The 111,317-nt window shown below is 58.7% G+C and carries 118 protein-coding genes, 3 tRNA genes and 1 pseudogene (1 of these 122 running past the window's edge); 68 read left to right on the forward strand and 54 right to left on the reverse strand.

Annotated elements, in window-relative coordinates:
• On the reverse strand, positions 1–415 hold a 415-nt coding region (locus GMO_RS04755), incomplete at its 3' end, for a hypothetical protein (RefSeq protein WP_040508249.1).
• Between GMO_RS04755 and GMO_RS14360 the strand changes: the two genes are divergently transcribed.
• The 7 genes from GMO_RS14360 to GMO_RS04780 all read left to right on the forward strand — a co-directional run bounded on the left by GMO_RS14360 (position 408) and on the right by GMO_RS04780 (position 2,929).
• Positions 408–563, forward strand: a complete 156-nt coding sequence (locus tag GMO_RS14360) for a hypothetical protein (RefSeq protein ID WP_175282586.1) — start codon at positions 408–410, stop codon at positions 561–563. The two genes, GMO_RS04755 and GMO_RS14360, sit on opposite strands and share 8 nt — an antisense overlap.
• The gene (locus tag GMO_RS04760) at positions 550–795 is read left to right on the forward strand and encodes a hypothetical protein (protein ID WP_050801407.1); all 246 of its coding nucleotides are present in this window, start codon (positions 550–552) and stop codon (positions 793–795) included. Before GMO_RS14360 ends, GMO_RS04760 begins: the two co-directional genes overlap by 14 nt.
• Positions 796–1,091: 296 nt before the next feature.
• On the forward strand, positions 1,092–1,235 hold the full coding sequence (locus GMO_RS14365; RefSeq protein ID WP_008851176.1) for a hypothetical protein: 144 nt from the start codon (positions 1,092–1,094) through the stop codon (positions 1,233–1,235).
• A 47-nt stretch (positions 1,236–1,282) separates the two neighbouring features.
• Entirely contained in the window at positions 1,283–1,744 is a 462-nt protein-coding gene (locus tag GMO_RS04765; RefSeq protein WP_139064386.1) for a hypothetical protein, read from the forward strand.
• Between the two features lie 35 nt (positions 1,745–1,779).
• Positions 1,780–2,193, forward strand: a complete 414-nt coding sequence (locus GMO_RS04770) for a hypothetical protein (RefSeq protein WP_040508255.1) — start codon at positions 1,780–1,782, stop codon at positions 2,191–2,193.
• The gene (locus GMO_RS04775; protein WP_040508257.1) at positions 2,190–2,720 is read left to right on the forward strand and encodes a class I SAM-dependent methyltransferase; all 531 of its coding nucleotides are present in this window, start codon (positions 2,190–2,192) and stop codon (positions 2,718–2,720) included. Before GMO_RS04770 ends, GMO_RS04775 begins: the two co-directional genes overlap by 4 nt.
• Positions 2,717–2,929 (forward strand): helix-turn-helix transcriptional regulator, encoded by a 213-nt coding sequence (locus GMO_RS04780; RefSeq protein ID WP_008851180.1) that lies wholly within the window; start codon positions 2,717–2,719, stop codon positions 2,927–2,929. The genes GMO_RS04775 and GMO_RS04780 overlap by 4 nt, the downstream gene beginning before the upstream one ends.
• On the opposite strand, the gene GMO_RS04785 is transcribed toward GMO_RS04780, so the two are convergent.
• The 5 genes from GMO_RS04785 to GMO_RS04805 form a co-directional block, all read right to left on the reverse strand.
• Positions 2,924–4,156 carry a tyrosine-type recombinase/integrase gene (locus GMO_RS04785; RefSeq protein ID WP_008851181.1) on the reverse strand — a complete coding sequence of 411 codons (1,233 nt, stop codon included), beginning with the start codon at positions 4,154–4,156 and terminating at the stop codon, positions 2,924–2,926. The two genes, GMO_RS04780 and GMO_RS04785, sit on opposite strands and share 6 nt — an antisense overlap.
• A 160-nt stretch (positions 4,157–4,316) precedes the next feature.
• Positions 4,317–4,407: transfer RNA gene (locus tag GMO_RS04790), tRNA-Ser, on the reverse strand.
• Between the two features lie 18 nt (positions 4,408–4,425).
• Positions 4,426–5,082 (reverse strand): phosphoribosylanthranilate isomerase, encoded by a 657-nt coding sequence (locus tag GMO_RS04795; RefSeq protein WP_008851182.1) that lies wholly within the window; start codon positions 5,080–5,082, stop codon positions 4,426–4,428.
• Positions 5,079–5,789: an orotidine-5'-phosphate decarboxylase gene (pyrF, locus tag GMO_RS04800; RefSeq protein WP_008851183.1), complete on the reverse strand. Its 711-nt coding sequence runs from the start codon at positions 5,787–5,789 to the stop codon at positions 5,079–5,081. The genes GMO_RS04795 and pyrF overlap by 4 nt, the downstream gene beginning before the upstream one ends.
• A gap of 10 nt (positions 5,790–5,799) precedes the next feature.
• Entirely contained in the window at positions 5,800–6,159 is a 360-nt protein-coding gene (locus GMO_RS04805; RefSeq protein WP_008851184.1) for a LapA family protein, read from the reverse strand.
• A 165-nt stretch (positions 6,160–6,324) separates the two neighbouring features.
• Here GMO_RS04805 and GMO_RS04810 point away from each other — a divergent pair, with 165 nt between their 5' ends.
• The 6 genes from GMO_RS04810 (at position 6,325) to GMO_RS04835 (ending at position 13,663) form a co-directional block, all read left to right on the forward strand.
• A complete protein-coding gene (locus GMO_RS04810) occupies positions 6,325–6,615 on the forward strand; it encodes a hypothetical protein (protein ID WP_008851185.1) in 291 nt (96 codons plus the stop codon).
• A gap of 147 nt (positions 6,616–6,762) precedes the next feature.
• Entirely contained in the window at positions 6,763–7,284 is a 522-nt protein-coding gene (locus GMO_RS04815; protein ID WP_008851186.1) for a protein-export chaperone SecB, read from the forward strand.
• 56 nt (positions 7,285–7,340) lie between these two features.
• On the forward strand, positions 7,341–10,547 hold the full coding sequence (locus GMO_RS04820) for a glycosyltransferase (protein WP_008851187.1): 3,207 nt from the start codon (positions 7,341–7,343) through the stop codon (positions 10,545–10,547).
• Between the two features lie 4 nt (positions 10,548–10,551).
• Complete coding sequence (locus GMO_RS04825; RefSeq protein WP_008851188.1) at positions 10,552–11,967, forward strand: M20/M25/M40 family metallo-hydrolase; 1,416 nt, start codon at positions 10,552–10,554, stop codon at positions 11,965–11,967.
• Between the two features lie 2 nt (positions 11,968–11,969).
• A complete protein-coding gene (pdxA, locus tag GMO_RS04830) occupies positions 11,970–12,968 on the forward strand; it encodes a 4-hydroxythreonine-4-phosphate dehydrogenase PdxA (protein WP_008851189.1) in 999 nt (332 codons plus the stop codon).
• Positions 12,965–13,663 (forward strand): pyridoxine 5'-phosphate synthase, encoded by a 699-nt coding sequence (locus GMO_RS04835; RefSeq protein WP_008851190.1) that lies wholly within the window; start codon positions 12,965–12,967, stop codon positions 13,661–13,663. The genes pdxA and GMO_RS04835 overlap by 4 nt, the downstream gene beginning before the upstream one ends.
• A 55-nt stretch (positions 13,664–13,718) precedes the next feature.
• Here GMO_RS04835 and GMO_RS04840 read toward each other — a convergent pair whose 3' ends face one another.
• Complete coding sequence (locus tag GMO_RS04840) at positions 13,719–14,342, reverse strand: hypothetical protein (protein WP_008851191.1); 624 nt, start codon at positions 14,340–14,342, stop codon at positions 13,719–13,721.
• A 183-nt stretch (positions 14,343–14,525) separates the two neighbouring features.
• Between GMO_RS04840 and GMO_RS04845 the strand changes: the two genes are divergently transcribed.
• Positions 14,526–14,750: a DUF3126 family protein gene (locus tag GMO_RS04845; RefSeq protein WP_008851192.1), complete on the forward strand. Its 225-nt coding sequence runs from the start codon at positions 14,526–14,528 to the stop codon at positions 14,748–14,750.
• Between the two features lie 21 nt (positions 14,751–14,771).
• On the opposite strand, the gene GMO_RS04850 is transcribed toward GMO_RS04845, so the two are convergent.
• Positions 14,772–15,308, reverse strand: a complete 537-nt coding sequence (locus GMO_RS04850; RefSeq protein WP_040508263.1) for a DUF2939 domain-containing protein — start codon at positions 15,306–15,308, stop codon at positions 14,772–14,774.
• A 106-nt stretch (positions 15,309–15,414) separates the two neighbouring features.
• Between GMO_RS04850 and GMO_RS04855 the strand changes: the two genes are divergently transcribed.
• The 4 genes from GMO_RS04855 (at position 15,415) to pyk (ending at position 19,020) form a co-directional block, all read left to right on the forward strand.
• Positions 15,415–16,176 (forward strand): HesA/MoeB/ThiF family protein, encoded by a 762-nt coding sequence (locus GMO_RS04855; protein WP_008851194.1) that lies wholly within the window; start codon positions 15,415–15,417, stop codon positions 16,174–16,176.
• Entirely contained in the window at positions 16,173–16,550 is a 378-nt protein-coding gene (locus GMO_RS04860) for a DsrE/DsrF/DrsH-like family protein (RefSeq protein ID WP_008851196.1), read from the forward strand. Before GMO_RS04855 ends, GMO_RS04860 begins: the two co-directional genes overlap by 4 nt.
• An 80-nt stretch (positions 16,551–16,630) precedes the next feature.
• Positions 16,631–17,566 carry an SH3 domain-containing protein gene (locus GMO_RS04865; RefSeq protein WP_175282587.1) on the forward strand — a complete coding sequence of 312 codons (936 nt, stop codon included), beginning with the start codon at positions 16,631–16,633 and terminating at the stop codon, positions 17,564–17,566.
• A gap of 23 nt (positions 17,567–17,589) precedes the next feature.
• A complete protein-coding gene (gene pyk / locus GMO_RS04870) occupies positions 17,590–19,020 on the forward strand; it encodes a pyruvate kinase (protein WP_008851198.1) in 1,431 nt (476 codons plus the stop codon).
• Positions 19,021–19,095: 75 nt separating this feature from the next.
• Here pyk and GMO_RS04875 read toward each other — a convergent pair whose 3' ends face one another.
• Both GMO_RS04875 and GMO_RS04880 read right to left on the reverse strand, forming a co-directional pair.
• Positions 19,096–19,974 carry a prephenate dehydrogenase/arogenate dehydrogenase family protein gene (locus tag GMO_RS04875; RefSeq protein ID WP_008851199.1) on the reverse strand — a complete coding sequence of 293 codons (879 nt, stop codon included), beginning with the start codon at positions 19,972–19,974 and terminating at the stop codon, positions 19,096–19,098.
• Positions 19,974–21,143, reverse strand: coding sequence for an HpnL family protein (locus GMO_RS04880; protein ID WP_040508435.1), 1,170 nt, complete (start codon positions 21,141–21,143; stop codon positions 19,974–19,976). The genes GMO_RS04875 and GMO_RS04880 overlap by 1 nt, the downstream gene beginning before the upstream one ends.
• A 134-nt stretch (positions 21,144–21,277) precedes the next feature.
• Between GMO_RS04880 and hpnA the strand changes: the two genes are divergently transcribed.
• Genes hpnA through hpnC form a run of 3 tightly spaced genes read left to right on the forward strand, consistent with a single transcriptional unit; the run spans position 21,278 to position 24,269 of the window.
• Complete coding sequence (gene hpnA, locus GMO_RS04885; protein ID WP_040508437.1) at positions 21,278–22,273, forward strand: hopanoid-associated sugar epimerase; 996 nt, start codon at positions 21,278–21,280, stop codon at positions 22,271–22,273.
• Positions 22,273–23,415, forward strand: coding sequence for a glycosyltransferase (locus tag GMO_RS04890; protein ID WP_008851202.1), 1,143 nt, complete (start codon positions 22,273–22,275; stop codon positions 23,413–23,415). Before hpnA ends, GMO_RS04890 begins: the two co-directional genes overlap by 1 nt.
• Positions 23,412–24,269 carry a squalene synthase HpnC gene (gene hpnC, locus GMO_RS04895; RefSeq protein ID WP_008851203.1) on the forward strand — a complete coding sequence of 286 codons (858 nt, stop codon included), beginning with the start codon at positions 23,412–23,414 and terminating at the stop codon, positions 24,267–24,269. The genes GMO_RS04890 and hpnC overlap by 4 nt, the downstream gene beginning before the upstream one ends.
• Positions 24,270–24,320: 51 nt before the next feature.
• Here the strand turns inward: hpnC and GMO_RS04900 are convergent, their stop codons facing one another.
• Entirely contained in the window at positions 24,321–25,499 is a 1,179-nt protein-coding gene (locus GMO_RS04900) for a pyridoxal phosphate-dependent aminotransferase (RefSeq protein ID WP_040508269.1), read from the reverse strand.
• Positions 25,500–25,585: 86 nt separating this feature from the next.
• The gene (locus GMO_RS04905) at positions 25,586–26,029 is read right to left on the reverse strand and encodes a cupin domain-containing protein (RefSeq protein ID WP_040508439.1); all 444 of its coding nucleotides are present in this window, start codon (positions 26,027–26,029) and stop codon (positions 25,586–25,588) included.
• Positions 26,030–26,174: 145 nt separating this feature from the next.
• On the opposite strand from GMO_RS04905, the gene hpnD reads away from it, so the two are divergent.
• The 4 genes from hpnD to GMO_RS04925 all read left to right on the forward strand — a co-directional run bounded on the left by hpnD (position 26,175) and on the right by GMO_RS04925 (position 31,051).
• Entirely contained in the window at positions 26,175–27,050 is an 876-nt protein-coding gene (gene hpnD, locus GMO_RS04910; protein ID WP_008851206.1) for a presqualene diphosphate synthase HpnD, read from the forward strand.
• Positions 27,051–27,055: 5 nt separating this feature from the next.
• Positions 27,056–28,351, forward strand: coding sequence for a hydroxysqualene dehydroxylase HpnE (gene hpnE, locus GMO_RS04915; RefSeq protein ID WP_008851207.1), 1,296 nt, complete (start codon positions 27,056–27,058; stop codon positions 28,349–28,351).
• Between the two features lie 70 nt (positions 28,352–28,421).
• Positions 28,422–30,416: a squalene--hopene cyclase gene (gene shc / locus GMO_RS04920; protein WP_008851208.1), complete on the forward strand. Its 1,995-nt coding sequence runs from the start codon at positions 28,422–28,424 to the stop codon at positions 30,414–30,416.
• Complete coding sequence (locus GMO_RS04925; protein ID WP_008851209.1) at positions 30,416–31,051, forward strand: nucleoside phosphorylase-I family protein; 636 nt, start codon at positions 30,416–30,418, stop codon at positions 31,049–31,051. Before shc ends, GMO_RS04925 begins: the two co-directional genes overlap by 1 nt.
• 48 nt (positions 31,052–31,099) lie before the next feature.
• Here the strand turns inward: GMO_RS04925 and GMO_RS04930 are convergent, their stop codons facing one another.
• Positions 31,100–31,918: an RlmE family RNA methyltransferase gene (locus GMO_RS04930; RefSeq protein ID WP_008851210.1), complete on the reverse strand. Its 819-nt coding sequence runs from the start codon at positions 31,916–31,918 to the stop codon at positions 31,100–31,102.
• Positions 31,915–33,042 (reverse strand): Ppx/GppA phosphatase family protein, encoded by a 1,128-nt coding sequence (locus GMO_RS04935; RefSeq protein WP_008851211.1) that lies wholly within the window; start codon positions 33,040–33,042, stop codon positions 31,915–31,917. The genes GMO_RS04930 and GMO_RS04935 overlap by 4 nt, the downstream gene beginning before the upstream one ends.
• A gap of 157 nt (positions 33,043–33,199) precedes the next feature.
• Here GMO_RS04935 and GMO_RS04940 point away from each other — a divergent pair.
• From GMO_RS04940 to GMO_RS04960, 4 genes are all read left to right on the forward strand, one after another.
• A tRNA-Gln gene (locus tag GMO_RS04940) sits at positions 33,200–33,273 on the forward strand.
• Positions 33,274–33,423: 150 nt separating this feature from the next.
• Positions 33,424–34,911 (forward strand): IMP dehydrogenase, encoded by a 1,488-nt coding sequence (gene guaB / locus GMO_RS04945; protein WP_040508440.1) that lies wholly within the window; start codon positions 33,424–33,426, stop codon positions 34,909–34,911.
• A 56-nt stretch (positions 34,912–34,967) separates the two neighbouring features.
• Positions 34,968–36,290 (forward strand): RsmB/NOP family class I SAM-dependent RNA methyltransferase, encoded by a 1,323-nt coding sequence (locus GMO_RS04950; RefSeq protein ID WP_008851213.1) that lies wholly within the window; start codon positions 34,968–34,970, stop codon positions 36,288–36,290.
• A gap of 379 nt (positions 36,291–36,669) precedes the next feature.
• Positions 36,670–38,487, forward strand: a complete 1,818-nt coding sequence (locus GMO_RS04960) for a cation:proton antiporter (RefSeq protein ID WP_008851215.1) — start codon at positions 36,670–36,672, stop codon at positions 38,485–38,487.
• A gap of 6 nt (positions 38,488–38,493) precedes the next feature.
• Here the strand turns inward: GMO_RS04960 and GMO_RS04965 are convergent, their stop codons facing one another.
• Positions 38,494–39,003: a L,D-transpeptidase family protein gene (locus GMO_RS04965; RefSeq protein WP_040508274.1), complete on the reverse strand. Its 510-nt coding sequence runs from the start codon at positions 39,001–39,003 to the stop codon at positions 38,494–38,496.
• 156 nt (positions 39,004–39,159) lie between these two features.
• On the opposite strand from GMO_RS04965, the gene GMO_RS04970 reads away from it, so the two are divergent.
• Positions 39,160–39,894, forward strand: coding sequence for a response regulator transcription factor (locus GMO_RS04970; protein WP_040508442.1), 735 nt, complete (start codon positions 39,160–39,162; stop codon positions 39,892–39,894).
• A 33-nt stretch (positions 39,895–39,927) separates the two neighbouring features.
• Here the strand turns inward: GMO_RS04970 and GMO_RS04975 are convergent, their stop codons facing one another.
• On the reverse strand, positions 39,928–40,725 hold the full coding sequence (locus GMO_RS04975) for an exodeoxyribonuclease III (protein WP_040508277.1): 798 nt from the start codon (positions 40,723–40,725) through the stop codon (positions 39,928–39,930).
• 80 nt (positions 40,726–40,805) lie between these two features.
• On the opposite strand from GMO_RS04975, the gene GMO_RS04980 reads away from it, so the two are divergent.
• From GMO_RS04980 to GMO_RS04995, 4 genes are all read left to right on the forward strand, one after another.
• Positions 40,806–41,813 (forward strand): dipeptidase, encoded by a 1,008-nt coding sequence (locus GMO_RS04980; RefSeq protein ID WP_008851219.1) that lies wholly within the window; start codon positions 40,806–40,808, stop codon positions 41,811–41,813.
• Positions 41,814–42,128: 315 nt separating this feature from the next.
• Entirely contained in the window at positions 42,129–44,066 is a 1,938-nt protein-coding gene (uvrC, locus tag GMO_RS04985; RefSeq protein ID WP_008851220.1) for an excinuclease ABC subunit UvrC, read from the forward strand.
• Positions 44,067–44,157: 91 nt separating this feature from the next.
• Positions 44,158–44,760, forward strand: coding sequence for a CDP-diacylglycerol--glycerol-3-phosphate 3-phosphatidyltransferase (gene pgsA / locus GMO_RS04990; protein WP_008851221.1), 603 nt, complete (start codon positions 44,158–44,160; stop codon positions 44,758–44,760).
• A gap of 101 nt (positions 44,761–44,861) precedes the next feature.
• Positions 44,862–45,467, forward strand: a complete 606-nt coding sequence (locus GMO_RS04995) for a hypothetical protein (protein ID WP_040508280.1) — start codon at positions 44,862–44,864, stop codon at positions 45,465–45,467.
• 39 nt (positions 45,468–45,506) lie between these two features.
• Here the strand turns inward: GMO_RS04995 and lexA are convergent, their stop codons facing one another.
• Positions 45,507–46,220 (reverse strand): transcriptional repressor LexA, encoded by a 714-nt coding sequence (gene lexA / locus GMO_RS05000; protein WP_008851223.1) that lies wholly within the window; start codon positions 46,218–46,220, stop codon positions 45,507–45,509.
• Positions 46,221–46,528: 308 nt separating this feature from the next.
• On the opposite strand from lexA, the gene rpmG reads away from it, so the two are divergent.
• On the forward strand, positions 46,529–46,696 hold the full coding sequence (gene rpmG / locus GMO_RS05005) for a 50S ribosomal protein L33 (RefSeq protein ID WP_008851224.1): 168 nt from the start codon (positions 46,529–46,531) through the stop codon (positions 46,694–46,696).
• 98 nt (positions 46,697–46,794) lie between these two features.
• Here rpmG and GMO_RS05010 read toward each other — a convergent pair whose 3' ends face one another.
• Positions 46,795–47,124, reverse strand: a complete 330-nt coding sequence (locus tag GMO_RS05010; protein WP_008851225.1) for an FtsB family cell division protein — start codon at positions 47,122–47,124, stop codon at positions 46,795–46,797.
• A 168-nt stretch (positions 47,125–47,292) separates the two neighbouring features.
• The gene (gene eno, locus GMO_RS05015; RefSeq protein ID WP_008851226.1) at positions 47,293–48,570 is read right to left on the reverse strand and encodes a phosphopyruvate hydratase; all 1,278 of its coding nucleotides are present in this window, start codon (positions 48,568–48,570) and stop codon (positions 47,293–47,295) included.
• A 103-nt stretch (positions 48,571–48,673) separates the two neighbouring features.
• On the opposite strand from eno, the gene GMO_RS05020 reads away from it, so the two are divergent.
• Entirely contained in the window at positions 48,674–49,162 is a 489-nt protein-coding gene (locus GMO_RS05020) for a DUF3429 domain-containing protein (RefSeq protein ID WP_008851227.1), read from the forward strand.
• Here the strand turns inward: GMO_RS05020 and kdsA are convergent.
• The 4 genes and pseudogenes from kdsA to tpiA all read right to left on the reverse strand — a co-directional run bounded on the left by kdsA (position 49,147) and on the right by tpiA (position 53,220).
• The gene (kdsA, locus tag GMO_RS05025) at positions 49,147–49,974 is read right to left on the reverse strand and encodes a 3-deoxy-8-phosphooctulonate synthase (protein WP_008851228.1); all 828 of its coding nucleotides are present in this window, start codon (positions 49,972–49,974) and stop codon (positions 49,147–49,149) included. The two genes, GMO_RS05020 and kdsA, sit on opposite strands and share 16 nt — an antisense overlap.
• Entirely contained in the window at positions 49,971–51,605 is a 1,635-nt protein-coding gene (locus GMO_RS05030; RefSeq protein ID WP_008851229.1) for a CTP synthase, read from the reverse strand. The genes kdsA and GMO_RS05030 overlap by 4 nt, the downstream gene beginning before the upstream one ends.
• Positions 51,606–52,056: 451 nt before the next feature.
• Positions 52,057–52,432: pseudogene (gene secG, locus GMO_RS05035) on the reverse strand (preprotein translocase subunit SecG); the annotation flags it as partial.
• Positions 52,429–53,220: a triose-phosphate isomerase gene (tpiA, locus tag GMO_RS05040; RefSeq protein WP_408734793.1), complete on the reverse strand. Its 792-nt coding sequence runs from the start codon at positions 53,218–53,220 to the stop codon at positions 52,429–52,431. The gene tpiA and the pseudogene secG, both read right to left, overlap by 4 nt.
• Between tpiA and GMO_RS05045 the strand changes: the two genes are divergently transcribed.
• The 12 genes from GMO_RS05045 (at position 53,220) to GMO_RS05100 (ending at position 66,482) form a co-directional block, all read left to right on the forward strand.
• On the forward strand, positions 53,220–55,337 hold the full coding sequence (locus GMO_RS05045; RefSeq protein ID WP_245528440.1) for a peptidylprolyl isomerase: 2,118 nt from the start codon (positions 53,220–53,222) through the stop codon (positions 55,335–55,337). The genes tpiA and GMO_RS05045 overlap by 1 nt on opposite strands.
• On the forward strand, positions 55,337–56,749 hold the full coding sequence (gene trpE / locus GMO_RS05050) for an anthranilate synthase component I (protein WP_008851233.1): 1,413 nt from the start codon (positions 55,337–55,339) through the stop codon (positions 56,747–56,749). Before GMO_RS05045 ends, trpE begins: the two co-directional genes overlap by 1 nt.
• 48 nt (positions 56,750–56,797) lie before the next feature.
• Complete coding sequence (locus tag GMO_RS05055; protein ID WP_008851234.1) at positions 56,798–57,394, forward strand: anthranilate synthase component II; 597 nt, start codon at positions 56,798–56,800, stop codon at positions 57,392–57,394.
• 2 nt (positions 57,395–57,396) lie between these two features.
• Positions 57,397–58,476 (forward strand): anthranilate phosphoribosyltransferase, encoded by a 1,080-nt coding sequence (gene trpD, locus GMO_RS05060; RefSeq protein ID WP_008851235.1) that lies wholly within the window; start codon positions 57,397–57,399, stop codon positions 58,474–58,476.
• Entirely contained in the window at positions 58,473–59,399 is a 927-nt protein-coding gene (trpC, locus tag GMO_RS05065; protein WP_040508283.1) for an indole-3-glycerol phosphate synthase TrpC, read from the forward strand. Before trpD ends, trpC begins: the two co-directional genes overlap by 4 nt.
• Positions 59,400–59,555: 156 nt before the next feature.
• The gene (gene pdhA / locus GMO_RS05070) at positions 59,556–60,560 is read left to right on the forward strand and encodes a pyruvate dehydrogenase (acetyl-transferring) E1 component subunit alpha (RefSeq protein WP_040508284.1); all 1,005 of its coding nucleotides are present in this window, start codon (positions 59,556–59,558) and stop codon (positions 60,558–60,560) included.
• Between the two features lie 5 nt (positions 60,561–60,565).
• The gene (locus tag GMO_RS05075) at positions 60,566–61,933 is read left to right on the forward strand and encodes a pyruvate dehydrogenase complex E1 component subunit beta (protein ID WP_008851238.1); all 1,368 of its coding nucleotides are present in this window, start codon (positions 60,566–60,568) and stop codon (positions 61,931–61,933) included.
• Positions 61,934–61,939: 6 nt separating this feature from the next.
• Entirely contained in the window at positions 61,940–63,181 is a 1,242-nt protein-coding gene (locus GMO_RS05080; RefSeq protein WP_008851239.1) for a pyruvate dehydrogenase complex dihydrolipoamide acetyltransferase, read from the forward strand.
• 3 nt (positions 63,182–63,184) lie between these two features.
• Positions 63,185–64,591: a dihydrolipoyl dehydrogenase gene (lpdA, locus tag GMO_RS05085; protein ID WP_008851240.1), complete on the forward strand. Its 1,407-nt coding sequence runs from the start codon at positions 63,185–63,187 to the stop codon at positions 64,589–64,591.
• Positions 64,592–64,596: 5 nt separating this feature from the next.
• Positions 64,597–65,565: a lipoyl synthase gene (gene lipA, locus GMO_RS05090; RefSeq protein WP_008851241.1), complete on the forward strand. Its 969-nt coding sequence runs from the start codon at positions 64,597–64,599 to the stop codon at positions 65,563–65,565.
• Positions 65,565–66,035, forward strand: a complete 471-nt coding sequence (locus tag GMO_RS05095; protein ID WP_040508285.1) for a type II toxin-antitoxin system RatA family toxin — start codon at positions 65,565–65,567, stop codon at positions 66,033–66,035. Before lipA ends, GMO_RS05095 begins: the two co-directional genes overlap by 1 nt.
• Before the next feature lie 93 nt (positions 66,036–66,128).
• Positions 66,129–66,482: a hypothetical protein gene (locus tag GMO_RS05100; protein WP_008851243.1), complete on the forward strand. Its 354-nt coding sequence runs from the start codon at positions 66,129–66,131 to the stop codon at positions 66,480–66,482.
• 59 nt (positions 66,483–66,541) lie between these two features.
• Here the strand turns inward: GMO_RS05100 and GMO_RS05105 are convergent, their stop codons facing one another.
• The 3 genes from GMO_RS05105 to GMO_RS05115 are packed head-to-tail and all read right to left on the reverse strand — an operon-like array spanning position 66,542 to position 69,474.
• The gene (locus GMO_RS05105; RefSeq protein WP_008851244.1) at positions 66,542–67,033 is read right to left on the reverse strand and encodes a CinA family protein; all 492 of its coding nucleotides are present in this window, start codon (positions 67,031–67,033) and stop codon (positions 66,542–66,544) included.
• Positions 67,023–68,888 (reverse strand): lytic transglycosylase domain-containing protein, encoded by a 1,866-nt coding sequence (locus GMO_RS05110; RefSeq protein ID WP_040508286.1) that lies wholly within the window; start codon positions 68,886–68,888, stop codon positions 67,023–67,025. Before GMO_RS05110 ends, GMO_RS05105 begins: the two co-directional genes overlap by 11 nt.
• A complete protein-coding gene (locus GMO_RS05115) occupies positions 68,872–69,474 on the reverse strand; it encodes a YjbE family putative metal transport protein (RefSeq protein ID WP_008851246.1) in 603 nt (200 codons plus the stop codon). Before GMO_RS05115 ends, GMO_RS05110 begins: the two co-directional genes overlap by 17 nt.
• Before the next feature lie 90 nt (positions 69,475–69,564).
• On the opposite strand from GMO_RS05115, the gene purB reads away from it, so the two are divergent.
• The 9 genes from purB to GMO_RS05160 all read left to right on the forward strand — a co-directional run bounded on the left by purB (position 69,565) and on the right by GMO_RS05160 (position 76,478).
• Complete coding sequence (gene purB, locus GMO_RS05120; RefSeq protein WP_008851247.1) at positions 69,565–70,896, forward strand: adenylosuccinate lyase; 1,332 nt, start codon at positions 69,565–69,567, stop codon at positions 70,894–70,896.
• A 136-nt stretch (positions 70,897–71,032) separates the two neighbouring features.
• The gene (gene purC, locus GMO_RS05125; protein WP_008851248.1) at positions 71,033–71,797 is read left to right on the forward strand and encodes a phosphoribosylaminoimidazolesuccinocarboxamide synthase; all 765 of its coding nucleotides are present in this window, start codon (positions 71,033–71,035) and stop codon (positions 71,795–71,797) included.
• Positions 71,794–72,036 carry a phosphoribosylformylglycinamidine synthase subunit PurS gene (gene purS / locus GMO_RS05130; protein ID WP_008851249.1) on the forward strand — a complete coding sequence of 81 codons (243 nt, stop codon included), beginning with the start codon at positions 71,794–71,796 and terminating at the stop codon, positions 72,034–72,036. Before purC ends, purS begins: the two co-directional genes overlap by 4 nt.
• Entirely contained in the window at positions 72,033–72,422 is a 390-nt protein-coding gene (locus tag GMO_RS05135) for a Rap1a/Tai family immunity protein (RefSeq protein WP_040508287.1), read from the forward strand. The genes purS and GMO_RS05135 overlap by 4 nt, the downstream gene beginning before the upstream one ends.
• Positions 72,419–73,120 carry a phosphoribosylformylglycinamidine synthase subunit PurQ gene (gene purQ, locus GMO_RS05140; protein ID WP_008851251.1) on the forward strand — a complete coding sequence of 234 codons (702 nt, stop codon included), beginning with the start codon at positions 72,419–72,421 and terminating at the stop codon, positions 73,118–73,120. The genes GMO_RS05135 and purQ overlap by 4 nt, the downstream gene beginning before the upstream one ends.
• Entirely contained in the window at positions 73,117–75,321 is a 2,205-nt protein-coding gene (gene purL / locus GMO_RS05145; protein ID WP_008851252.1) for a phosphoribosylformylglycinamidine synthase subunit PurL, read from the forward strand. The genes purQ and purL overlap by 4 nt, the downstream gene beginning before the upstream one ends.
• Before the next feature lie 4 nt (positions 75,322–75,325).
• Entirely contained in the window at positions 75,326–75,556 is a 231-nt protein-coding gene (locus GMO_RS05150; protein ID WP_008851253.1) for a BolA family protein, read from the forward strand.
• An 87-nt stretch (positions 75,557–75,643) separates the two neighbouring features.
• On the forward strand, positions 75,644–75,979 hold the full coding sequence (gene grxD, locus GMO_RS05155; protein WP_008851254.1) for a Grx4 family monothiol glutaredoxin: 336 nt from the start codon (positions 75,644–75,646) through the stop codon (positions 75,977–75,979).
• 190 nt (positions 75,980–76,169) lie between these two features.
• On the forward strand, positions 76,170–76,478 hold the full coding sequence (locus GMO_RS05160) for a hypothetical protein (protein WP_040508288.1): 309 nt from the start codon (positions 76,170–76,172) through the stop codon (positions 76,476–76,478).
• Between the two features lie 7 nt (positions 76,479–76,485).
• Here GMO_RS05160 and GMO_RS05165 read toward each other — a convergent pair whose 3' ends face one another.
• From GMO_RS05165 to GMO_RS05175, 3 genes are read right to left on the reverse strand one after another with little or no spacing between them, the layout of a single operon-like run.
• Positions 76,486–76,866 (reverse strand): YraN family protein, encoded by a 381-nt coding sequence (locus GMO_RS05165; protein WP_008851256.1) that lies wholly within the window; start codon positions 76,864–76,866, stop codon positions 76,486–76,488.
• Positions 76,854–77,864 carry a porphobilinogen synthase gene (gene hemB, locus GMO_RS05170; RefSeq protein WP_083813612.1) on the reverse strand — a complete coding sequence of 337 codons (1,011 nt, stop codon included), beginning with the start codon at positions 77,862–77,864 and terminating at the stop codon, positions 76,854–76,856. The genes GMO_RS05165 and hemB overlap by 13 nt, the downstream gene beginning before the upstream one ends.
• 4 nt (positions 77,865–77,868) lie before the next feature.
• Complete coding sequence (locus tag GMO_RS05175) at positions 77,869–79,311, reverse strand: APC family permease (protein WP_008851258.1); 1,443 nt, start codon at positions 79,309–79,311, stop codon at positions 77,869–77,871.
• Positions 79,312–79,403: 92 nt separating this feature from the next.
• Here GMO_RS05175 and glyA point away from each other — a divergent pair, with 92 nt between their 5' ends.
• A complete protein-coding gene (glyA, locus tag GMO_RS05180; protein WP_008851259.1) occupies positions 79,404–80,708 on the forward strand; it encodes a serine hydroxymethyltransferase in 1,305 nt (434 codons plus the stop codon).
• Here glyA and GMO_RS05185 read toward each other — a convergent pair.
• Entirely contained in the window at positions 80,687–81,754 is a 1,068-nt protein-coding gene (locus tag GMO_RS05185; RefSeq protein WP_008851260.1) for a M14 family metallopeptidase, read from the reverse strand. The two genes, glyA and GMO_RS05185, sit on opposite strands and share 22 nt — an antisense overlap.
• Before the next feature lie 491 nt (positions 81,755–82,245).
• Between GMO_RS05185 and GMO_RS05190 the strand changes: the two genes are divergently transcribed.
• Together GMO_RS05190 and GMO_RS05195 are read left to right on the forward strand one after the other, a co-directional pair.
• Positions 82,246–83,352 (forward strand): glycosyltransferase family 4 protein, encoded by a 1,107-nt coding sequence (locus tag GMO_RS05190; protein ID WP_008851261.1) that lies wholly within the window; start codon positions 82,246–82,248, stop codon positions 83,350–83,352.
• A complete protein-coding gene (locus tag GMO_RS05195; protein WP_008851262.1) occupies positions 83,349–84,422 on the forward strand; it encodes a glycosyltransferase family 4 protein in 1,074 nt (357 codons plus the stop codon). Before GMO_RS05190 ends, GMO_RS05195 begins: the two co-directional genes overlap by 4 nt.
• On the opposite strand, the gene GMO_RS05200 is transcribed toward GMO_RS05195, so the two are convergent.
• The gene (locus GMO_RS05200) at positions 84,419–85,576 is read right to left on the reverse strand and encodes a DEAD/DEAH box helicase (protein ID WP_040508450.1); all 1,158 of its coding nucleotides are present in this window, start codon (positions 85,574–85,576) and stop codon (positions 84,419–84,421) included. The genes GMO_RS05195 and GMO_RS05200 overlap by 4 nt on opposite strands.
• Before the next feature lie 62 nt (positions 85,577–85,638).
• On the opposite strand from GMO_RS05200, the gene GMO_RS05205 reads away from it, so the two are divergent.
• The 5 genes from GMO_RS05205 to GMO_RS05225 all read left to right on the forward strand — a co-directional run bounded on the left by GMO_RS05205 (position 85,639) and on the right by GMO_RS05225 (position 90,829).
• A complete protein-coding gene (locus GMO_RS05205) occupies positions 85,639–86,571 on the forward strand; it encodes a mitochondrial fission ELM1 family protein (protein WP_008851264.1) in 933 nt (310 codons plus the stop codon).
• A 10-nt stretch (positions 86,572–86,581) separates the two neighbouring features.
• Positions 86,582–88,456, forward strand: a complete 1,875-nt coding sequence (locus GMO_RS05210; RefSeq protein WP_008851265.1) for a hypothetical protein — start codon at positions 86,582–86,584, stop codon at positions 88,454–88,456.
• A gap of 178 nt (positions 88,457–88,634) precedes the next feature.
• A tRNA-Val gene (locus tag GMO_RS05215) sits at positions 88,635–88,709 on the forward strand.
• Between the two features lie 480 nt (positions 88,710–89,189).
• Positions 89,190–89,570 (forward strand): LexA family protein, encoded by a 381-nt coding sequence (locus GMO_RS05220; RefSeq protein ID WP_008851266.1) that lies wholly within the window; start codon positions 89,190–89,192, stop codon positions 89,568–89,570.
• On the forward strand, positions 89,570–90,829 hold the full coding sequence (locus GMO_RS05225; protein WP_008851267.1) for a Y-family DNA polymerase: 1,260 nt from the start codon (positions 89,570–89,572) through the stop codon (positions 90,827–90,829). The genes GMO_RS05220 and GMO_RS05225 overlap by 1 nt, the downstream gene beginning before the upstream one ends.
• Before the next feature lie 19 nt (positions 90,830–90,848).
• Here GMO_RS05225 and GMO_RS05230 read toward each other — a convergent pair whose 3' ends face one another.
• Positions 90,849–91,772, reverse strand: a complete 924-nt coding sequence (locus GMO_RS05230) for a LysR family transcriptional regulator (protein ID WP_008851268.1) — start codon at positions 91,770–91,772, stop codon at positions 90,849–90,851.
• A 98-nt stretch (positions 91,773–91,870) separates the two neighbouring features.
• On the opposite strand from GMO_RS05230, the gene GMO_RS05235 reads away from it, so the two are divergent.
• Positions 91,871–92,728 (forward strand): NmrA/HSCARG family protein, encoded by an 858-nt coding sequence (locus tag GMO_RS05235; RefSeq protein ID WP_008851269.1) that lies wholly within the window; start codon positions 91,871–91,873, stop codon positions 92,726–92,728.
• A gap of 70 nt (positions 92,729–92,798) precedes the next feature.
• On the opposite strand, the gene GMO_RS05240 is transcribed toward GMO_RS05235, so the two are convergent.
• A complete protein-coding gene (locus GMO_RS05240) occupies positions 92,799–93,599 on the reverse strand; it encodes a helix-turn-helix transcriptional regulator (protein ID WP_245528441.1) in 801 nt (266 codons plus the stop codon).
• Between the two features lie 128 nt (positions 93,600–93,727).
• Between GMO_RS05240 and GMO_RS05245 the strand changes: the two genes are divergently transcribed.
• Both GMO_RS05245 and GMO_RS05250 read left to right on the forward strand, forming a co-directional pair.
• Entirely contained in the window at positions 93,728–94,636 is a 909-nt protein-coding gene (locus GMO_RS05245; protein WP_050801410.1) for a ketopantoate reductase family protein, read from the forward strand.
• 432 nt (positions 94,637–95,068) lie between these two features.
• Entirely contained in the window at positions 95,069–95,449 is a 381-nt protein-coding gene (locus GMO_RS05250) for a hypothetical protein (RefSeq protein WP_139064389.1), read from the forward strand.
• 206 nt (positions 95,450–95,655) lie between these two features.
• Here GMO_RS05250 and GMO_RS05255 read toward each other — a convergent pair whose 3' ends face one another.
• The 21 genes from GMO_RS05255 to GMO_RS13520 all read right to left on the reverse strand — a co-directional run.
• The gene (locus GMO_RS05255) at positions 95,656–96,465 is read right to left on the reverse strand and encodes a C1 family peptidase (RefSeq protein WP_008851273.1); all 810 of its coding nucleotides are present in this window, start codon (positions 96,463–96,465) and stop codon (positions 95,656–95,658) included.
• Complete coding sequence (locus tag GMO_RS05260; RefSeq protein WP_008851274.1) at positions 96,462–96,995, reverse strand: hypothetical protein; 534 nt, start codon at positions 96,993–96,995, stop codon at positions 96,462–96,464. Before GMO_RS05260 ends, GMO_RS05255 begins: the two co-directional genes overlap by 4 nt.
• 118 nt (positions 96,996–97,113) lie before the next feature.
• On the reverse strand, positions 97,114–97,686 hold the full coding sequence (locus GMO_RS05265) for a twin-arginine translocation signal domain-containing protein (protein WP_008851276.1): 573 nt from the start codon (positions 97,684–97,686) through the stop codon (positions 97,114–97,116).
• The gene (locus tag GMO_RS05270) at positions 97,679–97,975 is read right to left on the reverse strand and encodes a hypothetical protein (protein WP_008851277.1); all 297 of its coding nucleotides are present in this window, start codon (positions 97,973–97,975) and stop codon (positions 97,679–97,681) included. The genes GMO_RS05265 and GMO_RS05270 overlap by 8 nt, the downstream gene beginning before the upstream one ends.
• Before the next feature lie 123 nt (positions 97,976–98,098).
• Positions 98,099–98,422, reverse strand: a complete 324-nt coding sequence (locus GMO_RS05275; protein WP_008851278.1) for a hypothetical protein — start codon at positions 98,420–98,422, stop codon at positions 98,099–98,101.
• A gap of 93 nt (positions 98,423–98,515) precedes the next feature.
• Positions 98,516–100,294 carry a glycosyl hydrolase family 28-related protein gene (locus tag GMO_RS05280; protein WP_008851279.1) on the reverse strand — a complete coding sequence of 593 codons (1,779 nt, stop codon included), beginning with the start codon at positions 100,292–100,294 and terminating at the stop codon, positions 98,516–98,518.
• The gene (locus GMO_RS14370) at positions 100,294–100,569 is read right to left on the reverse strand and encodes a hypothetical protein (RefSeq protein WP_008851280.1); all 276 of its coding nucleotides are present in this window, start codon (positions 100,567–100,569) and stop codon (positions 100,294–100,296) included. Before GMO_RS14370 ends, GMO_RS05280 begins: the two co-directional genes overlap by 1 nt.
• 85 nt (positions 100,570–100,654) lie before the next feature.
• The gene (locus tag GMO_RS05290; protein ID WP_008851281.1) at positions 100,655–101,134 is read right to left on the reverse strand and encodes a hypothetical protein; all 480 of its coding nucleotides are present in this window, start codon (positions 101,132–101,134) and stop codon (positions 100,655–100,657) included.
• Positions 101,131–101,481 carry a hypothetical protein gene (locus GMO_RS05295; RefSeq protein WP_008851282.1) on the reverse strand — a complete coding sequence of 117 codons (351 nt, stop codon included), beginning with the start codon at positions 101,479–101,481 and terminating at the stop codon, positions 101,131–101,133. The genes GMO_RS05290 and GMO_RS05295 overlap by 4 nt, the downstream gene beginning before the upstream one ends.
• 56 nt (positions 101,482–101,537) lie before the next feature.
• Complete coding sequence (locus GMO_RS05300; RefSeq protein WP_008851283.1) at positions 101,538–102,839, reverse strand: CotH kinase family protein; 1,302 nt, start codon at positions 102,837–102,839, stop codon at positions 101,538–101,540.
• Between the two features lie 8 nt (positions 102,840–102,847).
• Positions 102,848–103,819: a tail fiber domain-containing protein gene (locus tag GMO_RS05305; RefSeq protein WP_008851284.1), complete on the reverse strand. Its 972-nt coding sequence runs from the start codon at positions 103,817–103,819 to the stop codon at positions 102,848–102,850.
• A gap of 4 nt (positions 103,820–103,823) precedes the next feature.
• On the reverse strand, positions 103,824–104,534 hold the full coding sequence (locus GMO_RS05310) for a hypothetical protein (protein ID WP_008851285.1): 711 nt from the start codon (positions 104,532–104,534) through the stop codon (positions 103,824–103,826).
• A 13-nt stretch (positions 104,535–104,547) separates the two neighbouring features.
• Positions 104,548–105,135: a phage fiber-tail adaptor protein gene (locus GMO_RS05315; RefSeq protein WP_040508304.1), complete on the reverse strand. Its 588-nt coding sequence runs from the start codon at positions 105,133–105,135 to the stop codon at positions 104,548–104,550.
• Between the two features lie 13 nt (positions 105,136–105,148).
• Positions 105,149–105,334: a hypothetical protein gene (locus tag GMO_RS05320; protein WP_008851287.1), complete on the reverse strand. Its 186-nt coding sequence runs from the start codon at positions 105,332–105,334 to the stop codon at positions 105,149–105,151.
• Positions 105,321–106,190: a glycine-rich domain-containing protein gene (locus tag GMO_RS14845; RefSeq protein WP_008851288.1), complete on the reverse strand. Its 870-nt coding sequence runs from the start codon at positions 106,188–106,190 to the stop codon at positions 105,321–105,323. Before GMO_RS14845 ends, GMO_RS05320 begins: the two co-directional genes overlap by 14 nt.
• A gap of 14 nt (positions 106,191–106,204) precedes the next feature.
• Positions 106,205–106,831: a YmfQ family protein gene (locus tag GMO_RS05330; RefSeq protein ID WP_040508306.1), complete on the reverse strand. Its 627-nt coding sequence runs from the start codon at positions 106,829–106,831 to the stop codon at positions 106,205–106,207.
• Positions 106,828–107,970, reverse strand: a complete 1,143-nt coding sequence (locus tag GMO_RS05335) for a baseplate J/gp47 family protein (protein WP_008851290.1) — start codon at positions 107,968–107,970, stop codon at positions 106,828–106,830. Before GMO_RS05335 ends, GMO_RS05330 begins: the two co-directional genes overlap by 4 nt.
• Positions 107,970–108,440, reverse strand: a complete 471-nt coding sequence (locus tag GMO_RS05340) for a phage GP46 family protein (RefSeq protein ID WP_050801411.1) — start codon at positions 108,438–108,440, stop codon at positions 107,970–107,972. The genes GMO_RS05335 and GMO_RS05340 overlap by 1 nt, the downstream gene beginning before the upstream one ends.
• Positions 108,441–108,456: 16 nt before the next feature.
• Positions 108,457–108,954 carry a phage baseplate assembly protein domain-containing protein gene (locus GMO_RS05345; RefSeq protein ID WP_175282588.1) on the reverse strand — a complete coding sequence of 166 codons (498 nt, stop codon included), beginning with the start codon at positions 108,952–108,954 and terminating at the stop codon, positions 108,457–108,459.
• 11 nt (positions 108,955–108,965) lie between these two features.
• The gene (locus tag GMO_RS05350; RefSeq protein WP_008851294.1) at positions 108,966–110,120 is read right to left on the reverse strand and encodes a phage baseplate assembly protein; all 1,155 of its coding nucleotides are present in this window, start codon (positions 110,118–110,120) and stop codon (positions 108,966–108,968) included.
• A 10-nt stretch (positions 110,121–110,130) separates the two neighbouring features.
• On the reverse strand, positions 110,131–111,317 hold the 3' portion of the coding sequence (locus GMO_RS13520; RefSeq protein WP_008851295.1) for a DNA circularization protein. It continues 163 nt past the right edge of the window; only the last 1,187 of its 1,350 coding nucleotides appear in the window; its start codon lies beyond the right edge, outside the window; the stop codon is at positions 110,131–110,133.

Genomic DNA, 111,317 nt, shown 5'->3' on the forward strand with positions numbered 1-111,317 from the left:
ACCTGTGACCTTCATGAATGCCTGCACCCAGGAAGGGTTTGACCGCTTCCTCAAGTCTTCGATCGCCCCGTCGGTCCATAACAAGGCGCGGGATGTTCGAAACAGGATGGTCGCGTGCCAGAACCTGGCGACGCAGAACGCAAGCCTGAGCAATCATCGTGTCGCCCAGTCGTGGGGTGAATGAGCCTATGGCCAGGCGCAGGAGCTGGCCAGCCTTCTTTCCCTCAACTGTCTGCCCGAGCCGGTTCCTGCCATTCCGCCCCGGCCGCTCGATTGCCGACCTCTCACGGTATCTCCGCTGGAAGAGATCGAGGCGGCAGAAGCGGCCCGCACCCTGAAAGACTGGTGCACAGGGCAGGTTTTCCTCCTCCGCGGCTTCGTGGAGCGCATTCTTCGGGGAGGCCATCATGCTCATTGATCTGCCCGGCTCCATCGGCCCGATCATTCTGTGTCTGTACCTCTTCCTTTCCGGCTTCCTCACCGGGATGGGCCTGGAGCGTTTCCGCTACGTGGTCAGCATCTTCACTCCTGGCAAAGGGAGTGGATCCGATGAACGCCAGTAGTCGCAGTTCCGACAAATTCTGCGTGGTCATGCTCGGTCGCAGGCCTGGCAAGGACAGCACGAGGTTCGCCGAGTATCTCAAGGCCGAGAAATTCGCGAAGGAGCAGGCCTCACGCTATTGCTGCGCCTTCGACATCTTCCGCGGACGGCGTCTGGTTGCCACGGCCTGCACGCCGAATTTCCAGGGGCAGGTCAAGGTCGACATGACCACTTACGGAGCGACCATCGCATGAGCCGGGTTCGTTGCATCCGTTCTCGCGCACTGGTCAGCCCTGAGATCGCAGGGAAGGGGGCTGAGCGATGAGATGCCCCTATGCCGGATTCCGTACCTTCAGTCGCCGCGCTGCGGAGATGGGATATGCGCCACGCAAAACCAATGGCGGCCACGTCTGCTGGACACATCCTTGCGGAGCCCTGGTCTTCGGATCGAGCACGCCAGGAGACCATCGAAACGAGCAGAACCTTCTCGCCCTGATGCGTCGGAAGCTCCGCCAGAGCGCCGCTGCATCAGCATCCTGAGGAAAATCTCATGCACCCGTACATCCTTCTCGCCCTGCTGGCCGGTCCCCAATGCTTGCCGTTCATGCATACGGAGCAGGGCAGTCCCTATTCGACCGTACCAAAGCAGAAAATCACCGCCATCCGCCTTGTCTGCAAACCGGAAGAGGACTGATCGTCATGACTGAGACTGGACAGAGGCGTCCAGGCCGAACCCGGGACATGCAGGTCTCCGAGCTGACCGTGCTCTTCAGGGCAAATATGCCATGGGACCAGCCCATGACCGCAGCCGATACATTCGTTTCAGAGATCGAGGCGAGATGCGCAGAAGAACAGCGCCGGAAGGATGCGGAAGGGAAAGAGCTTATCGACCTGACCGCTCTGAAAGCGGAACAGGGATTTGACTGTGACGAAGGACGCCTTGATCCGGGCGTATTGGATAAAATCAAAAAAGGACGCCTTACTCCCGCCAACGTCGCCGCGCTGGAGGCGAGGGTGAAGGTGTTGGAGGACGCCATTAATGCGGCTTGTGAGCGCCTATCGGCTCCCGCATGGACTATCTGCGCCAACACCCATTGCGAGCGGGCCGATGAGTGCCGTAGCCCCGCAGAATGCGGCGGGACCGGGAAACCTGGAGCACTACGCATCCTTCGCGCCGCCCTCACACGCGAGGGAGGGGAGTGATGGTACCGACAATGCGCATCCGGAAGGCCTAGACTGTGCGTGTAGCCTGGTGGGATGAAAGCGGAATCCTATATGGCCCATCAGCCGGAAAGGTCCGAGCCAAAGTCTACCGGGACGTTGACGATGTTTCCTTTTCAGACATCACAGTTCGGCGCTGTAAAGAAAAGGACATCTTCCTACCTGCTCCGGACGAGATTGCCTTAGGACTTACCCCCAAGGAACGGGACGCCCTCTTGCACGCCCATGGCTCGACTTGTGGCGATGTCATGAAGGCTGGGTTCAGGGATCATTATTACACGGATGCAAACAATCCTGTGCTTTGCTCTTTAGTTGAGAAAGGATTGATGCAGAAGTCTAGTCGTGGATGGGATGAAGGCTGCATCTATTTCTACACGACAGATGTAGGCAAGAACTGCGCCAACTCCCTGACGCCGGAATATAATCCATGAGCGGGCGGACGGATACGGAGCGGCCAATTCTCGACCCGTGTTCTGGCAGCCGGATGTTCTATTTTGATCGCGCAGATCCTCGCGTCTTTTTCGGGGACATTCGGCATGAGACGCATGAGTTAAAGGATTCTTCTAGCGCTGGCGGTAGCCGGAAACTCATCATCGCTCCGGACCAGGCAATGGATTTTCGTGCATTGCCGTTCCCCGAGGCAAAATTCCATCTCGTCGTGTTTGATCCACCACATCTTACATCGAACGGAGCGACCGGGTGGCTTGCAATGAAGTACGGGAAACTCAGGGAAGAGTGGCGTGAAGATATCCGTCAGGGATTTCGTGAATGTTTCCGGGTTCTGCGACCATTCGGGACGCTGATCTTCAAGTGGAATGAGCACGAGATCCCTGTCCGGGAGATCTTGGCTCTTACCGATCAGAAGCCCCTATTCGGCAATCGATGCGGCAAGACCGCGAAAACACATTGGATTGTTTTCATGAAGGACGCAGCCATAAACGCGGAGGAGCGGGGATGAATGAGACATCACAACTTCTGACAGTCAAGGAAGTGCAGTCACGTCTTGGCTGGAGCAGAGCGACGATCTACCGGCACATGAGCGCAGGTCAATTTCCACGCCCGCGGCGTCTATCGTCCGGCTCTGTCCGATGGGATCAGCGCGACATTGAAGAACTGATCCGCATCGGAACCGATGCCTGGCGGGAACAGAGTATGGCCTCCCTATAGGGAGTGGGGCTTTCTACAAGTATTCACAAGATCCTTGAGGCTGGCCTGTCTTTCCAAGATCAAGTCGGCCCAGATCTGCGCCAGCTCGCGACGACGGACGAGAAACTGAGCGCGATTGTAGGCACCCTCCACTTTGTTTTTCATGGTGTGGGCAAGCATGAGATCGATCGGCTGCCGATCCTCCGGAAACCTTTCATTCATCGAACTTGAGAAAGTGGCCCGGAAGCCATGCGGGACATGGCGCTGATGATATCCGGCACGGTTCAAGAGGTAGCCGATAGCATTCTCGCTCATGACTTGCTTAGGGCGTCGAGCATTTGGGAAAAGATGCGGCCAGCGACCGGAAAGGGGCCGCAAAGCTTCGAGCAGTTCAACGGCCTGCCGTGAGAGCGGAACAAGGTGCTCACGCTTCATCTTCATTCGAATTGCCGGAATGCGCCATAGAGGCTCTGCGCCGTCCAGGTCCTCAAATTCGTTCCACATGGCATAGCGCAGTTCGCCCGGCCTCACAGCAGTCAGATACAGCAGTCGAAGCGCCAGGAGCGTGACAGGATGAGCGTCTTCCTTCTCGACCTTGCGGATCATGGCGCGCGCTTCATTCAGATCTGTTATGGCTGGCTGGCGTCCCTGTACCACAGGACGCAGAGCAGGGGCGACAATGGCGGCTGGATCTGCTGTGCCGTATCCGCAGGCAATGGCATGGACAAAAATACCTGACATCCTTTGCCGGGCGCGATGGGCAGACTCAACAGCTCCCCGGTTCTCGATCTCACGCAGGACGGCAAGTACTATTGGCGGCGTTAGGTCATTGACGGGCATGTGGCCAACGGATGGGAGGACGTCACGCTCTAGGCTGCGCCACACATCCGCCGCGTGCCGCTCCGTCCAGAGATCCTTGCGTTGCTCAAACCAATCCCGGGCAGTCGCGATGAAGGTCTGAGAAGGATCGACTTTCCCAATCGTCTTGAGCAGCTTTTTCTCTTTTGCTGGATCGCGGCCAGCTTGCAGGACCTTTCGCGCTTCGTCCCGCTCTGACCGTGCATCGGGCAGCCGAACATCTGGGTATGATCCGATCGTATAGGTCTTTTCCTTGCCCCCGATCTCATACCGCCAACGCCAGTGCTTTCCACCTGATGGCGTCACCTGAAGATACAGGCCACCTCCGTCAGTGAGTTTGAAAGGCTTATCCTTCGGCTTGGCCGCCCGGACTTGCGAGTCTGTCAGCATCTGGTTCTACCCGGTCTCTTCCCAAATTATACCCGCCGTCTACCCGGTTCGGAACGAGACAGGATGAGACAAAACGAGAACGAATGAGACAACAGAATGACGCAAAACACTGGACAGACCAAGGCTTTGAGACAACATGAGACTGATTGAGAAAGGAAGCTGGCGGAGAGAGAGGGATTCGAACCCTCGGTACGCTATTAACGTACACACGCTTTCCAAGCGTGCGCCTTAAGCCGCTCGGCCATCTCTCCTGTCGAGCGAGGTGGTGTTTACGGGAGAGGAGATTTCAGATCAACCCCTTGCCGGATGTTTTCGACAAAATTTTTGATCAGGAGCGGAGACTTGTGTCCGCGCTCCTTTTCCACCCCTGATGAGACATCAACGGCTGGCGGATGGGCGATCCGGAGGGCATTTTTCACATTGGCCGGTGTCAGGCCGCCTGCCAGCATCCAGAAGCAGGGTGCTTTCCAGCCTGCCGTCAGGGACCATTCAAAGGTTCGGCCCAGACCGCCCGGACGTGTATCGGTCGCAGTGCGCGGGGATTCGATGACATATCCGTCTGTAACGGCATATTGTGGAAGGTCTTCTGCGGTTTTTATACCTTTGGCAAGCCAGACGGGACGTCCGAATTTTTCCCGAATCTCTGCTGCGCGCTCAGCTGTGTCATAAATCTGGAGAACATTGAGTTGGACGGCTGCGAGCGTTCTGGCGATAGTGTCATCACTGGCGCCAACGAAAAGTCCGGCTCTTTCCGGGCCCTTCTCGCTTGCGGCAGGTACGCTCCGGTCCAGTTCACTGGCCTGGTCGATGGTCAGGAAACGGGGGGAGGCGGGGTGGAAAACGAAACCGACCCAGTCAACTTTCAGATCGGCGCAAAGCACCATGGTTTCGCGATCGCGAATACCGCAGATCTTTATACCGGTCATGCAGAAGCCAGTTCATCCATGATGGCCTGTGCGGCGCGGGCCGGATTTTCGGCGCGTATGATGGGCCGCCCAACGACGATCCAGTCCGCGCCGGCCCGTGCAGCCTGTGCTGGCGTCATGATTCGTTTCTGGTCATTGGCGGATGCGCCAGCGGGGCGGATGCCGGGTACCACAAGAATGGGATCGTCACCGAGAGCATCACGCAAAGGGGCGATTTCATGAGCCGAGCAGACCAGCCCGTCCGCTCCGGCCTGCATGGCCAGTTTTCCCAGACGCAGGACCTGCTCCCGGGGAGGTGCATCCACGCCTGTCTCTGCCAGTCCTTCCGCATTCATGCTGGTCAGGACCGTGACAGCGAGAAGTTTGGGACGCGTTTCACCGGGCAGGATGGCCTTTTCCAGGGTCTCCCGGCCTCGTGCAATCATTTCCGAGCCGCCGGAGGCGTGAATGGTCGTCAGGGCGGGGCGCAGGGATGCCAGCGCGGAGAGCCCGGAAGCAACGGTGTTGGGGATATCATGCAGTTTGAGGTCAAGAAAAAGGGAGTGACCTGATGAGACTTCCTGTACCGCCTCGAAACCACACGAATATGTGAACTCCATGCCCAGTTTGAGGGCGTCCACAATCCGGCCGACGTCGTCTGCCCAGGAGAGAGCCTGCTGACGGTCCTTGGTATCGAGTGCGGCAATGAGGCGGGTACGATGGGTCATGGATTTCAGATCAGACCTTTTTGTCCGGAAATACGGTTTTCTTGGGCGTGAGAGGCGTGATGTCCGGGGAGGAGGTCGGAACACGAGCCGCCTGGAGACGGTCGATACGCTGGTGCAGTTCGACGATCTGACTTTCCAGTGTGCGGACCTGTCCTTCTGCCCGCCGCGCCCGGGAACGCTGCCGCAGATCGCCGATCCAGCCAATCAGCAGGCCGATCAGCAGGCTTGCAACCCCGATGCCGAGACCGAGTGTCCCAATCGAAAGATGCCAGCCGAACGAGATCAGCCAGACCGGCTGGGGATCGGCATTACTCAGGGCAAAGACAATCAGAACGGCGAAAAAGATTACAAGAAGAAGAAGTCTCAGCATGGAGATGTCCTATCGTGCTGCCTGCAACGCGGCAAGAAGCCGGGCGGGAGGATTGATTTCCTGTCAGCAGTCATGATGTGCTTTCGCATGGACATAACCATGCACTGGTGCTGACATTTCATAATATGGCGTATCATCACCCGCACGTCACCGGAAGGGACTGCCGTGTCTGAAATCATTCCACTGCGTCCAGCTTTGCCAAAAGCCGATACACTCTGGGCCGTTATTGCCTTTCAAGGCAAGAGACGCGTCATTGCAGACCTGCATCTCAGCCGGGAAGCGGCGGAGGCGGACTGCCAGTGGCGCATGGCTCAGGTCCGCGCCTATGCGCGTTTCCTGATCAGCGAGCAGCAGCCTCCGCCGGCCTATATGGTTGAACGGATCAGGAAGACGGATCTTCCCCGCAGGTGGGAGCCTCTGCCGGCTCTGGGGATGTTGCGGGGGCGTTTTATCTAAGGCTTTCTGTCAGGCTGCATGGTGGCCTCCCTCTGGCCAAACCAGGAAGGACATGACAGAAAGCAGGAATGAAACATTTCCTTGCGTTCCAAGGTATTGGAGTATCGGCGCGGGATATATGACGATGATTTGATAAAGGTCAACATAATGGACAACGCGTATACGGATACAGTCACTGGGTCGTCCGACGTCGAAGGTGTAAAGGCCAGCCCGGCAGCACCTCCGAGGCTTGTAGTCGGCTCACAGTATCTTCGCAGTCTTGCCATCGATATCCAGAATACGCCGGATGTTTACTTCAGTCTTCCGCCGCAGCCTCATATTGCCATGATGGTTGATGTGACAGCGCGCCAGCTTGGCGAGCAGCCCAACTTTGAGGTTTCTCTGGTGATCCGCGCGCAGGGACTGGAAGCTGCTCCCACGCAGGAAGCGCCTTCGCCGAAAGTGCTGTATGAGATCAACGCGTCCTATGCGGGGCTGTTTGGTCTGTCAGGACTGATGTCGGAGGCCGATGTTGAACCGATGCTTCTGGTTCAGGCGCCCGGTTTTCTTTTCCCATCCTCCCGTGCTGTCATTCTCAGTACGGTGCGTGAAGCGGGTTTCCCTGTCGCCAATATCCAGCCGATCGATTTTCACGCCCTGTGGCAGAGCCGACGCGCCCAGCAGCGTTAAGGCATGACGTCAGGCTTGTCAGAAAGTCCCTCAGCTCCGCAGGAATTCCCGAAAGCATGACCGACCATATCCTCTCTTCCCCCGCTTTTGCAGGAGATCGCCCTCCGCTCTGGGCAGCATTCGACCCGGGATGGTACCGGACGCGGTATGGAGAACGCCTGCGGGAAGAAGCGGAAATAGAGTCAGACAACGGTGAGACGACTCTCGACCTTAGCGATGCTGCTCTTGAGCAGCACTGGAAGCAGAGAGGCGTACGGCAGGGCTTTTCCCCCAACCGCTTCTTTGATGAGGAATGGTACCTGCGCCAGAATCCCGATGTCCGGGAAGGGATAGAGCTGGGTATTTTTGACTCGGGCTTCCTGCATTACTGTGAAAGCGGTTTTCGGAGCCGTTCGCCGCACTGGCTTTTCTCCGAGGAAGGTTATTTCAGCTATAATCCGGATCTGAGCCCGCATGTTCTGATTTCTCAGGGTTTCTGCAACGGATATGATCATTATCTGGCCGTCGGGGATCAGGAGCACCGGAAGTCCTACCTATTCTTTGATCCGGCGGTTTTCCGGGCTGCCAGCCTGGCGCAGCGCTCCAGCTACGATTTTTCGATCGGGGATTTCGTCCAGTTCATCTCGTCCACAGAAGGGGGGCAGAGGCGGTCTTCGTGGTATTTCAATCCTGACTGGTATCTGCAGCGCTATCCTGAAGTTGCGGATGCCATCCGGCAGAAGATCTACCTTAACCCTCTTCACCATTATCTGACCAATGGTGACCCGACGGCCTATGATCCCAATCCGTGGTTTAGCGAGGCATTTTATACCTCCCATAATCCGGATGTCGCAGCGACGACCCAGGCTGGTGCCATTCGGAATGCCTACGAGCATTTTGTCCGTTTCGGGATAGCCGAGAAGCGACAGCCGCAGGAAGGGGTGGATCTGCACGCTCTTGCAGCCAGGCCGGGCGTGCAGCGTCTGATGCGACAGAAAAAGCTGCCTGACCTTTTCGCTCTCTGGGTCAGCCTGCAGGGCGAACTGCCGGAAGAACCGAATGAGGCGCAGGCCTCGAACGACCAGTACCGGAGCCTGGATCTGCAGTATGCTGACACCCTGATTCCCTCAATGATGCGCGCACCACTGGATTTCCGGCCGGTGCGTCACCCGGATGTCAGCGTCATCATCCCGGCGGCCAACCAGTTCAGGGACGTCCTAGCCTCTCTGGCCGCGCTCTCCAACAATGATCCTGGGACATTGCAGATCATTCTGGTCGATGCGGGTTCGACTGATGAAACGCAGGATATTACCCGTTTCGCCCGGGGAATCAGGGTTCTGCAGCCGTCATACCGGACGAGCATTTTCGAGCAGGTCATGCTTGGAATGGGCGCTGCGGATGCGGATATCGTTCTCTTCATGGCGCCCGGCACCCAGCCTTTCCCGGGAGCCATCCGGGCCGCGCTCCAGAATTTCCAGGAAAAATCGATCTGGGCTGTTGGCGGCCAGACGCTGGGACTGAACGGGCGCATCCTTGAGGCTGGCACTGTCGTCTGGAGGAACGGTACGTTCTGTCGTTTTGGTTATGGAAGACGGGCGAATGAGTCGGAAATTGCCTTTCGGCGTCCGGTCGATGGATTTACGGCCGGAATGCTGCTGTGCAGGCGGGAACGGCTGGTCGCGCTCGACGGGATTGACCGGAACTGCACTGGATCGGAATCGCGTCTTCTGTCCATCTGTCTCACGCTGAGACAGGAGGGGGGCGGTATCCTGTATGATCCTTCCGTTCTGGCAAAGGCGCCGGAGCCGCCTCCGGTGCCGGAAAAATTGCTGGCGCGCAACTGCACCATTATGCGGCACCGCTTTGCGGGGCTACTGTCCCGACAGCCTTTTCCGGGTAGTAACCTCATGCGCGCCCGGATCTCGGCCGCGGTTCCGACCATCCTGTTTCTCTGTTCCAGTCTGCCGCGTCACAGCCTCGGGACGCCTGGCCTGCGTCAGCGGGCGGTCATGATCGCTCTGAGCCAGATGGGCTATCAGGTCACGGTTTTCCCGCTTGACGGAGCGGGGGGCGAAATGGTGGCCAATGCTCTCGATTTCCCGCCCGAGCTGGAACTCATGGATGACTGTGATCAGTCCGAACTGCCGTCTTTTCTAGAAGAGCGGGCGGAAACGTTCGACTTTGTCTGGGTTGCGGGGACGGAGGTCCTGAAACGTTCCTCTACGATCCTGCAACAGCACGCCATGACATTACCACGTCTGGGCATCATCGCGGATGTTCATGGTGGCAAGGCGCAGGAAGATCATTTGCGCCGCCTGGTCGGCGTGTCAAACGATCGTGAGAAATTACTGCGCGAACTGCTGGGGGAACTGGAAGACGCCTGGCTGGCCCAGACGCTGGTGACCGGTTATGCCCGGGAAAGCGAGGATTTCAACCAGATCGGTTATGGCAATGTCCGCGAACTGGGTTGTGCGCCAGCGCCCGTGGTGTTCTCTCCCGGCTATCATGAGCGGTCCGGCATTCTTTTTGCCCTGCCGATTCTCCGGTCCGGCGACGCCGTTCATGACGGGTTGCACTGGTTTATTCATGATGTCCTGAACCATCTGGACAAGCTCCTGCCGCCGGGTGCCACCGTTCTGCTGGGCGGATACCGGGACAGGGACGTGGACCTATCGGCTTATTCCCGTTATCCGCGGATGGAAGCGCTGCCTGATGATGTGGATCTGCCGGCGCTTTACCAGTCCCGCCGTATCCTGATCGAGCCCAGCCGTGTTCTGGCGTCTCTTCCACAGGAATTGGTTGAAGCTGCGGCGGCGGGTCTGCCAGCGGTGGTCGGAGAGGCGGCGCGGGACATTCTGAGCTGGGAAGACGGAAAAAACTGCCTGTCTGGGGGATTCTGTGATCCACCGCGCTTCGCCCGGGCTGTTGCTGAACTGTACCTGAATGAGGAACGCTGGAACCAGATCAGTTCCGGCGCGCGACAGTGGGTTGAAGAGCAGGACAGGAGTGACCGCTTTGGCAGGCAGTTGAAAGATATTCTGGATCTTGCTGTCGGAAACGGACCTCTGCCTGTATCCTCCGTACCCGTACATATGCTGCAGGAGCGACCTGAAGACCAGCTGTTTGCGCCTGCGCCCCTGCGGCTGCACTGGACCGAACAGGACACCGGGGCTCCTGTCGACTCTTCCGGTCATGACGACACTTTGGAAGACACATCATCTGACGACCACTCGCAGACCCTGGCGCCCCGACTTGGCGTCAGCCTGCCACATTCCGGAAAATGACTGTATGACGTCTGCTCTCTCCACCAGCCTTGATACCGTGCTGGATCATGTCGATCACACTCTTGATGCGTCCGTGGAGCGTCTGTTCGAACTTCTGCGCATTCCCAGTATTTCCACCCAGCCAACCCATGCTGCGGACTGCCGCAAGGCTGCGGAATGGGTACGGAATGAGCTGGAAAAAATCGGGCTGAAAGCGGAGGTGCGGGATGTTCGCTGGTCCGGTCCGGGGCATCCGATGGTTGTGGCTCATGACAACGGAGCTTCGGGCCCGCATGTGCTGTTCTACGGGCATTATGACGTTCAGCCGACCGATCCGGAAAATCTCTGGAAAGCACCGCCTTTCGATCCGCGGCTGACGGAAGATCCATCGGGACGGAAAGTCATCGTGGCGCGTGGCGCAAGCGACGACAAGGGGCAGGTCATGACCTTCCTGGAAGCCTGTCGCGCCTGGAAGGATGTTCACGGTTCCCTGCCTCTCAGAGTGAGTGTTCTGCTGGAAGGCGAGGAAGAATGTGGCGGTGCGAACCTGTTGCCATTCCTCAAGGAGAACGCTGCCGAGCTGAAGGCCGATGTTGCGCTGATCTGTGATACGGCCATGGCGGACCGCACCACGCCTGGCATTACGACATCCCTGCGCGGCATGATGGGGGATGAAGTCGTCGTGCAGTGTGCATCGCATGACCTTCATTCCGGCGTGTATGGCAATGCGGCCGCCAATCCGATCAACGTGTTGTGTCAGGCGCTGGCCATGCTGCGGGATGCGGATGGATGCGTCACGCTGCCGGGATTCTATGACGGTGTCCGAGAGCCGGATGCCGAAACGCGGGCCCAGTGGCGCAAGCTGTTTCCAACCGATGAAACCCTGCTGGGAGAGGTTGGCCTGTCCGTTGCAGCGGGAGAAAAGGGGTATAGCGCCATCGAACAGACCTGGTGCCGCCCCAGCTGCGAAATCAACGGGATCTCAGGCGGATACGAAGGCGAGGGCTTCAAGACCGTCCTTCCTGCAAAAGCCATGGCCAAAGTTTCCTTCCGTCTTGTCCCCGGACAGGACCCAAATCGCATTCGCGAGACATTCCGCGCCCATATCCGCGCTGCGCTGCCCGCCGATGCCCATGTCACATTCACGCCGCACGGTGCTTCACCGGGTTTCGAGGTTTCACGGCAGAGCCGGTTCCTGCCGCCTGCGCTGAAAGCCCTGACGGATGAGTGGAACGTGCCTGCGGTGACGATGGGGTGTGGTGGGTCCATTCCGGTTGCGGGGGAAGTGAAGGAAGCGTTGGGGCTTGATGCCCTGATGGTCGGATTCGCACAGGCTGATGACCGCATTCACTCTCCCAACGAGCAGTATGGGCTTGAATCCTTTCACAAGGGTATTCGCTCATGGGTCCGTATCCTTGCAGCTCTGGCGGAAGCGGACTGATCATGTCCGCTCCGGTTGCGCTGACTTTCGGTGATCCGGCCGGCATTGGCCCCCAGCTTGCGGTCGATGCCTGGCAGCGGCTGAAAATGACCGGAGAGCCTTTCTTCTGGCTGGGGGATCCAGCGCTTGTCGAGCAGGTAGTTCCTGTCACGCTGATTGAAAAACCGGACGATGCGGTCTCGGTTTTTCGTCAGAGCCTGCCAGTCATGGCGGTGCGCTGTCCGGCTGCCGTTGTTCCGGGGCAGCCGGACAGCCTGAACGCTCCGGCTGTCATTGATAGTATCGAACAGGCTGTTTCCTTGGCGAAGCAGGGGCTTGCGGGTGGCGTGGTCACCAATCCGATCGCCAAGCACGTCCTCGCCGCCGCGGGATTTCCCTATCCCGGGCACACGGAGTTTCTGGCGGCATTGTGTGGGGTTCCGGGGCAGGAAATCATGATGCTGGCTTCACCTCATCTGAGAGTGGTCCCTGTCACGATCCATGTGTCTCTTCGCCGTGCTCTCGATACCCTCACGACGGAGAGCATCATCAGTACGGCGCGGACCGCGTATCGGGGCCTGCAACGGGATTTCGGGATCGCGGCGCCGCGTCTCGCGGTGGCCGGGCTCAATCCCCATGCAGGTGAACAGGGTCTGATGGGTACGGAAGAGACGACGCTCATCCAGCCGGCAGTCGACGTCCTGCGTGCAGAGGGTCTGAACGTGCGCGGCCCCATGCCGCCCGATACGATGTTCAGCGCCACGGTACGTCCGACTTACGATGTTGCCATCTGCATGTACCATGATCAGGCGCTTATTCCCCTCAAGACGCTGGATATGGCGGAAGGTGTGAATGTGACGCTGGGTCTGCCTATCATCCGGACGTCACCGGATCACGGAACGGCTTTCGATATTGCCGGGCCTGTCAGGGCGGAGAGCGGCCGGGCGGATGTTTCAAGCCTGCTGGCGGCCCTGCGTCTGGCGGGCGAAATGGCTCATCATCGGCAAGGAGAACATTCATGATCCGACTGGGCGTCAATATCGATCATGTCGCGACGTTGCGAAATGCACGCGGGGGCACGTTTCCCGATCCTGTGGTTGCGGCAGAACTGGCCCTGCGTTCCGGTGCGGACGGGATCACCGCGCATCTGCGGGAAGATCGGCGGCATATCCGGGATACGGACATGCCGAGGCTCAAGGCTCTATCGGGCCCGCTGAATTTTGAGATGGCAGCCACGGAAGAGATGGTCCGGATTGCCTGTGATCTCGGACCGCATGCCTGTTGCCTGGTTCCGGAAAAGCGTGAGGAAGTCACGACGGAAGGTGGGCTGGACGTGGCAGGACAACAGGCTGTTCTGGCGTCCAGAATCGAACGTCTCAAGGATGCGGGAATTCGCGTTTCCCTGTTTATTGATCCTGACCGGCGACAGCTTGAAGCCACCGCGGCGCTGGGTGCGCCTGTTGTGGAACTGCATACAGGCGCTTACGCCCACCATGGCGGACGGGAACTGAAGCGCTTGCAGGAGGCTGCGGCCATCGCTGCCGATTGCGGGCTTGAGCTTCATGCCGGTCATGGCCTGACATACGACAATGTGGGGCCTGTCGCCGAGTTATCCGGCCTGAGAGAGCTCAATATCGGCCATTTCCTTATCGGAGAAGCCGTTTTCGTGGGCCTTGGAGCCGCCGTACGAAAAATGAAAGCCCTCATCAACCCTTGATGAAGCAGGAAACCGGAGGTGCGGGAGTCCTATCCCGCCCTTCGGAGACCGGCTGTTATTTAGTGGGGGATGTCGTTGCGGGTTTGACGGGCTGGATCAGAGGCTCGGTCTGGCCGGCTGAGTAATTCGGGACGTATTTGCCGGAATTATCCGAATACGTGGCGGTTGCGCTCTGTGGCGGTACGGAAGGCGGCGTGAAACCGGAAACCGGTCCGAACGGTCCGCCATTAACCTTGCGCATCGTGGATTCACGCTGGCGAGCACAGCCCCGGGTGATGATGGAGCAGATGCCATCCGTGCCGATATATTCGTCGTCATTCCCTGTATAATGGACTTCGGAAACGCGGTCGTGATCGACACGGACAAGCATGCGGCATGTCGTGCCGCCGCCGCCGAAAGCGGACTGATAGATGCTGACGGCAGACTGCACGGGAATCAGAGTAGAATCCGAGACCGTCGGCAGGGTCTTTGTTCCATCATACTGCCAGATCTCGGTCGTATCGTTCAGCTTCTTGGTCGAAGCCGGGATGCCGGCACAGGCCTGGAGGTCATAGGAGGTCATTCCGACCATTTCGAGCTGCGCCTTGTGCGCACTTCGCGAATCAAAATATCCGCACCCTGAAAGGGCGGCGCTTGCTCCGAGAGCGGTCATCAGACGAAAAGAGAGGAGGCGCATCATGTCTCCATGGCGTGGGGATCATCCTGCAGATTCTGGGGCAATCCAAAGCCAGCCGGATGCGGGATAGGATGGAAAGTGGACCGTTTCTACAACAGAACGCCAGACCTGAACAGAGGAGACGGGTTCCTTTGTTCAGGGGGATGCGTTACAGGGCAGACCTCTCAGACATCAGGAGTGCCACCAATGGCCGACATGACCCCATCCGAGGTGACACGCCTCCAGACCACCCTTCGCCGTCTTCTGGGTTCACCGAAGCTGACCGTCAACAAGCCTACCCGCAAAGGCATGAGCGTTGAACTGGCTGCGGATGGCGAAGTGATCGGGACCATTCATCGCGACGAAGACGAAGGAGAAATCTCCTACGCCATTCACATCACGATTCTTGAGGAAGACCTGCCTCCGGCCTGAGGAACGGGCGGCAGGCTGAATTCAGGCTGGAGGAACGGCGGCTGGCATTTCAAACCGCGTGATTTTCCAGCCCCAGTGTTCGAATTTCATGTGAAGAACGAACGGTGTCTGGCCTGTCTGGTCGACGCGGGCTTCAAACCGCGTCGGGCTGACGAAATGGGCATGGATACCCTGCAGGGCTCCAAGCAGACCGCTGGCGGTCTGCTCGCCGATATTTCTGGGCATGATCTGGTGAGCAGTCGTCATCAGGGTTGCTGGCGTCAGATGGGTATCGATGGCATTGGAGACGACCTGCCCGGCGAATGAACTGCCGAAATCCGGCAGTTCATCATCGGACGCCACCACGGGAGGCGGAGCGAACTGCTCCTTGAGACAGTGGGAGAGGGAACTCCAGTCCACATGCGGAGACAATCTGGCCGTATTGTTGCCATGAAGGGCGCGGTCTATGTCCCATAGCGCGACATAGGGCGATATTGCATAGGCGGCGAGAACGGCGCCGATACCAACGCCGATCCCCTGCCAGCCACGAGATGTAACTTTCCGCAAACCGTTTCGCATCTGTCTCTCCGCTCGAACCCGGCAGCCCCGGTACCGAAAAGCTCAGGGTGGATATTCCTGACGGTAACGTCTTTGCGCAGGAAAAGTCAGCAACTATCTTGAAAAAATGAGTCTCGTTTTCTCCGACGCCGAACTTGAGCGATATTCGCGCCATATCCTTCTTCCGCAGGTGGGTGCAACCGGGCAGAATCGTCTTCGCAATGCCTCGGTCCTGCTGGTCGGGGCAGGGGGGCTCGGTGCGCCTCTGGCCCAGCAGCTTGCCGCTTCGGGAATCGGGAGGATCGGGCTGATGGATGATGACAGGCTGGAGCTCAGCAATCTTCAGCGTCAGGTTCTTTACGCCACGCCCGACCTTGGCCGTTTCAAGGCCGATGCCGCGGCAGAACGGCTGCAGGCGCTTAACCCGTTGATCGAGGTGGTGCCGTATGTTCAGCGGGCAACGGGGGGCACGCTTGATGAGCTCGTTCCGCGATATGATCTCGTCTGTGACGGAACGGATAATTTTCCCACACGCGTTGCGGTATCCGATGCTTGTGTAAGACATGGGCGGACGCTGGTTTCCGGGGCCGTACAGGGTTTTGCGGGGCAACTGGCTGTCTTCAGACCGCAGGAAGGCGGTCCATGTTACCGGTGCCTGTTCCCCGACGCGGAGCGGACGCAGGCCCCGTCCTGTGGGGAAGCAGGCGTTCTGGGTGCGGCGACGGGTGTGATGGGCAGTCTGATGGCTGTGGAGGTCATGCGTGAAGTCATGGGCCTGGAGGGGAGAAACGAAACACGCGTCATGCTGTGGGACGCCTTGGCCGCGGAGATGCGCAGCTTCGTTCTCACACGCGATCCCACCTGCCCGGTGCATGGGCCGCGGTCATGAGGCCAGTCTGTTTTCTGACGCTGGCTGACGACTCATGGCAGCGTGCTCATTATGCCTTCATCGTTGCGGCAGGTGCGCTGTCACTGGGGCGGGACGTTGTCCTGTTTGCCGGGGGGCGGAGCGTTCATGCGCTGGCGAAGGACTGGTCAGGCCTTGCCAGTATTGTTCCGGATGATGAGCTTGCCAGCCGGAATGTGGCGGGATTTGAGGATCTGAGAACTGCTGTCATGGAACTGGGTGGTGTTTTCATGGCATGCGAAGCCGGGCTGAAACTGACCGGGCTGCGTGCGGGTGACCTGCTGGACGGGGTTCAGGTCCGGGGTGTGGTCACATTCCTTGAACAGGCAGGCGACAGACCCATCCTGGGGCTGTAAGTTGCCTGAACGCACAATTTGACCATGTTTCTTGATTTGGTGACTTGTCGAAACTTCTGACCCTTGGCAGGGATGCGCCCATGAGATTGTCTGTCACACCTCTGCTGAGAACTTCGCGTTATCGCCGGATGATTCTGGCTTTCACGGCGGGAACCGCCCTGGCGGTCGCACCGCCTGCCGCTTTTGCGCGCCATCACAAACACGCTCATGCGGCCGGAAGTACGAAGGCAGCAGACAAGCCCTCCCAGGCCGGCAAGAAGGCACACAAGGCAGCGGGAGCGGAAAAGCATCATTCTCCTGCTGCTACGCATCATCATGCTGTCCGTCATGCGGCCGTCCGCCATGCTGCGCCCGCAGTGGCTGCCGGGGCGGCGGCTGGCGCAGCTGGAGCGGCGGCCGGTTCCACGGCGCAGCCTCCTGCCGCTGCAGCTCCCGCACCCGAAGCAACAGACAAGGGCAGCAATACCGGCCTTCCGCTTCCCCGCTTTGCCGCCCTGCGGGCTGACAAGGTCTATATGCGGCGCGGTCCCGGAGATCGGTATCCAATCGACTGGGTCTACCACCGGCGAGGTCTTCCCGTTCAGATCGACCGGGAGTTCGATGTCTGGCGCCTGGTGGAAGACTCCGACGGCCAGAAGGGGTGGGTCCATCAGGCGACCCTCTATGGCAGCCGCACTTTCGTGATTCCCGGTCTGCCCCCCGAAGGTGTGAAGGCCGAGGCCGGAGAGGCATCAGCCAAGGCGGGAGACCATGTCGGTCGCGCCGATGCGCGTATTCTGGGGCGCGTCAAAACGCAGGAAGAGGCGCGGGCACATAAAAATGATGTGCTCCTGATGAGCCATCCGGAAGAAGATAGCAGTGTGATCGCAGTGCTTGAGCCGGGAACTGTCGGCAATATCAAGCTCTGTCCGCAGAATTCGCAGTGGTGCCAGGTAACCGTCAAAGGATATGGCGGCTGGCTGCCCCGTCGTCTGTTCTGGGGTCTGCTCCCCGGAGAGACGATTCAATCCAAATGACTTTTCACCGAGGACGCCAATACATGACATCCAGCTCCCATCACCGTCGCACGCGGATTGTCGCCACGCTTGGACCGGCCTCATCGTCTCCCGAAATGATCGAGAAGCTTGCGAAGGCCGGTGTGAACGTCTTCCGTCTCAACTTCTCGCATGGTGCTCATGCGGATCATGGTGAGCGCCATGCCGCCATTCGTGCGGCGGAGCAGAAGGTTGGCCATCCGCTGGCCATTCTTGCGGATCTTCAGGGCCCCAAGCTGCGCGTCGGTGTTTTTGAACATGGTCCGGTCATGCTTCAGGAGGGACAGCGCTTCCGCCTTGACCTCGACAATACGCCCGGCACGGCCGAGCGGGTCTGTCTGCCGCATCCTGAGATCATTTCCGCAGCACAGGTCGGCAGCCATCTTCTGCTCGATGATGGCAAGCTCAAGGTCCGCGTAACCGACAAGGGCGATGGTTTCCTTCTGACGGAAGTGGTTGTTGGCGGCAAGCTTTCCGAGCGCAAGGGCGTCAATGTTCCGGATGTGACGTTGCCCATTCCAGCCCTGACGGAAAAGGACCGCCGGGATTTCGACTATGCCCTGTCCCTTGGAGTGGACTACGTGGCACTGTCTTTCGTGCAGCGTCCGGAGGACGTACAGGAAGCGCGGGAAATCGCTGCAGGTCGGGTCGGTATCATCACCAAACTGGAAAAACCACAGGCGATGGATGATCTGGAAGCCATCGTTCATCTGTCGGATGCCATCATGGTGGCTCGCGGTGACCTAGGGGTTGAACTTCCGCCGGAAGAAGTGCCGGTCGCTCAGAAACGCGCCATTGCCGAGGCGCGCAAACAGTGCCGTCCTGTCATCGTGGCTACCCAGATGCTGGAAAGTATGATCGAGAGCCCGACACCGACGCGGGCGGAAGTCTCGGATGTGTCCAACGCCGTCTATGATGGGGCTGATGCCGTCATGCTGTCCGCCGAGAGCGCGGCCGGACGGTACCCGCTGGAGGCGGTTTCCATCATGGCCCGCATCGCGGCCCGGGTGGAGCAGGATACGGAATGGCGCAGTCGCATGGACAACCTGCGTCCGGCGCGTGAAGAGACTGTCCAGTGTGCCATCGTACAGGCAGCATGGCTGGTCAGCACCACGCTGCGGGCCAAGACGATTGCCTGCCGGACCAAGGGCGGGGGCGGTGCGCTGCGCATGGCCCGTGAACGGCCCCATTGTCCGATTCTGGCGCTCACGCCGGATATCGATGTTGCACGGCGCCTGTGCGTGGTGTGGGGAACGTTCCCGCGGGTCTTCCGTCACGAGCCGGCCGCTCACAGCATTGAGGATCTTGCCGGTCCTGCCGCAGATCTGGCGCGTTCGCTGGGTTTCTGTGAGAAGGGGGACCGGATTGTCGTCCTCGCGGGTCTGCCACATGGCCATTCCGGCAGCACGAATACGCTTCGGATCTTCGACGCCTGAGACAGGTAGACCGGATGGGCTTTGTCCACGTCGTGAACGGATATGTTCTCCGTTCACGACGTGGGAACCGGTGTGTCAGGCCTGACGGTTTTCGATCAGGGTACGGCGGATGCTGCGGCCGCGTTCGATGCGGCTGGTGATGGCTTTATCGTCACCATTGCGAATTGCATCGGCCATGACCTGCGCATCTGCGACGAAACGGTCGAGCGTGCTCAGAAGGGCTTCACGATTGGCCAGAAAAATGTCCCGCCACATCACCGGGTCCGAAGCTGCGATCCGCGTGAAGTCACGGAAGCCGGATGCTGCGTAATCCAGTACGGCGGCGCGGACTTCCTCGGACAGGTTGTCAGCCGTATCGCAGATTGTGAACGCCAGAAGATGCGGCAAATGGCTCACCATGGCGCAGATGCGGTCATGCTGTTCGTCTTCGAGGATCTTCGTCCGTGCGCCGCAGAGTTCCCAGAGACGTTCAATGCATGAGACGGCGTCCAGATCCGTGCCTTCCGGCGGGACGACGAGCGCCCAGCGGTTTTCGAAAAGCGTTGCAAAACCCGCATCAGGTCCGGAATGCTCGGTTCCTGCCATCGGGTGGCCGGGAACGTAGGAGACGCCTTGGGGCAGAATGGCCTGAATGGTGGGACCGAGCCCTGCTCGGACGGAAGCCACGTCCGTCAGGATAGATCCCGGCTTCATGAACGGCAGAACCTGCCGGGCTACGGCCTCGACTGCGCCTACAGGGACGCTGATCATCACACAGTCCGCCTGTGCCGCCACCTCAAGATCATCCGTGACCACATCGGCCAGTTCCAGCGTACGGACACGTTTGAGCACCTGGGGATTATTGTCAGCGGCAATCAGGGTATGGGCGAGTGTCCCGGTTTCACGGGCGCGGCGCAGGACGGATGATCCGATCAGGCCAGGGCCAATGACGGCCAGTGAATTGAAAAGTGCCATCAGAGCGCGCGTGGAGCTATCGCAAAAGTCGCCTCGTCCTGTTCCGGCTGTTCTTTCCGGGAGGGGGCTTCTTTCTGTGGCGAAACCTTCAGGGTTGCTGGAGAGACCGGTCGTTCCTCCTCCGGGGCCTGATCTTCCGCATCCCCGGAAGAGAGAGCGTTCGCGGAACGGAGGCGGCGCATTTCGATCCCCTGCCAGACCAGCAGGACAGGAATACCGATCAGGATGTCCCGGCCACGCCGAAGCAGCGAAATACTGAGGGAAATCTGCGAGTCGATTCCGAAAATTATGCCAAGCGTTACATAGGCACCTTCCTGAACACCCAGGGACGCCGGAACAAGAAAGCCGGCTGACATGATCCCACAGACGACGCCTTCGATTGCGACGGCAGAAAGATAGGTCACATGGCCACCCAGCAGTTGAAGGGCCAACCAGGTCATGGCCGCGCTGGCCAGCCAGCAGAGCAGATGACAGAACGCGCCGAGGGAAATCCGGTCGGGGCTGCTCCAGAGCGTCTCAAGGCATTCCTGAAAAGTCTGGGTGTTACCGATCAGGCTTTCACGCCACTCCGCGGCGATGTGTCGCCCGAAAAAAGTGGCGATCTTTCGCACCATCGTGCCACCGCGATGCTGCGTCCAGATGAAGCCGGCGATTCCCATGCTCAGCAGAACCAGTCCGCCGATCAGGGGCCAGACGAAACGTGAAGCGCCGTGATGACCGATCAGGCAGAGCAGGGCGATCAGAACGAAGGCGATCTGTCCCATGACTTCGGTCGTGATGTCCACGAGATTGGCCGCCACGCCTTCAGGCCAGTGCAGTTCCTTTCCACGCACATCACGCGGGTCGGTTCCCGCGAGCGTGGCGCGGACCCCGATCACCATTCCCCCCAGCTGGGAAAAGGGCAGGCAGGCTCCGGCGCTGTCGCGAACAAGCCGAGCGCCAGCCAGACGACGGAACCCGAGCATGGGGACTGCAGCCTTCCATGCGACGCCAAGACCCAGATCGATCACGATCTGCCAGACGACGAGAAGGAGGAAGCCGTTGACACCGACTTTTTTCAGGGCTTCCAGGACAGGATGGATACCTGCCTTGGCTGCGATGAAGGTAAAGAGCGCCACGCCGAGAAGGGAAAGGAGAACTGGGAGAGTTTTTTTCAACGTCTTCGTCACATGTCGTTTGACCACGCTCTATCGCACACGTGAGCAATATTCCAGTCTTGGAGACGCTTTCCCCCGCCGTCGCGTGCCAGTATGGTGCAATGAACTGCAACTGAACGCTGATGAACCAAGGAGACTATGCCACCATGAACGATGTTACACTCGTTACGGGGGCTACAGGGTTTGTCGGCTCTGCCGTAGCCCGCGTCCTCGAAGAACGGGGACACCGCCTGCGTCTTTTTGTGCGTCCGTCATCGGACCGCTCAAATATTGCTGAGCTCAACGCGGAAATTGCCGTGGGTGACCTGTCCGACCCTTCGACGCTGCCCGCGGCTCTTGAGGGCGTGAAATATCTTTTCCATGTCGCTGCCGATTACCGGCTGTGGGTTCCTGATCCGGACGACATGATGAGGGCGAATGTCGAGGGAACGCGCAACCTCATGCTGGCGGCCATGGAGGCGGGTGTCGAACGGGTCGTGTATTGTTCTTCGGTTGCGGCTCTGGGCCTGCGGAGCGACGGTATTCCGGCGGATGAGACCACGCCGATCACGGAAAGCCAGGTCATTGGCACCTACAAGCTGTCCAAGTACCGGGCAGAGCAGGCGGTGCTGCGTCTGATCCGTGAAAACGGCCTCCCGGCCGTGATCGTCAATCCGTCCACACCGGTCGGACCACGTGACATCAAGCCCACGCCGACGGGTCAGATGATTCTCGACTGCGCATCCGGGCGGATGCCAGCCTATGTCGAGACCGGGCTCAATATCGTGCATGTGGATGATGTGGCCGAGGGCCATGCCCTGGCGCTAGAGCGCGGGAAAATCGGCGAGAAATACATTCTCGGTGGCGAGAACATGATGCTGGGGGATCTTTTCCGTCTCGTCAGCGAGATTGCCTGCGTCAAGCCGCCCCGGATCAAGCTCAAGCAGTCCTGGCTCTACCCGGTGGCGCTGACATCCGAATGGCTGGCGCGTGGTTTTGGCATAGAGCCCCGTGTCACGCGCGAAACGCTGGCCATGTCAAAGAAGCTGATGTTCTTCTCGTCCCTGAAAGCCCAGAAAGAACTTGGTTATGCGCCGCGGCCGGCGCGTGATGCGATCGCAGATGCCATTTCTTGGTTCAGGCTGCACGGACGCATCAAGTAATGCTTTACGGAACAGCTCTTACCAGCTTTGGGGCATGGCTCTATCTGGCTCTGTTCCATGGTCGCTTCTGGCAGAAAGGCCCCATTCTACCAGCCACTCCCAGTCCTGTTTCCGCTCCTGATGTAGCCATTGTCGTTCCGGCCCGCGATGAAGCAGAGTCTATCCAGCCCTGTCTGACCTCGCTGCTGGAGCAGGATTATGACGGCCGGCTCTCTGTCATTCTGGTGGACGACAACAGTTCGGATGGGACGGGTGATCTGGCTCGTGCCCTGCCTGATCCGCACGGACGTCTGACCGTCCTGACCGGGAAGGCACGGCCGCCCGAGTGGAGTGGCAAGCTCTGGGCCGTTCATCAGGGTGAACAGGAAGCCCTGACAAGGATCGGGCCGCAGGGATATGTGCTCCTGACCGATGCTGACATCATGCATTCTCCCCGGCATCTGTCCTCGCTTGTGTCAAAGGCGCAGGACGAAAACCTGGATCTCGTTTCCGAGATGGTGGCGCTGAACTGCGACAGCGCGGCGGAACGGCTGCTGGTGCCGGCCTTCGTCTATTTCTTCGCCATGCTCTATCCGTTCTCGAAAATCGCGGACAGTCATTCCCGGGTTGCGGGTGCGGCGGGTGGAACCATTCTGCTGCGACGGCAGGCGCTTGAGCGGATCGGGGGGATCAGGGCGCTTCGTGGGGCCCTGATCGATGACTGCACCCTTGCGGCCCATATCAAACGTTCGGGGGGACGGCTGTATCTGGGACACAGTGAGCTGGCCTGGTCCGTCCGCCCTTACCGGAATGCGCGGGATGTCTGGGACATGATTTCCAGAACAGCCTATGTCCAGCTTCGGTACTCGCCTTTTCTGCTGCTGTGCACGCTCCTTGGCATGATGCTGATCTGGCTTCTTCCCATTGGGTTGGCCCTTTTTGGCAAAGGCAGGACCCGGCAGGTCAGTCTGCTGACCTACGCTATCTCCTGTCTGACATTCGTTCCCACGCTGCGCCGCTTTAGGTTGCCGCTCTGGCGTGCGCTGCCACTGCCTGTCGTGGCGGCGTTCTACATGGCGGCTACAGCGGGTTCGGCGCTTGATCATCACCGGGGCATCGGGGTGCGCTGGAAAAATCGTTCCTATACGGAAGAGACAACGTGACAGAAGACATCTGGGGGACGAAGGACGTCACCTCTGAAAAAGGCAAGGCCGACGAGAATTTTCCTGTCGGTTCCCTGCTGATTTCACGCCGCCTTCGGCCTTATGTGCACACCTATTACAATTTCGCCCGCGTGGCGGATGATATGGTGGACACGACTGAACTGACGCCTACGCAGAAGATTGCACGGCTTCAGGGGATGGCGGCTGTCATCCGGGGTGAAATTACCGCTCCGCCGCGTGCTGACGCCCAGACCGCTGCCAGATTGCGGGAGGTTCTGCTGAAAACCGGGGTTCCGCTCGACACGGCGACGGATCTGACGGTGGCTTTCTGCATGGATGCCGAAAAGAACCGGTATGACAGCTGGGAAGAGCTGATGCATTACTGCCGCTATTCCGCCAATCCGGTTGGCCGCTTCCTGCTGCTTCTGCATGGCGAGTCCGCGGAGACCCTGGGTCCATCCGATGCGCTGTGTTCGGCGTTGCAGGTCGTGAACCATCTGCAGGATGTTGCGGAGGATCTGCGGGTGATGGATCGGTGTTACGTGCCGCTTCCCTGGCTTGAGCAGGCAGGCGTCAGCATTGATGATCTTCGGCTCGCCCGGAGCAAGCCGGGCGTCCGGAAAGTCTTTGACCGGATGTTGGACGGTGTTGATGCTCTCAACCGGGAGGCGCGCGTTTTGCCATTGCTGATCCGTGACCGCCGGATGCGGCTTGAAGCAGCTGTCATTGTCGAGTTGTGTGAAATCCTGACGCGCCGTCTCAGACGGCAGGACCCGATAGCCGAGCGTGTGGCCCTTACGAAGGCCGATGGCATCAAGGCGCTGGCGAAAGCGTTCCGGTTTTTTCCTGGTTGACCGGAACTGAAAGGAACACGGGGAGATTCAGGATCTCCCCGTGTTTCCGCATCAGGCGGGAATAATTGCGTCCAGCGCTGTGCAGAACTGCTGCATGTCCTCCATGGAACCGACCGTGATGCGCGATGCGTTCGGCCAGATGGGCCAGGACCGCCCGATGATGACGCCCTTTTTGAGGAATGCCTCTTTGATGGGAGCGGCGGGCTGCTTCCAGTCCAGAACGAACATGTTGGCGTCGGATGGGATGAACGTCAGGCCGCGCTTGTGAAGATGACGGAACGTCATGGAACGGGCTGCGATCATTTCCTTCCTGCGTGCGACAATGTTATCTTTCATGGAGAGGCTTTTCGTACCACAGGCCACGGCGGGCATCGGCAGCATGCGTGTTGCGCTTTCACCGTCATAACGCAGCATCCGTTCATGCAGGTCGGGACGCGCGAAGCTCAGGCCCAGCCGCATTCCGGCCATTGCAAACATTTTCGAGAACGTCCGCAGGACGATTATGTCCTTGTCCTGTGCTGCCAGAGATACGGCGCTCGGCGTGCCGGAAAAATGGATATAGGCTTCGTCGACCAGAACGACCGAACCTTCTGGCTTGTGTTCCACCAGCCATTTGATGTCAACCAGAGGGGTCAGGGTGCCGGTCGGATTGTTTGGGGAGCAGATGTAGTAAACTCCGGCATTTGGATTGGCCTTGAGCATGGCCCGTACGTCTGTCCGGTAACCGCGGTGAGCCATGAGAGGGACACGGTTCAGGGGAATCTTGAGCCAGTCCGCCGTGACCCATCCTGCTTCATAACTGGGGTCAGCCGTTACGAGACCGCGTGCAGGCGAACAGAACGTAACGATGGCCCGTGCCAGTGGATCAGACGATCCCGACCACGGCATCACATGGGTTTCAGGGATATTTTCCACGGATGAGGCGGCGCTGATCAGATCCGAGCGCATATGGCCGGTCGGATCATAACGGTTGCTTTGGTAAACAACCGCTGCTCCGGTTTGTGCGGCTTCCGGAAAAGGACCGGTCCAGCATTCGTTGCTGCCGATCCGGACCATTTTGGCGATGTCTCCTTCTGGCAGGGCAGTCAGCGGGGCAGCCTCGGCCTTTCCAATCAGGGAGTGGGCTGCGAAGCCGCCTGCGAGGAGGGCGGCGACCCGGCCCAGACTGCGCCGGGAATATCCCCGGGACAGAAGATCCTCGCGGCTTTCAGGAGAAAGAGAATGCGTCATGGTCAAAGGAAGTCCCTGCGATGTTCAGCATAAACATGCTAAAATCGAAACGAACTTCCTGTCAAAGCGTGATTGCTCAAAGCCGATCAGTACTCGGATTTTTCTCCCGGAACGGGAACCGAGAGCGGTTTGCCTGGTGTTCCGGCATAGGTCAGCAGGAGAACGGTTGGCCCGTCGCCGGAAACACCGCGATGCACGTCTTCAACCGATTCGGCAAAAGCTTCTCCCTGATGGAACGTACGTTTCTTTCCCGACTGGCGATCCTCGATCGTCAGGGAGCCCTGAAGGACATAACCTGCGTTGGGAAATGGATGAACGTGCCAAGGGAGGGCGCTATGGGCCGGAATCGTCAGCCGGATCATGCTCAGCATGGGCTGCGTCGTAGGATAATGCGTGTAAGCTACGCCATTCCATGAATGGTCATCCGCCAGTAGGTGATCGGCATGACCGCTCTGTGTCTGCGGAGAGGCGGCGTAGGCCGAGACCGTCACCGACAGGGACAGGCCAGCAAGAAGCAGGGCAGAATTCATCAGACGCATCGGGAAATCCTCGAAAGAAAGTGTGGCGTTTCGGCATCACCGTAACGCATGGCCGGACTTTCCGTTCACGCTGGCTTTGTTGGCGTCACATTTGGCGCTAAAACGCAGGACTTCTTGAATATTACGGGGGATACACATGGTTTTCAGCAGGATGCGCGCTTCTTCCAGCCTTCCCTGCGCGCAGGCCGATCTGGACCATGTTGAACAGATCGTTACCGCTTCGGGCACATCCTTCGGTCGGGGCATGCGCGTGCTGCCGCCAGCCCGCCGGCAGGCCATGTTCGCGATCTATGCCTTCTGCCGGGAAGTGGATGATATTGCGGACGGAGACGCAAGCGTTGCCGATCCAATGGCGGCCCTGAATGACTGGCATGCCCGGATCGACCGCCTGTATGGCGGAGAGGCGCATAATGCGCTCGACCGTGTCCTGATTGCCGCCATTCACCGCTTTGATCTCCGCGCCGAAGACTTCCATGCAATCATCGATGGCATGGCCATGGACTGCGGAACGCCAATCGTCGCCCCTGATGAAAAGACCCTTGACCAGTACTGTGACCGTGTCGCGTCCGCCGTGGGCCGTCTGTCGGTCCGGGCTTTCGGAGAATCCTCGAAGGCGGCGGATTCCGTGGCGTTGCATCTTGGACGCGCCCTGCAACTGACCAACATCCTGCGCGACATCTCCGAGGATGCGGAGCGCGGGCGTCTTTATCTGCCGGCGGATCTGCTGGAACGCTTCAACGTGCCCACCCGTCCGCAAGAGGCGCTGTATGCCCACGGTCTTGATGGTGTGGCCCACATTCTGGCCAACCGCGCCCATGATCATTTTCGAGCGGCCCGACAGGCCATGAAGGAATGCAATTCCCGCGCCATGCGTCCGGCCCGCATGATGGCGGCCTCCTACGAACCTGTTCTGGATGCCCTTGAGAAACGCGGCTGGAAGAATACCGATCTGCCGCCCAAAATCTCCAGACCGTGGCGGGCTGTCCGTGCGCTGGCGGCGTATGTGAGGTAAGCGTCATGAGCCATGTTCATATCATCGGCGGGGGACTGGCTGGTCTTTCCGCCGCCGTGGAACTTGCCGCACAGGCCCGGGTGACTCTTTACGAGGCTGGACGAGCCTGTGGCGGGAGGGCCCGTTCCTTTCATGACCGTGCGCTCGATACCCGGATTGATAACGGAAACCATCTGCTCCTTTCGGCAAATGACCTGACATTCCGCTATCTCGATATTCTTGGTTCCCGCTCCACATTGCGGGGGCCGGGTATTCCCATCTTCCCTTATTATGACCTGAGCACCGGCGAGGCGTGGACACTGCGCCTTTCAAAGGGCCGTATCCCGTTCTGGGCGCTTCCAGGCGGACGACGTGTCCCGGGAATGAAGATCCGGGAGCTGGCCTCCATGGGGCGTTTTCTGAAGGCCGGGGAGGACACGGTTGTTGCCGACTGCCTTCAGCCGGGACAGCTCAGTCGTCGTCTGCTGGAACCTTTCGCCATTTCGGTTCTGAATACGGACCTTGAAACCGGCAGCGCGAAACTGCTGGGGAACGTGATCCGCAAGTCTCTCGCCAAAGGAGGGATGGCCTGCTGCCCGTGGTTTCCGGAAGAGGGGCTGTCCGAAAGCCTGATTGATCCAGCGCTGGCTTATCTCGATCGTTTCCATGCGCATGTTCGTATGGGTGTGCGTGTCAGCGCCATCGAGCGGAAAGACGGAAGAGCCGTTGCCCTTGAGACTACGGAAGGGCGCGTGGAACTGGGGCCGGAAGACAGCGTCATTCTCGCGACGCCTGCACTGGTTGCCCAGAACCTTCTTCCGGAGATGACGGTTCCGGATGCGTTTGAAAGCATCGCCAATGCGCATTTCCGTCTTCCCGCACCAGCGCAGGTAAGGGGAATGGTTGCCCAAGCCGGTTTTGTCGGGCTTGTCGGTGGCATTGCCGAATGGATTTTCATCAAGGGCGATATCATTTCCGTTACGGTTAGTGCAGCCAACCGCTATGCCGGGCGGGAAAACAGCGAACTTCTGGCGACGATCTGGTCCGAAATCCGCGATGCGCTTGATCCGGTCCTGCCGGCACCTCTTCCCGCCGCCATGCCGCCTGCACGTCTGGTCTGGGAAAAGCGGGCGACTTTTGCCGCGACGCCTGCACAGAACAGGCGGCGACCACCGGCTCGGACCAACACCGTCAATCTGGCGCTCGCTGGCGACTGGACCGATACCGGATTGCCGTCCACCATCGAAGGCGCCATCCAGTCAGGCCTGGTTGCAGTCTCCGCACTCGGGTTTCGTTCCGTTGTTGAATACACGGAATCGTGAGGATACTTCGTCCGGAGCCGACGATAACACAGCAGCGTCTGTCAGAACGTTGCACGGAAAGGGCCGCTGAATGCTGATCTATCCAGATGATGAGGTCATGGATGATCGTCTCAGCGCGCTTCGCTCACGCCAGCCAGTCAGCCCGGAGGTTCTTGAAAAGGTCATTCAGGACGCTCTTGGCGTGGTGGGAGATCAGCAGCAGGAAGACGGTTACTGGGACTTCGAGCTTGCAACTGATGCCGGCACTTCTGCTGATTACGTCCTGCTTGAACATTATCTGGGCCGGGTCGATCCGGAACGGCAGCAACGGATAGCCGTTCATCTCCGGCGATTGCAGGGCCATCATGGAGGGTGGTCGCTCTATCATGGTGGCGGCTTCAATCTTTCCAGCAGCGTCAAAGCCTATTTTGCCCTGAAACTGATGGGGGACGATCCGGACACGCCGCATATGAGACGGGCCCGGGTGGCGATCATTGATCATGGCGGTGCTGCGCGCGTCAATGTTTTCACCCGCTTTCAGCTTGCGCTGTTCGGGCAGGTGCCTTGGCAGGCGGTTCCTGTCATGCCGGTTGAAGTGATGCTGCTGCCGCAATCGGCGCTGTTTTCGATCTGGAACATCTCCTGCTGGTCGCGGACTGTCATGGTTCCCCTGATGGTTCTGGGGGCCTTGCGGCCAGAAGCAGTGAAACTGTGTGGAGACGGTGTTCGGGAGCTCTTCGTCAGGAATCCTGCCAAGGTGACCGACTGGCTCCGCAGCGGCGATCATTCTGCATGGGCACAACTGTTCAGGCGAGGCGACAGGATTTTGCGTCCGCTTGTTTCGCGGATACCCGGCAAGCTGCACAGACAGGCCATCCGGGCTGCGCTGGATTTCATCGAGCCCCGTCTGGGACCGGAAGGGCTGGGCGGGACCTGTTCGGCCAGCAGCGCTGCACTTGTGATGTATCGCGCACTGGGCGTGGCGGATGATGATCCCCGGGTCAGGACACTCTGGCAGGCGCTGCAGACGCTTCTGGTGACCCGCAAGAACGAGACACACTGCCAGCCGTTCATGACGTCGGCGCGGGATACGGCCCTGTCCGGGCTCGCAGTGCTGGAAGCGTCCGTGACGTTGTCTGAAGACGCCCGCGCGGACACCATGAGGGCTCTTCAGAAAAGCGCCCGATGGCTGCGAGACCGCCAAATCCTTGAGAAACGTGGAGACTGGGCCGTACATGCTCCTGCGGCGCGGCCGGGTGGATGGGCTTTTCAGGGCAGGAACGAATATTATCCTGATCTGGATGATACGGCGCTCATCGGAATGCTGTTGCAACGCCTTGATCCGCTAGCCAGCCGGGATGCAGTCGAACATGCCCGGGAGTGGATTCTCGGAATGCAGGTTGCTGATGGGGGATGGGAGACGTTCGACGCCAGCAATGCCCATGATCTGCTTGACCATGTTCCATTCGCCGAGCAGGGCCTTCTTCAGGATGAGCCTGTCGCGGATGTTACGGCGCGCTGCATTTCGTTCCTCTGTCAGGCGGGCGATCCCGATGACCGGCATGCCATCGGAAAGGCTCTCGTCTTCCTGCGAGCGGCACAGCAGCCAGAGGGATGCTGGTCCGGACGGTGGGGGGTGAACTACATCTATGGGACATGGACCGTTCTCTGTGCCCTTAATGTTGCGGGCGTTCCACATTCAGACCCCATGGTAAAGCGTGCCGTCACCTGGCTGGAGGACGTTCAGCGTCAGGATGGCGGCTGGGGTGAAGACTGCGAAAGTTATGAGGGCGGTTCAGCCGGCGTTTTCAGGCAAAGCATTCCGTCCCAGACCGCATGGGCCCTTCTGGCCCTGATGGCGACTGGTCAGCGGGACAGTGAAGCGACCCGCCGGGGCGTTTCTTATCTTGTTTCATCCCGGAATAGGACGGGCGTGTGGGAGGAAGACCACTCTACAGCCGTTATCGTCCCCAGACGCTCTTATCTCCGGCATGATGGTTACCGGCAGTTTTTCCCACTGATGGCGCTGGCGCGCTATCGCAATCTGACGGTGAACCAGAGCGATTACGTGGAGTATGGTTACTGATGCTAGGTATTCTTGCAGGACTGAAACAGGAAGCGCGTCTGATCCGTCGCTTCCTGCCCGACGCCCCAATTGCGCTGAGCAACGCAACGCCTGAGGGAGCGCAGCGTGGGGCGGAAAGGCTGGTTCGGGCAGGAGCGACGCGTCTGCTGTCGTTTGGCTGTGCGGGCGCACTGTCTCCCGCTCTTAAGCCGGGGACGATCATTGTTGCTGATCATGTTCGTGTGGACGGAAAGAACATTCCCACGGATGCCAGACTGACCCGGGATTTTGGCGGAAATCATGCCCGCCAGGGTGGCGTCCTGCATAGCGACGTCATTGTGGAAACGGTTCTAGAGAAAGAGTGGTACGAACGGGATTCGCATTGTCTGGCGGTCGATATGGAAAGTGGTGCTGTCGCACAGCGCGGACTCCCGTTTGCCGTGCTGCGGGTCGTCTGTGATGATGCCAGACACAACCTTCCGCCTGCCGTCGGGCAGGGTATGGAGAACGGGCGTATCGACCCGGCAGCGTTCTGCAAATCCCTGCTTCTTCATCCGACCCAGATTGGTGGACTGATCCGTCTGGGCGCTGAAGCTGCCAAGGCACAGCAGTCCATGATCCGCTTCCTTGAAGATCATCCTCCCCGGATCAGGTGACAGGCTTCTGTGAAAAGCCCGGGACGCGGGCTTTTCACAGGGTAACACTCAGGGGATGGAAAGCGGATTTCCCTCTTCGGCGAGGCGATCGGGGCGAAAACCTGTCGCAATCACATAAAGTTCGCTGGATTCCTTGCGGGATGCGGGCGGTTTGACGTGACGTACGGTTTCGAAAGCCAGTTTCATGGCATCCAGCATCCGCTTTTCCGAACCGCCCTGGAAGACCTTGGCGACAAAGCCTCCTCCCTCGGCCAGAACTTGGAAGGCGAAATCCAGCGCACCTTCCGCAAGGCCCATGATGCGCATGTGATCGGTTGCGGCATGACCCGTAGTATTGGGGGCCATGTCGGACATGACCAGATCAGCCGGACCACCCAGAATGTCCTTGAGGCGATCAGGCATCGCGGGGTCCGTAAAATCACCTTCGATGATCTCGGCGCCTGCGACGGGATCGACTGGCAGAAGATCAAGTCCGGCGACATGTTGCGCGCCGCGCTTGACTGCGACCTGCGTCCAGCCGCCTGGCGCGGCGCCAAGATCGATGATGCGGGTTCCCGGATGGATCAGATGGAAACGGTCATCAATCTCGATCAGCTTGAATGCCGCCCGTGAACGCCAGCCCTGTTTCCGGGCTGCTGCAACATAGGGGTCGTTGAGCTGGCGGTTCAGCCAGCGCTGCTGGGCCGTTGTCCGCCCTCGGGCTGTTCGGAGCGAGACGGTCTTGTTCCGGGCGGTACGGCTGGTCGCGGCGTCGAGATTGGCATCGGTAGCGCCGGGGTTGGAAACGCTCTTGAGGGCTTTCCCCGGAATACGCTTCGGTCCCGTGTCCTTCCTGCGCGAACCGGAGCGGGATCTGGGCGGTTTCATATCGTGACAAAATCTCCGAGTGGGCCCCTGTGGCGGGGCGGGGCGTGCCGGCTGGCCGTCTGCACATTCCCTTTGCGGGAACGCTGACCATGTGCGCGGGCCATACGCAGCAACATCCCGTCACGCAACCCCCGGTCGGCGATCGTAACCTCATGAACGGGCCACAGACGATGGATCGCATCAAAAATCGCGCAGCCCGGCAGCACATATCCGACACGTTCCGGCCCCACACAGGGATGGGACGCCAGAGCTCCACGGTTCAGTCCGCGGAGGGTGCCGATCGCACTGCGCATCACCTGCCCGGAAAGCGTCTGTCCGTCGATTGCTGACCGGTTATAGCGAGGCAGGGACATGGCAACGCCCGCAAGCGTTGTCACTGTTCCGGATGTTCCGATCAGGCGGGCATTACCCTGGGTGACTTCCCGGCGGATGCGATGAACGTTTTCGAAGTTCAGAAGATAATGCTGAACATGTCCTACCATCTCTTCATAAGATGCGCCGTGTCCTTCACCGAACATTTCCTGAAGCGTGATGACGCCGACCGGCATGCTGGTCGTTCCGATCAGGGTCTGGGTCTGGCGCTGCCGATCAATCCGGACCCAGGCGATTTCGGTGGAGCCGCCTCCGATATCAAACAGGACGCCCCGTTCCGCCAGAGAGAACGCGGATGCCTCTTCCCGGAAAAGCGGTGAACAGCTCTCGACCGCCAGTTCAGCCTCTTCACGCGCAGTGATGATGTCTATTTTCAGGCCAGTTTCCTGCCGGACACGCGCAAGAAACTCATGTCCGTTTACGGCTTGACGGCAGGCTTCCGTCGCAACAGCGCGGACGTGGGAGAGGGGCCATTGCTGCATCCGTTGCGCGCAGATGCGCAGGGCATCAAGGGCGCGGCGCATGGCTTCCTCCGCCAGACGACCGCTGGCACGAAGCCCTTCACCAAGCCTGACAGAGCGGTTGAAACTGTCCACCACGCGAAAACCGGTCGAAGTTCCGGTTGCGATCATGAGGCGGCAGTTATTGGTTCCAAGATCGATGGCACCAAAGAACGGCCCGGTCTTTCTCGGGGCATAGGCGCGCATGCCTGTCTGCCCTGAAGACCCGTTATCCGTTCCGTACCTCATCATCCGTCTCGGCTCCCGTTCTGCCCGCTCTGGGACCTTGGAAAAACAGCATGAGATGGGAGAACGTTCTCCCGCAAGGAAAATATCAAAAAATACTGAAAAAACTCGAAACACCCCCTTGCGCCCCCGGAACCGGATTGATAAACACCCTCTCACCGCTTGGGAGATAGTTTAGCGGTAGAACTACCGGCTCTGACCCGGTCAGCCCTGGTTCGAATCCAGGTCTCCCAGCCAAAAAATTTCTGAAAATACTCTGATAAACCCTCTTCCCAGATAAGGGAAAAGTGCGTTATGAGGCCCCGCCAACGGCCGGATGGCCTCCTTGGCTTCCGGTACAGACACATTGCGCCATTGCGGCGTCTGACGAACGGGGGCAAGCGGGGCATGTCATCTTCCTGCACAGCATCACTTAATGAACGTATTCGCGAAGCACTTGCCTTCGATGACGTTCTGGTCGAACCGGCGGAATCATCCGTTCTTCCGGCGCAGACCTCCACGCGCACACGGCTGACGCGCTCCATCGAGCTCAATATCCCGTTGATGTCTTCCGCCATGGACACGGTGACTGAAGACGGTATGGCTATCGCCATGGCCCAGCAGGGCGGCATGGGCGTCATTCACAAGAACCTCTCCATTGAGGAGCAGGCCGAGCAGGTCCGTCGCGTCAAGCGATTCGAATCCGGCATGGTCGTCAATCCGGTCACGGTCGGCCCGGACCAGACACTGGCGGAAGTCCAGGCCATCATGACGCGCCATGGCGTTTCCGGATTGCCCGTCGTGGAAGAGAGCGGCGTGCTTGTTGGCATCCTGACCAACCGCGACATGCGCTTTGCCAATGATCCCGACACCCGCGTCCGCGATCTGATGACGCATGAAAATCTTGTGACCGTGCTCAATGGTGCTGCGCCGGATGAAGCCCGCACGCTGCTGCATCGCCATCGCATCGAAAAACTGCTCGTTGTGGATGAAAACCAGCGCTGCATCGGACTGATCACCGTCAAGGACATGGACAAGGCCATTACCCATCCGCTGGCCATCAAGGACAGTCAGGGACGTCTGCGCTGTGCCGCAGCCGTCGGCGTGGGGGAAGACGGACTGAAGCGGGCCGCAGCTCTCGTCGAGGCCGGTGTGGACGTTGTTGTGGTGGATACTGCGCACGGACACTCCCGCGGTGTCCTGAGTGCGGTGGAAACACTCAAGCACCGTCATGCCGGCCTTCAGATCATCGCCGGAAACGTCGCGACGCCGCAGGCGGCCCGTGCGCTGATCGCGGCGGGTGCAGACTGCGTGAAGGTCGGTATTGGACCGGGCTCCATCTGCACGACGCGCGTGGTTGCCGGTGTGGGTGTACCGCAGTTCTCGGCCGTCATGGAAACCGCTGCGGCCTGTCATGAACTGGACATTCCGGCGATTGCCGACGGTGGCATCCGTACATCTGGCGACATCGTCAAGGCCATCGGCGCCGGTGCCGATGTCGTCATGGTCGGGTCACTGCTGGCGGGGACGGATGAAAGCCCAGGCGAGACGTTCCTGTATCAGGGGCGGGCCTACAAGGCCTATCGTGGCATGGGCTCCCTAGGGGCGATGGCGCGCGGATCGGCCGACCGTTACTTCCAGGCGGAAGTCCGCGATACGCTGAAGCTGGTTCCCGAGGGGATTGAAGGGCAGGTGGCCTATAAGGGAAGCATGGCGCCTGTTGTGCATCAGCTCGTAGGGGGCCTTAAGGCTGGCATGGGATATACCGGTTCCGCCACGGTCGCAGATCTTCAGGTCCGGACCATGTTCCGCCGCATCACGAATGCCGGGCTGCGTGAAAGTCATGTGCATGACGTGACCATCACGCGCGAAGCCCCGAACTATCGTCGTGACTGACATTTCCTGAGTACTGGCCCCTCGCATTGAGGGGCCAAACGGGGTACGGGGGCGATATGACCCCCGCTGCCCGCCTTTCCGGTGCTATCGATCTGCTTTGTGCGATCCAGAATGCGCCCCGCCGCCCTGCTGATGCCACTGCCAATGCCTTCTTCCGTGAGCGCCGGTATATCGGCGGCGGCGACCGGCGGGCGATCTCCACCCTTGTCTGGGACGTTCTGCGTGGATGGCAGCGGCTGCACTGGCATCTTGCCGATGTGCAGGGCGATGTTTCGCCCCGTCTGCTGTGCGGAGCAGCGCTGCTCCTGTCCGGGGAGCCCATGGACAAGGTCCGCACGCTCTTCAGTGGCGAGCGCTATGCGCAGGCTCCGCTCACGTCGCGCGAAGATATTGCTCTCAAATCTCTAGAATCAAAAGAACTTTCCACGCAAAAGCAACCTCTTCCGGTCCGGCTTGAATATCCGGCTTGGCTTGAACCGATGTTGAAGGAGACGTTTGGTTCCCGGCTGCCGGATGAGATGGAAGCCATGCTTGGCACGCCTACGCTCGACCTGCGGGTGAACCTTCTCAAGGGCGATCGGCAGAAAGCCCTGACGGCCCTGCGCCGGGAATCGCTGCCTGCCGTACCGACGGCGCTTTCCCCCTGGGGGCTGCGGCTGGATGGGCGCCAGCCTGTGACGGCGTCCCAGGCTTTCCGGGACGGGCTTGTGGAAATTCAGGATGAAGGCAGCCAGCTTGTCGTCGCGGCCGTGGATGCCCGTCCGGAACATCGCGTTCTGGATTACTGCGCCGGGGCGGGAGGAAAAACTCTCGCTATTGCCATGACCATGGAAAACCGTGGACATATCGTCGCCTGTGATGTGCATGAAAAGCGGCTGGAAGGCGCGGTCAAGCGTCTGCGTCGCGCCGGTGTGCACAATGTCGAGCGGCATCTTCTGACAGCAGGGGACAAATGGGCCAAGCGTCGTGCCGGGAGCTTTGATCGCGTTCTGGTGGACGCACCATGTTCCGGGACGGGAACCTGGCGCCGAAACCCGGACGCCCGGCTGCGCCTGACACCGACGGACATTGAGGAACTTGTCAGGAAACAATCGGAAATCCTTGATCGTGCAGCATCTCTGGTCAAAGAGGGCGGTCGGCTTATCTATGCGACATGCTCTCTTCTGGCCTGCGAAAATGGTCAACAGATTGATGCGTTCCTGAAGCGGAGAACGGATTTCAGGCGCGTTCCGAAAGAAGAGATGCCGGAACTTCTGCCCCAGGAACTTCGCAACAAGGCCCAGTTTTCCCTGACCCCCTTACGGGATGGGACAGACGGGTTCTTTGCATGTGTTCTGGAACGACGTGCGGCCGAGGCGACTGAAGAGCCGGCTGCATGATCAGGATATTCCCGTAATTACGCGTATTGATCGGAAAGCGCAGGAAGGGGAAGCGATTCGGGGTACGTGCTGAACTGTCATGGTAAATGGGTCGGGTCAGATGCATCGCTATCCACAGGCGTCACGTCCCCGACATGGTTCCGCCGGATCCGGTTCATCCGGTTTCTGTCAGTTCCAGCGTCGCGGCAGAAGCAGCATTCCTTCCGTTTTGCAGATGCAGGATGGGAATCCTTCAGTTTTCTGCGACAGATATGAATACCAAGCGGTCACGGGGGACACTTGGCCGGTTCTCTGGCAGGATAACGTTCCTCCTGTTAGTGACAGTCTGTAATTAAAAGCCCGCGATATTCTGCCAGTGTGGAGGTTGTGCCAGACCCATATGAAGTATGACATCCTTATCGGTATCGCCTCCACATTCGGGGCTGGAATGGTGGCTCAATGGACAGCTTGGCGGTTCAAGCTGCCAGCCATTGTGCTGCTTTTCACGCTTGGGCTGATTTTTGGTCCAGGGCTCGGCATCCTGCATCCATCAGAGACGATGGGGTGGGTTTTCCGGCCGCTGGTTTCGCTTCTTGTTGCGCTGGTCGTTTTCGAAGGCGGAATGGCACTGGATATCCGCCAGCTTCGGGAAGCTGGGGAAGGCGTGGCGCGCCTGACCATGGTGGCGCTTCCCATCAACTGGATTCTCGGGTCGCTGGCCGCACATTATGTCGCGCATCTGGAATGGGGACCGTCACTCCTGTTTGGCGCGATCATCGTTGTTACCGGACCGACGGTCGTCCTGCCGCTTCTGCGCAGCGCCAAGCTCGAACCGCGTATTGCGGCTTTCCTGCGATGGGAAGCCATCGTCAATGATCCCCTTGGCGCCATTCTGGCCGCCGTGGTCCTGCAGTTGATGATGCTGCATGTGGATCTGCATACTCATGTGCTGTTCACGCATACCCTGCCGGATCTCCTCGCCGCGGTCAGCACATCCATCGCTGCGGGTATTCTTCCCGCCTACCTGCTGCGCTATCTCTTCACGCGGGATCTGATGCCCGAAATCCTGAAGATGCCGGTCCTGACCTCCATGGCGTTGGTGATCTTTTCGGCCTGCAATCTGGAGATGGGCGGAGCGGGGCTGGTGGCTGTCACCATTTTCGGGATGGCGCTGACCAATCTTCACATTCCCGGCGTTACGGAACTGCGGCGGATGAAGGAATCACTGGTTGTTCTGGTGGTTTCCATCCTGTTTATCCTTCTGACGGCAGACCTTCACCGGAGTGTTCTCGAGCGGCTGTCCATCCGCATCATCGTCCTGACTGCCGTCGTGCTTCTGGTGGTCCGCCCTGTGGGAATTTATCTTTCCACCATTAATACAAACATGTCGTGGAAGGAGCGGCTGTTCATGGGGTGGATCGCGCCGCGCGGCATTGTTGCCGCCGCGGTTGCCGGTGAGGCGGGACTGGGCCTGAAGGAAGCGGGATATCAGTCTGCCGACCTAATCATGCCGGCGGTTTTCGCAGTCATCGCCGCGACCATGATCCTTCATGGTTTTTCGCTTCGCCCGCTGGCCCGGGCGCTTGGTCTGACCCTCTCAAACGATCCGGCCATCGTTATCCTTGGCGCCAGTACTTGGTCCATCAATTTCGCAGACTGTCTGCATCGCGAGAACGTCCCGGTGCTGCTGGTGGACAACCGGTCGACTGCCCTAGGACCTGCCGTGCGGCTTGGCATTCCCGTTTTCCGCGCGGAACTTCTGTCACAATACGGACAGGAATCCCTTGAAGAACGGCCGGCCGACTATCTGATCGCGACGACAGGCGATGGCATTTACAATGGAATGGTATGCGGTCATCTGGCGCCGACCATGGGACGCCAGCGCGTTTATCAGATCAGTCCCGGCGTTGCCCGGCTTGATTTCTATCATGGGCTTTCACGGGATGCCCGCGGCAAGGTGCTGGGAGAACCGGCGTGGAATTATACGCTTTTCTCCACGCTTTTCGATCAGGGATGGCGTTTTGTTGCGACCAAGGCGACAGAGCAGAACGCCGCCAGCTTTGGTACGGATGAAAACCGCCTTGATATCCTGGTGGTCCGCAGAGGGCAGAACATTTTCATCCGTTCCGCCGAAGATAATGACAAGGTGATACCCGTGCCGGGTGACATCATGATTTCCATGAAGCCACCCGTCTCGGTTGAGCAGGAAGCCCGCTAGGCTACATCAGGGTTTTTCAACAGTGATCGTCGTCAAGCCCTGTGCAAGAAGCTGCCGCAGGGCTTTTTCCTCGACGGCGATACATCCTTCGGTCGCGCCTGTCAGAGAGGGCAGGTGCAGGAAAATGGCGGAGCCACGTCCCGACTCCGGTGGCGTATCATTCCATCCCAGTACGACACAGAGGTCGTAAAGCCTATCATCCCGCCACATTTTTTCGCAGGAGGCCGGATGCGGAAGGGTGACGGGCCGGTTGTAATCTTCAGACGCCGGATCATCGCACCATCCATCTGTCGGGGCGATGGGTTCAATGGGCAAGGCAGCCCCCATAACGGGTCGGGACACACGATCGGCCCGGTAAAGGACGCGTCGCAAGGGCAGCTCCCCGACCGGCGTGGCATGATCGCCTTCACGTTTGTCAAGTCGCAGGCCTCCGGAACCCACCATTGCCGGAATGATGAGGTCCCTGAAGCGCAGGGAACAGCCATTTTCCTGACGCTTCAAAATAGCTTTAATCATTAGGCTGTTTTCTTTTCATGAAGGACTTGTCATAGTCCGTGATACGAGAGTACCGCTTTCTTGAACGGGAAAGCGGGATCGGATGCGTGTTTTGTAACGCGAACGCATGCGGATGTGACGTTTTTTCCGCACAAAACAGACAAGACAGGTTTCGATATGGCAGGTCCCCGCCCCATCCTGGTAGTCGATGATGACGATACCCTTCGCCGTCTCCTCGCAGAGCAGCTTCAGCATGGCGGCGAACTGGAGGCGGTTGAGGCTACATCCGTCGCACAGGCTCGCGAATTGCTCGACAAACCTGGCGCCCGATATGACGCCATGCTGCTGGATATCACCCTTCCGGATGGAGACGGACGCGATTTCTGCGCCGAGCTGCGCCGCAAGGGGGTAAGAATGCCCATCATCATCCTGACCGGGTCGGATGATGAAAGTGACGTGGTGCGCGGTCTGGACGCGGGCGCGAATGACTATGTCGCCAAGCCCTTCCGCATTGGTGAACTGCTGGCCCGGCTGCGGGCGCAGCTTCGGATTTTCGAGAACAGTGAAGATGCTGTCTTCGAGATCGGTCCATACGCGTTCCGTCCCTCTGCCAAGCTTCTCATCGAGACGGCACGCAACCGTCGTATCCGGCTGACGGAGAAGGAAGCGGCCATTCTGAAATACCTCTACCGTGCCGGGCAACGGCCTGTTGCGCGGCAGGTGCTTCTGAACGAGGTCTGGGGTTACAACGCCGCCGTGACCACCCATACGCTGGAAACCCATATCTACCGCCTTCGCCAGAAGATCGAACCCGATCCCAGCAAGACATCCCTGCTGATCACGGAAGGCGGCGGATATCGTCTTGACCCCGAAGGGCGGGGTGTCGGCTTCTCCGATCCTCTTTCAGCCTGAACTTCCACACAGACTGAAAGACCGGCCTGAATTTCAGGCCGGATCCAGATCGAGAATGACGGGGACATGGTCTGAAGGACTGTCCCAGTCCCGCACATCTTTGCGGACCCTGATGTCTCGCAGGGCGTGCATGAGGTCCGGGGTCAGCCAGACGTGATCTAGGCGGCGTCCCCGGTTCGACTTTTTCCAGTCCCGGTTGCGGTAGGACCACCACGTGTAAAGCTTTTCGGATTCAGGCGTGATGTGACGCATGGCATCTTGGAAACCGGCAGCGAGCCATGCTTTCAGGCCGTCTGTTTCAAGCGGCGTGTGGCTGACGATTTTTAGAAGCTGTCTGTGACTCCAGACATCATGTTCCAGCGGAGCGATATTCAGATCACCGACCAGAACGCTGCGGGCCGGGGGCGTGGCCGTGAACCACTGTGTCGCTTCATCCACGAAGGCAAGTTTATGCGCGAACTTGTCATTGAGATCCGGATCCGGAATGTCGCCGCCTGCAGGTACGTAGAAATCATGCAGCAGGATCGGGCCGGTTGGTGTTTCTACGGTTGCGGCAATATGGCGGCAGTCATTGCGACTGCACCAGTCTGGCACGTTTTCCATTGTTTTCAGCGGATGGCGCGACAGGATGGCGACACCATTATAGCCTTTCATTCCCCGGTAGAGCTGGTACGGAAAACCGATTTCTTTCAGGGCTTCAGCCGGAAAGAGAGGATCCGGGACTTTCGTTTCCTGAAGACAGACGATGTCCGGGTTTTCTTCCTCGACAAGGCGCTGGAGCACTGGCAGCCGAAGCCGAAGGGAATTGATATTCCATGTAATTAGACGCATTCCGTCTGGATCTCCTGAATTCCCCGCTTTGGCAAGAACCTCTTGCACCCACGCGGTTATCATCCGATCTAGGACAGATCATGAACGATCTTCATAACTCCCTCCTGACATTCGATACTCATATTGATATTCCTTGGCCCGATCAGGGCGATGCCTGGTCTGCGGAAGCGGAACGGCAGGTCAATATCCCGAAAACCCGTCAGGGTGGCTTGGGAGCTGTCTGTCTAGCGGCTTACATTCCGCAGGGACAGCGGGATGACGCCAGTCATGATGCGGCATGGCAGCGTGTTCGTGAGATGCTTACTGTCATCAATGCCATGGAAGGGGAGCAGAACGGCCAACGGGCACGGATCTGCCGGACCGCCCGGGACGTGCGTCAGGCGAGGGCGGACAATGCGCTCGCCATCGTCCCTGCCATTGAGAACGGCCATGCGCTGGGAGGTGTTCCGGAACGCCTCGGGCAACTCGCACGGGCGTATGGTGTGCGTTACATGACGCTGACCCATAACGGGCACAACGCCCTGGCTGATGCTGCAATTCCCCGCAAGGATCTTCAGGATGACCCTGCCCTGCATGACGGGCTTTCCGCTCTCGGGCAGCAGACAATCCGGGAGATGAACCGTCATGGTGTCTTGGTGGATGTTTCACATGCCGCCAAATCCACAATGATGCAGGCATCGGAGTTGTCGAGGACGCCTGTTTTTGCCAGTCACTCCTGTGCACGGGCGTTGTGCGATCATCCACGCAATCTGGATGATGAACAGCTGGACCGACTGAAGGAGACGGGCGGGCTGATCCAGGTGACAGCCATGGGGTCGTTTCTGAAAAAAGGTGGCGGTGGGACGCTGGATGATCTCGTCAGACATGTCACCTACATCGCCAATCGCATTGGCGTGGAGCATGTCGGAATTTCGTCGGATTTCGATGGCGGTGGCGGCATTGATGGATGGAGAGACGCTACGGAAACTTCCAACGTCACGGCTGCGCTGCAGAAGGCAGGTTTCAGTCCAGATGAGATTTCCGCCATCTGGGGTGGTAATATGCTGCGCCTTCTGGAGCGTGCCGAGCAGGCCATGGAACAGGACTGAACCGCAGATCTTTTTCCGTGTTGAAATATCTGAAAAGAGAACATAACAGGATCAGTCAGACGAAAAAGAAACCGTTTTTTCCACCAGGGTCATGATGAAGGCTGTCAAGCGCATTCAGAGTGACTCAACACAATGGCCGTTATGGCAAAATATAGCTCAGTAAAAGTGGTAAGCCATTCTTTTCAATGGCTTACCGGATGTGATTAAAATTTGGGCAATCTGATGGCACAGCCGGGAAACCGGGCTCTTCATGATTCTGTCATGTAGCAACCCACAGAGTTGTCCACAGTATCGGTGGATGACTGAAGAAGCAGTATGAGCGACCTCCCGAACAATCCATCTCCCGATTTGAACAGGCCTTCCGAAGCAGTTGTTCCCGCAGTAAAAAAGCAGGGCGTTGACGCTATCAGGGAAGCCCTGAAGACCATTCCCTACAGCCCTGGCGTGTATCGCATGCTGGGTGCCAAAGGAGAGGTCCTGTATGTGGGTAAGGCGCTCAGCCTGAAGAAGCGCGTCTCGTCCTATACGCGGCTGAACCAGCTTCCTGAACGCATCAGACGCATGGTTTCCCTGACGACCTCCATGGAGATCGTCATTACGAGAACCGAAGCGGATGCCCTGCTTCTCGAGGCAAATTACATCAAGCGGATGAAGCCCCGCTTCAACATCCTGTTGCGGGACGACAAGAGTTACCCCTGGCTCATGCTGACGGAGAGCCATGATTTTCCCCAGATCACGAAACAGCGTGGCAAGCCGGTCAAGGGCGCTACCTACTGGGGGCCTTTCGCTTCGGCTTGGGCAGTCAACCAGACGCTCAATCTTGTGCAGCGCAGTTTTCTGCTGCGCTCCTGTTCCGACGCCGTATTGCAGAGCCGGACACGGCCATGTCTGCTGTATCAGATCAAGCGGTGCTCGGCGCCATGCGTGGATCGGATTTCCAAAGATGATTACGCTGCGCTGACCCTTCAGGCGAAGCAGTTCCTGTCAGGAAAGAACACGGAGCTTCAGCAGGAACTGGCTCAGGAGATGGAAAAGGCATCCGCGGCCATGGAATATGAGCGTGCCGCGGCCATCCGGGATCGTATTCGCGGTTTTGCTGGAATCCAGAACTCTGGCACCATCAATCCATCCTCGATCGATGATGCGGATGTGGTGGCCATCTGGCAGGAAGCCGGCCACACCTGCATTCAGGTCTTCTTCATCCGCGCGAGCCGGAACAACGGCAACCGGGCCTTCTATCCGGTTCATGACGAAGACGAGACCGTGGCGGATGTTCTGTCCGCTTTTCTGATCCAGTTTTACGACAACAAACCGCCTCCGCCGTCGATACTGGTCAATTGTGAACTGCCGGAACAGAAGCTGGTGGAAGAGGCGCTGGCCATCAAACGGGGTCAGAAAGTGGACATTTTCCGGCCACAGCGCGGCGAGAAGAAAGAGGTCGTTGATCACGCCGCCCTGAACGCGCGGGAAGCTCTTGAACGTAAGCTGGCTGAAAATGCCGGCCAGAAAAAACTTCTTGAAGGCGTGGCCAAGATCCTGAATCTGCCGGCGCCTCCCAAGCGGATTGAGACCTATGACAACTCCCACATCATGGGTCAGGCACCTTATGGCGTGATGGTGGTCGGCGGTCCCGAGGGTTTCGAAAAGCGCGCCTACCGCAAATACGCGATCAAGGGGCCTGTCACGCCAGGGGATGATTTCGGCATGATGCGTGAAGTCATGGAACGCCGTTTTGGCAAACGGACGGACAAGGATGAACGGCCTGAAGACTGGCCCGATCTGCTACTGATTGATGGTGGGTTAGGGCAGTTCAATGCTGTGCGTACCGTACTGGCCGAGCTTGGCGTGACGGATATTCCCATCGTGGCCATTGCCAAGGGACCGGACAGGGATGCGGGCCGGGAGTGGTTCTTCACCGAGACCCAGCCACCGTTTCAGCTGCCGCCCCGTGACCCGGTACTCTATTATCTGCAGCGACTGCGGGACGAGGCGCATCGCTTCGCCATCACCACGCACAGGACGGGGCGTTCAAAGGCACTGCGCAAATCAGAACTGGATGATGTCCCTGGAATCGGGGGCGCGCGCAAAAAGGCGCTCCTCAATCACTTTGGTTCAGCAAAAAGTGTCCGGCAGGCGAGCCTTGAGGAACTGGAGGGTGCACCGGGGATCAGTTCAGGAACCGCAAAGGCCATTTACGGTCATTTTCATCCGGAATGGGCCCATCGTCTCGCATCCCCGGACCGTCACCCATAAGGCACGGTCCGGGCCTCATACGAAAAATACACAGCCGGTAGATGGTTTGGCACATACCGACGAATGAAAAACTGTTCTAGACTGAGTCGCGATGCTGACTGATCTGCCAAATGTTCTGACGCTTCTGCGTATTGCGTCCATTCCACTTCTGGTGGCGCTGCTGGCGTTTCATTCGCCCGTGGCGAATGTCATCGCCTGTCTGATTTATACGGCAGCCTGCATCACGGACTATCTGGATGGCGCCTTGGCGCGGCGCTGGCATCAGCTTTCCGAGCTTGGTCGCATGATGGATCCCATTGCTGACAAGCTGCTTGTCGGAGCGCTGCTGCTCGCACTGGCCGGGCTGACGCATCTTCCGCTTTTTTCGCTCTATGCCGCCATCATCATCATGCTGCGGGAAATACTCGTCAGCGGCCTTAGGGAATACATGGCGTCCCAGCGCGAAACGCTGCCTTCCACACGGCTGGCAAAATGGAAAACCGGCATCCAGATGGTTGCCATAGGCTTCCTGATAGGGGGCGACGGTGCGGCCGATATGCTGGGTCTTTCCTTTCTGCCTGCTACCATGATCGGTGGTGGGCTTCTCTGGATTTCTGTTATTCCTACCGTCATTACAGGCTGGGCCTATCTGACGAAGGGCCTGTCCCGCATGATGTCGACCCAGACCCGTAATTCGTCAAACATTGTCTCCTGAACAATAAACTTGGCAGAATGTCTTCTGCGGGTCAGTCTCTGTCTGGCGCTCAGGAAGAAGGACCGCTAAAGATTACAGAGTATACCTTTTGGGAGTAAGAAATGCGGAAGGCCGCTCTGCTGGCACTACCTCTCGCTCTGAGCGGCTGTTCAGGCATGGGCAAGTTCTTTCAGGATACATTTCTGTGGACCGCACTGGATAATCCCAATGGTCCTCACGGAGACAGCGAAAATATTCGCCGCGCCCGGGGGGAAACAGCCTCGGAAGTGCCTATTTTCCCTGAGAAAGGTAATATCTGGCCTGGGACGCCCCAGCCTCTGCCAACCCTCAAGGACGTGGAAAATCCCAACAGCACGTTCAATCATGCCCTTGGTGATCCCGCGACCTATTTTGGCGGTGCAGCGCTGGATGAAAATTTCATGGGCGGTATTGGAAACAAGGGTGCTCTCGGGGCCAATGGTCCGCAGCTTCAGTCCGGTGGTAGCTTGTCTATCGGTGAGAGTTCGGACACACATCACGGCGTCATGCAGGACAAAAGCCGCGTGATCCCGACGCTACCATCGGCTGTCCCCGATAATGCCGGTCGTTTCCTGAGTAAAAACCCGACCAAAACCATCCTGATCCCGAATGGAGATGGAACCAGTACATTGATTGCGCCTGACGGAAGCGTAAAGGTTGTGCGGGGCGTTCCGTCTCTTCCTAAATGAAATGACAGGATGCCCCGGGAAACCAGAAGGGACGAACCTCTAGTACTGACGGAAAAGTCCGACCAAGCGTCCTTGAATACGGACACGCTCAGCCGGGAAAATGCGTGTTTCGTAGTTCCGGTTGGCGGCTTCAAGAGCGACCGTGTCGCCACGCCGGCGCAGCTTTTTCAGAGTGACTTCCTGCCCGTCAATCAGGGCGACGATGATCTGTCCGTTTTCGGCGGTTTCACCACGACGGATGATCGCAACGTCATTATCGAGAATTCCGGCATCAATCATGGAATCTCCCGCAACCACCAGCGCATAATGTTCGCCCGTTCCCAGCAGAGACGTCGGAACCTGAATCGTCGTGTTCTCTTCGGAAAATGCTTCGATCGGCAGGCCGGCGGCGATACGCCCATAAAGTGGTAGCGTCACCAGATCAGTGCGCTCGGCAGGATGGGTGTCTGCAAATGTTCCCTGAAGATCCCGCGCTTCATCCTCGGAAGCAGGGGCGATGAAGGGAAGAACAGTACCCGACCGGGTATCGTCTTCTCCTCGGGAGGGAAGGCGCAGAACCTCCAGCGCGCGGGCTCGGTGATGATGGCGACGAAGAAAGCCACGCTCTTCCAGAGCGGAAATCAGGCGGTGGATACCCGATTTTGAGCGCAGCTCCAGAGCATCTTTCATTTCATCGAAAGAGGGAGAATAACCGGTGCGACGAAGGTGATCGTCAATAAACAGCAGAAGTTGGTGCTGTTTGCGGGTCAGCATGCAGGCGCTCCCATGCGCCTCGATAGAGGCATGTCTGGAAAATTATGACGCATTCCGAAAAGGCTTACGTCTCCACTTTGTTCTTTATAGGTTCCCATCTGTTCGACCGCAAGGACAGAGAATGGAGACTGCACATCAAAGCGATGTGACAAAATGCCATTTCTTTCAAAAAAATGCTTGGGAGAGGTGATTTTCTGCGGAAAGCCTTGACCTGAGACAGACAAAACAGCATGTTGCGCCGAATATAGATCAATCTGCTGCTTCGAAACCTGCGAGCGGCATCAGGACGGCGCAAGCCCGAGGGTATCATGGCAAAGAGCAACGTTATTCAGATCCGTCTCGTTTCTTCGGCTGACACAGGCTACTTCTACGTTACGAAGAAGAATGCCCGCTCCGCCACGGGCAAGATGGAAGTTCGCAAGTATGATCCGGTTGCACGCAAGCACGTCGTGTTCCGTGAAGCAAAGATCAAGTAAGGGCTTGGTAAAGCCTCTTACTAAAAAAGGCGGCTTTTCAGCCGCCTTTTTTATTGCCTGTCATACCAGTTCACTGGAGAGGGCAGGCAGAAATATTTTCAGAACAGTTTGTCGTGCGCGCCGTAGGGGACTACCAGATCGCCTTTGCGGGTCAGATTCATCATGGCCCGCGCGCGTTCGTCCAGCATATCGGCATCAAGAGCCTTTTCCTTAAGTGCCAGGACACGACGGTGCCAGACTGTCTGTTCGTCCTTGGCATCCTGTTCAGCCTGGATGGCCTGCTGCTGAAGCTGCGTCTGCTCCTGATAGGCGCGAATACCATGCGCTCCGTGCAGGGCATTCCAGCCAAAATAAACAGTCAGGGACAGGAAAAGGGCAGGGGGAGCGACAGCGCGAACGGCACGTTTGATAAGTCGGATGACTGTCATGTTCGGCGAAGGCTCCCAATCGGCTGTTCGGTCCATAACTTACAGGGCGGAAAGACGGCGGAACAATGATCCTTCTCAAGGAAGACAGTCTAAAGCCTGAAACAAAAATTCCCCTGTGACCTAAAGGCCACAGAGGAATCTGGGAGCTGCTTCCGGTATCCTGAAAACTCAGTTTTTCAGGATACTACGGCCTGCATACCGCGCGGCACTACCAAGCTGCTGCTCAATGCGAATCAACTGATTGTACTTTGCCGTCCGGTCAGAACGGGACAGGGAACCCGTCTTGATCTGTCCGCAATTGGTCGCAACCGCTAGGTCGGCGATAATTGAATCTTCGGTCTCACCTGAACGATGGCTCATGACGCTGGCATATCCAGCCTTATGAGCCGTCTCGACCGCCTCAAGGGTCTCAGTCAGGGTCCCGATCTGGTTGACTTTCACCAGTAGGGCGTTGCCGGTTCCGCTCTTGATGCCACGGCGCAGGCGCTGCGGGTTAGTGACGAACAGATCGTCCCCGACAAGCTGAAGCTTTCCACCCAGACGCTTCGTAAGTTCTGCCCAGCCTTCCCAGTCATCTTCCGCGAGGCCGTCCTCAATGGAGAAGATCGGGTAACGAGCTGCCAGATCCTCAAGATAGGAAATCATCCCGGAGGCGTCGAAATCCTTCCCTTCGCCTTTCAGGTTGTAGCGACCGTCGCTGTAGAATTCGGTCGCCGCGCAATCGAGAGCAAAGGTCACGTCTTCACCCAGACGGTATCCGGCGGCCTCAACGGACTTGGAGATAAATCCGAGGGCTTCGTCTGCGGATTTGAGGTTGGGTGCAAATCCGCCTTCGTCTCCTACGTTCGTGTTGTATCCGGCGGCAGCCAGACCCTTCTTGAGGCGTGCAAAGATTTCAGAGCCCATGCGAATGGCATCGGCCACCGTCGGCGCACCAACAGGCTGGATCATGAATTCCTGAATGTCGATCGGGTTGTCAGCATGTTCACCGCCATTCACGATGTTCATCATCGGAACAGGCAGCAGATGGGCATAGGTTCCCCCGACGTAACGGTAAACCGGCAGTTCCAGCTCTTCGGCCGTCGCCTTTGCGACAGCGAGTGAGACGCCAAGGATGGCATTTGCACCCAGACGGGACTTGTTGGGCGTTCCGTCCAGATCGATCATCGCATTGTCGATGGCGATCTGATCCTCGGACTCAGCGCCCTGAAGGATTTCCAGAATGTCGTTTTCAACATGGCTGCAGGCCTTGAGGACGCCCTTACCGTTGTAACGGGATGCATCTCCGTCACGCAGTTCAACAGCTTCATGAGCGCCAGTGGACGCTCCGGAAGGGACAGCCGCGCGGCCGCGGGCACCAGACGACAGCTCGACCTCGACCTCGACGGTCGGATTGCCACGGCTGTCCAGGATTTCGCGGGCGGTGATATCAACAATGGCGCTCAATGAAAGCTCTCCTGGATATGCTTGAACCGGATTGGCTCAGGACCATTCGAAATGGAACACTCAGTTCAAGTCTCAAAATCACGTCACAAGGTCAATCGACGACATGCGCCTTCCTTTCCTTGCTTTCATACTCGGTCTTGCTGGGCTAGTCCCTTTCGGGCTTCTGGGCGGCTGGATTTTTCTTGCGGGACTGTTCACGCCCTTGCCGCACCTGACAGTCATTCTACTGGCTTACGGTGCCTGTATCATGTCTTTTCTGGGGGCCGTCCACTGGGGACTTGCCATGGAGCGGCCTGATATCATCACGATTGACGGAACATCCACCCGCGACCGTCAGCGTCTGCTTTTCGGAGTCTGTCCGGCTCTATGGGCCTGGCTGAGCCTGTGTATCGGACTGCTGGGCAACACGCGGGCCGGATATGGACTGGAAGCGCTGGGATTCATCATCATTTTCGCTGGTGAGCGCGCAGCTTGGCGGAAGGGGGCCCTGCCACCAGGCTATCTGCCCTTACGCACTGTCCTGACGGCGGGGGCGGTTCTCAGTCTTGCCCTAGCGGCTCTTGCCCCTGCGAGCGGTTACGAAGCGCTGTAGGATTTAGCCAGACCGTCAAATGCCTTCAAACGCGTCAGAAGGCCGCGCATCTGTGAAAGGGGCACCATGGTCGGTCCATCACTTGGCGCGTTATCGGGGTCCTGATGCGTCTCGATGAATACGGCACTAACACCAATGGATGCAGCTGCGCGAGCTAGCGGTTCCACGAACTCGCGCTGTCCGCCCGTTGCGGCTCCCAGCCCTCCGGGCTGCTGGACGGAATGAGTCGCATCAAAAACAACCGGATATCCCGTTTGCGCCATGATGGGCAGGCCCCGCATGTCACTGACCAGCGTGTTGTATCCAAAACTGGTTCCACGATCGCAGAGCAGGATGCGGTCATTGCCCGTAGAGGCAATCTTGGCCGCAACGTTCTTCATGTCCCAGGGGGCGAGGAACTGTCCCTTCTTGACGTTGATGGCCTTGCCTGTCCGGCCGGCAGCTAGCAGCAGATCGGTCTGGCGGCAGAGGAATGCCGGGATCTGAAGAACGTCTACGGCTTCCGCGGCAATGGCGCACTGCTCCGGAGTGTGAACATCCGTCAGGACCGGAATATCGAAACGTTCCCGGATCCCGGCCAGAATCTCCAGTCCCTTATCCATGCCGATCCCACGGGCGGCATGGACCGAACTGCGATTCGCCTTGTCGTAGCTGCTTTTGTAGATCAGGCCGATCCCGATTTCGCGACAGAGGGTAGACAGGGCATCCGCCATCTCCACCGCATGCTGGGCCGATTCGATCTGGCATGGTCCGCTGATCAGAACGAAAGGCCTGTCCTGACCGATATCCAGTTCACCGACCCGAACGTTCATCGCGTTTCTTCCTTCTGGCGGACAGCTGCTCCGATCAGTCCGGCAAACAGCGGGTGGGGATCGAACGGTTTGGAAAGCAGTTCAGGATGGTACTGGACGCCAATAAACCAGGGGTGATCCGGATATTCCACGACCTCGGGCAGCACGCCGTCCGGTGACATGCCGGAGAAGATCATGCCGGTCTTTTCCAGCTGGTCCCTGTAATGGACGTTCACTTCCCAACGGTGTCGGTGCCGTTCGCGGATCTCGGTCTGACCATAGACTTCTGCTACGCGAGAGCCGGGTTTCAGCTTGGCCGGAAACGCACCGAGACGCATGGTTCCACCAAGGTCCCCGCCTTCACGGCGGCGCATCAGTTCATCGCCCCGGGCCCATTCCGTCATCAGGCCGACCAGAGGTTCATCCGTGGGGCCGAATTCCGTCGAGGATGCCTTGGGCAGGCCGGCGAGCGAGCGGGCACATTCGATGACCGCCATCTGCATGCCGAAGCAGATCCCGAGGAAAGGAATGTTATGCTCGCGCGCATATTTTACAGCCTGGATCTTGCCTTCGGCACCGCGTTCACCGAATCCGCCGGGAACAAGGATGGCATCCGCGTCTTTCAGACGTTTCTCCAGATCCCCGTTCTTTTCGAACTCTTCCGATTCGATCCAGTCCAGCTTCACGCGGACATTATTCGCAATCCCGCCATGCAGCAGGGCTTCAGCCAGCGATTTATAGCTATCCAGAAGAGCCGTGTATTTACCGACAACGGCGACACGCACTTCACCATGCGGCTCGCGAATCGCCTTGACGATCTTTTCCCAGCGGGAAAGGTCCGGACGGCTTTCGAAAGGAAGACCGAAGTACCGGAGGACTTCCTGATCCATACCTTCGTTGTGATAGGAAATGGGGCAGGCGTAGATCGTGTCCACGTCCAGTGCCGCAATAACGGCCTCCGGACGGACATTACAGAAATTCGCGATCTTCCCGCGCTCGGTTGCCGGAATCGGACGGTCGGAGCGACACAGCAGCATCTGCGGCTGGATGCCGACGTTCTGGAGTTCCTTGACGGAATGCTGGGTCGGCTTGGTTTTCAGTTCGCCAGCGGCCGGAATGTAGGGCAGGAGCGTGAGATGAATGCACATTGTCTGGTTATGTCCCAGATCATTGCGCAACTGCCGGATCGCTTCGAGGAAAGGCAGACTTTCAATGTCGCCAACCGTTCCGCCGATCTCAACCAGCACGAAATCATATCCGTCCGTCGCTGAGACGACGACATCCTTGATGGCGTCCGTGATGTGCGGAATGACCTGAACGGTCCCACCCAGATAATCGCCACGACGTTCCCGGGCGATGACATCCGAATAGATGCGTCCGGTCGTAGTGTTATCGGCACGGCTGGCGTGAACGCCTGTGAAGCGCTCATAGTGTCCGAGATCGAGGTCGGTTTCCGCCCCGTCATCGGTAATGAACACTTCGCCATGCTGATACGGGCTCATCGTGCCCGGATCCACATTGAGATAGGGGTCCAGCTTGCGCATGCGGACCTTGTAGCCACGCGCCTGGAGAAGAGCCGCAAGAGCCGCCGAAGCAATGCCCTTGCCGAGAGAGGATACCACACCGCCGGTGATGAATACGAACCGCGTCATGGGCGGTCTTCATACACCGAAGGTGGGGCTGAGGGGAAGCGGAGAGAATGCTCTCCGCTCAACTTCAGTGAGATGCGCTGTCCGTATGCGTGGTGGCACGTACGTGATGACGGCGGTGATGAACTGTGTGAGCGGTCTTCGGCGCAGTATGGGCGGGCTGCTGGACCTGATCTTCCGCCTTGCCCTGTACCGGCGTGGAAGGAGACGCGCTCGGGTTTGACGGAGCAGTCTGATCCGGATGCTGGACGGGTGCCGTCGTGGTGGACGGTGTCGTCTGCTGGACGGAATGTCCGTTGCCTTCCGGTACGCTCTGAGCCGGTGCCGATGGCCCAGGGACCGGTACCACGCTCGGCGCTGTCTGGGCAGGAGGCTGCATTGGCGCTGTCTGCGGGGCGGGCTGTGCAGGAGACTCGGCGGAGGGGACTGCCTGCGAGGGAGATTGTGCTGGAGCAGGAGCTGCCGGGACGGCAGGTGCAGTCTGCTCGGAATGCGGGACGGTAGCCGGCGTCGGCGCTGCTGTCTGGGCGGAAGTGGGGGCCGGAGCGGCAACAGGAGCCGGCGGCTGGGCCAGGATGTCGTGACCACCGACGCCGGAAGACGCACCGCGGTTCAGGACGGCCAGAACAAGGCACAGCAGCATGAAAGATGCTGGCCAGAACCGCGGTGGCGCGCGTGAGGAGTGTGGCCGTCCCGCGACCGGTCATGAAGGAACCCATGCCTTGGCCACTCCCGATGCCAAGGCCGCCGCCTTCGCTACGCTGGATCAGGATCACACCGATCAGCGCGAGGGTGACCAGCATGTTGATGGCGAGCAGGAGAGTGGTCATGAACGATAGGGTCCGGACAGTGGTTGGGACGTCAGGCGGAGCGAGGCGGCTTCGGCAATGCGCAGGAAGCTTTTCGCTTCCAGGCTGGCACTGCCCACCAGCACTCCTCCCAGCGATCCTATGGAAAGAATTGTCGGCGCCTGGGCCGGTGTTACGGAGCCGCCATACAGGATTGGCACGCGAATGTCATCTGTCTTGAGCCGGGACTGCAACAGTCCGTGAATGAGAGCGAGAGTTCTCTCAAGCTCGTCAGGGGGCGGAACGATGCCACTTCCAATGGCCCAGACCGGCTCGTAGGCGAGTGCCCCCTGAAAGTTGTCGGTCAGGGATCCCTCGATCTGGGCGGCCAGTGCGGTTACAGCCCGGCCCTGATGACGCTCCTCCTGGGTTTCGCCCACGCAGACAATGGGAATCAGGCCGGCTGCCTCGGCTGCTTCCACTTTCCTGCGAATCAGGGCGTTTGTCTCGTGATGCGCCATCCGGCGTTCGGAATGGCCGAGAATGACATATTGCACACCAAGATCAGCCAGCATCTCGGCTGAAATATCACCCGTATGCGGACCGGAGGAGGTTGTATGGCAGTCCTGCGCGCCCAGTCTGAGCGGTGACTCCGGCCCTTGGGCGCTGATGATGCCATGGACACATCCGATCTGCGTGAATGGGGGACACAGAACAAGCAAGACATCGTCAGGAAGGGACTGGGCACCCTCCGCCACGGCGCGCGCCAGCGCGGCCGACTGCGCCCTCAGACCGTGCATTTTCCAGTTTCCGACCACGAGTTTGGGCAATGAGTACACTGTTCCTCCTCCCGGCCCTGTGCCGGCGACGCCATGATGACCAGAACGCCCGGACAGGGGGCGCAATCCTCTGGTTCTGGTCAAGCCGTCCTCACGACATTATGGTGCCGCGAGTTCTAGCGGTCCTCCTGTGTCCGCGCCATCCCGCCATTCGGATCCGTCCTGACCCTATGATTACAACGCTGCGCCATCTCTTAGTTGACTCCTGGGCCGGTCGCGCGGCCGCGCTCCTGATCTTTCTGGCTTTCATCGGGTGGGGCGTCGGAGACGTCTACTCCAACATGGGCACGGCCGGCTCCAATGCCGTCGTGACCGTGGGGGACCGCACCGTCACGCCAGAGGATTTCAGCCGTGCCCTGACGGGAGAGCTCGCGGCTGTGGCCCAGCAGATCGGTCTGTCAGACCCCTCGAAACTTCCCGCATCGGACAGGGATCAGGCCGCTCGCCAGACGCTTCAAAACCTCGTGATTCAGAACGAGACACAGCTTGCTGCCGCCCGTTCGGGCATGGTTGTGCCAGACGAACTGATCCGGCAGGAAGTGTTCGCCATTCCGGCTTTCCACAATGCAGCAGGACAGTTTGACCGCGCCTTGCTGAACCAGCGTCTGGCGCGCATTGGCCTCTCTGAGGGGCGTCTGCTGCAGGTCATCCGCGAGGACATCACGTCGCGCGCGCTGCTTCAGGGGATGGGTGAAAGCGTTCAGGCTCCGAAAAGCCTGGCGGACCGTCTGTTCGCCTTCAATGCCAGCCAGCGCGTCTTCGACGTCTTGCGTGTTCCCTTCGCGGATGGCGCCGCACCCGCGGCACCGACGGATGCACAGCTTCACCGGTATTATGACAATCACCCGCAGGATTTCCGCACCCCGGAATACCGTCATGCCAAAATGGTCATCATGACGGCTGACAGCGTGGCCAAGACGATCGAGGTTCCGGATGACGTATTGCACAAGCTGTATGGTTTCCAGGCCCGGACCTACAACATGCCGGAAACCCGGACGCTGCAGGTCATGACGTTCCAGGACCGGGGTCAGGCTGACGCCGCAGCGACCGCATGGAAAGGTGGCAAGTCGTGGGATGCGCTCAAACAGCAGTATCCCAATGCCGCGGCTGTTTCCCTTCCGGGCGCGCGCCAGTCCGATATCCCGAACCCCGAACTGGCCAAGGCGGCATTTGAAGCGCCTGCCAACCGGATTGTAGGTCCGGTACAATCCGTCATGGGCTGGCTCGTCTTTGACGTCACGGATGTCATTGCGCCTCACACGACCACTTTCGAGCAGGCACGGTCAGACCTGATCGCCCAGGTTCAGAAGCAGGAAGCGCCCCAGGCTCTTCAGGCCCGCACGAAGCAACTTCAGGATGCGGTGGCGGGTTCCACGACGCTGGAACAGATCCCATCCAATCTTGGAGCCATGCCAGCGGCAGGAACACTGGATGCGCAGGGAATGACCCAGGACAATCTTCCTGCGCCCATTCCGGGAAGCGCGGCCCTGCGTCAGGATATTGTCCAGCATGTTTTCTCCCAGACGAAGGGAGCGCAGCCGACAGTGACGACAGGACCGGACGGAAGCGTTTACGCCATTCTTGTGGATGATGTTCACCCCGGTGCACGCAAGCCGTTCGACAGCGTCCGTGAACAGGTTTCGCAGGCATGGACCGCGGAGCAGAAGAAGCATGCGGCCGACACCCGCACCACTGCGCTGTTTAGTGCTGCCAAGAATGCCTCGCTTCAGAAGGCGCTCGCCAGCCAGCCGGAAGCCAGCGGTCTGCGCAGGGATATTACGGTGTCCCGCATTCATCCAGATCAGAGCCTGCCGGAGAACGTCCTTCGTGGTGTTTATGCGCTCAAGCTGGGGACCACGGGAATGTATGAAAGCCCGGATGCTTTCTGGCTCGTGAACGTAACCGGAGAGAAAGCTGCAACTGCGGCAGACGTCCAGACCCAGGCCATGCGCGGACAGCTAGACAAGCAGTATGTCGGCTCAATGCGCTCGGACGTGCCTCTGGCGCTGAACGCATCCCTCGAAAAGGTGACGCCGCCGTCGCGGATTAACATGAACCTTTACAATCAGGTTGTATCTGCCAGCGCCACTGCAGGCGGGGGGCAGTAATGAGCGTCATCTACAGCACGGAAGCCGCGGATCTTCTGACGCCGGTTTCTGCCTATATCCGTCTGACGGCACTAGCTGAGGGATCTTACCGCTTCCTGTTTGAAAGCGTGGAGGGTGGCGCTGCGCGCGGCCGGTATTCCGTGATCGCCCTTCTGCCGGATCTTGTCTGGAAATGCCGCAATGGACAGGTCTTTGTGGATGGCGTGCCGCGTGAGGAAGCACCGCTGGATACGCTGAACGCCATCATCCGTGACAGCCAGATGGACCTGCCTGTAGGTCTGCCGCCCATGATCGGCGGGGTGTTTGGCGTTCTGGGCTACGATATGGTCCGGCAAATGGAGTTTTTGCCCAATCCACCGGTCAATGACCTGGACCTGCCGGAAGGAATCATGATTCGTCCGCAGCTTTTTGCGGTTTTCGATTCTGTTCGTGACGAACTGACACTGGCCATTCCGCTTCGGAATGGCATGACGGATGAGAAGGCGCAGGCACTTCTGCAGAAAGCGCGTGATGTCCTGAGCGCTCCGCTGCCACCCAGTCATGAAACCTTGCCCGCAGGGACCGAACTGTCACCCCCTGCCTCGAACATGAGCCAGCGGCAGTTCGAGGATAATATCCGCAATGCACAGGCTTATATTGCGGCCGGGGACGCCTTCCAGATCGTTCCGAGCCAGCGCTTCACCACGCCTTTTCCGTTGTCTCCGCTGGCGCTGTATCGCAGTCTGCGCCGTATCAATCCCGCTCCCTTCCTCTTCCTGATGGAGCTGGAGGATTATGCGCTGGTGGGATCTTCACCCGAGATTCTTGTTCGTCTGCGGGACGGGGAGATAACGGTGCGTCCGCTGGCTGGCACGCGACCACGGGGAAAAGACCGTGAGCATGATCTTGCCCTTGAGAAAGAACTTCTGGCTGACCAGAAGGAACTGGCTGAACATCTGATGCTGATCGACCTGGGGCGCAATGACGTGGGGCGTGTTTCCCAGCTGGGAAGCGTGCAGGTGCCTGAACGCTTCGTCATCGAGCGCTACAGTCATGTCATGCATATTTCCTCGACGGTCACGGGCAGGATCAGGCCGGAGAAGACGGCGATGGATGCGCTGGTTGCGGCCTTTCCGGCCGGAACCCTGACTGGCGCGCCGAAGATCCGGGCCATGGAAATCATCGATGAACTAGAACCGACACGACGCGGCCCGTATTCCGGCTGCGTGGGGTATTTTGGGGCGGATGGCGAGATGGATACATGTATCGGATTGCGCATGGCCGTCCTGAAAGACGGACAGATGTATGTTCAGGCTGGATGTGGGGTTGTAGCTGACAGCAACCCTACTGCTGAATTCGAGGAGACCCGGGCAAAGGCGAGGGCGCTTTTCCGTGCGGCGGAGGTCGCCGTCTCGAATGCGGCAAAAGCGTGACACAATGATGTATTTGACGTGGCGGAGCGTGGAGGCCATGCTGCAGAGATGATCCTGCTCATCGACAACTATGACAGCTTCACCTTCAATATCGTCCACCATCTTGGCGCGCTGGGGGTGGAATGCGATGTCCGCCGTAATGACGCTCTGACGGCTCAGGAGGCTCTGGATCTCAAACCATCTGCCATCGTGATTTCTCCCGGACCCTGTGCGCCGGATGACGCTGGCATCTGCTGTGATCTGATCCGAGAAGCCGCTGGACGGGTTCCAGTGCTGGGAATCTGTCTGGGGCATCAGGCCATTGGTCAGGTCTTCGGCGCGAAGGTCATCCGGGCTCCTGTTCCCATGCATGGCAAGATCAGCGCCGTGGAACACGACGGGACGGGCGTGTTCGCGGGTCTGCCCGATCCGGTGGATGTCGTGCGGTATCACAGCCTGACCCTTGAACCCGACAGCATCCCCGAAGACCTGGTCGTCAATGCCAGGACGCAGGATGGCGTCATCATGGGAGTCAGACACCGCGAGCATCCCGTTCACGGTGTACAGTTTCACCCGGAAAGCATTGCTTCCAAAGGCGGGCGCGAGTTGCTCGGGAATTTTCTGCAGATCGCCGGAATCGAAATCCGCGCAATTCAGGCTGCCTGACCATGGCCGAGACTTTCGGCGCGCTGCTGCATAAGGTTGTGTCCGGCTCTCCCCTGACGGAAGAAGAGGCGCAGCTTGCCTTTTCCTGTATCATGGCGGGGGAAACGGACCCGGTTCAGCTTGGCGCCTTCCTGTCGGCACTGAAAGTCCGGGGCGAGACGACCGCTGAACTGACAGGCGCCGTCAAGGCCGTCCGAAGCTACATGACGGTTCTGCCTTATGCTCCTGAAGGAGCAATTGACGTCTGCGGGACAGGCGGAGACGGGCTGGGAACGCTCAATGTCTCCACAGCGGTGGCCTTTGTGCTGGCAGGACTGGGTGTGCCGGTCGCCAAGCATGGCAACCGGGCTGCTTCCTCGATGTCCGGTGCAACGGATGTGCTGGAGAAGCTGGGAATTCCTCCCAACCCTGATGCGGAATTCCAGGCACGCTGTCTGACGGAAGACCATCTGGCATTCCTGTCCGCCCCCCATCATCACCCCGCCCTGAAGCATGCCACGTCCGTAAGGCGGACCCTCGGTTTCCGCACGCTTTTCAATCTGCTGGGTCCGCTGTGTAATCCTGCGCAGGTTCACCGCCAGTTGATCGGTGTGTTTGACGGACAGTGGTGCCTTCCGGTTGCCCGGACACTCGGGCAACTCGGAAGCGCGTGTGTCTGGGCCGTTCATGGCACGACCGATCTGAGTGGCAGTGATGAACTGACCCTTGCCGGTCCGGCCACCATCGCCGCATGGGAAGATGGGAAACTGTTCTCTCTGACATTTGATCCCCAAAGCGCCGGCTTTCCATCCCGGCCCATTTCCGCCATCCGTGGGGATGATCCCCAGACCAATGCAGAGGCGCTTCTGGCCTTTCTGGATGGCGCGGATGGCGCTTATCGTGAGACCGTTCTTCTCAATGCTGCTGCTGCCCTCCATGTTGCAGGACGTGGCAATGTCGTGAAAGAGGGGCGTATTGATCCCCAGGCTTTCCGACGCAATGCAGCCATGGCTGCCCGTTCCATTGATGACGGACTGGCCCGTACAGCGCTTGAACGTGCGCGCCAGTCCGCCCGGTTCCATAAAGACGCAGGACGATCATGACCCTCATGCCCCATCGACCAGCGATGATGTATTCTCCGGAAAACGGCGAACAGTTCCCCGATCCGGAAGTGCCCGACACGACCACTCCGCCCGTTCAGGACCCTGCGGCGGAAACGGCCGCGGATAAAAGCGATGTTCTGGCCCGGATCTGTGCGCGGACGCGGGTGGACGTCGAGCAACGTTCGCAGATCATGTCCCTCAAGGAAATCACGACACGGGCACGAGAGGTCACGACCCCGACGCGCGGGTTTGGACAGGCACTTCAGCATCTGACGGCAGACCGGCAGGTCGGGTTGATCGCGGAAATCAAGAAAGCCTCTCCATCCGCCGGTATCCTGCGTCCGGATTACGATCCTGTCGCCATTGCCCAGTCCTATCAGGCGGCCGGAGCGACGTGTCTCTCCGTGCTGACGGAGGGTTCCTGTTTTCATGGCAGCACGGAAGATATCCGGGCTGTCCGTGAAGCATGCAGTCTGCCGATCCTGCGCAAGGATTTCATCCTTGATCCGTGGCAGGTTCATGAAAGCCGCCTGATTGGCGCGGACTGTATTCTGCTCATCATGGCCATTCTGACCGAAACGCAGGCAGCGGAACTGATTGCGATTGCCCGTGGTCTGGACATGGACGTACTTGTCGAAGTGCATGACGAAACCGAACTGAACCGGGCCCTTGCGCTGGACAGCTTCCTGATCGGAATCAACAACCGCAATCTTCGTACGCTCAAGACGGATATCCAGACCACGCTGGATCTGGCCCCCATGGTTCCGCCGGACCGGCTGGTCGTCTCGGAAAGCGGTATCCGGACCCAGGATGATCTGCTGAAGGTCGGTGAAGTCGGAGCAAGCGCCGTGCTGGTGGGAGAAAGCCTGCTTCGCGAGCCGGATCCCGGCGTTGCGGCCCGTCATCTTCTGGGTTTCGTCTGACCGCCAGAAGTCAGGAAACAGCCTTCCTGCGTCTCCGGTTTTCATGCTGCCAGGCGCATTGCTTCTTACGGATCTGTAACCGGGTCAGTCTGGTCATCCCGGAAATGTGTCGGTAAGAGCAGGCAGGTTTTTGTGTATCCCCATCAGGAGACCGTCATGGACGAAACACCGTCCGCTGCCAGCCGGAGCAACGGTCCGGCCCTTTCGCCGGAAACAATGAAGCGCGCCTACAGGGATATGCTCCTGATCCGACGCTTCGAGGAAAAGGCCGGGCAACTTTACGGCATGGGTCTGATCGGTGGTTTCTGTCACCTTTATATCGGTCAGGAAGCCGTCGTTGTCGGTATCGGCCTGCACATGAAGGACGGTGACAAGTCCATTACCTCCTATCGTGATCATGGGCAGATGCTGGTCGCGGGCATGACCCCCCGGGGTGTGATGGCGGAACTGACTGGCCGGGCCGGCGGATATTCCCACGGTAAGGGCGGCTCGATGCACATGTTCTCGCGTGAGAAGCATTTCTATGGTGGACACGGAATCGTAGGTGCGCAGGTTTCGCTGGGAACGGGACTGGCTTTTGCCAACAAGTACCGTGGTTCGGATGAAGTCTCGATTGTCTATTTCGGGGAAGGTGCCTCGGCGCAGGGACAGGTTTATGAGAGCTTCAATCTTGCTGCTCTGCACAAACTGCCCTGCATCTATGTGATTGAGAACAACCGCTACGGTATGGGTACTTCCATCGAGCGGGCCTCGGCCTCAAAGGATCTCTCCCGCAATGGTGAGCCCTGGGGCATTCCGAGCCTCAAGGTAGACGGCATGGATCTCTTCGCTGTCCATCAGGCCACACAGGAAGCCATGGATCACTGCCGGTCAGGCAAGGGACCATTCCTGCTGGAAATGGAAACCTATCGCTACAGAGGGCACTCGATGTCCGATCCGGCGAAATACCGGCAGCGTGCAGAAGTTGAGGAAATGCGCCGCACGCGTGACCCGATCGAGACCTTGAAGGCGGAACTGCTGCGTGCCGGAGCTTCTGAAAGCGAGCTCAAGGAGATTGAAACGGACGTGAAAGCCGTCGTGGCAGATGCGGCCGAATTTGCACAGAGCAGCCCGGAACCTGACGCTTCCGAGCTCTGGACTGACATTCTGGTGGAGGCCTGATTTCTATGGCGTCTTTGATTCTGATGCCGGCCCTGTCGCCAACCATGACCGAAGGTACGCTGGCTCGATGGGTTCGCAAGCCGGGTGAACAGGTGAAATCTGGTGACGTCATAGCCGAAATCGAGACCGACAAGGCCACTATGGAAGTGGAAGCAGTGGATGAAGGTGTGATCGGCAGACTTCTTGTGAAAGAAGGTGCCGAGAATATCGCCGTCAACACACCAATCGCCGTGCTTCTGGCCGAGGGAGAAGATCCTTCCGCCGCGGACAATGTGGTTCGCTCTTCTGATCCGAATGTCGGAGCTCCGGTGGCTATCGAGACCCCGAATGACCCGGGTGTTCTTGAGGCCCCGGCCATCCGGAAGGCCGAAGAGGATCGGGACTGGGGCGAAACGAAGGATATTACCGTCCGTGAAGCTCTCCGTGACGCCATGGCGGCTGAACTGCGCCGTGACGAGGATGTCTTCCTGATTGGTGAGGAAGTGGCGCAGTATCAGGGCGCATATAAGATCAGTCAGGGATTGCTTGACGAATTCGGCGAGAAGCGCGTCATTGATACGCCCATCACCGAGCATGGCTTCACCGGCATGGCCGTGGGAGCGGCATTGACGGGACTGAAGCCGATCGTCGAGTTCATGACCATGAACTTCTCGCTCCAGGCGATTGACCACATCATCAATTCGGCCGCCAAGACGCTCTACATGTCCGGGGGGCAGATGGGATGCCCCATCGTGTTCCGGGGTCCGAATGGTGCAGCCGCACGAGTGGGAGCACAGCATTCCCAGTGCTTTGCGAGCTGGTATGCCCATATCCCAGGCATGAAGGTCGTGGCGCCATGGTCTTCCGCTGATGCAAAAGGACTACTGCGGGCGGCGATCCGTGATCCTAATCCGGTCGTCGTGCTGGAAAACGAGATCCTGTACGGGCAGAAATTCCCCTGTCCGGTTGATGAGGACTTCATCCTGCCCATCGGTCGCGCCAAGATCGAACGCGAAGGCAAGGATGTCACGCTGGTGGCCTTCTCCATCATGGTCGGGGTGGCTCTTGAAGCCGCAGCCAGACTGGCGGAAGAGGGGATCGAGGCGGAAGTCATCAACCTGAGAACCCTTCGTCCGCTGGATACCGAAACAATCGTCAATAGTGTGAAGAAGACGAACCGTATCGTTTCCGTCGAGGAAGGCTGGCCAGTGGCTGGAATCGGGGCGGAAATCTGTACGATTGCCGTTGAAGAGGCCTTTGACTGGCTTGATGCACCACCGGCGCGTGTCTACGGGCTTGATGTGCCTCTGCCTTATGCTTCCAATCTTGAAAAACTGGCGCTTCCCAAGCCCGAGTGGGTCGTGGACGCCGTTCGCAAGCAGTTCCGGGACTGATCGTCAATGGCTACCGATATTCTGATGCCGGCCCTGTCGCCGACTATGACCGAAGGCAAACTTGCCCGCTGGCTTAAGGCTGAAGGCGACCGCGTTACAGCCGGTGATGTGATTGCCGAGATCGAAACCGACAAGGCAACCATGGAAGTAGAAGCGGTGGATGAGGGTGTGCTGGGTCGTATCCTGATTCAGGAAGGCGTGGAGAACATTCCCGTCAATACGCCCATCGCCATTCTCGTCGAGGAAGGTGAGGCTGTACCGGACGCTCCTGCACAACCAGGCAGCGTAGCGAAACCGAAAGCCACCGAAACGGTTTCATTCGACGCACCCGCTTCTGCAGGTCCGAAGACTACCAAGTCTGCCGATGCCAGGAATACGGGCGACCGTATTTTCGTTTCGCCGCTAGCCAAGCGGATGGCGCGTGATCGGGGAATTGCTCTGGTATCCCTGACAGGGACCGGTCCCAATGGCCGTATCCTGAAACGTGACGTGGAAAAAGGTCCGGAACAGACTGAGTCCCGGACCGGCTCCATGCCAGCGCTTTCTCAGGCAGCGGAAGAGAAGGTCCGGCGGGTGCCGAACTCCACCATGCGCAAGGTCATTGCGCGACGTCTGACCGAATCTAAGACACAGGTGCCGCACTTCTATGTTTCGGTCGATATCGAGCTCGATGCGCTGCTGGCTCTTCGCTCGAAGCTGAATGCCACCGCAGTAGAAGGCAGTTTCAAGCTTTCCGTCAATGACATGATGATTAAGGCCGTGGCGCTGGCCCTGCGGAAAGTTCCGGGGCTCAATGTTCAGTTCACTGACACCGAAACGCTGCATTTCGAGAACGTGGACATCTCCATGGCCGTCTCCATTCCGGACGGGCTGATCACGCCGATCATTCGCGATGCGGATCGCAAATCCCTGAAGGAAATCAGTGCAACGGCCAAGGATCTGGCCAAGCGTGCCCGGGCTGGCAAACTGAAACCCGAAGAGTTCCAAGGCGGGACCTTCTCGATTTCCAACATGGGAATGTTCGGCGTGCGGGATTTTGCCGCCATCATCAATCCTCCGCAGGCAGGTATCCTTGCCATTGCTTCCGGCGAAAAGAGAGCGGTTGTGAAGGACGGACAACTGGCAATTGCAACTGTCATGACGGCCACGCTTTCCGTTGATCATCGCGCGGTTGATGGCGCCCTTGGTGCGCAGTGGCTCAATGCCCTGCGTGATATCATACAGAACCCTTACACACTGGTGATCTGATCCATGTCCGATACTTTCGATCTGATCGTCGTCGGGGGCGGACCCGGCGGATATGTTGCAGCCCTCCGCGCCAGCCAGCTCGGCATGAATGTGGCGCTGGTGGAAGATGCACAGCTGGGCGGTGTCTGCCTGAACTGGGGCTGTATCCCCACCAAGGCGCTTCTGCGTTCGTCAGAAATTCATCATCTGCTGTATGAAGTGGGCACATTCGGGCTTTCTGTAGAAAACATCTCTTTTGATCTGTCCAAGATCGTTGCCCGGTCCCGTGGAATTGCCCGTCGGATGGGGGGAGGTGTTGCACATCTTCTGAAGAAGGCGGACGTCACAGTTCTCAACGGGCGCGCGCGTCTGGCTGGACGGACTGGTGAAGCTCATAACGTATCCGTGACGAGGGACGGGCAGGACGCCACTACCGTCAGGGCTCCACACGTCATTCTGGCCACTGGGGCACGGGGGCGACAGCTTCCCGGTCTGGAAACGGACGGCAAGCTGGTCTGGGGCGCACGCGAGGCCATGACGCCTTCCGATCTGCCAAAACGTCTTCTGGTAATCGGTTCAGGCGCCATCGGCATCGAGTTTGCCTCGTTCTACCGCAATATGGGCAGCGAGGTGACGGTTGCCGAAGTGGCGGACCGTATCCTGATTGCCGAAGACCCGGAGATCAGTGCATTCGCCCGAAAAGCCTTTGAAAAACAGGGTATGAAGATCATGACCGGCGCGAAGGTCGGACCTCTTCAGAAAAGCGAGAACGAGGTTTCCACCACGATCGAAAACGCTGACGGAAGGACAGAACTGACAGTGGATCGCGTGATCTGTGCTGTCGGGATTGTCGGAAATGTCGAGGATCTCGGCCTGGAAGGCACCGGCGTCAAGGTTGAACGCACCCATATCGTGACGGATGGTTTCTGCCGGACGGGCGAACCGGGTATTTATGCCATCGGCGACGTGGCCGGCGCACCATGGCTGGCACATAAGGCCAGCCATGAGGGCATCCTGTGCGTTGAAAAGATTGCCGGGCGTTCACCGCAGCCTCTTCACCCACTCAACATTCCGGGATGTACCTATTCCCGTCCTCAGGTTGCATCGGTGGGATACAGCGAAGAGAAAGCGCTTGCTGCCGGGCACAAGATACGGGTCGGACGCTTCCCCTTCATTGCCAATGGCAAGGCCGTGGCGATGGGTGAGACCGAAGGCATGGTCAAGACCGTGTTCGACGCTGCAACGGGAGAGCTCCTCGGTGCGCACATGATCGGTGCCGAAGTCACCGAAATGATCCAAGGGTATGTCATCACCCGTACGGCTGAATTGACCGAGGCCGAACTGATTGAAACGGTCTTCCCGCATCCCACCATTTCCGAAACGATGCACGAAGCCACTCTGGCGGCCTTTGACGGGGCCCTTCACATCTGACGGCCATGTCCCAGCGCATCACCATCGATCACCGACCTGCATCTTCTTCCCGTCATCCGGAAAAGGCGCACCGTCCCGACAACCCGATCCAGCGCAAGCCAAGCTGGATCCGGGTCAGGGCGCCAAATCATCCGGTTTATCACGAGACACGTGCCCTTATGCGGGACGCAAATCTCGTGACCGTCTGTGAGGAGGCGGCCTGCCCGAACATCGGGGAATGCTGGTCCCAGCGCCATGCAACCATGATGATCATGGGTGAGATCTGTACGCGGGCCTGTTCTTTCTGCAACGTTACGACGGGACTGCCGAAACGGCTGGACGAAGACGAGCCGCGCCGTGTGGCAGACGCCGTGGCGAAGCTGGGGCTGCGTCATGTCGTCATCACATCGGTGGACCGGGATGATCTGCCGGATGGAGGAGCGCGGCACTTTGCGGATGTCATTCGCGCCATTAGGACAACCTCACCGGAAACCACCATCGAGATCCTGACGCCGGATTTCCTGCGGAAAGAAGGGGCTCTGGAGGTCGTTGTGGAGGCGAGGCCGGACGTTTTCAATCACAATATCGAGACTGTGCCACGTCTCTATCCCACGATCCGTCCAGGTGCGCGATATTACCAGTCGGTACGTCTGCTGGATGGCGTAAAGAAACTGGATCCTTCCATTTTTACCAAGTCCGGCCTGATGCTTGGCCTTGGAGAGGAGAAAATGGAGGTATGGCAGGTGATGGATGATTTCAGGGTTGCGGACGTGGATTTCCTGACGCTCGGTCAGTATCTTCAGCCGTCCGTGAAACATGCGGCCGTCGAAAAGTTTGTTACTCCCGATGAATTTGATGGCTATGCTGCGGCAGCCCGTTCCAAAGGATTTCTTCAGGTCAGTGCCAGCCCTCTGACCCGGTCCTCCTATCACGCGGACAGCGACTTCGCGCAGCTTCAGGCTGCACGGAACAGCCGTCTGAAAGAAAGTCTCTGATGCCGACACATGCCGAGCAAAGGTTGATCGCTTACACACCAGAGCAGCTTTTTGATCTGGTGGCGGATGTAGGAAAATATCCGCAGTTCCTGCCATGGTGTGTAAAGTCCACCGTACGATCCCAGACTGAACATGAGCTTGTTGCAGACCTTTCAGTGGGTTTTGGGCCATTCCGCGAGACCTTTACCAGCCGGGTCACGCTGGAGCGTCCGTCACGCATCCGCGTCCGCTATGAGAAGGGGCCTTTCCGGTATCTGAACAATGTCTGGACCTTCACGCCGGATCCGCGGGGGTGTCTCGTGGATTTCTTCGTGGATTTCGAATTTCGGTCGCGGCTTCTCCAGAATGCGATGGGTGTCGTTTTCAATGAAGGCGTGCGCCTGATGGTCTCTGCATTCATCAAGCGCGCCCGCGATATTTATGGAACGCAAGGGGCTCAGACCCCGCGTCCGCAGGCCGGTCTTTCCTAAAACTGAAATAATTTCGTATTGTATCGTGAACCATCTGAAGAATGGGCCGTTTGACGCCTCAACCTTCAGATCTTGAATGAAAGGAATTACAGAATGAAAAAGTTTTCTTTCGGTGCATTTGCCCTGACGGCTCTCGTCGCTGCCGCATCTCCTGCAATGGCGAAAGCCGCTCACCACCATGGTCATCACCACGGTGAATCTGCCCAGAAGACCGATGCGGGCGATTCCGCCACGGACGCCCTGAACGCCCGTTCGCTCCAGCAGGCCCAGACGCCGGTTGCACCGACAGCAGCCGTTCCGGCCGCGCCGATGGCCAACGCCACGGCCCCGTCCGTTCCGAAAGTCAATACGCCGACGATCTCCACGCCTTCCGCTCCGGCCATGCCGACGGCTCCGAGCATGCCGTCTGCAGCTTCCACGATGCCGGCACCGACGCAGGGCGAATAAATCTCTCGTAGATTTTTTGACCAATGTGGCTCCTGCCTTCCGGGCAGGGGCCATTTTTTTCAACAACTGAGAAGCATCTGCAGGGCATGACGAACCGTCGCGTCACGGACTGAAGAACGATCTCCGGGAAAGACCAGTTTATGACTACGGGGGAGTTTGCACCGTTCCGCGAATCCGAAACAGACTGTTCCAACCGGTTTGTCCGTTGTACCTCCTCCCGGTCCGGCAATACCTGTTACCGAAATGGCCAGAGAGGCATTGTGTATGTTTTCAAGCGCCCCTTCCACCATGCAGCATGCAGTCTCTTCGCTGACGGCACCAAAGGTATCGAGAATATGAGATGGCACGCCTACGGCGCTGATCTTCATTTCGTTCGAATAGGTGATGAAGCCTCCCTCCACAACGTCAGACGATCCGGCCAGACTGGTCAGGGCGCCGCAGATCATCCCACCCGTACAACTCTCCACCGTGACAAGCCGATGACCTGCTTGACGCAGATGGGTCAGCACCTGTTCGATTAGTGTGGAGAGCGGAAGAGGATCAGCCTGCATGGGAATGACTAACGCGATAGATCATCATGTTGGCTTCGATATTCTCAATATAAAGTCTGGTTTCGCGATACGGTAACCGTTCGATCCAGTCCAGCATGCTGTCTTCGGTCAGCGGAACAGGTGGCGGATCAGCGCGGAGCCAGAGATCGACCTTATGGGGACCGGCATTATAGGCCGCAAGAGCATAGGGAATGACCTGTCCGAATCGGGTCAGAAGCTGGGATACGTAAGCATTTCCGACCGTCAGATTGGTCTGTGGATCCAGAAGCCCGGACGCGGACACATTCAGGCCCTGCAGGTGACCGCGTCGCGCCACGTCCCTGGCCGCGCCAGGAAGGAGTTGTAACAGACCGATGGCATGGGCCGAACTGACGGCATTGGGATCAAAACCGCTTTCCTGCCGGATAATGGCCGTCAGCAGACCGGGAGGGCCCGTGGAGACGTCTGGATAGGGATCGGGGAAACCTTCCGGATAAAGCGCCACTCCCTTCCGGGCCAGCGCATAGGACGCAAAAACCTCCGGCGCGGCGATTCCCAGACGACGCCCCAAATCTGCGACGGCCTTCTGTCCCTCCACAGACGGATTGGTGATGTCCAGCATCATCAGGAAATCCTGCGCATGTTCCGGATCACCAGCCTGAACAAGATCCGTTGCGGCTTCCACAAGATCCTGTCGTTGCAGGGCACCTGAAGAAATGGCCGGGATAACCTGCAAAGCAGCTTGCAGAGCCTGATCGAAAGCCGGCGAGGACGAGTTCCCGACAAGCAGATCCCGTTCGTTATTCAACGCCGCAATGGCAAGCTGCCCAGCAAAAGTAGTGGGATAACGTGCCGCAGAGCGAAATGCCTGCTGTGCTCCGTCATGATTTCCACGGGCGTCTCTTGCACGGCCTACCCAGTAGTAGCCTCGCGCCTGCATCTGCAGGGAGGTGGCTTTTGTCAGAGGCTGGAAAAATGCTTCTGCCGCATCGGGTTTCTGAAGCAGTCTCAAGGCGACAAGGCCGCTCAACAGCTGTGCTTCGAGCCGGTCCGTGCTGTCCGGTGAAAGCGTTGTGTCATTGGCCAGTTCCGCAGCATCCTGCGCACGACCGGCCAGCAGGAAGGCGCGCGCGAGACTGATGCGTTCTGCTGACCATTCATGGCCCGGATTGCCTGCCTGGAGGCTATATCCTGTAAGACGCCACAGCGCGAGAGCGTCATCGAGGCGGTCGGCCCGCCGTAACGCCCTCAGACGGAAACGGATCAGAACCGGATCTGACTGTTCGGTACCGGGGAGGGACTGGAAGAGGGACTCCGCGTCAGGTGATGAGGAACGTTCCGCAATCCGGGCCGTCGCCAGAGGCTGTCTGTCAGGAGACAAACGATCGATCTGGCGTTTGGCCGCTGCGATCTGACCGGTTGCCTCAAGATGCTCGTAACGCTGCCAGTGATCATCCGGTGTCAGGTCTGCTCCGAAACGGACCAGAAAGGCCTGTTCGTCCTGTGCTGTTCCAGCACCGGCCAGCCAGAGGGTTCTGGCCTTGGCAGGCGCATCCGGCAGATGATCAGCGCAGTTCAGGAAAGCGGTTGGTAATGTCAGGGGCAGCGCAGGGCAGAGCTGATCCAGCGTGGCCGGGTCAGAGGTTCTGGCCAGTGCGCTCTGGTAACGCCACAGGATACGCGCGCGCTTCGGCCATTGCGGTGTCTGCTGGAGAAAGGCCGCATAACGGGCTGGAGGAAGATCTGTCGCACCGGGAGCCGTCAGGACCAACCATTCTGACAGCCGCTCCCGGACAGTCGGCGTCGACGGAGAGGCGGCCCCCAGGAGAAGTCCGCCCGCCACCAAGAGTAAACGATTATTAATGGAACGCGACATGGTGCCAGATTTCTCCTCCACCACGAATGATGAGTTCAATGGCCACGATCAGGACCACCACCAGACCGCACCAAGCAATCCACTGATAGCGTGCAAGCAGTCCGGCAATGAACGAGGCGGCGACCCCCATGAGAGCGACGGACAGGATCAGACCCGACACCAGAATCCATGGATGCCCGACAGCGGCGCCAGCGACCGCCAGCACATTGTCGAGGCTCATGGACAGGTCCGCAACCACAATTTTCAGAACGGCAGGCGCCAGTCTCGCAGGCGCGGCGTCGACATCTTCATGGTGACCGGAGCCGCGCAGTTCCCTGTACATCTTCCAGCAAACCCAGAGCAGAAGAAAGCCTCCAGCCAGCGTCAGCCCTACGATCTGGAGCAGGGTGGTGGCCAGAAGGGCGAGGCCGATCCTCAGGATGGCGGCCGCCAGCGTTCCGAACAGGATGGCAAGGCGACGCTGTCGCCCCTCCAGTTGCCGTACCGCCATGCCGATGACGACCGCGTTGTCTCCGGCAAGGGTAATGTCGATCATGGTGATTTGCGCCAGCGCGATGACGGCATGGAGAAGAGTGTCGGTGGCCAAAATCTTGTTCTTCCAAAAGGGGTCCGTGCAATATTGTCGTATTTGGTCTAAGCAGCCTTCGTAAAGCCCCAACCCGTTTCCGGAGTGCCCATGGTTCCCCGTTACAGTCGCCCCCAGATGACTGCAATCTGGTCTTCTGCAAACCGTTATCGCATCTGGTTCGAAATCGAGGCACTGGCCTGCGAAGCCATGGCAGAGCAGGGAGAAATCCCAGCCGAAGCCGCGCGCACCATCCGCGAAAAAGGCAATGCCGCGATGGCTGCCTTCTCCGATGCCGATCTCGCCCGGATTGACGAAATCGAAGCTGAAACGCGCCATGACGTGATCGCGTTCCTGACCTGGCTTGCGGAAAAGATCGGTCCCGACAGCCGTTTTGTTCATCTGGGCATGACGTCGTCCGATGTTCTGGATACCTGTCTTTCCGTCCAGCTAACACAGGCGGCTGATCTTCTGCTCGAGGATCTCGACCGTGTTCTGGCAGCCCTGAAAGACCGGGCTTATGAGCATAAGAACACGGTGACGATCGGTCGCAGTCACGCCATTCATGCGGAACCGACCAGCTTTGGTCTGAAAATTGCGGGCCATTACGCTGAATTCGCCCGCAACCGTGAACGGCTGATCCAGGCCCGCCGGGAAATCGCGGTCTGCGCCATCTCAGGCGCCGTCGGCACCTATGCGCATATCGATCCGGCCGTAGAAGAATATGTTGCTTCCAGACTTGGGCTGGCCGTGGAGAGCGTTTCCACGCAGGTCATTCCCCGCGATCGTCATGCTGCATTTTTCTGCGCGCTGGCTGTAATTGCCAGTGGTATCGAACGTCTGGCCATCGAGGTCCGTCACCTCCAGCGTTCGGAAGTGCGGGAAGTGGAAGAATTCTTCCACAAAGGGCAGAAAGGCAGTTCCGCGATGCCGCACAAGCGGAATCCGGTCCTGTCCGAAAACATGACGGGTCTGGCGCGCCTGATCCGGTCCCATGTCATCCCGGCGCTGGAAAACGTGGCTCTGTGGCACGAACGCGACATCAGTCATTCCTCGGTCGAGAGGAACATCTGTCCTGACGCCACGGTCGGGCTTGATTTCGCTCTGATCCGTCTGGCTGGAATGATGGAGAAACTGGTTGTCTATCCGGATCAGATGACCGCCAACATGGAAAGCCTCGGCGGCGTGGTCCATTCCGGAGAAGTCCTGCTGGCCCTGGCCAGGGCAGGTATTTCCCGTGAGGATGCCTATCGCATTGTCCAGCGCAACGCCATGGAGACCTGGACCAAGCTCGGCAAGCCGGGTTTCCGGACATTCCGGGAAAATCTTGAGGCCGATCCTGAAGTGGCCGGCCGTGTCAGTCAGGAGATCCTGGACAAGGCGTTCGACCCGGCGCAGCACCTGCGCTCGGTGGATCGCATTTTCAGCCGCATTTTTGACTGATCAAAGCGCAGAAAGCAGACTTCGATGCTTTCTGCGCACTCGCAGTTCCGGTTCCGCAATGCTAAGGAACCTCAATTCGTCGCTGGACCAGCTACTTCCTGCCTGCCGGGAAGTGGCGAAACGCTAAGGATTGCTCATGGCCCGCCGCCGCCAGCTCTATGAGGGCAAAGCCAAGGTTCTGTTCGAAGGACCCGAACCCGGCACCCTCGTCCAGTATTTCAAGGATGACGCTACGGCCGGAAATGGTGCCAAAAGCGGCGTCATCACCGGGAAGGGTGTGCTGAACAACCGCATCAGCGAATACCTGATGCTTAAACTGCACGAGATCAACATCCCAACCCATTTCCTGCGCCGCCTCAACATGCGTGAGCAGTTGATCCGGGAAGTGGAGATCATTCCGCTTGAAGTCGTGGTGCGCAACGTGGCGGCAGGATCGCTGGCCAAGCGTCTCGGCATCCCAGAAGGCACGCGACTCCCTCGCACAATCATTGAGTATTACTACAAGAATGATGCGCTCGGGGACCCAATGGTGTCGGAGGAGCATATTGCTGCTTTCGACTGGGCGGCACCGCAGGATCTCGATGACATGAACACGCTGGCTCTCAGGACCAATGATTTCCTGATGGGGCTTTTCACGGCAGTTGGCATCACGCTTGTAGACTTCAAGCTCGAATTCGGCCGTATCTGGGAAGGCGAGGAGATGCATATCATCCTTGCGGACGAAATTTCCCCCGATAACTGCCGTCTGTGGGACACCAAGACGAACGAGAAGATGGATAAGGACCGGTTCCGGCGCGATCTGGGGCGGGTCGAAGAAGCCTATCAGGAAGTGGCACGGCGGCTGGGGATCCTGCCCGAAGCCGGCAATGGGGACTACAAGGGTCCGGAGGCAGTACAGTGAAAATCCGCGTATTTGTTTCTCTCAAGGATGGCGTTCTGGATCCCCAGGGCAAGGCCGTCGGTCATGCACTGGAAACCCTCGGGTTCAGCGGGATCGGTGAGGTCCGCGTCAATCGAGTGGTGGACGTGGACGTTCCGGCCAAAACTGCAGCAGATGCCATTGCGCAGGGTGAAGCCATGGCCCGTGCCCTGCTGGCCAATGAGGTTATCGAGGATTTCAGCATCGAGGTGGCAGAATGAAACGAGTCTCCACAGCTCTTCTCCTTGTATCCTGCGTAACGGCATCCGTGGCGGGAAGTGCCCATGCGCAGCGCGTCTCCAAGATTAGCGGCCGTGCTCTGGGGAACATGTGCACCTCCGGCAAAAGCACCAATCTGTGCGATGCGTATCTGGCCGGCGTGATGGACAGCGAAGTCTGGTCCAAGAAATACGACAGTTACGACAATGATCCCGGGGCACCGGTTGCCTTCTGCGTTCCGGCCGAAGAAACCACGCAGACCATTCGTGGCAAGGTCGTCTCGTGGCTGCATGCTCATAACGATGCCCTGAGCCAGCAGAGCGGCAAGGCTCTCTATCGTGCCCTTCATGACAGTTATCCCTGTCATGCAGCGGAGGGCCAGAAATGAAGGCAGGTATCGTCGTTTTCCCCGGCACCAACCGGGAACGCGACATGGCCCATGCCCTGAAGCTGGTGTCCGGCAGGACGCCACGCATGATCTGGCACCGCGATACGTCGCTGGATGACCTGGATCTCGTGGTGCTGCCGGGAGGGTTCAGCTTCGGCGACTATCTGCGCAGCGGCGCCATGGGGGCCCATTCCCCGGTTATGGCGGAAGTCCGTCGCTTCGCGCAGAAGGGGGGGCATGTCCTTGGCGTGTGCAATGGTTTCCAGATCTTGACGGAAGCGCATCTGTTGCCAGGAGCACTTCTGCGAAATGCGGGACTGCGCTTTCTTTCACAGGACTGCCACCTGCATGTCGATAATGCAAAATCTCCGTACACACAGGGATGGCAGCAGGGAGACATTTTCCGTGCCCCTCTCGCGCATGGTGACGGCAACTATACAGCCTCGCCAGAGACGCTGAAACGTCTTGAAGGGGAAGGCCGGGTCGCATTCCGTTATTGTGGCGAGGATGGCCGGATTGCTGATGATGACCGCCGGACGAATCCGAACGGCAGTACCCGGTCAATTGCCGGTATCCTCAGCGAAAACGGGCGTGTGTGTGGTCTGATGCCGCATCCCGAAAACCTGACTGATCCCGAAATCGGCGCGACAGATGGCGTGCCCCTCTTCAAAAGCCTGGTGGAGGCTCTTGTCGGATGAGTGTGACGATTGACGCCCAACTTGCCCAGTCCTTTGGTCTGACGGCCGGGGAATACGACAAGCTGCTTTCCATCATGGGCCGGACGCCGAGCTATACCGAGCTTGGGATCTTCTCCGTCATGTGGTCGGAGCACTGCTCCTACAAATCTTCCCGGATTCATCTGAAAACGCTGCCGACAAAGGCGCCCTGGGTGATCCATGGTCCTGGCGAGAATGCAGGCGTCGTGGATATCGGCGAGGGGTTGGCAGCGGTTTTCAAGATGGAAAGCCACAACCATCCTTCCTTTATCGAGCCTTATCAGGGCGCGGCAACGGGCGTGGGCGGTATTCTGCGTGACGTGTTCACGATGGGCGCCCGTCCGGTCGCCAACCTGAACGCGCTGCGCTTCGGAAGCCCGACCCATGCCGGCACGCGACGCGTCGTGGATGGTGTCGTGCGTGGTATTGGCAGTTACGGCAACTGCGTTGGCGTGCCGACGGTTGGCGGTGAAGTCAATTTCCACAGAGCCTATGACGGGAACCCGCTGGTCAACGCCATGACGGTTGGCGTGGCGAGACAGGATAAGATCTTCCTCTCCGCAGCCGCAGGTGTTGGCAATCCGGTGGTTTACGTTGGCTCGAAGACGGGCAGGGATGGCATTCACGGCGCCACCATGTCATCGGCCGAATTCGATGACGAAGCGGCTTCCAAGCGTCCCACGGTTCAGGTTGGCGATCCGTTCATCGAAAAACTTCTGATCGAAGCCTGTCTGGAACTGATGGCGACGGATGCAATCGTCGCCATCCAGGACATGGGTGCGGCTGGTCTGACCTCTTCGGCGGTGGAGATGGCTGGCAAAGGTGGCGTCGGCATCGAACTGAACCTCGATAACGTGCCTCAGCGCGAGCCGAATATGACGGCATACGAGATGATGCTGTCCGAAAGCCAGGAGCGGATGCTCATGGTTCTCAAGCCTGAGCGGACCGAAGAAGCGCGGGCCATTTTCGAGAAGTGGGAACTGGACTTTGCGATTGTCGGTCACCTGACCGATACGGGTCATATCACCATCCGGCACAAGGGTGAGGTTGAGGCAAATATCCCGCTGGAACCGCTGGCGGAAGCCGCGCCCATCTATGACCGGCCAACCGTTCCGTTGAGCGCACCGACGCCAATCGCAACACCGGCAGATCCGATGGGTCTCGAAGGCGCGCTGCGGGTGCTGATCGGTTGCGCCGATCTGGCATCCCGCTCATGGATCTGGAACCAGTATGACGGATCCGTTGGAGGGAACACGGCGCGTCGTCCTGGAGCTGCCGATGCGGCCGTCGTGCGTGTGGAAGGGACCCGTCTGGGTCTTGCGCTGACGACGGATTGTACACCGCGTTACTGTCAGGCCGATCCCAGATCTGGCGGTGCACAGGCTGTAGCCGAAGCCTGGCGCAACATCACGGCAACAGGTGCAAAGCCGCTGGCCGTGACGGATAACCTGAACTTCGGCAATCCGGAACGCCCAGATATCATGGCCCAGTTCGCCGAAGCCATCAAAGGCATGGGAGAGGCTTGCCGCGCGCTTGATTTCCCGGTCGTGAGTGGCAACGTATCGCTCTACAATGAGACACGGGGCCCGGACGGCTCCGCGCAGGCGATCCTGCCCACGCCAGCCATCGGCGCTCTTGGAATCATTGCAGATGCCTCCAGATCCATTGGTTTGGCCATGCCGGAGGAGCATGATTTGATTCTGGTCGGAGAGATCCGCGGTGAACTCGGACAGTCTCTGTGGCTCAGGGAAATCTGTCGCCGTGAAGACGGAGCGCCTCCTGTCGTGGATCTGGCGGTGGAGCGGCGAAATGGAGATTTCATCCGGACTCAGATTGGAAACGGGCTGGTTGCTGCCTGTCATGACATTGCCGATGGCGGCCTTCTGGTCACGATTGCGGAAATGGTCATGGCCAGCGGGACAGGCTGTGTTCTCGAAGCCGCTCCTGAACATCCGGTGCCTCATGCCTTCTGGTATGGTGAAGATCAGGGCTGTTATGTCATAACGACCCAGGATGCACCGGCATTTCTGGCAGCTGCGTCCGAAGCAGGGGTTCCGGCACGAAAACTGGGACGTTCCGGAGGAAACACGTTGAAAGTGGCGGATGTGTTCTCCATCTCTGCCGCCGAACTGCGTACAATTAACGAGTCGTTCTTTCCGGCTTTCATGGGCGAAGGAGCCTGAACCTGTGCCGATGACAGCTTCTGAAATCGAACGCACCATTCTGTCCGCTCTTCCGGATGCGAAGATCGTGGTGGAAGACCTGGCGGGCGATGGCGATCATTATGCCTGCACTGTAACAAGTGAGGCATTCCGGGGACTTTCCCGGGTGCGTCAGCATAAACTTGTCTATGATGCGTTTGGATCCCGCATGGGGACCGAGTTGCATGCCATGGCTCTCAAAACACTTACCCCTTGAATACCCGGTGGGTCATTCTCTATTTGACTGACTTCTGACAGCAGGAGTCCGATGTTGCCGCCTCCTGCCGACAAAAGGAAAAACCCAATGTCCGAGACCGTGTTCCAGCACATCCAGAACCTGATCGACGCCAACCCGGTCATGCTGTTCATGAAAGGCGACAAGCTCTTTCCGCAGTGCGGCTTTTCTGCCCGCGTTGTGCAGATCCTGACCCACCTCGGAGTTCCGTTCGAAACCTGCAACATTCTTGAAAGCGCCGAACTGCGTCAGGGCATCAAGGATTTTTCCCAGTGGCCGACGGTTCCCCAGCTCTATGTGAAAGGCGAATTCATCGGCGGCTGCGACATCGTGACCGACATGTATCAGAGCGGTGAACTCGAATCGCTGCTGACTGACAAGGGTATCGCAACGGCCAATGCCTGATTTGTGGCCATCAGGCCATAAAAACGCTGGATTCAGCGCTTTTTAAGCTTTGTTCCTGCCACATTTCAGCCATGAAGTGACGAAAAGTGGCAGGACCTTGATTTTTTCAGAAACTTTACCAACCGGGCTTGTCGAAACGGCGTTTCACCCCTTACGGTAGCCCCATCAGAACAGGGATGGGATAACGTCAATGGCGCGTAACTGGGTTGGCCGATTTGCTCTCGGACTCGTAGGTTTCGGTCTTTGCATGGGAGCCGGCAGTAAGGCTCACGCCCGTCCAGCCATCACGGATTACGAAGCCAGCAAGCTGACCCTTGATGCCCTGACTGCCACGCCGGTCTATCATCGGCCTGTCATTCACCGTTACTTCGCAAGCCGCGCACATTCATCCTCACGTCACATGATCGCGTCAAACGCTCATCACGCTGTCGTTCGGAATGTTTCCTACCGTACACATGTGGCGGTCATTCACCGCCATGCACACGCCCGGCGCACCTGATCCTCTTTCAGAACTGGCGTAGTGCATCCTGTATGCGCCGCGCCGAACCTTGCTGGTCAACGATGATCAGATCAAAGCGCGTACTGGGTCGATGCCAGTCCGGTCTGGTCTGCAGGACATAATCGAAAGCTGCCAGAAGTCTTTGAGACTGTCGGGCAGTCAGGGACGTGGCACTTTCCTGTAAAGTTCGTCTCTGCTTGACTTCTACCGCTATCAGCCATTGCGAATCTGATACGACAAGATCGATTTCACCGCATGGTGTCTTGAGACGGTGCGCCAGTATCTCCAGTCCCTGCTGCTTAAGAAGACGCGCTGCAACAGATTCGGCATTCAGGCCACTGAAGTGAGCCTGAATGCCGCGGATCTGTGGCGTTTTCAGCGATCGCACCGGATAAGACGGGCCGCATCCAGTGCAAAGTATGTCAGGATGCCATTACAACCCGCGCGCTTGAACGCAATCATGCTTTCCATGATGGTCCGGTCCCGATCGAGCCAGCCATTTTCGATGGCGGCCATCAGCATCGCGTACTCGCCAGAGACCTGATAGGCGAAGGTCGGTACGGCGAATTTGTCCCGGACACGACGGATGATGTCCAGATAAGGCATGCCTGGCTTGACCATGATCATGTCAGCGCCCTCGCGCAGATCCTGTTCCACTTCCCGCATCGCCTCATCCGAATTGGCGGGATCCATCTGATAGGTTTTCTTGTCCCCGTTCAGCAGGCCGCCCGATCCCAGGGCGTCACGAAAAGGACCGTAGAAAGCGGAGGCGTATTTGGCCGTATAGGCCATGATACGGGTCGTTTCGTAACCGGCGCCATCCAGGGTTTCGCGAATAGCCTTGACGCGACCATCCATCATGTCGGATGGCGCAATGATGTCATTGCCGGCCCGAGCCTGGTTCAGGGCCTGCTGACGCAGGATCTCGATGGATGCGTCGTTAAGGATATGGCCGTTCTCAATCACACCATCATGACCATGATCGGTGTAAGGGTCGAGCGCGACGTCACCGATAACACCCAGATCCGGGAAAGCATCCTTGATGGTACGGGAAGCACGACACATCAGATTTTCAGGGTTGAGGGCTTCGGTTCCGGTCGCATCCCGCAGGCCCGTCGGCGTGATGGGAAAGATGGCGACTGCCGGGACACCCAGTTCCACTGCAGGACGGACATGTTCGGCAAGGTTGTCGACACTAACCCGTTCCACGCCAGGCATGGAGGATACCTTCTGGCGCTGGTTTTCGCCTTCACAGACGAAAATCGGCCAGATCAGGTCATCGACATGCAATCGGTGTTCCTGAACCAGGCGACGGGTAAAGGCATCGTGGCGGTTACGCCGCGGGCGGAAAAGGGGATATGCAGCATTACTCATACCCCCGATCATGCGCCTAACTTTGCTGTCTGGAAAGAAGACTATGACGGATGCCGTAGAAGAAATAGATGACCAGTCCAATGGCAAGCCAGATCACCAGCCGTAGCCACGTCAGGCCATCCAGCGAAACCATCACCACGGTACAGGATATTATTCCAAGAACTGGAATGACAGGGCCGCCAGGAACACGGAACAGACGAGGGACGTCCGGCTCCGTCTTCCGCAGGACAAGAACGCCTACGCAGACGATAATGAACGCCAGCAGCGTCCCGATGGACGTCATGTTTCCCAACTGTCCGATCGGCAGGACAGCGGCGAGGACACTGGTCAGACCGGCAAACAGCAGATGTGACGTCCAAGGTGTATGCGTTCGTGCGTTAAGGCGGGCGAAAACAGGCGGCAGAAGGCCGTCCCGCGCCATGACGAGAAAGACACGCGCCTGCCCGAGCAGCAAACCGAACAGGACAGAGACATACCCGGCGGTGATACCCAGTTTTACGAAATTCGCCAGCCACGGAATTCCGGTCGCATCGATGGCGGTTGCGACCGGGGAGGGATCATTGGCCATGGTTTTGTAATTGACCACGCCAGTCAGTATCAGTGAAAAAACAGCATAGACAACAGAGCAGATCAGCAGACTGCCAATAATGCCAATAGGGATGTTCCGGGCCGGGTTCCGGCTGTCCTGTGCCGTGGTGGACACGATGTCGAACCCGAGATAGGCAAAAAATGCCATTCCGGCCGCCCGCATGATCCCTGACAGACCGAAATGCCCGAATTCCCCGGTATTGGGCGGGATAAACGGGTGATAGTTTGCCATATGAATGTGTGGAATGCAGACCACGACCACAACTGCGATGACCATCAGCTTCAGGGCGACAATGATGGTGTTGACTGTCGTTGATTCACTTACGCCACGCATCAGAAGAGCTGTTACGATCCATAATGCGAACACGGCCGGTGCGTTGAACCATGCACTGGCGATGGAACCATCGGGAAGGGTGACCGGCGTTAAAGGCGTGGCAAGCAGGCGTGGATCGATCACCATGCCCCATCCCGTCAGAAGGGAAGACACATATCCTGACCAGCTTGACGCTACCGCAGCGGCTCCGACGGTATATTCAAGGACAAGGTCCCAACCGATAATCCACGCCACGAGTTCACCCATGGAGGCATAGGCATATGAGTAGGCGGATCCTCCGGAAGGAATCATGCCGGCAAGTTCGCCATAACACAGCCCGGCGAACCCGCAGGCCAAGGCGGCGATCATGAAGGAAAGCGTAACGGCCGGGCCGGCATCCTGACCCGCAGCCACACCGGTCAGGGAGAAAAGCCCCGCACCGATCGTTACGCCGACACCAAGGGCGATGAGGTGCCATGGGCCCAGAACACGTTTCAATCCCGTGCGTCCGTCGACGGTGGAAGATACGGGTTTGGTCCGCCAGAGCGGATTGGTCATGAAAGTTCCTTGTTTGAAAAGCGGATTGTTTTTGCCGAGGGGTAGAAACTGCGGTAGTGACGTGCCGAACTCACCCTGGAGAATGGACCACGATGTCGGAACACGCCAGCCAGTCCACGCTGAATCGTTTTTTTCATGCAGATCTCAAAGAGGTTGATACGGAAGTCGCAACCATTCTGAATGACGAACTGAAACGTCAGCAGGACGGTATAGAGCTGATCGCCTCCGAGAACATGGCGTCTTTTGCTGTCATGGAAGCACAGGGATCCGTACTGACCAACAAATACGCCGAAGGTCTGCCGGGGAAACGTTACTACGGCGGATGCGTGGACGTGGATCGCGTGGAAAACCTCGCCATCGAGCGCGTCAAGGCCCTGTTTGGAGCCGGGTTCGCAAACGTGCAGCCCCATTCCGGTGCCAATGCCAATCAGGCGGCTTTCATGGCTCTTGCCAAACCGGGTGACACGGTTCTGGGCATGAGCCTTGCTGCCGGCGGTCATCTGACGCATGGCGCGGCCCCGAACTATTCCGGCAAGTGGTTCCATGCCGTGCAGTATGGCGTGCGTGGACAGGATGGCATTCTCGATTACGAGCAGATGGAAGAACTGGCCCGCGAACAAAAGCCGAAGATCATCGTAGCAGGTGGGTCCGCCTATCCGCGCGTTATCGACTTTGCCCGCTTCCGCAAGATTGCGGATGAAGTCGGGGCTTATCTGATGGTCGATATGGCGCATTTCGCGGGACTGGTTGCGGCAGGTCTGTATCCGAGCCCGTTACCATTCGCTGACGTCACGACGTCCACGACGCATAAAACGCTTCGTGGTCCGCGCGGAGGCATTATCCTGACCAACAGCCCGGAACTGGCGAAGAAGATCAATTCGGCCGTTTTTCCGGGCCTGCAGGGCGGTCCGCTGATGCATGTCATCGCAGGCAAGGCCGTTGCCTTCCGCGAGGCCCTGCAGGACGAGTTTAAATCCTACCAGAAGCGCGTTCTGGCCAATGCCCGCGCCCTAGCTGATGAGCTTCAAGCCCGTGGATTCGATATCGTAACCGGTGGGACGGACAGTCATCTTCTGCTGGTGGATCTGCGCCCCAAGAAAGTGACCGGTAAACTGGCCGAAGCGATTCTGGAACGTGCGGGCATCACCGCAAACAAGAATGCCATTCCGTTCGATCCGGAAAAGCCGTTCGTGACCTCCGGTATCCGTCTGGGGAGCCCGGCAGCCACGGCGCGCGGATTTGGTGAAGCCGAGTTCCGCGAAGTCGGCCGGATGATTGACGAGGTGCTGACCGCAGCCCTTGAGGAAGACAATGCCGAGGCTGTGACAGCCCGGGTGCATGAGGAAGTAAAAGCGTTGTGCGCCCGCTTCCCGATCTATGACCGTGCATCGGCCTGAGGTTTGAAATGAGCAGCGGTGCGTCGGGCCAGACGCACCGCCAGCTGCCCCCGCCGGGGACGAAGATTCGGGACGATCAGCAGACAGTCATCATAGGGCGTGCAAATCACGTCATGCCCGTCCGTGGCAATGACGGTTCCGGCCTGTGCTATGATGCTTCCCCCTTTCCAAGGGTGAATAAACGAGAAATCTGCACTCCGGGCCATCACGTTATCCGTGACCAGCGCGAGTTCGCTGCTTTGGCCATTCTGCACGGCCCGTCCATGTAGATGGATGGAGTCCACTTCCAGCAGCAGGCGGTCGATGACCTTCTCCATGACCGTGACGGTCCCTGGCTCCCAGTGAGGACCGGCTTCAAGCAGACAGCTCCGGGCAGTTCCCATGGACGCCATGAAATGGGCGTGTTCGATCAGGCGTGATCCGCCATGATGTCCCAGATCGGTCAGAACCGTATCCGGCAGATCTTGGCCCGAGGCCAACGCACAGGCCAGTTCCGTGGAACGCTGGCGCGGAGGAGCGATGAAGAACGGGTCAGAGGGCCAGAGTGTGGAGTGCAGATCCAGAAGAATATCGGCCCGCTCGATGAAAGGCAGCATCTGCCGGGCACGGTCCAGTTCCCGGGAGCGGTCGCGCCCCTCCAGCCGGGTATGGTGCCAGAGGCGGTTGAGATCCTCGTCCAGATACCGGGCCAACACGGGAGCGTCAGGATCGAAACTGTCAAAAGCATCCAGATTGGCTGCAATCAGGGTCAGCCGACCAGTCGGAGGAACCGGATTGCGACGACGCAGCCTCTCAAGTGCCCAGCCGGCGGCATATTCGTTTCCATGTATCAGGCCGATGATGAGGATTTCCGGTCCGGAGTGACCGGAATCAAACTCCAGAACACCCGGTATCCTACAGGGGCTTTTCCGCCATGCAGACAGATCGGGTACAGGCAGGTTTATGGAAAAAACGGAAGATGGCTGCCCCAGCCCGGGAAGAGTTTCCGTCAGCCGACGCTGACGGATCCTGACTGGATGATGCCGCTGTCCCGCCTTGCAACTCATGTCCTGTCACCGCCTCTCCGGGCCAAGACCCGGATTATGACGTTTCGATGTCCTACTGCAGCACCAGCCGGGTATGAGGCCGGACAACTTCCATCCGCCAGAGGCAGATTCGGGTTGTCATGAAATCCTGCCCTTCCATAAGGGGGCAGAATCAGTCTCGCGAGAATCGCGTCCGTCCGTGCAGATGTGGAACATGGATCGGTCATACGTTGTAGTGTAAGCACGTTCAGCGTGGGTCGCCAGAGAGTTGATGCGGACGGCTATCAGGACCCATGGTCTGAATGTTCTTTCCTGCCGAGGCTCTGTTGGCGTTTCCGTTCTCTACTCTCCATTCCGTTTTTGACAGGCTGCGGGGATGCATCGTGACTGACGCCACCTCTTCCCAGGAGGGAGATAAATCCGAAAACACGAGTGGGTTGTCCTTCGGTCACAAATTGTGGCGCTCCTTGCCAGCTGCTCCCAGGCGGCGTTTTTTTGCGTGGTTTACTGCTTTGCTGGCCCCTGCGACGCCGGTTCGATTTCCGTCCCATGCACGCGGCATCATTATTGCGGGAGAACTGGGACGCAGTTCAGGGCTGGGCGAAGGCGCCAGGCTGCTTGTAAGGTCCATACGCGAAGCAGGAATCCCTTGCGCAACATGGGATATTGACCGCAAATGTCTGGAAGGAGACCAAGTCGGGCAGAGTGCACCGCTTCTTATCCATGTCAATGCGCCGCTCCTCCCTTATGTCCAGCTTTTCATGCCGCGACGACTGCTGCGGAACCGACGGATCATTGGTTACTGGGCATGGGAACTGCCTGTCCTGCCAAAGATCTGGCTTCATGCCAACCGGCATGTTCATGAAATCTGGACCCCCTCGCACTTTACGGCAGATGCTCTCAGGACGTTCAGAAAGACAGTCCGCGTTGTGCCATATCCTTTCTCCGCAGCAGATCAGAAACCGTCTTCCCGGGATAGGGCCTCGTTTGGGCTACCCTCACAGGCCGTGATCGTGCTGGTTTCCTTCAATCTGGCATCCAGCATGATCCGCAAGAATCCACTTGATACGATTCATGCTTTCAAGGAAGCCTTCGGGAACCGTTCCGACCGCGTGCTGCTTCTCAAGATCGGACATACGGAAAACTACCTGAAAGATCTGTCGCTGATTCGCGAAGCTGTCGGAAACGCATCCAATATCCGTATCGAAACGGGCGATTTCAGCGGACCGGACACACTCGCCCTCATGAAATGCTCGGATATCGTCCTTTCCCTGCATCGAAGTGAGGGGTTTGGTCTTGTCGTGGCTGAAGCCATGGCCTTGGGACGCTGCGTCATTGCCACCGACTGGTCGGCCACTGCGGAATTCATGGATGAAACCTGCGGGTTCCCCATTCCCTACACTCTTGTCCCCGCGGAAGATCCGCGTGGCGTCCTGGACATTCCCCGGACCCGCTGGGCCCTGCCGGATATTTCGGCTGCCAGCGCGGCACTGCGCAGGGCAGCAGATGATCCTGCCCTGCGCAGCCGGCTTGGAGACGCTGCCAGGGAGCGGGTTTTCCGCAAACTGAACAGTGAGCCGCTTCAGACCGCGCTGGAGACGATCGGAGTGGAGGCATGACGGAACGGCGCGTGCTTGTCTGGCAGTTGGGACGCCGGGGAGCCGGACCGCGGATTGCTGTCGATCTGTCAGATGGAATCAGATCGCTCGGTCTTTTCGAGGTCATGCTGGTACTTTCGGATCAGGCGGAAATTCTCCGCAGCCGCACGGCGCCCCGCGATGTGCTCAAACTGCCAACCTACCGATCGGTCGCAGGTCTAGTCCTTCGGCTCATGTCGGCGCCCTGGATCATGGTGCGTCTGAATCATCTCACAAACGTCCTGCGCCCTGAAATGGCCATCGGTGCCATGCCCGGCCCCCTGGACCTCTTCATGATGGCAGCCCTTCAGCGGACAGGCACGAAGACGGCCATCATCATTCACGATGCGCAGCGTCATCCGGGAGATGGCTATCCGTTTCAGATGATGTTGCAGACTGCCCTGATCCAGAAGGCGGATCTTCTGGTCACGTTCAGTCAACATGTCGCAACTCATCTGAAGAATGACCCTGCGGCCAGAAACAAACCGATTCTTGCCCTTTCCCATCCGCCTTTCATCGGCACGCCGTCACCGGCTCCTTTCAGGCACGGAGGCATCCCGCGCCTGCTGATGCTAGGACGCCTGCTACCATACAAGGGGCTGGATCTTCTGGCGGAAGCCCTGCCACGTCTTTCCCTACCTTTCACATGCCGGATTATCGGGCAGGGCCCCGCCAGCCCGGAACTGGCCCGGCTGGCGAACCTACCGACGGTAGAGGTTCAGAACAGATGGGTGCCGGAAGACGAACTGCCGGATCTGGTGGGCTGGGCGGATGTGATCATCCTCCCTTATCGGGAAGCATCCCAGAGCGGCATAGGAGCCATGGCAATCGCCAGTGGGCGCTATGTCGTTGCAACGAATGTCGGAGGGCTGGTGGAACAGTTTGCTGACGTTCCACAGGCAAAGCTCTGCACGCCGGAAAGCTCGTCCCTTGCAAGAACCATAACGGACCTTCTGGCAGATCCGCCGCGCAGCCAGCCCGCCCCGCAGCCGGAAGAAAGCTGGGCGGAACTGGGCCGTCACATTCTGGAGAAGCTGGCCTCCGTCAGCTAGCTGTCCAGCGCCTCTTCCGTCACGATCCGGACCCGGTAACCGATATGCCTTTCGATTTCGCGTAATCGCAGACGCTCATCCGCATTGATCAGCGAGAAAGCGGCGCCCTTCTTTCCTGCGCGCGCGGTCCGTCCGATGCGATGCACGTAAGCTTCGGGCGTTTCGGGCATGTCCATGTTGATGACAAGCTCCACATCGGGAATATCCAGCCCCCGGGAGGCAATGTCAGTTGTCACCAGAATGGGCACATGACCATTGCGGAACTGCTCAAGCGCCTTGTTGCGCGCACCCTGCATGCGATCTCCATGAAGCGTTTCCACGCGAAGGCCATGACGTTTGAGGGTCTTGCCGAGAGCATCCACATTATTCTTCGTGCGCGCAAAAACGATACTTCGCCCCGGAAAACGCGTCAGGATACGGGCCACGGTTTCGGGCTTGTCGTCTTTTTCAACAAAAAGAGCACGCTGGCGAATCCGTTTTGGGGTGAAAGTCTCGGCGGTGCTTTCAATCCGGACAGGATCCCGGGTTACCCGCAGGGCCAGTTCCATGACCGGCTCGGGAAGAGTTGCGGAACAAAAAACGGTCTGGGGAGGATGATCCGGGAAATAGGGTGCCAGGGCCGTCATGCTGGCAGAAAAATCCTCATCCAGCAGACGATCGGCTTCATCCAGCACGAGATAGGTCAGATTCTCGAGGACGATATCGGCCTGCGTGACGAAGTCCAGAAGCCGCCCGTGGGTTGCGACGAGAATATCTGGACCGTCGGCCAGGGTGCGAAGCTGCTGCTCACGGGAAATTCCTCCGCAGATAACGCGTGTTTTTAGCGGCAGGCGACGTCCGAGCGTCCGGCAGACGGAAGCCGTCTGGGCAGCAAGCTCGCGGGTCGGCTCGAGAATCAGGGCGCGTGGTCCGTTTGTCCGTTCTGTTTCAGCCAGCTTCTGGAGCATCGGCAGAACGAAAGCAGCCGTCTTGCCGCTTCCCGTCTGGGACGCCACGAGAACATCGCGTCCGGCAAGAAGGGCGGGAATCGCTTCGGTCTGAATGTCGCTGGGCCGTTTATGCCCCGCCTGCTCAAGGGCAGCGAGCAAAGGGGGCATCAGTCCCAGCGCGGGAAAATCAGGAGAAGAAGCGGAAATCTTTTTGGCGGTGGTCATGATGGCTTCTTGCCAAATTTCTTCTGGTTCGGGAAACAACTCCTTTTCCGCGGAGTCCCAGCATGAAAGCCACCATCATCGCCGAAGACTTTGCCGGTATGCGTGCGCAGGGGGCCGGGCTGGCTGAAAAAGCCGGTTTGACATGGGATTTCCGTCCTGTCCGGTTCCATGCGCCCTGGAACCGTTTTCCGGCACGCTACTGGCCCGCGCCGCTTCGGCATGTCGATCCGATCGAGATTTCTTCCGAAACACGGCTCATAATCAGCATCGGGGGAACGGGCGGAGTCATCGGTTCGGCCGTGGCGCGGCGTGAAGGGCTACCGGTTGTCCAGATTCAGAATCCCCGGATGTCCCTCAAACGTTTTGATCTTGTCATCGCCAATACGCATGACGGAATCAGCGGGCCGAATGTTTTGACTTCCCGCAATGCACTTCACACCGTAACGCCGCAGAAGCTGGAGAAAGCGCGTCTTGAATGGGGAGGCAGGCTGAAGCTGGACGGGCGGCCTCTGTTTTCCATTCTTGTCGGGGGAGCCAACGGGCGGTTTTCCCTTGGTGCAGACGAAGCTGAAACCATGGCGGATGGCCTGATTGCCTTTACACGAAAGAACGATATGCAGGCTGTTCTGACACCTTCACGACGTACGGATCCGGCGGCGATTGCCATTTTCCGCAAAAAGCTGGAACCTCAGGGGATTCGTATTCTGGAAGGGCAGGGACACGACAATCCCTATATGGGCATGCTGGGTTCTGCGGACATGATTGCCGTCACGACAGATAGTGTCTCGATGATTTCGGAGGCCGCCGCTACGACGGCGCCGGTCCTGGTCATGTCACTTCCAGGACGGTCTGCGCGGATTGCCCGCTTTCTTCAGACGCTTCAGGCCGCAGACCGCATCCGCATGTTCAGCCCGGACTGTCCGTCCTGGACCGTATATCCGCTTGACGATACCCCAACCGTGGCGAGAGAAATGCGCCGACGTCTGAAGCTCTGAAAGGCCCCCTATGCTCGATATCCGCACTTTCGGTCCGCAGGGTGGCAATGTGCTTTACAAGGCGCTGGCTCACCCTGTTGCGGCGGAAGCTCTGGTCCGGATGGAAGCCGGGTTCGCCGGGCAGACAATTGCAGTCTACGATCCCGATGATACTGCCCGAACGCTGGCCGCGCTCTATCCCGGCCTGAAACCGGCCAGTGTCTATGTCCACGATACGGAACAGGTGGGTCAGCCGGACGGGTTCGGTGGGATCAAACGTGCATTGGTGGAGCTTCCCCAAACCGAGGCGGATCTGGTGCTGGCCCTGTCCTTCGAGGACGCCAAGATGCGGACCCGACTGAGCGGTCTGTTGACGGGCCAGTCGCTTCATACACTGGCACCCGCACGCCTGCCGGATGACATGATCGTTTCCGGACGTCCTTATCTGGACAAGCTTAATTTTGCGACGAATTTCGCCTTTTTCCGCGAAACGGAACAGTTCTCTACGCGGATCGTAACAGCCAATTACTGGTCAAGTTACGGAAGTGAAAATCTTCGCTACTGGCTGCGTCTTTATGATGAAAGCGGTATGGTTCTTGCTCAGTGGGAAGAGCCGATCAGCCATTCGGGAGCCGGCATCACCATTGATAGCGCTGAAGTGCGCAGGCGTTTTGCATTGCCGACCTTTACGGGCCAGTTGTTCATCCATGTCCTCGGGGCACGGGGACATGACGTCGTGAAATATGCGCTTGATACATGGGGCAAGGATGGGGATCCCAGCCTATCGGTAACGCATGATGCCAATGCCTGGCCCGCAATCCGCTATGCGACCCTTCCGGCTCCGGAAGCTGACGAAACCCTGACGGTCTGGATTCAGAATAGTCACGCGACCACAATCCCGCCGAGAGCCATCACGTTCAACCGGATGGGGGAGGATGTGCCCCATCCGGTTGAACGCCCGATCGGCCCCTTTGAAACCGTTGCCATCAACATAGGTTCGCTATTTCCGGATCTGTCATGGCCAGCTCAGCTTGAATTGCGCTCAGGGCGTCATCTTGTCCGGCCCCGTTACGAGATAACGCAGCGCGGTCGGACCCGAATTGCTCATCTGAACGTGGAACGCGATAATCTCAGACCTGATCCGGCAATTCGGAATTTTCCGCCATCATTGGGGCGTGGTTTCCTGTTGCCGTTTCCTGTCCTCGATCCGCGGGCATTCACCACTTTCCTGCAGCCCAATCCCATGTCGGAAGCGCTGGTTTCACTTCCTGTCAGGCTTGATCTTTTTTCAGAGGGTGGCGTGTCTCTCGGGTCGCATTTTCTGGGCAATCTGCCACGGAATCACGATACGATTGTGGCGCTTCATGATCTGATGGAACAGCCCGGCCACGCCGATCTGGTTTATGATTTCAGAGATGGCGGAGAAGCAGACGGATGGCTGCATGCCCTCATGCGATACCGGAACCGTCAGAGTGATCATGCTGCGGAAACCAGCTTCGGCTCTCACATTTTCAATACGCTCATGACCTGGCGTTCCGAACCGCAATCCTATTCCGGGCCACCGCCTGGACTGACGACACGCCTGTTCCTGAAGCTTGGACATGACAACCTGAAAAGCTTCTGTTGCCTGATCCATCCTGCTTCCATCGAAGGGACAGAGATTTCTGAGACCATTCTGCTTCTGCATGCGGCTGATGGCAGTATATTGGCTGAAACGATAGTCCGGATTGCACCATGTGGCTCCTTTATGGTTAGGCCGCACGAACTATTTGAAGCCTCTATCCTGAGTAAAGCCGGGCGAGGGGGCTATATCCTTATCCGGGATCTGACATGTCGTCTGTTCGGTTACCATGGACTCGAAAATGACCATGGAGGTTTTTCGCTGGATCATATGTTCGGTTTCTGAACACTGTTTGCGTTTGTTTCCTCACTTTGTTCTTAGGAGAGCAAAGTGGGTATTTACTTGTGTTATAGGTACAGCGCCTATTTTTACTTGAAAACAAAAACTATGCCAAGAAAGCGCTCAAAGCACGAAAGCGCCTTGTCATAAAAAAATTAGGCTGATATAGAGCCAACCCATGAATGGGCGCGTAGCTCAGCGGTAGAGCACTGCCTTCACACGGCAGGGGTCACAGGTTCAATCCCTGTCGCGCCCACCATTCTAAACGGCTGTAAACTGCCATTTCCTCCTAAATATAAGCGCACGTCATTGGTTCAATTCGGTACAGATCAAACCGTAATTGTCCGATTCGGAGCATCCCTATCCGTGCCAGATCCGTGCCACTGGATTGCGAGTCGTCGGTACTGTTTCCGCTTGTGCTGGCGACCGGCAGGTGGACACCCTAAACTAGTCTGCTACGCTCACCTTGGATGCGGTGACACGGTGATAATCTACCGGCCGTAGCACTGTACCGTTCAGGGCAGGAGCGCAATGTGGGTTCTTGTAGGCCCACCCGCATCCATCCATTGGAAAATTCCCAACAGTTCGTACAAACCCGCCAGGAACTGTGCCGCCACACTGGAGCGGGGGGCAGCAGCCTATCTCCTTGCAAACAAACGACTTCCAGAAATCGTTTCTGCAAAGGCATTGACGTGGGCTATTTTGTTCTCTTTCTGTTCTCATCAAGGAGGCCAGAATCATGAACTATCAAGGCGACCGCACGACCGGCTTCGCATCCCCTGCAGGCGACAACATCGAGGGCACGATCGACCTGATGTCGGCCGCCCTCGACCTGCGTCAGCCCAGCCGGTATCCGGTTCGCGTTGAAGGCGATGCCCTGCTGGGCCGCTCCATCCGGCATGGCGATATCCTGGTGGTCGATTCCGCCGTCGCCCCCCGGGCCGGTGTCGTGGTGATTGCCAGTGTGGGCGACGAGCTGCGGGTCTGTGAACTGACCCAGCGCGCCGGAGAATGGTGGCTGCGCTCGTCTTCGCCTGGCGCTTCTCCCGTGCAGGTCGATAATGATACCGACGTGGCGATCTGGGCCGTGGCGACCGGGCTGGTTCGGACAGACGTGTGATGCGTGTCTTCGGCCTGATCGACGGCAATTCCTTCTATTGTTCCTGTCAGCGGGCCTTTGAACCCCGCCTGAAACGCAGACCGGTCGTGGTCCTGAGCAACAATGACGGCTGTGCCATCGCCCGGACGCGGGAGGCCAAAGCTCTGGGGATCAGGATGGGCGATGCCTGGCACCTGGCCCGCAGGCGCCCTGAAAGCCAGCCTGTCATCTGGTATTCCTCGAACTATGCGCTCTATGCCGATATGTCGCGGCGGATGTATCAGGTTCTGGCCGAGCGCGTGCCGACCGTCGAGCCATACTCGATCGATGAGATGTTCCTCGATCTGAGCGGCCTTCCCGGGAATCTGCATGACCGCTGCCGGCAGCTCCGCCAGGACGTCCTCGAGCATGCAAAAATCCCGACCTGCGTTGGCTGGGGCCCGACCAAGACGATCGCCAAGCTGGCCAATGGGCTGGCCAAGGACCATGCGGAGCTGGATGGACTCTGCGATCTGACAGATCCGGAGATCCGCCAAGGCTGGTATCGGCGGACCAGCATTGATGAAGTCTGGGGCATTGGCCGGCAGACGACCCGCAAACTGCAGGCCACGGGCATCGAGACGATTGCCGATTTCGTGGCGCTCGAGGCAAAGACAGCCCGGAAGATGCTGACCGTTGTGGGCGGCCGGGTCCAGGCTGAGTTGCGCGGCCAGTCCTGCCTGCCGCTCTCTGACATTGCGGCCACGCGCAAAAGCATCGCCTCGACCCGGACGTTCGGCCGCCTTCTGCTGAAATGGGAAGAGATCCGCGAAGCCCTTGCGCATTACGCCAACCGGGCGGCCGAGAAACTGCGTGAGGACGGCTTTGAGGCCGCGCACCTCTCCGTCCTGATGCAGACCAATCCGCACAACGGGGATCCCTGGTACGCTCAACAGGCAGCCATTGCCATTGAACCGACAGCGGACGCCCGGGATCTGATCCGGCATGCGACAGAGCTCGGCCGGGCGATCTTTCTTCCGGGCTATCGGTATTTCAAGGCTGGCGTGATCCTGACGGATCTGCGTCCCGCGGGAGGACAGGGGCTCATGTTTACCTCACGTGACCCGATCCGGTCCGTGACCGCCATGGCGGCGCTGGATGCGGTAAATGCCCGTTTTGGCAGCGGGACCCTGCGTCCGGCTTCGACGGGCCTGAAACGAAGCTGGGCTCCGCGGCAGTCTCTCCTGTCGGCACGTTATACAACGCGACTGGAGGAGATCGTTCGAGCCAGGAGTTGGTAGAGGCTACTTTCGCCTCATGTCAGTCGTTCGGCGGTTGGCTGGGATTTCCTAATAACGGACCTTCCATTTTTTTCAGGTGATCGCGGAGTGAGGCGATAAATACTTGAACTTTCGATGACAGGCTGCGGTGCGCCGCATAGACGGCATGTGCCTCGACTGTTTCCGTTCTGAACGTCGGCAGCAGTCGCACAAGGCTGCCGCGCCTGACGGCAGGTGCCGCAAGAAAATCCGGCAGACGTCCGATCCCGGCGTTATTCTCCAGCAGGACCTGAAGCACTGCCGGTTCCGGGACAACCGAGCCAACAGGAACGGGCACAACATGGTCGCGACCGTGACTATCTGTGAAGCGCCAGTGATCCGGGCGGTCGATCCATCCCAGCAGAGTGTGCGACGCAAGATCACCGGGCGTTTCCGGTGTTCCCTGCCGTGTCAGATACCCCGGGCTGGCGCACGGCCATAAAGCAATGCCGCCAAGCGGACGGGCAATCAGATCGGAGTCCGGGAGGGACCCGATCCGGATCGCCACGTCGACATCCTCGCGCGCCACATCCACGATACGGTTTTCCGTCTCGAGATTCACCCGCATATCGGGAAAACGTTCGAGAAAACCGGGCAGCATTGGCGCAATAAGACCAAGCGCGAATGTCATGGCTGCATTGACCCGCAATGTGCCGCGCGGCTGTCCGGTGACACCGTCCAGTGCCGAGCGGGCTTCGGCGATATCATCAAGTACGCGTCGTGCATGAGGCAGAAGCAGATTACCGGCTTCCGTCAAACGAAGTTCACGCGCTCCTCGTTCGAACAGCTTGGCTCCGAATTCGGTTTCCAGCCTGGATACCGCCCGGCTGAGCGTCGATTTTGGCGCGGTCATGGCGCGTGCGGCGCCACTTAAACTCGCCGTTTCCGCGATGCGGACAAAGCAGTACAGATCATAGACGTTCATTGTTGTCGTTCCGATTCTGGAACCCACTGTCCACGACGCAGTGTCTGGTTCCGTCTGTCGGAACGCAATAGGTTTTCTTCCTCAGCGGGAGAACGCCGATGCCGGATCCGATCATTCTCATCACAGGCGCTACCGGCAATCAGGGCGGTGCGACAATTACCGAACTTCTGGCGCGCCCCGCCCGATGGCGCATTCGCGCTCTGGTGCGAAACCCCGGGGCACCGAAAGCCGCCGCTCTGGCAGCACGGGGTGTCGAACTGGTTCAGGGTAATCTCGATGACGAACGGTCGCTGCGAGCGGCTCTGACGGATGTGTATGGCGTGCTGTCTGTGCAGTCTCCCATGAAGATCGGACCCGAGGGAGAAGAGCGCCAGGGCAGATTACTGGCGACGCTGGCGGCCGAATGCGGCGTGAGCCATATCGTTCAGTGTTCAGCAGGCGGGGTGGACCGCGACAGCGGCGTGCCGCACTTCGAGAGCAAACATGCCATTGAGCAGCAGATCAGAACGCTTGGCCTGCCATCGACCATGCTGCGTCCGGCAGCCTTCATGGAAAATTTCGCGACTTTCATCTTTCGGACCACGATGCTTTCGATGATGAAAACCTGTCTGGCACCCGGCCAGCCGATGCAGCTTGTTTCGGTACGGGATGTCGGCTGGTTTGCCGCAGAGGCGTTCGAACATCCCGAGCAGTTCATCGGCCGCGCCATTGAAATCGCCGGAGATGCCGTCACGGCACAGCAGGCCGCCGGAACATTGCGTCGTACCGGTTTGCGGCCAGCCGTCATGTTCACCATCCCCCAAGGTTTGCTTAACCGGCTACCCGATGATTTCCGGCTGATGTTCGAGTGGATCGCACGCGAGGGCTTCTGTGCCGATGTGCCAGCCCTCAGGCATGAACATCGCGGCCTGCTGACCTTGTCCGACTGGGCAACGAATCAGACCGCCAAAGTCTGACAGTATTGCCGGCATGGGTTCTCCTTCCGGAGAAATAGTAAATGGGTGCTCACTTACATACGAGTGCCAATTACACCTCTCCGTATATGACCAGAATCAGGTCAGGACGGCCATCGACGGCGAAGGTTGAAACCTCGAAGGTCTGGGGACCGTGAACCGGATGGTGGAACGTCTTGGCGCCATGCTCGAATGTATGGATCGTCCGGTCATGCCACATCGCCCTGAATTCAGGACTGGCCGCGCAGAGTTCTGCGACCAGAGGCGCGATCGTCTCCGAAGCACCTGCCCGGGCCGCATCCATCCTGAAACTGCTGACGATGAAGCGGGCAGCACTTTCCCAGTCCGGATGGAGTGTCCGGGCGCGGGGATCAAGAAAGATCAGCCGCAGGATATTGCGATGTTCGGGAGGCAGTAACGCGAAATCCGTCATCAGTTCTGTGGCAGCGCGGTTCCAGGCCACCATCTGCCAGATCGCACTGCGGATAAAGGCCGGACTGGGATTAAGATTATCCAGCACACGCTGAAGTCTCGGCGTGACGCCCATGTCCTGACGGTAACGCGCTTCGGGCGCTCGCCTCAGCCCGAGAAGGAAAAGATGCTCCCGTTCGGCGTCCGTCAGCATCAGGGCATCTGACAGTCGTTCTAAGGCAGCGGCCGATGGTATTCCGCCACGTCCCTGCTCAAGCCAAGTGTACCACGTTACGCTCAGGCTCGCGCGTTGCGCGACTTCCTCACGCCGTAATCCCGGAGTTCGCCGACGAATGGCTGGAAATCCCAGTGCGGCGGGGTCGAGCTTCAGACGCGCATTGCGGAGATAGACGCCCAGTTCTTTCTCAGTGGAGTGCGGATCGCTCATCCTGTTAGTGCTCATACCCCTGTAAGCTCACGGCTTTACCCGTGTATCTCATCCGGTCCAGTCTGTCCTCTTTCAGGCCATCAGTCCGGCTTTCCATTCTGACTTCGGGCTCATCTCATCTTTGAGAACGCAAAGGCACAGATATGAGCGTAGTATCCTCCGCTTCTTTTTCCCCGCTCCGCATCGCAATTCTGGGCGGGGGCAGGATCGGAAGCGCCTTTGCCTTCCATATGGCACGAAAGATGGAGCATGAGGTGACGATCGTCGCTCGCCCGGATTCTGCGCGTCTTGCACAGTTGCAGCGGGATGGCGGTGTTGTCACGACGACAGGGGAGCATGTCCCGGCGATCATTTGTGAGAGGCTGGATGAAAGCATCCCGTATGATCTCGTGCTCGTGACGGTCAAGGACTATCAGGTCAGAGCGCTTTTACCGACGCTGAAGCGCAGTGCGGCCCGGACGGTCCAGTTCATGTTCATGACGTTCAATCCGGACCGCCTGCAACAGGATGTCGGTCCTGAACGTGCCGCACTCGGCATGCCGTTCTTTCAGTCCGATTTCGATGAGGATGGGCGTCTCCGAACTGTCGTCGGCAAGCGTGAAACGCTGACGGACAACCTGCACTGGGCTCAGATTTTCAGGACTGCCGGGCTGCCCGCACGGCATGAGCCTCAAATGGCTCTGTGGCTGCGCTGTCACGTTCCGCTTGGTGTCGCGTTTGAAAGCGTGGCGGTCGCTGCTGAGAAAAGAGGTAAAGGTGCTGCATGGAGCCGCGCCCGAACGCTGGCCATTGGCATACGGGCCTGTTTCGCCATGATCCGCGGTCAGGGATACGATATTTATCCCAAAGACAAGGCGAGACTGGAAAAGCTGCCGGTTTTCGTCGTTGCCGGAATGCTCTGGGGACTGTCACGCGTTCCCTCGTTCCGCACTCTTCTGGCGACAGGAGAAACCGAGTGCTGTGCTCTGGTCGACGATATGCTTGCCTCAGCGGCGACGCTCGGACAATCCGTCGATCTTGATGCGGTTCGCGCTATGAAACCCGCGTCATGACGGAGCCTGCATTCTTCCAGAATCAAGGCGGGTTTACCATGACGAACTCTACCGTACGAATGACGGCTTACCATTTATTTTGACCGCAACCCGACATTCCGTTCACCCCCTATAACAGACAGGAAGTTTCGTAACGAAAGTCCCGATCTCTCCTAAGAAGATCGGGGCTGCGCTCAGGCTGCCTGCAGCTCGTTCACCGACGCACCAAAGTCTTCAGTATTAGTTCGTACAGATCCGCCAGAAACCCCGCTAATCTAGCGAGTCCCGATGCGAGAGGAAAAAGCAGCTTTTTAGCAAAGGACAAGTCAAGAACAAATTATGATGTTAAGTTCTTGTTAACGAATTTTGTTTCGACTATTTAGGGAGTAGATACGAGAAAAGGACGGGAGTAGAGGCCCGTCCTTTTCAATTCCACAAGCGACGGAACCGCCCGTGGAAGTGCCAAGTCATGTTAGCTGTTCGCTGTATGAGGACGCAACAGGCATCGGTCAAGGCGGTTCTCATTTTTGTGAGGATTTTGTCATGCCTTCAGGGCAAATTACTTTTGACGGCCTTAATGACGCACAAGTTGCGGTCATTTTCGATGAAAAAAAATCGAATGAAGGCCGTTTTTCGTTGGTTAATATTACCGCGATCAACGGACCAGGCTTTTCACCGCCTTTCGGCTACCCTCGTCCAAGTTTTCCACCGCCGCCGCAGCCGCCGGCACCCCCAGGCGGAACTTCACTTTATAATGTTACCCTTGGATGGTCACAGCCTGCAGACTTTCCTGTAATTTCTCAGCTGTTCCAAAAACTTAGCCAAGTTCCTTAATGGCCATCCAACTTCTCCCGGGCGTGTCGACTTGCGCTCGGGAGTTCTGAGACAAAAATAAAAGCAGCACCTGCGTCTTCTGATGAAATTAAATACCTTGTTGTCACTAGAGCGTTACCGTTACGGTATTGAATTTCAATGTAAGCATCTTTGTTCATGACAATTTATCCCTAGGTATTGGTTCATTAATTAAAGTCTCTCAGATGTTACCGGTTAACCTGGTTTTGATCTGAGAAGGTGACAATCAGGCTGCCTGCAGCTCGCTCACGAGCGCGTCGAACCCTTCGCCGTCGGGGGAAAGACCGTGAATAGGTCAGCCAGTTCTCCCGCGACAGCAGGCCATAGGCTTCATCGGCAATGGCCGCGAACGTGGACCAGGGCATGAACGTCCGCGTACCCCAGGTGTTGAAGAACACGCCCTCGACCGTGTAGCCCACCAGCGCAATGGCATGACCACCCGCCGGTGTCAGCTCATCGCCGGACAGTCTGTCCAGATCCCATGTCTCGCCCAGACCAAGCGACAGAAACCCTTTCGGCATGACAACGCCGGCCAGAACGCCGCCGAGATAGCAGATCGCCCGTTTGAGGCCGTCCTCATCGGACGGCGGAATGGAGCCGTAGGCGGTCAGGACGTCCAGGGTCTGTCCCGGACGCGGCAGGCCGGTCCTGCGCCAGTAATTCAGCTCATCGAGCAGGACCGTGCCGTTGTCGTTCGCGCCCGTGGCCGGATCGAAGCCGGTCACATCCGCATAGGCCGTCAGAACCGTCGTGGTGGCGAGCACGACAAGCGCCTGCGCGGCCTGCGTCCACGTCGCCACCAGAGCGGCGTAGGCTGCAAAGGCGCAGCATCCGTACCGGTCATTGCCCCACATCTGATAGGGCACGCCGGCCGACCAGTCTTTGGAGGCGGGAATGGCCGGCAGCTTCTCGGCCAGAAGCGGCGCAAGCCGGTAGGTGCGCGGGTCATGTCTGGGAGGCCGTTTGCCAAGACAGCGACCGGTGAAAGGAGCGCTCATGGGTTCACCTTTGGAGCAGGCACGACAACGGCCGGCTTCTGGCGCAAGGCCAGCCGTTCCGTGCCAATACAGGTTGTGAGATTTTCGACCCGGCCAGCGGCATACAGATCGGTCAGAAGCTGATCGCCCGTCACAAGCCGCCTGCTGGATGCAAAGACGCCGGCCGCCGCAAGCGCGTCATAGACGTACTCGAAGCAGTAGGCATGGCCCGGGCGTTGCATGGACTGGATGCGGAACGCCCAGCCGAGCATCGCCAGCACGTCGTAGGACGTCCCGAGCATGGACTGGCAGTACGCGACCGCTCTGGCCGTCTCTTCATCCGTAAGCCGGATCGCATAGGACTGCCCGGTCCGGGGCGGCATGCCGAAAGACCGGTCCGTCGGACCGACACCGACAATGCGCGGGAAGGTGGCCGAATAGAGCGTGCCATCCAGTTCGATTGTCGCGTGGGAGAACGTGCTCTCCAGCCGCCAGCAGATCAGCCGCCCGAACGGGTCAGCCGGGTAATACAGGCGTACCGTGGCCGCCATCAGTGCATTCTCCCGATCAGATAAGCGGCCAGCAGGAGGACCGCGACAAAGGCTGTCGGCAGTCCCCACGCCAGCAGGGCATCCCCGCCAGACAGGTCCGGCGGAGGCATTGCAAACATCAGGCCAGGCCGTGACGCTTGCGGATCGCTTCGATGGCAACAGCCCGGGACGTTTCCGAACTGGCGCCCCGACGGTCTGCCGTCACGGCAGAGACAGCGCTCGTCAGGAGACCGGCCACATCCGCCACATCCGTCGCCACACTGTTGATCCTGCTTTCCAGCGTCGCAGACAGGTTCGCGCCTTCTGCCGTCACGGCTGCGGCAATACCGGCCGCACCCTGGCGGATGTCGGCGATGACCGAGGTGATGGCGGACGGAACGCTACTGCTATCGAACGTCAGGACCGTCGTCGTGCCGGCGAAAGCAGTATAACCTGCCAGCCCCTGCTCGATCAGCGCGATGGCCGTATTGACAGCGGTAACGATGGCCGCCGGGACGCTCGTGAAGCCGAGGACGGTCTTCGCGACATCCAGCGCCGTGTCCACCTCCGAGATGATCTCGGCATTCTGGATATGGATCGTGGTCACGCCATTGCTGGTCGAGGAGCTGATCGTCCCACAGGCGGCCAGCCCGGCCACCGCCGAACCTGCCAGGGCGGCTTTCAGGAAGCCGCGGCGGGAAGGATTACGCATGGGCCGGGATCTCCTGCGCAGTGGAAGCACCAGAAGCCTCCGTCTCGGTGCTCACCTTCGTCTCAGCGGCTGTCACCGTATCGGTGATGCCATCGAAGGCCCTGGCCAGACCGGCATCGATGCCCGACAGGTTCAGGGACGGATCAAGACGCGGGACCAGCGTCTGGGCCAGCAGGGACACGGCCGTCCCGACCAGGGCGAGATCGGCCTTCACGGCATCGCTCTCATGCCTGCCGGCAACCGTGGAGACGAGGGTCTGGAGAGAGGTCAGGGAATTCAGATCAGCCACAGGGGCCTCCAATAAAAAAGGCGCCCCGAAGGACGCCGTGAGAGATGCCGGTCTGACAGCGGGTGCGCTGCCTCCTCCGGCGATGGGACTGAGAGAGCCGGGACCGGTCCGCAGAGGGTTCAGTCACGTGTCCGGCTTTTTCTTCGTCAGGACATCGATGCCGTGACCGGTCAGGAGGGCCCTGGCCTTCTCCCTGTCCTGATACGGCACCATCACGCCTGTCCGGCCGCACTGGATCCGGTTGGCCGCCCTGCCGAGATTGGCCGCGCCCCAGGTGATGGCGACGTAGACCGCCTTCTTCAGGGCATAGCGAGGCGCGCCCGGCTTCGGCGGCAGGATGAAAGGCGCGATGCAGTTGCACAGCCCGGACAGGGCCAGCAGCACCAGCAGCGCCCAGCCGAAATCCTTGGCTGGCAGCATCGCCACCAGCAGGGTCACAGGGTCCATAATCTCAGGTTCCGGATAAGAAAAAACCGCCCGAAAGGCGGTATGATCGGGCGATAGCAGGGGCAAATTGCACGCAGCAAGACAACAGGCGCGTCAAGCTTCCACGGCGTTTCCATCGCACATCGAGCACCATTTCGTGCCATCGTAGAAAACAGAAACGCCGGTTCCAGCCCCGGCTGCTTCAGACGGTTTGCGGCCATTGCTGGCGAACGTCATACACCCGGCTTTCAGGTCAGAAGTCGTGCTGGTCGTCGGAAGCCCGGCTACTGTATAGACCCCGGTTCCGAGCGTTGCGTCGGCCAAAACTGTTCCCGTCGTGGCGTTCGCAGAGAAGACCGGAGCGCCTGCCGCATTGTTGTAAATGACAAAGTTGCCATCGTTCTGGAAGCGGGCGCCACTGTTTGTGCCGTAGTTGATGAAGAAAGAATGTTCGCCAACGGAGTAGGTGTAATCGGAATCATACGTCGTACCCGCGACATCCGAAAAGATGACACTTCCTGTCGCCGTATTCGTGAAGTCGCCATGCTGCATGTTGACAGCCAGCATGTTGCTCCATTCACCTGCAATGGTTAGGTTACCGGCACAACTGACGCCATTCATGGACATCACTGATGTCGCACTGGCACTGGTGACGCTGATATCCTGATCCACATAAATATTGCTGAACAGTACGTGATTCAGCGTTGCGGATAGCGTGATGTTTCCGAACACAACCATGTTCGAGAATGTGCAGTCTTCCAGCGACGTGGCGGGATTAAGCGCGAACCACTGCGCACCCTCCATGTTCCATTCGCTGTTGGATACGATCAGCCTGCGAATAGTGGTCCACGTGGCATCAGAAACGATGCCGTATTTGATCGTTTCGACGTAGCAGTTGGTGACTGTAATCAGCCCGGTATCGGAGATTGAGCCGGTCGTCTGATTGTTGAAGTTCAGCCAGTTCGTGACCAGTACGCCACCGCCCTGATTGAACTGGCAGTTCGTGAACGCAATCGTATTCGGGCCGCCCGCCGCATTGCCCGTGTTGCCGCCGGTGATCGAGACATAGTTGGTGCAGGCCAGGTCGCCCGAACCGTTCATGCCAAAGCGAGAATTGGAGACACGGACTTCCGGGAAGGAATCCACGACAAGATGCGAGGACTGGATGCGCCCCGTGTTGCAGAAATCCATCCACAGCGTAATGCCGTCCGGATCTGCGCCCTGCACATAGAATCCGTCGTCATGCCCATAGCAGCAGATGTTCCGAAGAACGACGCCCTGAGAGTTGACGACGTGGACGCCAATACTTCCGGAGGGAATCGTGGAAGATGCGCCGCCCTGGCGCATGACGGCCACGTTTTCGAACCGTGCGCCCTGCCAGACTTCGCCGCCTACGGTTCCGATCCGGACGCAGTCCCCGACGCTCTCAGCGAACTCGAAGATGCAGCCCTTCGTAGGAGGGTTGCTCATGATCGGGCCGCTCATGCCGTAGAGAGCGACGTTCGGCGGAATAATGATTGTGGAGGCGCAGTAATATGTTCCGGGCGGAATGAAGATGGCGCTGACCCCGGATGCAAGCGCCAGATTGATCGCAGGCGCGCAGTCAAATTCCCCGTCTGCAATGGCCCCGAAATCGCAGATCGAGAGAAGGCCGCCAAGGAGGTTTTCCAGGGTCCGGAAAACTGTGCCTCCGGTCGCCTTGATTGTCAGATCGCTTGCCGTCCCCCCCGAAATGGCAGGGGTATAAAGCTGGGTATTCTCTGCCTGACCGTCTTCCGCATCGATTTTCGTCTCGAACTGCGCGGCCACCTTGGTGGAGGGGAGAATATTGGCCGGATTACCGGTCGCCATAAAGGACGGCCAGTTTGGATAAGAATTGGTAACAGCCGCCATCAGGGCACGTCCTGGTAGTCGATTATGATCCGGTCGGCCGCATCGGGAGCGCGGCTGATATAAGTCAGGCGCTGTCCGACAGCCCACGACGCACGACGTCTGTCCCGATCGGTTCCCCAGCATTGGGTGTGAGCACACCAATGAGACAGAAAGACCATCAGGCCGGTCTCGGCACTATGGGAAAACTGAGGCATCCCCAGCACGTGCCAGCCGCTTGTCTGTGGATCGGGCGGAAGGCCATTCCATTTTGACGGCAGCCGGAAGAGGGCAGTCATGGCTATTTCTCACTGTCAGGGAAGCGCCAGGCGAGAACCCGCAGGCGCAGGAGGCGACGGCGCCACAGCGCCCAGAGCAGCACGCTCACGCCGCGATGGCGGCCTGGAAGTCGGGAATGTTCGCCAGGGCGCAGGCCGAGCCGAGCGGGGTATTGTACCAGCGCTTGTGATACCGGGCCTGTCCGGCCGCATCATCCGCCGCCGGCAGGGCCTCGGGGGCCAGAAGGATCTTCACCGCACACATGGCCGCGCCATAGAGCGGGTCAGCAGCCATCAGACTGGCCTCCGGAGCCCGGCCGCACAGAAGCCGGTGCAGACCGGCCAGCACCCGGGAGCGGGACGGATCCGGCAGGGAGTTCTTCCAGATGTCATCATGGGTGGCGATTTCCATCTGCCAGAACCCGCGGGCCGGTCCGTCATTGAGCTGCTCGAGCCAGACGTAATCGCTCTCGACCAGCCCGATGCCCGTCACGAGATTGATGCGCGCCAGCTGGGACAGCCCGAGGGCCGTCAGGGCGGGCGTGATCCACAGGCGTTTCACCTGGGACAGGTTGACCCCACTCATCCGAGATGCCCCTTCAGATAGGCCGCGGCCGCCACCAGAACGAGGATGAGGTACGGTCCCAACGTATTGGCCGCCCAGACCGTCAGCTTCAGGGCCTGGTCCTTGGCGGAACGGTCATCATTGGCGTTCTTGAGCATGGTCTTCAGCTCGCCCATGCCCGTGACGATGGCGGTCTGCTGCGCCTTGACCTCCTGGAGATCCTTGCGGAGGGACTGGACTTCCGTGCGCATTTCCTGCCGGAACTCATCGTGCCGGTCCGAGAGCATCTCATGGGAGGTTTCGAGTTTCAGGGCGCGGTCCTGCAATGCGCGCACTTCGGCCGCAAGATCCGCCATGTCATCGGCCATACGGCCCTCCAGATATAAAAAATCCCGCTCGGAGGCGGGTTTTGTCGGTCAGGGTGTCAGGCCGTATAGCCCCATTGCTGGTCAAGCCATGCAAGGCGCCGCTGGTACCAGTTCAGAATGTAGGGGGAGTTCGAAACAGAGTTTGTCCCGTACAAAACCCAGTCCTGTTCGACGTCAGCCGGCCGGAAACCCTCCGAATAGAAGGTCAGGATTTCGGTAAACGACCTGATGTCGAGCACGCCAGCACTACGCAGTTCTGCATATCGCGCCTTGATCTGCGAAGCGAAATACGTCGAGAATGACGTCCAGACAGGATCCTGATCGGTCGTAAAACCCGTGGTTTCCGGATCAGCCCCGTTCGTATACCCCCACTTGCAGCCGAGGCTTTCGTCCAGGTCGTAAGCGTCCACTTCCCAGATGCCTGCCGTCTCGGTGGCCGTATAGCTCTTCAGCATGAGGTTGTTCACCATGCTGTCAAAACTGCCGACGACATCGCAGAAGATTTTGTAATCCATCCACGATTTCAGCCCGATGTAGCCGGCATAGTTCGCCCAGCTATCCGTGCCTTTCAGGACAGCAGAGAACCAGTTGAGCAGACGCGCGGGAACCTCGTAATCATAGGTCGTGGGAGAAGAGAACTCCCAGAACGTCGTCTGAAGCAGGTTCGGGGTCGTCCAGAGGCTTGTCGGCCCGTGTTGCGGCTGTAGCAGATAGTGAAAGGCGTTCGTCTCATCGATCAGATATGTCGTATTCGTATTGTCCGAACGCAGCATATAGGCTCCGTAGAACTGCGGCGCGTCATCGGTCGGGAGTTGCAGATAGACCGAGACAGGCCGGCAGTCACACGAGAACCGTGCTGACGGGAGCAGGGACATATCGATATTCATCCATGCGTACCACGGACCGATCCGGTTTTCCGGGGCCGGGTAAGCACGACGGATGCGCCGCCAGAGTTCGAGGCAGACCGCTTCGCGGACCATCGTCCGGTCGAACGCCGTGTTGTTCCCCGGGATGTCGCCATAGGCTTTCAGGGTGATGGATGTGCTTTCATCCCAGTCCCCGAAACGGACTGCGATCTTGTCCTTGTTGCTGTTTTTGACCTTGATCTTGAAGTTGTGCTTGTTCGAATCTTCGCTGGTCTGACCCTGAAGCCCGAGCGTGCATTTCCCGCTGTCGTTCGAATACAGGACCGCATCCCCGCGCATCATGGCGAAGTTGCAGGCGACATCCGCAGCTTCGGTCGGGATGGACGGGGCCGTGATGACGAACCGGTCAGGGTATGCGACGGAGACAAACGTTTCCGAGGCCCGAAGGCCCCAGATCGCGGTGTCGATGGCAGTTGCGGATGCGGAAGCCATGCTTCACCTCACTTCCCGAGATCGGCGCGGAGCGCGGCGATGCACAGCGCATGAACGGCGTCATAGCGCAGGCCCTGGATTTTCTTCGGCGTCCCGTCAGCATTGAGGGCCGGGCGACGGATGGTCTTCTTTCCCTCCTGCACGGTCTCGATCACGTCGTCTTCGCACCACATACCGTAATCGGCCGCATCCAGACCTTCGGCAGCGAAGGCGGCCTGAACAGCCTGGGCGAGACTGCCGATATGCCGGCGCTTGCCCTCCTTGAACGTCCAGACGGCCAGCGGAATGTTCCGTCCGACGCGAAGCAGCTTTTCGGTTTCATCGTCCGGTGCCAGGGCACCCACAGCGGCCCCATGACCGGCCGGGTCCGACAGGAGCTTGATGTTGACCTTGGTCGTGACGTCGGACGTGTTGATCGTGCCCGAAGCAGCGTAGAGCACAGACCAGAGATTGCTGGCCGTTCCGAGGGCTGCCCCGTTCGACGTGTCCGAATGGAACGCTGCCCCCGCAAAGGCCATATATCCGCCGTTTGCATTGGACCAGACGGTCGTCTTGACGGTAGGGCTGTTGTCATCGGCCGAAGCGTTCGTCAGGTAGTAGGTAATGACTTCCGTGGACCCGTTCGTCCCTGACATGCCGCAGACAAGATACTGGCCCGATTTGGGGGCCGTCTGAATCGAAAGCGCACCATTGGCATTGATGGGGACAACGCCGCCAAACGCACCGATCGCAGAGGTCGGAATGTAATTCGCCAGATCGGTGGCTTTTGCAAACCCGCCTGCGGAGATTGCGGCCGTAGCCTCATTGGCCGCCTGTAGCGCAGAAGCGGCATTGGTGTTTGCCGTCTGCGCATTGAGACCGATCGTTGCCATCGAGGCCGTGACCGGTGCAGTCGCGCCAGCCGGCGTATAGGTTGCAGTCGCGCTCGAAGCGTCTCCACCAACGGTGACAAAAACGGGATTGCCGGTTGCTACGGACATGAGGTTACGCTCCAGTTGCGTTGGACGTGGCGCACAGGACGCCGCCGTTATTGATTGTGTTGGGATAAAAAACAGAACCGTCAGTCATGACGATGCCGCCATTTGAGGACAGGCCCACAGGAAGCGAAGACGCACCTGCCATGTAGACGCCGCCATTCAGGGTGACGTCAGCAGGAAGCGTGCCGACCACAGCGGGGATTTTGCGAATGTATCCCTGCGCGTCCGTGTAAAAGGCAGAGGCTGGCAGCCGGTCGGAAAAATCCGAAATGAGCACGTCACCTTCGGATGTCCGTACTTTTGCCGCGCCATCGAGCGTCAGGAGCGGCTTCAGGGTGGCTGTCGCGGTCTGCGTTGCCGGAGAAACCGTCAGACCGGATACAAGGTTGTCGCCATCGCTCAGCGTAAGCGCGCCCGTACTATCGAGGGCGGCAACACCATTGGCCTTTCCGCGCATCCCCGTGATGGCGTTTGAGACGTTTTCTCCGGCCGCTTCTGCTTTTGCTGCGGCCTCTGCCGCAGCTGCCTGGGCGGCAGTAACAGCATCATCCATCCCTATGGCTGAAGAGATGCCAGTCGCCAGGACGGAAACGGAGACCTGCTGTGCCTGTGTTGTCCCGTTACGGGTAAGGACACCGACAAGCGTATCCGTCGGAGAGACCGTATCCGCCAGCGGGAGGCTGGAGATCGGCGTCCCCGATTGAGTGGTGCCAGACATGGCGCCCTCCTGATTATGCGATGAGAAGAATATTCGTCCGTGTTTCGAACACCTGGTCGCGCAGTCTCACCCCGGATGGAGAGAGCAGAGGCTGGCCAGCAGGACTGAGAAGGTCACTCAATGACACCTGCCATGTGTGGCCGGCATCGAGCGACAGGACCGTTTTGTCAGGCGCCAGAGCTGCGTTCGGCGGAACACCGGTTCCGTCCGGCAGGGAAGCCTGCCTGCGCGCCTGCAGAAGGGCCCCCGTTCCAGAAACCGTAACAGTCACGGTTCCTGTCAGCGTAGCGCCTGATGAGGTCAGGGCCGTGACTTCAGCGCTCTGCTGGCCGGGCGAAAGCCAGGCGATCCAGGCGGTGGCCAGCGTTCCGAAGATCGAGGCCCAGGCGATCGCTCCGCCATCCGTGGAGAAGGCCACTTCCACGATCCGCTCGCCGCATCCAAGCAGAGGCGCGAAGTCCACGCTGTAATCGGCGGCGCTGTTCTGGGCGCAGGAGGGCCAGCGGAGGAGGGAGGGGGGCGTGACGCCTCGGATACTCCAGCAGGACGGCGCGCCAGAGTGCACAATCCTCTGGGACGGGCGCCAGAGAAGTCTGGACATCTCAGGCAATCCCTCAGCTGGCTGTGTAGGTGCTTCCGATGGGATACTTGCGATCGGCATCGAGGATAGAGGCCTGCCCGGATGGAAGGGTCAAAGTCCCGTTTCCATCCCATACGATGTTATTGACGACATATCCGGCGGGATGGTCAGCCGTGGCGGCCGTCAGATAGACGGCATAAACCTGCTCAACAGTACTCATATGTCAGCTCTCCTGCAGTTCCTGCGCCACCATTGCTTTCGCCCGTTCCACCTGATCCGCCCCCGCCTGGAGAGCCTGACAGGCCCGTGGTGTTCTGTCCGGTGACCTGAACACTCGCGTATCCATAAGACGGCGCGCCAACGCCGCCCCAGCCCTGGGAGACGCCGGCATAAACGCCATAGCCGCCGCCAGGGCCTGTATGGCCCTCATAGCCGCCGACAGAAGCTGTTACGGAAAAGGATCCGCCCGTTCCGCCTTGCCCGACGCCGCCCGACGTTGCGTTTGCGCCTCCGGTTCCTCCCTTTGCGCGGGCGACCTCTACACCCGAGAGGTAAACGATCGTGTCACCGCCGGCTGTTCCCGAACTGCCATTATATGTTCCGGGACTGCCTGCCGCTCCGATGACCCAGGAGACATTGTTGCCAGGCTGGACAGCAAGGATGAGGTCAAGGAAGGCCCCGGCTGCGCCTCCGCCTCCAGCTGAAACAGCGCTTGTGGAATTGCTTCCACCCGCACCACCCCCTCCGCCGCCGCCACGGAATCGCAGACGGATACGATAGACACCGGCCGGGACAGTGAAATTGCCGGTGGCCTGCGTTTGGACCATGACGGTTGGCAGACCGGTAAGCATTCTGGCCGCAGTCAGAACCTGATTGTTCGTCCCCTTGACAGGCGTAAGGTTCGCAGCCGTCAGGAAAGACATCAGCTCTTCCTGCATGCCGTTCAGCCAATCGGCATCGACGACAGTAGCCGCCACGCCTGTGACGGCATTGCCGTTTGTAAAAAAGCCACCCGTTCCGGCAGCAGAAATCGCCGGCTGCGTCGAAAGCGCCGTGCTCGTATCTATGCGATACATGATCTCTCTTTTCTTTAAACGATGTCCGGGCCGAAATCGGTGATGAGATTTTCACCATTCTGGGCAAAGAGGGGGACAGTGTGGGCCGGGGCACGCTCTTTGATCTCGCATTCGAGAACGGCGTTCCCCCAACTGGCCAGTGCTTCACCAGCGGCACTGGAACCGGCTCGAAAGTATATTGGCGTGTAGCCGGGAGCTGATACGGTCCAGGCGAAAGCCCAGCTTTCTCCGTACGCCGGCTCTCCAGCTCTGAAGAGACCAGCCCGGGCTGGAGCATATTCTGTAATCGTGATGTCAAAGCCCAAGGCCGAGGCGAAAGCTATGAAGTAGCTTTTTGAGCATCCCCCGTTATCAGTGAGCCTTGCCACAACCTGCGCGCGTCGCTGGGTAAAAGACGGGCTTTCTCCAGCACATGGATCCGGCAATCCGGTTGATTTTTCCCATTCAGGCAAAAGCTCTCTGGTCGTGGAGGGAAAAATTTCGGTCAGTAGGTCTGCATCAGCTTCTGCCAGCCGCTGGAATGTTTCCATCAAGGGCCACAGAGACCTGGAAACCAGACTATCTGGCTCTTTTGGCCAGACGGCGCCTGTAGGAAGTTCAGCCAGCAGTGCCCGCAGAAAATCGTCTGCGGTATAGGTCATGATGGAAGAACCACCTCCCCAAGAACAGGAAGATACCCGACTGGAAGCGCAATAGGTTCGACCGGACTGGAAACGTAGAAATTCGTCAGACTTTCGACAGAAGCTATCGCCTCGTTCCAGTCAGAAGGATAAAGCGTCATTCCAAGAGGAGAGCCCTTCTGCACCATCATGTCAGCCAAGGCTTCCTTGATCAGGCCAAGGGTCGTGTCATCGGCCGAAGAAAGCTCTCCAAACTGGAAATCGATTGGTCTCTGCAAGGGCGCACAAACGATAACCAGAGCGGTAACAGGTTGCTCGTCATCATTTTCACCGTCTTGGCCATTATAAATGGCATTCGCGACAGCAAGCTGGTTCCCTGAGGCTACGGGATACCGCGTTTCGCCTGTAGCCGAGCCATCTGTCCCCTGCGGAAAGCCATTATACGCAGCATTGGCTTCATCAAGCATGATGTAGACGACAACTGTACCCGCTCCGAAACCGTAAGGATTGCACCACGCGCGGGTCACACCGGTTACGGCTTCTGCCCAGTCCACATAATCAGTTGCGGATCCACCGCCGGCAGAGCTGGCATATTTCTTGAGATATCGTGTTTTGTAAGCGTCGTCCGTTTCCTGGGCCGCGCCTGCAGTGACAATCGACACGACAGAGCCAGTCGAGGAGATGCCTGAAACAGGCGAAGAAAGAGAGACAGACGTTCCTGCCGAAAGATTGTAATCCGCACCTGTGCCAGAAGCCGTCGCTTCTACAGTAACCATTCCCGACGAAGAGACGATAGCGTCTGAATTTGTCGAGAAAATAAGATTGTTCGAAACCGTAACAGATGAACCTGCGGGCAATACCGTACCCTGTGTCCCTGAGAACTGAAACGAAAGGACTGCAGACGTCGCCGCCTTGCGGATGACGCCCTTGAGAGACCCCCAGCCGTCTGCATATTCACCTGTTGCGCCCCAGGGTGTGCCCTGTCGGGCGATCCAGTCTTGGTAGCCGTAATGAAGGTTGGAAAGGCCGGCAACGGCATAGCCAAGTGTGAAAAGGACAGAGAGATTGAGAAGCCCATCTACGCCTGGAAGATTGGCGCTGGACACGTCCTGCTTTGCCTGTTCGATCAGGTCTGTCAGGGTTGGGCGAGACCAGGGCATCAGTTTCTCCAGAGCCAGCCATAATCGGAAGTCGTGCCATCCGGACCCGTGATCCGAATTTTGATGGCTAGAATTGAGGTAGTCGCCCAAGACACAGACGCTGTTATGGATTGAGCTATGCCGTCATCGATCATCCATTGCAGGGCATCGAGACAGTATTTTCGGGCAAGTTGCAGGGTGGCGGTGCGATTGGTGATCTTTGTTCGAAAAAGAAGCCAAAGCCATGAGCCGATCGGCCGCCCGGAATATGTATCGCCCCACCAGCCGCGTGGGTCTTTCATCTTCAGATCATCAGGAGCGCGCCTGTCGGTGAAAAGTGAAAGAAGGATAGCGTTTTTCCGGGTGTCATAGCCATTCTGGGCCGTGGCTAGAGATCCGGCACTGACAAACCAGTCGCCGCGTCCATTTGTGACATCCCAGTCTATGAGAATGTCACCACCGCGAACCGGAACCTCCTTGAATGCAGCCATGGATGTGATCTTCTCACTATTGAGGTTCTTCAGTCAGATCCGCGCCTGATGGAATTCTGTGCACGTGCTTTTCAAAGCTGATCCCTCCAATGACGGCATCACCTGTGATGTTGGCGTCTCCGGTCACATCAAGATCACCCTCAATCTTCACTTTCCCTGCCGCAGGTTTCATGACGATTCCAGTTCCACCACTATTATCCAGAAGGATCTGGTCGCCACCCTCGGTGAAAATACAAACCTGACCTTGAGCAAGGTTCTTAGGACGCGCAGCTTTGTTGAGCGTGCCTATGATAGCTCCGTTTGAAGCATCTCCAGAGATGCTTAGAATGACTGCATCAGTGCCGGCAGGTAAAACAGCGCTGAACCCATATTGCTGGACTACTGGCAGTCCGTTACGGACCGACCGGCCCGAGACAGTGACCTGAGCGGTCTGGACCTCTCCTGCATCATCACCCGCTACACTGACCGTACCAACCTGGAAAATGCCCTGGATGCGCCTGAAAAGGCGCTGCATGTATGGTGGCATCATTTCGTTGCAGATCCTCCTTCTGCTGTCGTGATCTGCGGGAATTGAGCCATCAGGACATTGGGTTCTGGCATGTATGCCTCAGGCGGCATCAGCGTCAGATCTGCATGTGTGCCGTCCGGCCCGCGCCGGTAAGTCACCTCGCCAATTATCCAGGTCTTGTTTTCAAGCTTGAGCGACGGAAGATTGACATAGGCGAGAGTATTTGGCGTCCAGAGTTCCCCGGAACTGTCCCGCCAGCTGTCGCAGGTAAGCGTAACTGCCTGAGATTGGCCGACACGGCGAGCCAGCTCCCAGTCGAGGCGCATTTTGGCAATATCCTGCCCATTGAGGGTCTGCTCAGAGATGATTGCCTTAGGTCGATATCTGGTGATGTCCACATCATAAACAGGGGGAGCGGATTGGATGTCAGCACTTAGCTGCTGCGAGAACTGATCAGTCGCCTGGATAAAGGCATAGTAGACAGAAAATCTCTGGTCATAGGCGAGGGTCCGTGATGCACCCTCGACGTTAAGCCCTTCGCAAAATCCGCTTGAAGCCTTCTTTGTCCCGACCTGAGCCAAAACCAGATTCCCGAAGGGATTCTCATAGCAAAGGAACTGGCCCCACCGAGATATCCGGTCGATGATTTCCCAAGGGGTTTCCCCAAGGTTTACATTGAATTGCGGGACTGTCTGGTTTGCCTTTGCTGCGTCAGAAGTGATGGTGTTGATCACTTCAATCCCGAATTTGGTGACCAGACCAGAAATCAATGCCTCCGCATTGTCCCCGTCGAACCCTCCCAAGGCCATGCCGGTGATTATGGCCGAGCAGTCGACGATATCCTCACATTTTCCCCGGCCTGAAATCCGGATCGAATGATCGCCCGGTGAAATGGAAGGTGTATAGCGATCGACATAGCCAGTTATGACCCTGCTATCTCCGAGCCAAACAACGCAGGCTTGCCCTGGCTGAACAACCAGGCGCGTGGAGGAAAGGGGATAAACCTCTGTCAGCAGCACATCAAAATCAGAGGGCATGCGCTCAACCCCACGGGTTACCCGCACCTCCTGCCAACCGCTCCAGAGCTGGCCAGCAACTTCCAAATAGAGAGTGTTCGGATCACGTCCGCTATTCGTCCGATGGCCCTTCACCGTGACATATGAAACGGACATGGCGGTTCTCCTACGAACTCAGGGCCCTGAAGCGGGTTGGCATGAAGGCGGGGTGCACCGGGTTGGCTCTCGCCACCAGATCATCAGCTCGCGTGGCATCTCCATAGAGACGATAAGCGAGAACGTTCGCGGGCATTGGAAGAGGCGTTTCAACAGTCATCAGACGCGCAAGGCTTGCACCGCGTTCTGTCAGATCGAGAGCGACGCTGGTACGAAGTGCGCGCAGACCCAGATAGGCCTGGTCCTGCCCCGCATCCCCGGCATCAAGCACAGCCGCATCATAGATGGTAACTACAGTGCCTCTGACCGTGATGGCATCATCATAGGAAGAGGGCTGATAATCTGCACAGGCCTGCGCAAGAGAAGCCAGCGCTACACGCCGGAAAAGCTGACCCATACATGTCTGCATTGTCTGGATTGCCCCACCGATTGGCGCCGACGAGGCTATTGTCGCGGGAACCCACTCACACAGACTCATCAGGAGTCTCAGGGCGTCTGCTGGATCATTGCAGCATGCTCTAAGAGCCTCCGTCAGCTCAGATGCGGCTGAGCATAGCGACGAACCGCCGTCTGTCAGATTCTTGGAGGCCGTAACAACGGTTCCTGCCGCGGTCTGAACTTTGGCTCGCGCGTCAACTACGGCTGCAATGGCTTCATCCGTGGTCGTGATATCGGAAAAATAGCTGTTTCGGTTTCCTGTAGAGTATCGTCCATAGTTTCCGGACAGTCCTGCTACGGCAGAGGCGATGATTCCTGCATCGGACGCCAAAGGAACGACGGCAGCGACCCAGTCATTGGCGGTTGAAACCGCAGAAGAAAGAACTTCTGCACCTTCTGTCAGGGCATCAGAAACCCCTGAGACAAAATCTGATCCGGCCTGCCCAAACAGCGACGTGATACAGGATGCGACAAGCGATTGAGTATCCGAACTGCTGGTCGGATAAAGAGCATCCGAGGTTTCCACGAATTCGAAGCGAAGACTGACACACCGCCCGCGTTCTGCTTCCTGCTCCGTGACAAGCGGCCCAACCAGCGCAACCGTCAGCGTACCCAGAGTGGGATGAATGAGGACTCCGGATCCCGGCGTTTCAGAAGCCTCAAGAAGGGCCTGTTCCCGTTCATAGCAGTCATCACCGACGACGAAGCCTGTGAAGGCGTAAGACCTCACGCCGCGGCCGAGATCTTCGACCCAGACCG

The sequence above is a fragment of the Gluconobacter morbifer G707 genome (assembly GCF_000234355.1).
Taxonomy (GTDB): Bacteria; Pseudomonadota; Alphaproteobacteria; order Acetobacterales; family Acetobacteraceae; genus Gluconobacter; species Gluconobacter morbifer.

Excerpts from the sequence above, each read along its gene's own strand:
- glyA (WP_008851259.1), top strand. The coding sequence starts at position 79,404 with ATGTCGGAACACGCCAGCCAGTCCACGCTGAATCGTTTTTTTCATGCA.
- GMO_RS05235 (WP_008851269.1), top strand. The coding sequence starts at position 91,871 with ATGCCGGATCCGATCATTCTCATCACAGGCGCTACCGGCAATCAGGGC.
- kdsA (WP_008851228.1), bottom strand. The coding sequence starts at position 49,974 with ATGAACGTTCGGGTCGGTGAACTGGATATCGGTCAGGACAGGCCTTTC.
- GMO_RS05340 (WP_050801411.1), bottom strand. The coding sequence starts at position 108,440 with ATGGCTGCATTCAAGGAGGTTCCGGTTCGCGGTGGTGACATTCTCATA.
- GMO_RS04825 (WP_008851188.1), top strand. The coding sequence starts at position 10,552 with ATGACGTCTGCTCTCTCCACCAGCCTTGATACCGTGCTGGATCATGTC.
- GMO_RS05315 (WP_040508304.1), bottom strand. The coding sequence starts at position 105,135 with ATGTCCAGACTTCTCTGGCGCCCGTCCCAGAGGATTGTGCACTCTGGC.
- GMO_RS04850 (WP_040508263.1), bottom strand. The coding sequence starts at position 15,308 with ATGCGAAACGGTTTGCGGAAAGTTACATCTCGTGGCTGGCAGGGGATC.
- shc (WP_008851208.1), top strand. The coding sequence starts at position 28,422 with ATGCTGATCTATCCAGATGATGAGGTCATGGATGATCGTCTCAGCGCG.
- GMO_RS14845 (WP_008851288.1), bottom strand. The coding sequence starts at position 106,190 with ATGTATCGCATAGATACGAGCACGGCGCTTTCGACGCAGCCGGCGATT.
- GMO_RS04900 (WP_040508269.1), bottom strand. The coding sequence starts at position 25,499 with ATGACGCATTCTCTTTCTCCTGAAAGCCGCGAGGATCTTCTGTCCCGG.
- purQ (WP_008851251.1), top strand. The coding sequence starts at position 72,419 with ATGAAGGCAGGTATCGTCGTTTTCCCCGGCACCAACCGGGAACGCGAC.
- GMO_RS05185 (WP_008851260.1), bottom strand. The coding sequence starts at position 81,754 with ATGAGTTGCAAGGCGGGACAGCGGCATCATCCAGTCAGGATCCGTCAG.
- GMO_RS05310 (WP_008851285.1), bottom strand. The coding sequence starts at position 104,534 with ATGTCTGGCACCACTCAATCGGGGACGCCGATCTCCAGCCTCCCGCTG.
- GMO_RS04765 (WP_139064386.1), top strand. The coding sequence starts at position 1,283 with ATGCAGGTCTCCGAGCTGACCGTGCTCTTCAGGGCAAATATGCCATGG.
- GMO_RS05230 (WP_008851268.1), bottom strand. The coding sequence starts at position 91,772 with ATGAACGTCTATGATCTGTACTGCTTTGTCCGCATCGCGGAAACGGCG.
- pgsA (WP_008851221.1), top strand. The coding sequence starts at position 44,158 with ATGCTGACTGATCTGCCAAATGTTCTGACGCTTCTGCGTATTGCGTCC.
- GMO_RS05010 (WP_008851225.1), bottom strand. The coding sequence starts at position 47,124 with ATGACAGTCATCCGACTTATCAAACGTGCCGTTCGCGCTGTCGCTCCC.
- hpnE (WP_008851207.1), top strand. The coding sequence starts at position 27,056 with ATGAGCCATGTTCATATCATCGGCGGGGGACTGGCTGGTCTTTCCGCC.
- GMO_RS04820 (WP_008851187.1), top strand. The coding sequence starts at position 7,341 with ATGACCGACCATATCCTCTCTTCCCCCGCTTTTGCAGGAGATCGCCCT.
- GMO_RS05175 (WP_008851258.1), bottom strand. The coding sequence starts at position 79,311 with ATGACCAATCCGCTCTGGCGGACCAAACCCGTATCTTCCACCGTCGAC.
- purB (WP_008851247.1), top strand. The coding sequence starts at position 69,565 with ATGGTTCCCCGTTACAGTCGCCCCCAGATGACTGCAATCTGGTCTTCT.
- GMO_RS05305 (WP_008851284.1), bottom strand. The coding sequence starts at position 103,819 with ATGTCCGTAGCAACCGGCAATCCCGTTTTTGTCACCGTTGGTGGAGAC.
- GMO_RS04930 (WP_008851210.1), bottom strand. The coding sequence starts at position 31,918 with ATGAAACCGCCCAGATCCCGCTCCGGTTCGCGCAGGAAGGACACGGGA.
- GMO_RS04845 (WP_008851192.1), top strand. The coding sequence starts at position 14,526 with ATGGCCGACATGACCCCATCCGAGGTGACACGCCTCCAGACCACCCTT.
- GMO_RS05075 (WP_008851238.1), top strand. The coding sequence starts at position 60,566 with ATGGCGTCTTTGATTCTGATGCCGGCCCTGTCGCCAACCATGACCGAA.
- GMO_RS05255 (WP_008851273.1), bottom strand. The coding sequence starts at position 96,465 with ATGAGCGCTCCTTTCACCGGTCGCTGTCTTGGCAAACGGCCTCCCAGA.
- GMO_RS04805 (WP_008851184.1), bottom strand. The coding sequence starts at position 6,159 with ATGCTGAGACTTCTTCTTCTTGTAATCTTTTTCGCCGTTCTGATTGTC.
- GMO_RS04785 (WP_008851181.1), bottom strand. The coding sequence starts at position 4,156 with ATGCTGACAGACTCGCAAGTCCGGGCGGCCAAGCCGAAGGATAAGCCT.
- GMO_RS04865 (WP_175282587.1), top strand. The coding sequence starts at position 16,631 with ATGAGATTGTCTGTCACACCTCTGCTGAGAACTTCGCGTTATCGCCGG.
- GMO_RS05110 (WP_040508286.1), bottom strand. The coding sequence starts at position 68,888 with ATGTCGCGTTCCATTAATAATCGTTTACTCTTGGTGGCGGGCGGACTT.
- GMO_RS05205 (WP_008851264.1), top strand. The coding sequence starts at position 85,639 with ATGAAAGCCACCATCATCGCCGAAGACTTTGCCGGTATGCGTGCGCAG.
- GMO_RS05335 (WP_008851290.1), bottom strand. The coding sequence starts at position 107,970 with ATGCCCTGGTCTCGCCCAACCCTGACAGACCTGATCGAACAGGCAAAG.
- rpmG (WP_008851224.1), top strand. The coding sequence starts at position 46,529 with ATGGCAAAGAGCAACGTTATTCAGATCCGTCTCGTTTCTTCGGCTGAC.
- GMO_RS05160 (WP_040508288.1), top strand. The coding sequence starts at position 76,170 with ATGGCGCGTAACTGGGTTGGCCGATTTGCTCTCGGACTCGTAGGTTTC.
- trpD (WP_008851235.1), top strand. The coding sequence starts at position 57,397 with ATGGCCGAGACTTTCGGCGCGCTGCTGCATAAGGTTGTGTCCGGCTCT.
- GMO_RS04980 (WP_008851219.1), top strand. The coding sequence starts at position 40,806 with ATGAACGATCTTCATAACTCCCTCCTGACATTCGATACTCATATTGAT.
- GMO_RS05260 (WP_008851274.1), bottom strand. The coding sequence starts at position 96,995 with ATGGCGGCCACGGTACGCCTGTATTACCCGGCTGACCCGTTCGGGCGG.
- pdhA (WP_040508284.1), top strand. The coding sequence starts at position 59,556 with ATGGACGAAACACCGTCCGCTGCCAGCCGGAGCAACGGTCCGGCCCTT.
- GMO_RS05200 (WP_040508450.1), bottom strand. The coding sequence starts at position 85,576 with ATGACCACCGCCAAAAAGATTTCCGCTTCTTCTCCTGATTTTCCCGCG.
- hpnD (WP_008851206.1), top strand. The coding sequence starts at position 26,175 with ATGGTTTTCAGCAGGATGCGCGCTTCTTCCAGCCTTCCCTGCGCGCAG.
- GMO_RS04795 (WP_008851182.1), bottom strand. The coding sequence starts at position 5,082 with ATGACCGGTATAAAGATCTGCGGTATTCGCGATCGCGAAACCATGGTG.
- GMO_RS14370 (WP_008851280.1), bottom strand. The coding sequence starts at position 100,569 with ATGACTGCCCTCTTCCGGCTGCCGTCAAAATGGAATGGCCTTCCGCCC.
- GMO_RS05275 (WP_008851278.1), bottom strand. The coding sequence starts at position 98,422 with ATGGACCCTGTGACCCTGCTGGTGGCGATGCTGCCAGCCAAGGATTTC.
- GMO_RS04840 (WP_008851191.1), bottom strand. The coding sequence starts at position 14,342 with ATGATGCGCCTCCTCTCTTTTCGTCTGATGACCGCTCTCGGAGCAAGC.
- GMO_RS05350 (WP_008851294.1), bottom strand. The coding sequence starts at position 110,120 with ATGTCCGTTTCATATGTCACGGTGAAGGGCCATCGGACGAATAGCGGA.
- GMO_RS05100 (WP_008851243.1), top strand. The coding sequence starts at position 66,129 with ATGAAAAAGTTTTCTTTCGGTGCATTTGCCCTGACGGCTCTCGTCGCT.
- GMO_RS05295 (WP_008851282.1), bottom strand. The coding sequence starts at position 101,481 with ATGGCCGATGACATGGCGGATCTTGCGGCCGAAGTGCGCGCATTGCAG.
- grxD (WP_008851254.1), top strand. The coding sequence starts at position 75,644 with ATGTCCGAGACCGTGTTCCAGCACATCCAGAACCTGATCGACGCCAAC.
- lipA (WP_008851241.1), top strand. The coding sequence starts at position 64,597 with ATGTCCCAGCGCATCACCATCGATCACCGACCTGCATCTTCTTCCCGT.
- GMO_RS05080 (WP_008851239.1), top strand. The coding sequence starts at position 61,940 with ATGGCTACCGATATTCTGATGCCGGCCCTGTCGCCGACTATGACCGAA.
- purL (WP_008851252.1), top strand. The coding sequence starts at position 73,117 with ATGAGTGTGACGATTGACGCCCAACTTGCCCAGTCCTTTGGTCTGACG.
- GMO_RS05320 (WP_008851287.1), bottom strand. The coding sequence starts at position 105,334 with ATGAGTACTGTTGAGCAGGTTTATGCCGTCTATCTGACGGCCGCCACG.
- GMO_RS14360 (WP_175282586.1), top strand. The coding sequence starts at position 408 with ATGCTCATTGATCTGCCCGGCTCCATCGGCCCGATCATTCTGTGTCTG.
- GMO_RS04760 (WP_050801407.1), top strand. The coding sequence starts at position 550 with ATGAACGCCAGTAGTCGCAGTTCCGACAAATTCTGCGTGGTCATGCTC.
- hemB (WP_083813612.1), bottom strand. The coding sequence starts at position 77,864 with ATGATCGGGGGTATGAGTAATGCTGCATATCCCCTTTTCCGCCCGCGG.
- GMO_RS05210 (WP_008851265.1), top strand. The coding sequence starts at position 86,582 with ATGCTCGATATCCGCACTTTCGGTCCGCAGGGTGGCAATGTGCTTTAC.
- GMO_RS04970 (WP_040508442.1), top strand. The coding sequence starts at position 39,160 with ATGGCAGGTCCCCGCCCCATCCTGGTAGTCGATGATGACGATACCCTT.
- guaB (WP_040508440.1), top strand. The coding sequence starts at position 33,424 with ATGTCATCTTCCTGCACAGCATCACTTAATGAACGTATTCGCGAAGCA.
- GMO_RS05020 (WP_008851227.1), top strand. The coding sequence starts at position 48,674 with ATGCGCCTTCCTTTCCTTGCTTTCATACTCGGTCTTGCTGGGCTAGTC.
- GMO_RS14365 (WP_008851176.1), top strand. The coding sequence starts at position 1,092 with ATGCACCCGTACATCCTTCTCGCCCTGCTGGCCGGTCCCCAATGCTTG.
- GMO_RS05045 (WP_245528440.1), top strand. The coding sequence starts at position 53,220 with ATGAGTACACTGTTCCTCCTCCCGGCCCTGTGCCGGCGACGCCATGAT.
- GMO_RS05300 (WP_008851283.1), bottom strand. The coding sequence starts at position 102,839 with ATGGCTTCCGCATCCGCAACTGCCATCGACACCGCGATCTGGGGCCTT.
- GMO_RS04935 (WP_008851211.1), bottom strand. The coding sequence starts at position 33,042 with ATGATGAGGTACGGAACGGATAACGGGTCTTCAGGGCAGACAGGCATG.
- trpE (WP_008851233.1), top strand. The coding sequence starts at position 55,337 with ATGAGCGTCATCTACAGCACGGAAGCCGCGGATCTTCTGACGCCGGTT.
- pdxA (WP_008851189.1), top strand. The coding sequence starts at position 11,970 with ATGTCCGCTCCGGTTGCGCTGACTTTCGGTGATCCGGCCGGCATTGGC.
- GMO_RS04835 (WP_008851190.1), top strand. The coding sequence starts at position 12,965 with ATGATCCGACTGGGCGTCAATATCGATCATGTCGCGACGTTGCGAAAT.
- GMO_RS05195 (WP_008851262.1), top strand. The coding sequence starts at position 83,349 with ATGACGGAACGGCGCGTGCTTGTCTGGCAGTTGGGACGCCGGGGAGCC.
- GMO_RS04780 (WP_008851180.1), top strand. The coding sequence starts at position 2,717 with ATGAATGAGACATCACAACTTCTGACAGTCAAGGAAGTGCAGTCACGT.
- GMO_RS05095 (WP_040508285.1), top strand. The coding sequence starts at position 65,565 with ATGCCGACACATGCCGAGCAAAGGTTGATCGCTTACACACCAGAGCAG.
- GMO_RS04950 (WP_008851213.1), top strand. The coding sequence starts at position 34,968 with ATGACCCCCGCTGCCCGCCTTTCCGGTGCTATCGATCTGCTTTGTGCG.
- GMO_RS05345 (WP_175282588.1), bottom strand. The coding sequence starts at position 108,954 with ATGCAGCGCCTTTTCAGGCGCATCCAGGGCATTTTCCAGGTTGGTACG.
- GMO_RS04965 (WP_040508274.1), bottom strand. The coding sequence starts at position 39,003 with ATGATTAAAGCTATTTTGAAGCGTCAGGAAAATGGCTGTTCCCTGCGC.
- GMO_RS05265 (WP_008851276.1), bottom strand. The coding sequence starts at position 97,686 with ATGCGTAATCCTTCCCGCCGCGGCTTCCTGAAAGCCGCCCTGGCAGGT.
- GMO_RS05135 (WP_040508287.1), top strand. The coding sequence starts at position 72,033 with ATGAAACGAGTCTCCACAGCTCTTCTCCTTGTATCCTGCGTAACGGCA.
- GMO_RS04815 (WP_008851186.1), top strand. The coding sequence starts at position 6,763 with ATGGACAACGCGTATACGGATACAGTCACTGGGTCGTCCGACGTCGAA.
- GMO_RS04860 (WP_008851196.1), top strand. The coding sequence starts at position 16,173 with ATGAGGCCAGTCTGTTTTCTGACGCTGGCTGACGACTCATGGCAGCGT.
- GMO_RS05290 (WP_008851281.1), bottom strand. The coding sequence starts at position 101,134 with ATGAGTGGGGTCAACCTGTCCCAGGTGAAACGCCTGTGGATCACGCCC.
- GMO_RS05245 (WP_050801410.1), top strand. The coding sequence starts at position 93,728 with ATGAGCGTAGTATCCTCCGCTTCTTTTTCCCCGCTCCGCATCGCAATT.
- GMO_RS05030 (WP_008851229.1), bottom strand. The coding sequence starts at position 51,605 with ATGACGCGGTTCGTATTCATCACCGGCGGTGTGGTATCCTCTCTCGGC.
- uvrC (WP_008851220.1), top strand. The coding sequence starts at position 42,129 with ATGAGCGACCTCCCGAACAATCCATCTCCCGATTTGAACAGGCCTTCC.
- GMO_RS05055 (WP_008851234.1), top strand. The coding sequence starts at position 56,798 with ATGATCCTGCTCATCGACAACTATGACAGCTTCACCTTCAATATCGTC.
- GMO_RS04925 (WP_008851209.1), top strand. The coding sequence starts at position 30,416 with ATGCTAGGTATTCTTGCAGGACTGAAACAGGAAGCGCGTCTGATCCGT.
- GMO_RS04775 (WP_040508257.1), top strand. The coding sequence starts at position 2,190 with ATGAGCGGGCGGACGGATACGGAGCGGCCAATTCTCGACCCGTGTTCT.
- GMO_RS05220 (WP_008851266.1), top strand. The coding sequence starts at position 89,190 with ATGAACTATCAAGGCGACCGCACGACCGGCTTCGCATCCCCTGCAGGC.
- GMO_RS04960 (WP_008851215.1), top strand. The coding sequence starts at position 36,670 with ATGAAGTATGACATCCTTATCGGTATCGCCTCCACATTCGGGGCTGGA.
- GMO_RS05225 (WP_008851267.1), top strand. The coding sequence starts at position 89,570 with ATGCGTGTCTTCGGCCTGATCGACGGCAATTCCTTCTATTGTTCCTGT.
- GMO_RS05330 (WP_040508306.1), bottom strand. The coding sequence starts at position 106,831 with ATGACCTATACCGCAGACGATTTTCTGCGGGCACTGCTGGCTGAACTT.
- GMO_RS05240 (WP_245528441.1), bottom strand. The coding sequence starts at position 93,599 with ATGAGCACTAACAGGATGAGCGATCCGCACTCCACTGAGAAAGAACTG.
- GMO_RS05105 (WP_008851244.1), bottom strand. The coding sequence starts at position 67,033 with ATGCAGGCTGATCCTCTTCCGCTCTCCACACTAATCGAACAGGTGCTG.
- GMO_RS05280 (WP_008851279.1), bottom strand. The coding sequence starts at position 100,294 with ATGGCGGCTGTTACCAATTCTTATCCAAACTGGCCGTCCTTTATGGCG.
- pyrF (WP_008851183.1), bottom strand. The coding sequence starts at position 5,789 with ATGACCCATCGTACCCGCCTCATTGCCGCACTCGATACCAAGGACCGT.
- lexA (WP_008851223.1), bottom strand. The coding sequence starts at position 46,220 with ATGCTGACCCGCAAACAGCACCAACTTCTGCTGTTTATTGACGATCAC.
- pyk (WP_008851198.1), top strand. The coding sequence starts at position 17,590 with ATGACATCCAGCTCCCATCACCGTCGCACGCGGATTGTCGCCACGCTT.
- GMO_RS04855 (WP_008851194.1), top strand. The coding sequence starts at position 15,415 with ATGAGTCTCGTTTTCTCCGACGCCGAACTTGAGCGATATTCGCGCCAT.
- hpnA (WP_040508437.1), top strand. The coding sequence starts at position 21,278 with ATGAACGATGTTACACTCGTTACGGGGGCTACAGGGTTTGTCGGCTCT.
- GMO_RS04890 (WP_008851202.1), top strand. The coding sequence starts at position 22,273 with ATGCTTTACGGAACAGCTCTTACCAGCTTTGGGGCATGGCTCTATCTG.
- GMO_RS04975 (WP_040508277.1), bottom strand. The coding sequence starts at position 40,725 with ATGCGTCTAATTACATGGAATATCAATTCCCTTCGGCTTCGGCTGCCA.
- lpdA (WP_008851240.1), top strand. The coding sequence starts at position 63,185 with ATGTCCGATACTTTCGATCTGATCGTCGTCGGGGGCGGACCCGGCGGA.
- GMO_RS04905 (WP_040508439.1), bottom strand. The coding sequence starts at position 26,029 with ATGAATTCTGCCCTGCTTCTTGCTGGCCTGTCCCTGTCGGTGACGGTC.
- trpC (WP_040508283.1), top strand. The coding sequence starts at position 58,473 with ATGACCCTCATGCCCCATCGACCAGCGATGATGTATTCTCCGGAAAAC.
- GMO_RS04875 (WP_008851199.1), bottom strand. The coding sequence starts at position 19,974 with ATGGCACTTTTCAATTCACTGGCCGTCATTGGCCCTGGCCTGATCGGA.
- GMO_RS04995 (WP_040508280.1), top strand. The coding sequence starts at position 44,862 with ATGCGGAAGGCCGCTCTGCTGGCACTACCTCTCGCTCTGAGCGGCTGT.
- purC (WP_008851248.1), top strand. The coding sequence starts at position 71,033 with ATGGCCCGCCGCCGCCAGCTCTATGAGGGCAAAGCCAAGGTTCTGTTC.